The sequence below is a fragment of the Bradyrhizobium sp. CCBAU 051011 genome, from assembly GCF_009930815.1.
GTDB lineage: Bacteria > Pseudomonadota > Alphaproteobacteria > Rhizobiales > Xanthobacteraceae > Bradyrhizobium.
Genome location: NZ_CP022222.1, coordinates 170,703 through 285,095 on the forward strand (window position 1 = coordinate 170,703; position 114,393 = coordinate 285,095).

The 114,393-nt window shown below is 61.6% G+C and carries 105 protein-coding genes, 1 tRNA gene, 1 other RNA gene and 6 pseudogenes (2 of these 113 running past the window's edge); 45 read left to right on the top strand and 68 right to left on the bottom strand.

Annotation, left to right across the window (positions count from 1 at the left end; translation table 11 throughout):
* The 3 genes from ACH79_RS00855 to ACH79_RS00865 all read left to right on the top strand — a co-directional run.
* Positions 1-1,993, top strand: the 3' portion of a protein-coding gene (locus ACH79_RS00855) for a TOMM precursor leader peptide-binding protein (RefSeq protein WP_161849328.1). Its footprint begins 254 nt before the window's first position; the window shows 1,993 of its 2,247 coding nt (coding positions 255-2,247); its start codon lies beyond the left edge, outside the window; the stop codon is at positions 1,991-1,993.
* Positions 1,994-2,104: 111 nt separating this feature from the next.
* On the top strand, positions 2,105-3,469 hold the full coding sequence (locus ACH79_RS00860; protein WP_161856156.1) for a SagB family peptide dehydrogenase: 1,365 nt from the start codon (positions 2,105-2,107) through the stop codon (positions 3,467-3,469).
* Between the two features lie 532 nt (positions 3,470-4,001).
* Positions 4,002-4,265 carry a hypothetical protein gene (locus ACH79_RS00865; RefSeq protein ID WP_161849329.1) on the top strand — a complete coding sequence of 88 codons (264 nt, stop codon included), beginning with the start codon at positions 4,002-4,004 and terminating at the stop codon, positions 4,263-4,265.
* 111 nt (positions 4,266-4,376) lie between these two features.
* Here the strand turns inward: ACH79_RS00865 and ACH79_RS43630 are convergent, their stop codons facing one another.
* The 3 genes from ACH79_RS43630 to ACH79_RS00875 all read right to left on the bottom strand — a co-directional run bounded on the left by ACH79_RS43630 (position 4,377) and on the right by ACH79_RS00875 (position 6,041).
* Entirely contained in the window at positions 4,377-4,598 is a 222-nt protein-coding gene (locus ACH79_RS43630; protein WP_246738375.1) for a hypothetical protein, read from the bottom strand.
* Entirely contained in the window at positions 4,595-5,272 is a 678-nt protein-coding gene (locus ACH79_RS00870; RefSeq protein ID WP_246738376.1) for an RNA ligase family protein, read from the bottom strand. The genes ACH79_RS43630 and ACH79_RS00870 overlap by 4 nt, the downstream gene beginning before the upstream one ends.
* A gap of 502 nt (positions 5,273-5,774) precedes the next feature.
* Positions 5,775-6,041 (bottom strand): hypothetical protein, encoded by a 267-nt coding sequence (locus ACH79_RS00875; RefSeq protein WP_161849330.1) that lies wholly within the window; start codon positions 6,039-6,041, stop codon positions 5,775-5,777.
* A 211-nt stretch (positions 6,042-6,252) separates the two neighbouring features.
* Here ACH79_RS00875 and ACH79_RS43635 point away from each other — a divergent pair, with 211 nt between their 5' ends.
* Positions 6,253-6,381: a DUF3606 domain-containing protein gene (locus tag ACH79_RS43635; protein WP_246738377.1), complete on the top strand. Its 129-nt coding sequence runs from the start codon at positions 6,253-6,255 to the stop codon at positions 6,379-6,381.
* A 197-nt stretch (positions 6,382-6,578) separates the two neighbouring features.
* Here the strand turns inward: ACH79_RS43635 and ACH79_RS00885 are convergent, their stop codons facing one another.
* A complete protein-coding gene (locus ACH79_RS00885) occupies positions 6,579-7,106 on the bottom strand; it encodes a hypothetical protein (RefSeq protein ID WP_161849332.1) in 528 nt (175 codons plus the stop codon).
* A 327-nt stretch (positions 7,107-7,433) separates the two neighbouring features.
* On the opposite strand from ACH79_RS00885, the gene ACH79_RS00890 reads away from it, so the two are divergent.
* The gene (locus tag ACH79_RS00890) at positions 7,434-7,616 is read left to right on the top strand and encodes a hypothetical protein (RefSeq protein WP_161849333.1); all 183 of its coding nucleotides are present in this window, start codon (positions 7,434-7,436) and stop codon (positions 7,614-7,616) included.
* 801 nt (positions 7,617-8,417) lie between these two features.
* On the opposite strand, the gene ACH79_RS43640 is transcribed toward ACH79_RS00890, so the two are convergent.
* Positions 8,418-8,597 (bottom strand): hypothetical protein, encoded by a 180-nt coding sequence (locus tag ACH79_RS43640; RefSeq protein WP_246738378.1) that lies wholly within the window; start codon positions 8,595-8,597, stop codon positions 8,418-8,420.
* 899 nt (positions 8,598-9,496) lie between these two features.
* On the opposite strand from ACH79_RS43640, the gene ACH79_RS43645 reads away from it, so the two are divergent.
* On the top strand, positions 9,497-9,697 hold the full coding sequence (locus tag ACH79_RS43645) for a hypothetical protein (RefSeq protein ID WP_246738379.1): 201 nt from the start codon (positions 9,497-9,499) through the stop codon (positions 9,695-9,697).
* A 198-nt stretch (positions 9,698-9,895) separates the two neighbouring features.
* Here the strand turns inward: ACH79_RS43645 and ACH79_RS00900 are convergent, their stop codons facing one another.
* The 4 genes from ACH79_RS00900 to ACH79_RS00910 all read right to left on the bottom strand — a co-directional run bounded on the left by ACH79_RS00900 (position 9,896) and on the right by ACH79_RS00910 (position 11,870).
* On the bottom strand, positions 9,896-10,072 hold the full coding sequence (locus ACH79_RS00900) for a DUF3606 domain-containing protein (RefSeq protein WP_161849334.1): 177 nt from the start codon (positions 10,070-10,072) through the stop codon (positions 9,896-9,898).
* A gap of 539 nt (positions 10,073-10,611) precedes the next feature.
* A complete protein-coding gene (locus tag ACH79_RS00905; RefSeq protein ID WP_161849335.1) occupies positions 10,612-10,794 on the bottom strand; it encodes a hypothetical protein in 183 nt (60 codons plus the stop codon).
* Between the two features lie 184 nt (positions 10,795-10,978).
* Positions 10,979-11,197, bottom strand: a complete 219-nt coding sequence (locus ACH79_RS43650) for a hypothetical protein (protein WP_246738380.1) — start codon at positions 11,195-11,197, stop codon at positions 10,979-10,981.
* Between the two features lie 61 nt (positions 11,198-11,258).
* Positions 11,259-11,870 carry a hypothetical protein gene (locus ACH79_RS00910; RefSeq protein WP_246738381.1) on the bottom strand — a complete coding sequence of 204 codons (612 nt, stop codon included), beginning with the start codon at positions 11,868-11,870 and terminating at the stop codon, positions 11,259-11,261.
* A gap of 95 nt (positions 11,871-11,965) precedes the next feature.
* On the opposite strand from ACH79_RS00910, the gene ACH79_RS00915 reads away from it, so the two are divergent.
* The 12 genes and pseudogenes from ACH79_RS00915 to ACH79_RS00975 all read left to right on the top strand — a co-directional run bounded on the left by ACH79_RS00915 (position 11,966) and on the right by ACH79_RS00975 (position 20,807).
* Positions 11,966-12,595 (top strand): hypothetical protein, encoded by a 630-nt coding sequence (locus ACH79_RS00915; RefSeq protein WP_161849336.1) that lies wholly within the window; start codon positions 11,966-11,968, stop codon positions 12,593-12,595.
* A 70-nt stretch (positions 12,596-12,665) separates the two neighbouring features.
* Positions 12,666-13,094, top strand: coding sequence for a hypothetical protein (locus ACH79_RS00920; RefSeq protein ID WP_161849337.1), 429 nt, complete (start codon positions 12,666-12,668; stop codon positions 13,092-13,094).
* Positions 13,095-13,254: 160 nt separating this feature from the next.
* Positions 13,255-15,236, top strand: a pseudogene (locus ACH79_RS00930) (adenylate/guanylate cyclase domain-containing protein).
* Between the two features lie 371 nt (positions 15,237-15,607).
* Positions 15,608-16,057 (top strand): hypothetical protein, encoded by a 450-nt coding sequence (locus ACH79_RS00935; protein WP_246738382.1) that lies wholly within the window; start codon positions 15,608-15,610, stop codon positions 16,055-16,057.
* A 240-nt stretch (positions 16,058-16,297) separates the two neighbouring features.
* Complete coding sequence (locus tag ACH79_RS00940) at positions 16,298-16,456, top strand: hypothetical protein (RefSeq protein WP_202639158.1); 159 nt, start codon at positions 16,298-16,300, stop codon at positions 16,454-16,456.
* 203 nt (positions 16,457-16,659) lie between these two features.
* Positions 16,660-17,217, top strand: coding sequence for a cytochrome P460 family protein (locus ACH79_RS00945; protein WP_161849339.1), 558 nt, complete (start codon positions 16,660-16,662; stop codon positions 17,215-17,217).
* Positions 17,218-17,492: 275 nt separating this feature from the next.
* Positions 17,493-17,741, top strand: a complete 249-nt coding sequence (locus ACH79_RS00950) for a hypothetical protein (RefSeq protein ID WP_161849340.1) — start codon at positions 17,493-17,495, stop codon at positions 17,739-17,741.
* Positions 17,742-18,206: 465 nt separating this feature from the next.
* Positions 18,207-18,392 carry an AlpA family transcriptional regulator gene (locus tag ACH79_RS00955; RefSeq protein ID WP_161849341.1) on the top strand — a complete coding sequence of 62 codons (186 nt, stop codon included), beginning with the start codon at positions 18,207-18,209 and terminating at the stop codon, positions 18,390-18,392.
* A 232-nt stretch (positions 18,393-18,624) separates the two neighbouring features.
* The gene (locus tag ACH79_RS00960; RefSeq protein WP_161849342.1) at positions 18,625-19,062 is read left to right on the top strand and encodes a hypothetical protein; all 438 of its coding nucleotides are present in this window, start codon (positions 18,625-18,627) and stop codon (positions 19,060-19,062) included.
* The gene (locus ACH79_RS00965; protein WP_161849343.1) at positions 19,049-19,468 is read left to right on the top strand and encodes a hypothetical protein; all 420 of its coding nucleotides are present in this window, start codon (positions 19,049-19,051) and stop codon (positions 19,466-19,468) included. Before ACH79_RS00960 ends, ACH79_RS00965 begins: the two co-directional genes overlap by 14 nt.
* Positions 19,469-19,797: 329 nt before the next feature.
* Positions 19,798-19,989 (top strand): CsbD family protein, encoded by a 192-nt coding sequence (locus tag ACH79_RS00970; protein WP_161849344.1) that lies wholly within the window; start codon positions 19,798-19,800, stop codon positions 19,987-19,989.
* 431 nt (positions 19,990-20,420) lie between these two features.
* A complete protein-coding gene (locus ACH79_RS00975) occupies positions 20,421-20,807 on the top strand; it encodes a DUF1330 domain-containing protein (RefSeq protein ID WP_161849345.1) in 387 nt (128 codons plus the stop codon).
* A gap of 189 nt (positions 20,808-20,996) precedes the next feature.
* On the opposite strand, the pseudogene ACH79_RS00980 reads toward ACH79_RS00975, so the two are convergent.
* A pseudogene (locus tag ACH79_RS00980) lies at positions 20,997-21,277 on the bottom strand (DNA -binding domain-containing protein).
* Between the two features lie 583 nt (positions 21,278-21,860).
* Here ACH79_RS00980 and ACH79_RS00985 point away from each other — a divergent pair.
* The gene (locus ACH79_RS00985; RefSeq protein WP_161849346.1) at positions 21,861-25,193 is read left to right on the top strand and encodes an adenylate/guanylate cyclase domain-containing protein; all 3,333 of its coding nucleotides are present in this window, start codon (positions 21,861-21,863) and stop codon (positions 25,191-25,193) included.
* Positions 25,194-25,322: 129 nt separating this feature from the next.
* On the opposite strand, the gene ACH79_RS00990 is transcribed toward ACH79_RS00985, so the two are convergent.
* Positions 25,323-28,649 carry an AAA family ATPase gene (locus tag ACH79_RS00990; RefSeq protein ID WP_161849347.1) on the bottom strand — a complete coding sequence of 1,109 codons (3,327 nt, stop codon included), beginning with the start codon at positions 28,647-28,649 and terminating at the stop codon, positions 25,323-25,325.
* A gap of 356 nt (positions 28,650-29,005) precedes the next feature.
* Here ACH79_RS00990 and ACH79_RS00995 point away from each other — a divergent pair, with 356 nt between their 5' ends.
* Together ACH79_RS00995 and ACH79_RS01000 are read left to right on the top strand one after the other, a co-directional pair.
* Entirely contained in the window at positions 29,006-29,998 is a 993-nt protein-coding gene (locus ACH79_RS00995) for an MBL fold metallo-hydrolase (RefSeq protein ID WP_161849348.1), read from the top strand.
* A 47-nt stretch (positions 29,999-30,045) separates the two neighbouring features.
* Positions 30,046-31,431 (top strand): FAD-binding oxidoreductase, encoded by a 1,386-nt coding sequence (locus tag ACH79_RS01000; protein ID WP_161849349.1) that lies wholly within the window; start codon positions 30,046-30,048, stop codon positions 31,429-31,431.
* A 196-nt stretch (positions 31,432-31,627) separates the two neighbouring features.
* On the opposite strand, the pseudogene ACH79_RS01005 reads toward ACH79_RS01000, so the two are convergent.
* Positions 31,628-33,059, bottom strand: a pseudogene (locus ACH79_RS01005) (IS1182 family transposase).
* Positions 33,060-33,175: 116 nt separating this feature from the next.
* On the bottom strand, positions 33,176-34,336 hold the full coding sequence (locus ACH79_RS01010) for an IS30 family transposase (RefSeq protein WP_161849302.1): 1,161 nt from the start codon (positions 34,334-34,336) through the stop codon (positions 33,176-33,178).
* Between the two features lie 600 nt (positions 34,337-34,936).
* Between ACH79_RS01010 and ACH79_RS01015 the strand changes: the two genes are divergently transcribed.
* Entirely contained in the window at positions 34,937-35,173 is a 237-nt protein-coding gene (locus ACH79_RS01015; protein WP_161849350.1) for a hypothetical protein, read from the top strand.
* A gap of 319 nt (positions 35,174-35,492) precedes the next feature.
* Here ACH79_RS01015 and ACH79_RS01020 read toward each other — a convergent pair.
* The 3 genes and pseudogenes from ACH79_RS01020 to ACH79_RS01030 all read right to left on the bottom strand — a co-directional run.
* Positions 35,493-35,735 (bottom strand): annotated as a pseudogene (locus tag ACH79_RS01020) (transposase); the annotation flags it as partial.
* Positions 35,736-35,793: 58 nt separating this feature from the next.
* Positions 35,794-36,228 (bottom strand): DUF2721 domain-containing protein, encoded by a 435-nt coding sequence (locus tag ACH79_RS01025; protein WP_161849351.1) that lies wholly within the window; start codon positions 36,226-36,228, stop codon positions 35,794-35,796.
* Between the two features lie 136 nt (positions 36,229-36,364).
* A complete protein-coding gene (locus ACH79_RS01030) occupies positions 36,365-37,384 on the bottom strand; it encodes a transporter (protein ID WP_161856158.1) in 1,020 nt (339 codons plus the stop codon).
* Between the two features lie 160 nt (positions 37,385-37,544).
* On the opposite strand from ACH79_RS01030, the gene ACH79_RS01035 reads away from it, so the two are divergent.
* A complete protein-coding gene (locus ACH79_RS01035) occupies positions 37,545-37,835 on the top strand; it encodes a hypothetical protein (protein ID WP_161849352.1) in 291 nt (96 codons plus the stop codon).
* A gap of 147 nt (positions 37,836-37,982) precedes the next feature.
* Here the strand turns inward: ACH79_RS01035 and ACH79_RS01040 are convergent, their stop codons facing one another.
* From ACH79_RS01040 to ACH79_RS01075, 8 genes are all read right to left on the bottom strand, one after another.
* Entirely contained in the window at positions 37,983-38,279 is a 297-nt protein-coding gene (locus ACH79_RS01040; protein WP_246738786.1) for a S9 family peptidase, read from the bottom strand.
* Positions 38,280-38,723: 444 nt separating this feature from the next.
* A tRNA-Lys gene (locus ACH79_RS01045) sits at positions 38,724-38,799 on the bottom strand.
* A gap of 175 nt (positions 38,800-38,974) precedes the next feature.
* Complete coding sequence (locus ACH79_RS01050; RefSeq protein ID WP_161849354.1) at positions 38,975-39,565, bottom strand: Spy/CpxP family protein refolding chaperone; 591 nt, start codon at positions 39,563-39,565, stop codon at positions 38,975-38,977.
* Between the two features lie 132 nt (positions 39,566-39,697).
* Complete coding sequence (locus ACH79_RS01055) at positions 39,698-41,023, bottom strand: TRAP transporter large permease (RefSeq protein WP_161849355.1); 1,326 nt, start codon at positions 41,021-41,023, stop codon at positions 39,698-39,700.
* Positions 41,020-41,595, bottom strand: a complete 576-nt coding sequence (locus ACH79_RS01060; protein WP_161856159.1) for a TRAP transporter small permease — start codon at positions 41,593-41,595, stop codon at positions 41,020-41,022. The genes ACH79_RS01055 and ACH79_RS01060 overlap by 4 nt, the downstream gene beginning before the upstream one ends.
* Positions 41,596-41,775: 180 nt before the next feature.
* Positions 41,776-42,777 carry a TRAP transporter substrate-binding protein gene (locus tag ACH79_RS01065; RefSeq protein ID WP_161849356.1) on the bottom strand — a complete coding sequence of 334 codons (1,002 nt, stop codon included), beginning with the start codon at positions 42,775-42,777 and terminating at the stop codon, positions 41,776-41,778.
* Between the two features lie 1,118 nt (positions 42,778-43,895).
* Complete coding sequence (locus tag ACH79_RS01070; protein ID WP_161849357.1) at positions 43,896-44,504, bottom strand: hypothetical protein; 609 nt, start codon at positions 44,502-44,504, stop codon at positions 43,896-43,898.
* A gap of 425 nt (positions 44,505-44,929) precedes the next feature.
* On the bottom strand, positions 44,930-46,489 hold the full coding sequence (locus tag ACH79_RS01075; protein WP_161849358.1) for a 2-isopropylmalate synthase: 1,560 nt from the start codon (positions 46,487-46,489) through the stop codon (positions 44,930-44,932).
* A 477-nt stretch (positions 46,490-46,966) separates the two neighbouring features.
* Between ACH79_RS01075 and ACH79_RS01080 the strand changes: the two genes are divergently transcribed.
* Entirely contained in the window at positions 46,967-48,451 is a 1,485-nt protein-coding gene (locus ACH79_RS01080; RefSeq protein WP_246738787.1) for a CYTH and CHAD domain-containing protein, read from the top strand.
* A gap of 773 nt (positions 48,452-49,224) precedes the next feature.
* Here ACH79_RS01080 and ACH79_RS01085 read toward each other — a convergent pair.
* The 7 genes and pseudogenes from ACH79_RS01085 to ACH79_RS01115 all read right to left on the bottom strand — a co-directional run bounded on the left by ACH79_RS01085 (position 49,225) and on the right by ACH79_RS01115 (position 55,458).
* On the bottom strand, positions 49,225-49,632 hold the full coding sequence (locus ACH79_RS01085; RefSeq protein WP_161849360.1) for a hypothetical protein: 408 nt from the start codon (positions 49,630-49,632) through the stop codon (positions 49,225-49,227).
* A gap of 225 nt (positions 49,633-49,857) precedes the next feature.
* Positions 49,858-50,796: a polyphosphate kinase 2 family protein gene (locus ACH79_RS01090; RefSeq protein WP_161849361.1), complete on the bottom strand. Its 939-nt coding sequence runs from the start codon at positions 50,794-50,796 to the stop codon at positions 49,858-49,860.
* Positions 50,762-51,773 (bottom strand): annotated as a pseudogene (locus tag ACH79_RS01095) (branched-chain amino acid ABC transporter permease). The gene ACH79_RS01090 and the pseudogene ACH79_RS01095 overlap by 35 nt, the downstream one beginning before the upstream one ends.
* Complete coding sequence (locus ACH79_RS01100) at positions 51,770-52,651, bottom strand: branched-chain amino acid ABC transporter permease (RefSeq protein ID WP_057837854.1); 882 nt, start codon at positions 52,649-52,651, stop codon at positions 51,770-51,772. Before ACH79_RS01100 ends, ACH79_RS01095 begins: the two are co-directional and overlap by 4 nt.
* 2 nt (positions 52,652-52,653) lie before the next feature.
* Positions 52,654-53,358, bottom strand: a complete 705-nt coding sequence (locus ACH79_RS01105) for an ABC transporter ATP-binding protein (protein WP_161849362.1) — start codon at positions 53,356-53,358, stop codon at positions 52,654-52,656.
* 3 nt (positions 53,359-53,361) lie between these two features.
* Positions 53,362-54,129: an ABC transporter ATP-binding protein gene (locus ACH79_RS01110; protein ID WP_161849363.1), complete on the bottom strand. Its 768-nt coding sequence runs from the start codon at positions 54,127-54,129 to the stop codon at positions 53,362-53,364.
* Positions 54,130-54,147: 18 nt separating this feature from the next.
* Positions 54,148-55,458, bottom strand: coding sequence for an ABC transporter substrate-binding protein (locus tag ACH79_RS01115; RefSeq protein ID WP_161849364.1), 1,311 nt, complete (start codon positions 55,456-55,458; stop codon positions 54,148-54,150).
* Positions 55,459-55,738: 280 nt separating this feature from the next.
* Here ACH79_RS01115 and ACH79_RS01120 point away from each other — a divergent pair, with 280 nt between their 5' ends.
* Complete coding sequence (locus ACH79_RS01120) at positions 55,739-56,542, top strand: FadR/GntR family transcriptional regulator (protein ID WP_246738383.1); 804 nt, start codon at positions 55,739-55,741, stop codon at positions 56,540-56,542.
* Between the two features lie 31 nt (positions 56,543-56,573).
* Here the strand turns inward: ACH79_RS01120 and ACH79_RS01125 are convergent, their stop codons facing one another.
* Together ACH79_RS01125 and ACH79_RS01130 are read right to left on the bottom strand one after the other, a co-directional pair.
* Positions 56,574-57,284 carry an NUDIX hydrolase gene (locus tag ACH79_RS01125; protein ID WP_161849366.1) on the bottom strand — a complete coding sequence of 237 codons (711 nt, stop codon included), beginning with the start codon at positions 57,282-57,284 and terminating at the stop codon, positions 56,574-56,576.
* Positions 57,285-57,717: 433 nt separating this feature from the next.
* Positions 57,718-58,746, bottom strand: a complete 1,029-nt coding sequence (locus tag ACH79_RS01130) for an ABC transporter substrate-binding protein (RefSeq protein WP_161849367.1) — start codon at positions 58,744-58,746, stop codon at positions 57,718-57,720.
* A 136-nt stretch (positions 58,747-58,882) separates the two neighbouring features.
* Between ACH79_RS01130 and ACH79_RS01135 the strand changes: the two genes are divergently transcribed.
* Positions 58,883-59,332 carry a cupin domain-containing protein gene (locus ACH79_RS01135; protein ID WP_161849368.1) on the top strand — a complete coding sequence of 150 codons (450 nt, stop codon included), beginning with the start codon at positions 58,883-58,885 and terminating at the stop codon, positions 59,330-59,332.
* Positions 59,333-59,401: 69 nt separating this feature from the next.
* A complete protein-coding gene (locus ACH79_RS01140; RefSeq protein ID WP_161849369.1) occupies positions 59,402-59,950 on the top strand; it encodes an OsmC family protein in 549 nt (182 codons plus the stop codon).
* A gap of 337 nt (positions 59,951-60,287) precedes the next feature.
* Here the strand turns inward: ACH79_RS01140 and ACH79_RS01145 are convergent, their stop codons facing one another.
* On the bottom strand, positions 60,288-60,596 hold the full coding sequence (locus tag ACH79_RS01145) for a hypothetical protein (protein WP_161849370.1): 309 nt from the start codon (positions 60,594-60,596) through the stop codon (positions 60,288-60,290).
* A gap of 188 nt (positions 60,597-60,784) precedes the next feature.
* Here ACH79_RS01145 and ACH79_RS01150 point away from each other — a divergent pair, with 188 nt between their 5' ends.
* On the top strand, positions 60,785-61,426 hold the full coding sequence (locus ACH79_RS01150) for a cation diffusion facilitator family transporter (protein WP_161849371.1): 642 nt from the start codon (positions 60,785-60,787) through the stop codon (positions 61,424-61,426).
* Positions 61,427-61,525: 99 nt separating this feature from the next.
* On the opposite strand, the pseudogene ACH79_RS01155 reads toward ACH79_RS01150, so the two are convergent.
* The 3 genes and pseudogenes from ACH79_RS01155 to ACH79_RS01165 all read right to left on the bottom strand — a co-directional run.
* Positions 61,526-61,750 (bottom strand): annotated as a pseudogene (locus ACH79_RS01155) (GTP-binding protein); the annotation flags it as partial.
* A gap of 518 nt (positions 61,751-62,268) precedes the next feature.
* Complete coding sequence (locus tag ACH79_RS01160) at positions 62,269-63,057, bottom strand: ABC transporter permease (protein WP_161849372.1); 789 nt, start codon at positions 63,055-63,057, stop codon at positions 62,269-62,271.
* Positions 63,057-63,884 carry an ABC transporter ATP-binding protein gene (locus ACH79_RS01165; RefSeq protein WP_161849373.1) on the bottom strand — a complete coding sequence of 276 codons (828 nt, stop codon included), beginning with the start codon at positions 63,882-63,884 and terminating at the stop codon, positions 63,057-63,059. The genes ACH79_RS01160 and ACH79_RS01165 overlap by 1 nt, the downstream gene beginning before the upstream one ends.
* A gap of 332 nt (positions 63,885-64,216) precedes the next feature.
* Between ACH79_RS01165 and ACH79_RS01170 the strand changes: the two genes are divergently transcribed.
* The 3 genes from ACH79_RS01170 (at position 64,217) to ACH79_RS01180 (ending at position 67,395) form a co-directional block, all read left to right on the top strand.
* Positions 64,217-64,936: a DUF899 family protein gene (locus ACH79_RS01170; RefSeq protein WP_161849374.1), complete on the top strand. Its 720-nt coding sequence runs from the start codon at positions 64,217-64,219 to the stop codon at positions 64,934-64,936.
* Between the two features lie 114 nt (positions 64,937-65,050).
* Entirely contained in the window at positions 65,051-65,839 is a 789-nt protein-coding gene (locus tag ACH79_RS01175) for an ATP-binding cassette domain-containing protein (RefSeq protein WP_161849375.1), read from the top strand.
* Positions 65,836-67,395 (top strand): glycine betaine ABC transporter substrate-binding protein, encoded by a 1,560-nt coding sequence (locus ACH79_RS01180; protein ID WP_161849376.1) that lies wholly within the window; start codon positions 65,836-65,838, stop codon positions 67,393-67,395. The genes ACH79_RS01175 and ACH79_RS01180 overlap by 4 nt, the downstream gene beginning before the upstream one ends.
* Before the next feature lie 192 nt (positions 67,396-67,587).
* On the opposite strand, the gene ACH79_RS01185 is transcribed toward ACH79_RS01180, so the two are convergent.
* The 3 genes from ACH79_RS01185 to ACH79_RS01195 all read right to left on the bottom strand — a co-directional run bounded on the left by ACH79_RS01185 (position 67,588) and on the right by ACH79_RS01195 (position 72,024).
* Positions 67,588-69,342 (bottom strand): LTA synthase family protein, encoded by a 1,755-nt coding sequence (locus tag ACH79_RS01185; protein ID WP_161849377.1) that lies wholly within the window; start codon positions 69,340-69,342, stop codon positions 67,588-67,590.
* A 4-nt stretch (positions 69,343-69,346) separates the two neighbouring features.
* A complete protein-coding gene (locus ACH79_RS01190) occupies positions 69,347-71,056 on the bottom strand; it encodes a sulfatase-like hydrolase/transferase (protein ID WP_161849378.1) in 1,710 nt (569 codons plus the stop codon).
* A 278-nt stretch (positions 71,057-71,334) separates the two neighbouring features.
* On the bottom strand, positions 71,335-72,024 hold the full coding sequence (locus ACH79_RS01195) for a TetR/AcrR family transcriptional regulator (protein ID WP_161849379.1): 690 nt from the start codon (positions 72,022-72,024) through the stop codon (positions 71,335-71,337).
* Positions 72,025-72,224: 200 nt separating this feature from the next.
* On the opposite strand from ACH79_RS01195, the gene ACH79_RS01200 reads away from it, so the two are divergent.
* Both ACH79_RS01200 and ACH79_RS01205 read left to right on the top strand, forming a co-directional pair.
* Positions 72,225-72,845 (top strand): hypothetical protein, encoded by a 621-nt coding sequence (locus ACH79_RS01200; protein WP_161849380.1) that lies wholly within the window; start codon positions 72,225-72,227, stop codon positions 72,843-72,845.
* 98 nt (positions 72,846-72,943) lie between these two features.
* A complete protein-coding gene (locus ACH79_RS01205; protein ID WP_161849381.1) occupies positions 72,944-74,323 on the top strand; it encodes a hypothetical protein in 1,380 nt (459 codons plus the stop codon).
* Between the two features lie 39 nt (positions 74,324-74,362).
* Here ACH79_RS01205 and ACH79_RS01210 read toward each other — a convergent pair whose 3' ends face one another.
* The 3 genes from ACH79_RS01210 to ACH79_RS01220 are packed head-to-tail and all read right to left on the bottom strand — an operon-like array spanning position 74,363 to position 75,824.
* Positions 74,363-74,602: a hypothetical protein gene (locus ACH79_RS01210; RefSeq protein WP_161849382.1), complete on the bottom strand. Its 240-nt coding sequence runs from the start codon at positions 74,600-74,602 to the stop codon at positions 74,363-74,365.
* A complete protein-coding gene (locus ACH79_RS01215; protein ID WP_246738384.1) occupies positions 74,599-74,970 on the bottom strand; it encodes a lysozyme inhibitor LprI family protein in 372 nt (123 codons plus the stop codon). Before ACH79_RS01215 ends, ACH79_RS01210 begins: the two co-directional genes overlap by 4 nt.
* Before the next feature lie 2 nt (positions 74,971-74,972).
* Entirely contained in the window at positions 74,973-75,824 is an 852-nt protein-coding gene (locus ACH79_RS01220; protein ID WP_161849383.1) for an SDR family oxidoreductase, read from the bottom strand.
* 457 nt (positions 75,825-76,281) lie between these two features.
* Here ACH79_RS01220 and ACH79_RS01225 point away from each other — a divergent pair, with 457 nt between their 5' ends.
* Positions 76,282-77,388, top strand: a complete 1,107-nt coding sequence (locus ACH79_RS01225; RefSeq protein ID WP_161849384.1) for a DUF2336 domain-containing protein — start codon at positions 76,282-76,284, stop codon at positions 77,386-77,388.
* A 500-nt stretch (positions 77,389-77,888) separates the two neighbouring features.
* On the opposite strand, the gene ilvC is transcribed toward ACH79_RS01225, so the two are convergent.
* The 8 genes from ilvC to miaA form a co-directional block, all read right to left on the bottom strand.
* Positions 77,889-78,908: a ketol-acid reductoisomerase gene (ilvC, locus tag ACH79_RS01230; RefSeq protein ID WP_065752640.1), complete on the bottom strand. Its 1,020-nt coding sequence runs from the start codon at positions 78,906-78,908 to the stop codon at positions 77,889-77,891.
* A gap of 146 nt (positions 78,909-79,054) precedes the next feature.
* Complete coding sequence (locus ACH79_RS01235; RefSeq protein ID WP_161849385.1) at positions 79,055-79,660, bottom strand: LysE family translocator; 606 nt, start codon at positions 79,658-79,660, stop codon at positions 79,055-79,057.
* A gap of 8 nt (positions 79,661-79,668) precedes the next feature.
* Positions 79,669-80,559, bottom strand: a complete 891-nt coding sequence (locus tag ACH79_RS01240) for an EamA family transporter (RefSeq protein WP_161849386.1) — start codon at positions 80,557-80,559, stop codon at positions 79,669-79,671.
* A 6-nt stretch (positions 80,560-80,565) separates the two neighbouring features.
* Complete coding sequence (locus ACH79_RS01245) at positions 80,566-81,261, bottom strand: class I SAM-dependent methyltransferase (protein WP_161849387.1); 696 nt, start codon at positions 81,259-81,261, stop codon at positions 80,566-80,568.
* Positions 81,262-81,263: 2 nt separating this feature from the next.
* Entirely contained in the window at positions 81,264-81,806 is a 543-nt protein-coding gene (ilvN, locus tag ACH79_RS01250; protein ID WP_161849388.1) for an acetolactate synthase small subunit, read from the bottom strand.
* Between the two features lie 25 nt (positions 81,807-81,831).
* Complete coding sequence (locus ACH79_RS01255; RefSeq protein ID WP_161849389.1) at positions 81,832-82,818, bottom strand: threonine dehydratase; 987 nt, start codon at positions 82,816-82,818, stop codon at positions 81,832-81,834.
* Positions 82,819-83,028: 210 nt separating this feature from the next.
* Positions 83,029-84,804: an acetolactate synthase 3 large subunit gene (locus tag ACH79_RS01260; protein WP_161849390.1), complete on the bottom strand. Its 1,776-nt coding sequence runs from the start codon at positions 84,802-84,804 to the stop codon at positions 83,029-83,031.
* A gap of 400 nt (positions 84,805-85,204) precedes the next feature.
* Positions 85,205-86,155, bottom strand: a complete 951-nt coding sequence (miaA, locus tag ACH79_RS01265; RefSeq protein ID WP_161849391.1) for a tRNA (adenosine(37)-N6)-dimethylallyltransferase MiaA — start codon at positions 86,153-86,155, stop codon at positions 85,205-85,207.
* On the opposite strand from miaA, the gene serB reads away from it, so the two are divergent.
* On the top strand, positions 86,154-87,056 hold the full coding sequence (gene serB / locus ACH79_RS01270) for a phosphoserine phosphatase SerB (protein WP_161849392.1): 903 nt from the start codon (positions 86,154-86,156) through the stop codon (positions 87,054-87,056). The two genes, miaA and serB, sit on opposite strands and share 2 nt — an antisense overlap.
* A gap of 97 nt (positions 87,057-87,153) precedes the next feature.
* Positions 87,154-88,047, top strand: coding sequence for a restriction endonuclease (locus ACH79_RS01275; protein WP_161849393.1), 894 nt, complete (start codon positions 87,154-87,156; stop codon positions 88,045-88,047).
* Positions 88,048-88,174: 127 nt separating this feature from the next.
* Here the strand turns inward: ACH79_RS01275 and ACH79_RS01280 are convergent, their stop codons facing one another.
* The 10 genes from ACH79_RS01280 to ACH79_RS01325 all read right to left on the bottom strand — a co-directional run bounded on the left by ACH79_RS01280 (position 88,175) and on the right by ACH79_RS01325 (position 97,628).
* Positions 88,175-89,683, bottom strand: a complete 1,509-nt coding sequence (locus ACH79_RS01280; RefSeq protein ID WP_161849394.1) for a Do family serine endopeptidase — start codon at positions 89,681-89,683, stop codon at positions 88,175-88,177.
* Between the two features lie 281 nt (positions 89,684-89,964).
* Positions 89,965-90,165, bottom strand: coding sequence for a DUF2065 domain-containing protein (locus ACH79_RS01285; RefSeq protein WP_057838630.1), 201 nt, complete (start codon positions 90,163-90,165; stop codon positions 89,965-89,967).
* Positions 90,166-90,260: 95 nt separating this feature from the next.
* Positions 90,261-91,160 (bottom strand): protease modulator HflC, encoded by a 900-nt coding sequence (gene hflC, locus ACH79_RS01290; protein ID WP_161849395.1) that lies wholly within the window; start codon positions 91,158-91,160, stop codon positions 90,261-90,263.
* Positions 91,157-92,302, bottom strand: coding sequence for an FtsH protease activity modulator HflK (gene hflK / locus ACH79_RS01295; protein ID WP_161849396.1), 1,146 nt, complete (start codon positions 92,300-92,302; stop codon positions 91,157-91,159). The genes hflC and hflK overlap by 4 nt, the downstream gene beginning before the upstream one ends.
* Before the next feature lie 169 nt (positions 92,303-92,471).
* Positions 92,472-92,984: a dihydrofolate reductase gene (locus ACH79_RS01300; RefSeq protein WP_161849397.1), complete on the bottom strand. Its 513-nt coding sequence runs from the start codon at positions 92,982-92,984 to the stop codon at positions 92,472-92,474.
* Entirely contained in the window at positions 92,984-93,469 is a 486-nt protein-coding gene (locus tag ACH79_RS01305; protein WP_161849398.1) for a GNAT family N-acetyltransferase, read from the bottom strand. The genes ACH79_RS01300 and ACH79_RS01305 overlap by 1 nt, the downstream gene beginning before the upstream one ends.
* Positions 93,470-93,488: 19 nt before the next feature.
* Positions 93,489-94,283, bottom strand: a complete 795-nt coding sequence (locus ACH79_RS01310; protein ID WP_161849399.1) for a thymidylate synthase — start codon at positions 94,281-94,283, stop codon at positions 93,489-93,491.
* 174 nt (positions 94,284-94,457) lie between these two features.
* Entirely contained in the window at positions 94,458-95,441 is a 984-nt protein-coding gene (locus ACH79_RS01315; RefSeq protein ID WP_161849400.1) for a tripartite tricarboxylate transporter substrate binding protein BugD, read from the bottom strand.
* Between the two features lie 113 nt (positions 95,442-95,554).
* On the bottom strand, positions 95,555-97,120 hold the full coding sequence (locus ACH79_RS01320) for a tripartite tricarboxylate transporter permease (protein WP_161849401.1): 1,566 nt from the start codon (positions 97,118-97,120) through the stop codon (positions 95,555-95,557).
* A 7-nt stretch (positions 97,121-97,127) separates the two neighbouring features.
* Complete coding sequence (locus ACH79_RS01325) at positions 97,128-97,628, bottom strand: tripartite tricarboxylate transporter TctB family protein (protein WP_161849402.1); 501 nt, start codon at positions 97,626-97,628, stop codon at positions 97,128-97,130.
* Positions 97,629-98,006: 378 nt separating this feature from the next.
* Between ACH79_RS01325 and ssrA the strand changes: the two genes are divergently transcribed.
* The 5 genes from ssrA (at position 98,007) to ACH79_RS01350 (ending at position 101,226) form a co-directional block, all read left to right on the top strand.
* Positions 98,007-98,363, top strand: a transfer-messenger RNA (tmRNA) gene (gene ssrA, locus ACH79_RS01330).
* Positions 98,364-98,503: 140 nt separating this feature from the next.
* Positions 98,504-99,025, top strand: coding sequence for an SspB family protein (locus ACH79_RS01335; protein WP_161849403.1), 522 nt, complete (start codon positions 98,504-98,506; stop codon positions 99,023-99,025).
* 72 nt (positions 99,026-99,097) lie between these two features.
* Positions 99,098-100,513 (top strand): class II fumarate hydratase, encoded by a 1,416-nt coding sequence (fumC, locus tag ACH79_RS01340; protein WP_161849404.1) that lies wholly within the window; start codon positions 99,098-99,100, stop codon positions 100,511-100,513.
* A 270-nt stretch (positions 100,514-100,783) separates the two neighbouring features.
* Complete coding sequence (locus ACH79_RS01345) at positions 100,784-100,972, top strand: DUF4169 family protein (protein ID WP_161849405.1); 189 nt, start codon at positions 100,784-100,786, stop codon at positions 100,970-100,972.
* Entirely contained in the window at positions 100,969-101,226 is a 258-nt protein-coding gene (locus ACH79_RS01350) for a ribbon-helix-helix domain-containing protein (RefSeq protein WP_161849406.1), read from the top strand. Before ACH79_RS01345 ends, ACH79_RS01350 begins: the two co-directional genes overlap by 4 nt.
* 49 nt (positions 101,227-101,275) lie before the next feature.
* Here the strand turns inward: ACH79_RS01350 and ACH79_RS01355 are convergent, their stop codons facing one another.
* The gene (locus tag ACH79_RS01355) at positions 101,276-101,854 is read right to left on the bottom strand and encodes a lipopolysaccharide assembly protein LapB (protein WP_161849407.1); all 579 of its coding nucleotides are present in this window, start codon (positions 101,852-101,854) and stop codon (positions 101,276-101,278) included.
* Between the two features lie 283 nt (positions 101,855-102,137).
* Between ACH79_RS01355 and ACH79_RS01360 the strand changes: the two genes are divergently transcribed.
* Positions 102,138-103,715 carry an ABC-F family ATP-binding cassette domain-containing protein gene (locus ACH79_RS01360; protein WP_161849408.1) on the top strand — a complete coding sequence of 526 codons (1,578 nt, stop codon included), beginning with the start codon at positions 102,138-102,140 and terminating at the stop codon, positions 103,713-103,715.
* A 295-nt stretch (positions 103,716-104,010) separates the two neighbouring features.
* Here ACH79_RS01360 and ACH79_RS01365 read toward each other — a convergent pair whose 3' ends face one another.
* Positions 104,011-104,226 carry a hypothetical protein gene (locus ACH79_RS01365; protein ID WP_161849409.1) on the bottom strand — a complete coding sequence of 72 codons (216 nt, stop codon included), beginning with the start codon at positions 104,224-104,226 and terminating at the stop codon, positions 104,011-104,013.
* 159 nt (positions 104,227-104,385) lie between these two features.
* A complete protein-coding gene (locus tag ACH79_RS01370) occupies positions 104,386-104,829 on the bottom strand; it encodes a universal stress protein (RefSeq protein ID WP_161856161.1) in 444 nt (147 codons plus the stop codon).
* Positions 104,830-105,122: 293 nt separating this feature from the next.
* Between ACH79_RS01370 and ACH79_RS01375 the strand changes: the two genes are divergently transcribed.
* The gene (locus ACH79_RS01375) at positions 105,123-105,551 is read left to right on the top strand and encodes a universal stress protein (protein ID WP_161849410.1); all 429 of its coding nucleotides are present in this window, start codon (positions 105,123-105,125) and stop codon (positions 105,549-105,551) included.
* Between the two features lie 83 nt (positions 105,552-105,634).
* Here the strand turns inward: ACH79_RS01375 and ACH79_RS01380 are convergent, their stop codons facing one another.
* Positions 105,635-109,297, bottom strand: a complete 3,663-nt coding sequence (locus tag ACH79_RS01380) for an AsmA-like C-terminal region-containing protein (protein ID WP_161849411.1) — start codon at positions 109,295-109,297, stop codon at positions 105,635-105,637.
* Between the two features lie 169 nt (positions 109,298-109,466).
* On the bottom strand, positions 109,467-110,699 hold the full coding sequence (locus ACH79_RS01385) for a cytochrome P450 (RefSeq protein WP_161849412.1): 1,233 nt from the start codon (positions 110,697-110,699) through the stop codon (positions 109,467-109,469).
* A gap of 106 nt (positions 110,700-110,805) precedes the next feature.
* Here ACH79_RS01385 and ACH79_RS01390 point away from each other — a divergent pair, with 106 nt between their 5' ends.
* Positions 110,806-111,417 carry a TetR/AcrR family transcriptional regulator gene (locus ACH79_RS01390; protein ID WP_161849413.1) on the top strand — a complete coding sequence of 204 codons (612 nt, stop codon included), beginning with the start codon at positions 110,806-110,808 and terminating at the stop codon, positions 111,415-111,417.
* A 119-nt stretch (positions 111,418-111,536) separates the two neighbouring features.
* A complete protein-coding gene (locus ACH79_RS01395) occupies positions 111,537-112,535 on the top strand; it encodes a M23 family metallopeptidase (protein WP_161849414.1) in 999 nt (332 codons plus the stop codon).
* Positions 112,536-112,548: 13 nt separating this feature from the next.
* Here ACH79_RS01395 and ACH79_RS01400 read toward each other — a convergent pair whose 3' ends face one another.
* Positions 112,549-113,850, bottom strand: a complete 1,302-nt coding sequence (locus ACH79_RS01400) for an MFS transporter (RefSeq protein ID WP_161849415.1) — start codon at positions 113,848-113,850, stop codon at positions 112,549-112,551.
* Between the two features lie 117 nt (positions 113,851-113,967).
* Positions 113,968-114,393: the final stretch of a hypothetical protein gene (locus tag ACH79_RS01405; protein ID WP_161849416.1), read on the bottom strand. Its footprint extends 840 nt past the window's final position; 426 of the gene's 1,266 nt are visible here — the last part of the coding sequence; its start codon lies off the right edge, out of view; the stop codon is at positions 113,968-113,970.

Below are 114,393 nucleotides of genomic sequence, written 5' to 3' on the forward strand. Positions count from 1 at the left end.
GCGGCTGCTCGAGCGCCGATACGTCGTTACAGGAGCATCGCGCGCATTCGATGGCGCCGTCGCTGGATATTGGGCGAGCCTCGGCCTGCCTCTCGAGATCGCGGAGCAGAATCTCCGCAATTGCCCCGTGCGGGTCGAAGCGATCGATGTCAAAGGCGCCAAAGAACTGAGTGTGGCTTTGAGCAAACTCGGCGTTCAAATCGTCAAGCGTTCGCCCAAACTTACGATCACGTTGGTGAACGACTATCTTGACCGGCGGCTGGCCGAGATGAACCGGGAACGCGTCGCTGACAAGACGCCCTGGCTGCTGGTGCAGCCGTCCGGCGTGTTTCCGCTGGTGGGCCCCGTGTTCAAACCGGGCGAGAGCGCCTGCTGGAACTGTCTGTTCGATCGCATGATCCGTAACCGGGAGATCAAGGGATTTCTCGACCGCGGACCGGCGCAGACGGTCGCCGTATCGCCCTTGGTCCAGCACACCGTTGGACAAACCGCAATCCACTTCGCTGCCGTCGAAATCACCAAAGCGATTGCCTCGGGTTTTCGCACCGATCTGCGCGATCATATTGCGAGCCTCGATCTGACTGGTGCGGTCATCGCCAAGCACTTTGTCGCGCGGCGCCCGCAATGTCTCACCTGCGGGAGCAAGAAACTGCAGAGTCCACGCCGGGCGGCGACTTCAATCGAGATCGCCGAAGGCAGCAAGCTCATCATGACCAGCGGTGGATATCGCACCGTGACCGCTCGGGCCACCGTGGCGCGCTTCCGCAAGCATGTAAGCCCGCTGACCGGCGTGGTTACGCGGCTCGAGCGGATCGAGGTCGATCTGCCGATGAACACCAATTTTTTCGCCCACCACAATTTCTCTGCGCCGGCCCAAAGCGTCGATCAGCTCAGGTCCGGACTGAGCGGCGGCAGCTTCGGCAAGGGCTCCACGGCGGAGCAGGGCGAGGCCAGCGCGCTGATGGAGGCGATCGAGCGCTATTCGGGCATTTTCCAGGGTGACGAGATCAGGACGGCGCGCCGCCTTACCGATTTCGCTCGCGGCGACGCCCTTCACCCCAATGACATCCAACTTTTCAGCGAAACGCAATTTCAAAACAGGCATGCCCAACAGCCGAACGATTCACACCCGGTTCCTGAGCCGCTCGATCCCTCGTTGAGGACCGAGTGGTCGCCGGTCTGGTCGTTGCGCGACAAGCGTTTCAAATATCTTCCGACCGGCCTGCTCTACTTCTTCTATGGCGGTTTCCATACCGACTCCAACGGTTGCGCGGCCGGCAACACCCGCGAGGAAGCCATCGTTCAGGGCTTTCTCGAACTGATCGAGCGCGATGCCTACGCCATCTGGTGGTACAACCGGCTGCAGCGTGCCGAGGTCGACCTCAAGCAATTCGACGATTCCTATGTCCGGGATCTGCAAGCCCAGTTTGCTGATGCCGGACGCCGGCTGTGGGTGCTCGACGTCACCAGCGATCTCGGCATTCCCACTTACGTGGCGATCATGCACTGGATGCAGAACGGCCACGAGAATATCGAGTTCGGTTCCGGCGCGCATTTCGATCGCCGCATCGCTCTGCTGCGTTCGCTCACCGAGCTGACCCAGTTCATGTCAATTGGCATGATGGGCGGCGCCAGCGGTGAGAAGCCGACGCTTGACGGTATCAAGCCGCTGCGGCTGGAAGATTATCCGTTCCTGATCCCGAGCAACAATCCGATTGTTCCGCCGGCTCCCGACCTAAAGGTTCTCGACAATACGCGCGATCAGGTGAATGCCTGTGTCGAGATCGCCACCCAGGCAGGTTACGATTTCCTTGTGCTCGACCAGACGCGGCCCGACGTTGAGGTCCCCGTCGTTCGCGTGCTTGTTCCGGGCCTGCGGCATTTCTATCGCCGCTTCGCACCCGGCCGGCTTTACGATGTTCCGTTGAGGCTTGGATTGTTGGATCGCCCGCGGCTGGAAAGCGAACTCACGCCGTTCCTGCCGCACACCTGAAAGGCAGGTCTTTTGAAAGGCAGCTCTTTCGTGCGCGCTCCCCGGAAAAAGCCGACCAGGAAGATCGCGCCAGTCATCGCCGCCCGATTGAACGGTCATTTCTCCTTTCAGATGCAGGCGGACGGAAGCATCGCCGCCTCCGTGGACGGCTATTTTGTCAATCTGGGACATATCAGTCCGGCCGCGCTGGACCTTGCGCGGAATCTGGCCGACGGCCTGCCGCTCGCGTCCTTTGCCGGCAAGAGCGCCATCGCGAAGGAAGTCGATGTCCTGGCGCATCGACTGGCACGGCACGGGTTGCTCGAATACCGCCTGTCCTTTCCGCGTGACGAGCAGGACATCGTGGTCATCGAACCCCAGGTCCCAGAGTATTGGCCGCTATGCGCAAAGCTCGGCGAGAGTGACACCATCGTGCTGTCGCGCTTTGCCTATCTGCGCCGACGCGGCAACGAAATGGTGCTGGAATCGCCGCGCGCCGGCGCGCTGTTTCGAATTGGCGACCCCGCCATTGCCGCCACCCTCGCTGCGCTGTCACGGCCTCAGAAGATCAGCAGGCTTCGCCGCCACGCGGCCGCCTTCAACCTCGATCTGCTCGAACTGCTGCTGGATAGCCAGTTCCTGCTCAAGCTCGATGCGAAAAGCGGCGACGGCCTTCGGGTGAATGAAGGCGACGGCAATCTCGTTCTCTGGGATTTCCATGATCTCGTGTTTCACACGCGGAGCACGGAAGGCCGCCAAGCCAATCCGGTTGGCAGCACCTTCGCCTATGCAAGCGTCGTTTCACCGCCGCCTGCGGTGCGCCCGCCGTGGCCGGGCAAGAGAATCGAGCTGCGCACGTTCTTCACCTCGGATCCGGTCTCGCCCTTCGCAGGCCTGTTGCGCGAACGCCATTCAGTCCGGGATTTCGATGACGAGCATCCGATCACGCTCGCCGAGCTCGCCCAGTTCCTGGACAGCGCTGCCCGAGTCCTGTCGGAATGGAAGGGCGGCGCGCCTTTCGAAGGCGGTCCTGCGATCACCTACAGCTCAAGACCCTATCCGTCGGCGGGCAGCGCATACGAACTGGAATTGTATCTGGCGGTCACGAATTGCGAGGGGCTTGCACGCGGACTTTACCACTACGACGCGGGCGGCCACGCGCTGGTAGAGATAGGGGTCTCCGCACAGCAATTCCAGGCGCTTTCGGCGGCAGCCGAGTTTGCCATGGACGCACCCGGTCCGCCCCAAGTCCTGATCACGATCGCCGCCCGTTTTGGGCGGATCTCCTGGAAGTATAGCTCAATTGCATACTCGCTGATCCTGAAGGATGTTGGCAGCATGATCCAGACGTTCTACTTGGCGGCCACCAATATGGGCCTTGGTGGCTGCGCCATCGGCACCAGCAACATCGATCTGTTCGCAAAAATGACAGGGCTGGAATTCCATGTAGAGGGCCTGGTCGGTCAATTCGCGCTCGGACGCGGCAGGAAACGGTGATCCCAAGCTAGGCAGTACGTATGCGAAATGGCGCTCCCTAGGGGAAACACCCAGTATCCGCAAAAGACATTGATATACTTAACTTTTTTGCCGTAGTTGATTGCTTGCAACACAACAAAAGTTAAGTTCGTCAGCGGGCTGTCGGGCGCTAATGTCGTGCTGCCGTTGGTTCGTTAACCTGACTTATGTCCGGCTCCTCTAGGCCATTAGCGCGAACACATCGGCACTGCATACCCGCTCCGCATTGACAGCCCAGTTCTTCGGTCCATGCCCGGTTGGGATGGTTCTCGCACACCCAGCCGATCCCAAGACAGAGTTTGCAATCAGGATGGATCATTGCACAAGCCGGATCGGGCGCCGCCTGTATTCGTCTATTGCAAGATTTGAAAGCAGCAACCGACGTCGTTCGCCGCGTCTCATCATGCCAGCGATACGCTCCCCCAAGAATCGTGTGGTGTCGGTGGGGTCGCCAAGTTCGCCTGTCCTCTCAAGGACGCTCCATGCAATGTAGAAAGACTGCTGAAAAAGTTCGGTGTCGGTCATGCACAATAATCACCACCGCCCCGAAAGCGTTCCACTAGGCAGGATAGGCCAAGCGCGGCGCATCGAGCATCTCGCAGAGGTCGGCGGCAGCTTCATTCTGCCTTATGCGACGCATGACGTGATCGCGTATCTGACCCTGAGGAAGCATTCCAGCTTGTTCGCGCAGGTGCTGGGTATCTGCAAGCAGGCGTTCTCGCAGTGTCGATGTCTGTTTGAATCGGCGACGCTTCTGCATCCGCTGATCCTTTCCTAATGGAGAAAGGCGGGAGCGCTGTTCAGGCGTTCTCATCACCGATAGATGCCATGGGCCGCTCGATGGTGACTAGATGCTACGCATGTCAGATCGACAGGTCCCCAACAAACGTTAGTCAGCCTTTGATAATCCTTTAAATGAACTAGCGCGGAGCAGCCCCTCAGACGTTATGTCGCGGTATTCAATTTCGGCAGAGAACACCGGCTCGACCCATGTTGCTTTCGGCTTCTTGAGCGGCTTACTCAATTTGCTCTTGGGGCTAACCACCGTGTCGAGTTGCTTCCTGATCTGGCTGGAAACGGTGCGAGACCATCCGGTCCCAACCTTGCTCATATAGACGAGGTCTTCGCCTGCTGCTTGCCAAGATAGAGCGCGGCCACGCCACTCGGGTCTTTGATAAAGCCGACGACCGGAAACTTGCCCGTATGAACGGCCTTGATCTTCAGCCAGTCCTCATTCCGCTCCGAACGATAAGGCGCGTCTGCCCGCTTGGCAATAATGCCCTCCCAGTTCAGCTTCGCCGCATGTTCGAACATCTTTTGACCATCGCCGACGAGATGTTCAGAATAAAGCACCGGCAGCTCGACGGCGTTTTCGCCGAGCAGGTCTAGCAGGAGCTGCTTGCGATTGATCTGCGGCAGCTTGCGAAGGTCGCCGTCCCGCCAGAGGAGGTCGAAGGCATAGTAGACTAGACGACCTTGCCTTTCAGCGGCCAGCTCTGCTTGAAGTTCGGAGAAGTTGGTACGGCCCTCATGAACGACTACTACCTCACCGTCGATGATGGCTTCACCCGGAATAGCGAGCGCTCCAGCGATCTCGGTGAAGCGCTTCGTCCAGTCTAGACCATTGCGCGTGAAGACCTTCGTTCGGCCGCGGTTCAGATGCACCTGAATGCGATAGCCATCGTATTTGATTTCGTGGAGCCACTGATCGCCCTTGGGGGCCTTGGTCTTCAGGGTGACCAGTTGGGGCTTAATGAACCCCGGCATCTCGACACGCTTTGGCACGCGAAACTCTCAAAACAACCCGCGCCCTGTGGGCGAGCAAGGCCCAGCACTTTCCTGCCTTCGGGAAAATCCAGAACAATCTACGAGCGTGATCACTCCTCCAACAACTACGACACGCGGTCTCCGACCCTCCGGCGGCCGGCCGCATAGGCGACCAAGGCTAAGCCGATGCTCCAGCTCGGCCGCAAGCTCACGCAGGTTCTGGGCTGTGACGCCCTGGGTGAATTCATTCGCCAGCCGGCGGCACCGAGCTGCCGTTCTCTGCATGCCCCGCCGGGGCTCTTCTCACGTTCAGACCCGCCAGCAGCAGGAACTTTGAAGCAGCCCTTGAATTCAACAAACATGCCGAAAGAGATCGCAATCACACTCTGGTCCCCTAGTTGCCGCGTGCTTAATCGCCTTCGGGGTCGTGGCAGCGATGATCGCTCAGTAGCTCAACGCTAACGCTCAGTTAGCGCTAAGAGCGGCCCGGTTTCTTCAGCGTGTCGGCCTGCAGTGCACCTCAGCAGCCGAATGATCTGTTTATTTTTCCCACCATGCTAATCACCGCCCGGCTGTACTGGGCGTTGTTGAATTGCTCATCCATATATTTGAGATAGAGGAGAGCAACAATGGCGATTAGAGCGACAGAAGTCTTTCCGTGATCGGCCGTCTCGACGAGAGCCCGAGCGATATATTTCCGAATGGCGAGATTGTCACGGTGGGGCGGCTTGCGACAACACACCAGTGCTGCCATCATACTCGCCAAGTCATCGAGAATAGAGACCATGGCGTCGCCGCACGCCGACCGACAGCGGGGGCGGCCGGCTCTCGCTTCAAGTTAATCGCCACATCGCGATGACGCGGGAACAATGGTCCGGTCGGGTCCGTTTGGCCGCCGCAGACGAAATCTTGCGCGAGTAGCCAGGCGGCTGCGTCGGCCTCCATCATCGCGAGCACATCATGATCAAGCGAAGGCCTATTTTCGTAATTCTCTGGATATGACCAGCAAGGTGCAGGTCAAGGTTCTGCGTCGGCGGCTGAAGCTATCGAACGTTGAGCTGGCCGCAATCGTGCGCAAGACCGGAAATTCGATCTCTGCTATCAGCAAGGAAGCTGTCAAGACGTGAGGCGTGCAGGGTTGAGGTTATGCGGTACTGCTCCACATGCGACAATACCCTGTGGGTCTGCGAAAACCATTTGGATCGCCCGTTCTCGGGCGAGCGGGCCTGCGGCGGCGCTGGCGCGCCCTGCCCCGTCTGCAACAAGGTTGATGCGGACGATCCGGAAGCAGTCCCGGCAATGCCCGCAGGCTTTAAGCCCGATCTCAGCTAGCGCGATAACGGTCGCCTTTTAGGTGAGAGCAATCCGCCCTATGCGCCGGCTTCGAACGAAGCTGCTGCGATACCATGGCGCCGGCGGCGAGCCCTACCGCCAAGCTTGCGAAGGCGCCCACCATTGACTTCTTCGACAGGCTCAATTCCCAGCCGGGCGTCAGACGCTTCGGCGTTATGCCGTAGTCCACAACCGCCGCGATGGCAGACATGACGGCGGCGTCACGCACGAGGCCGCTCGCCGACCGAGGTGGATGCGATGCCAGCCAGGCCTCAAAGGGCAGCGCCCAAAACAAAGCCGATGCGTGATGCGTGGCGAGACCGACGCCGGTATGGGCGAGGTCGACTTGATCGAAGCGGCCTGCGCTCTCGCCATGAAGCCAGTGGCTGGTTGAGTTTGTAGGCCGCATTGGCGGCTTTCCCTCCGCCTTCGCCAAAGCGGCCAGAGTGGCCGTTGAAACTGCGCTCGCTATGGAGCCCGTTATGACCGTTGACAGCAGTAATTCCGAGGTGTTGTCCATTTTGGTAGCCTGCTACTCCGTTCCTGTATCGACAACAAGCGCGCTGTGGCCGAACTTCCCAATGTTTGCCGTTACGTTCCGCCGCGCTTCACCCATTGCTGCGGCACCCCCTTACAAAAACGGCCCCTGGAGCGCAGAGGCCGTCAGTTTTGGAGTCGTCTCACATCGAGTGTGCAAGTGTGCTGTGCCGTAGTTCGGCACAGATGCAACACGGTCAGGACAGTATCGTTCCTGCAGAAACGCAAACGGCCCCCGGAGCATCTTTCAGAAACCGACGAAGGTGGGCTCTAGGCGTGGTAAGGTGTTGGTCCACAGGAGGAAGACGTAATGTCGACATCTAAGAAGCCCCTGAAGCCCGATGACTTTCCGGTGAATACCGAAGGGCGAAGAATCAAAAAGCAGGACGGCAAGCCTATTGCAGACGCCGAGGACCCCACTGTCGCTGCTGACGTGGCCGAGCGCCTTAACGACGATGAAGCCCGACGCGAAGAAGATAAGTGGTCAGCCTGAGGATCGGTCGTGCCCATCCGACGACAGCGCATCGAAACCTCTCCCATCTACTTACGTTCCGTTTGAGGAACAACGTGGAGCGCTGGGATGGCTGTCAACAAACCCACTGGCGACAGCGCCCAGCATCATGTTCGGTGGTGGGGTTCGTCCCAGTCTTCTTGTACGATGAATCGACCATTGTCCTGCCGCCACAGCAACAGCAGCAGTGATAAGGTAGTAGTCGGCTAGAAACGTTAGCAACTTCTCGCTCATGATCTGGACTGACCAAGTTCGTCGGTGGCTTCGAGAGGTGTCTACTGCGCGACCGATGCTCTGGTCCCTCATCATTGAGTATAATGTGGTGGTTAAGGAACGCGGCCTGACAAGCCTATCTCGGGCCACAAGAGCATTCAGCACACCGCGAGATACACCGAGTTGTCGCCGATCCGTTTCAAGGACTTCTGGCGGACGTGATGCCGGGCTGTTGCGGGCCATCGGCAACGCCTCTAGGAGCCACTACGGTGCCCGTTGGTGCGTTTCAGCGCTATGCTAGCGGCTCGCTGCGCGGAGCCAGCTCGATTCTGTACGGGTTCGACAGGCGCTTCTGCCACCATTTGAGAGTGGCTATCCGCAACACTCCGTAACCGTAGCTTCTGCGAATACACCGTGTGTCCTACGGAGTTCTCGACACCGTTAGAAGATTGTAGCTTGGCTCTAGCCAGCGCGGCTAATGGCCATACTGGGGGCTGAACCCGTTGTGGCAAGGCCCGGCGTGTATCGTCCCACAACGTCATGCGTCGGGCCACCTTCAGTATCGCAACCCTATCCCTTCTTTCCGCTCTCTAGTATCGCCCTTTCGACCTCAGACGCCAGCACCGTCAAGTGTGCGGCCAGTCGGTCAAATAATTCGCGCTTCTTGGGATCGGTCGCCAAGTTTCGGATTAGCTCGCACTCGGCAGCATCTCTACGGAGTTTTTCCAACTGAGCCAGCATGTCCTGCATCGCGCCACCGGTTTTGCTTGTTTTGCCTGATCATCAACGCAACGGCCTAGAGCAGCAATACTTTGTTTTTCGGGTGGTCGTTGGGAGTTACAAATCCGGCCGGGAGCAGGAGCCCAAGTCACCAGCGAACGCGCTGGTCCGTTCACCACGGCTGGCTTCGCCCAGCGCAAGGCTGCTAAGGCAAGGCGCTAATTTCGGGCTGGCGGTCTTTCTTCAAGCACCTGACTAACGTCAGGCTCTTCGAGGCCGTCAGCGCGAACACATGCACACGGCATACCTGCCCCACACTGACATCCCAAGTCTTCCGCCCATGCACGGTGGGGATGGTTCTCGCAGACCCAGCCTATGCCGAAACAGACCTTGCAGTCAGGGTCGGTCATGAGACGAGTTTAATCGGCTGGTGTCGGTAAGCGTCGATTGCGCAGTTGGAAAGAACGAGCCTGCGCCTTTCTCCGCGCTTCACCATGCTGATGATTTCATCAAGCAAAAAGTTTGCAGACCAATTCGCGTCCCGGAGTTCACCGGATTTCTCAAGAACACTCCAGGCAATTCTCGAAGGACTGCTCTATCAATTCACTATCGGTCATGCGGGGAGAACGGCTCCGCAGTTACCATGTTCCTAGAGCGAGGGGCGACCAGACAACGAGGTTGACCCGCGTGTCGATTACGAAAGCACGAACTAGGATAACGAAAAACCCGACACGCAATGCCGGGCTGATCGCAAGTATACTTCTAGGATCGATAATGCGGACAGCAGACCAGCATCCGCCCGCGCCGTCTGCGCACAAAGTAACAGAGGAACAAAATGGTTGGGCAGGCACATCGCGGGTGGCTAGTGAACCAAAGTCCGTCCTTCCGATTGACGTGAATGGAGGTGGATGACGTGATTGGAGGTGCGCATGTCGAACTTCGTGACCCTGTTGGTAGAAGACGATGCGTTGCAGCGCGAGGTACTGGCCGATGTATTAAAGGATGAAGGGTTCGAGGTGATCGAATGCACGACCGCCGAATCTGCCGAACTGATCATCGCGTCAACTGGAACCGAATTGCAGGCGCTCATCACTGACCACAACCTAGCGGGCAAGATGTCAGGTGCTTAACTCGCCCACTACGCCCGCCGCCGACACCCGCATATGAACATTGTCATCATGTCCGGCAAAGACGTGAATCCTATGCCGATCGGTACAGCGTTCTTGCGAAAGCCTTTCCCTCCCGAGCGACTGCTCGATATGGTTCGCGAGTAACAAAAAGCGTGGGGGCCTCGCTCCAAAGATCGCGAGCATACCCCACGCCTTCAGTCACACCGCCAATTCCTTACGGACAGCGGCGGCTGAATTACCGACCTTGTCGATAGCCTTCTGCAATTCTTCCTTCGAGACGTTCAGGTGCTTGGTCCAGTAGTGAACCTCATAGTCCTGGTTCATATTGATTTTGCTGCGGTCAGGCTGGTCTCTTTTGGTGAGACTGTCTGTCATAGCGTCTTCCCCGTCGTTCGCCGTCGCGCAACACGGTCTGGCCCTCGCAGATACCGCATCCCTTCAACCGCAAGCGCCTTTTCGTCAGCAACTATGCCAGCCAGATGCGCGGCCAATCGTTGGCGTGTTGCTTGGACCTCATCAGGGGTGAGGTTCACGATCATCGTGTAAGCGTACATCACTCGGTCTATCGCTTTCAGCATTTTGGTTCCCCTTGGCAATGCAATTCAACTTCAGAACAAACCTTCAGTTCCTATGTTTGGAACGTTTGGAACCTGTGTGGAGTACACCCATGGACTCGGTGACAGGTTGTTTGCACTGCGGAAAGCGTATGGTCCCGATGCATAGCCACAGCGGACGACCGAGTTGAAGTGCGTCTTCTGCGACCGGCTGGATGCTCACGGCAAGGCGATGGGCGGACAGTCCACTAGCCGAGCCCATCTCTGATATCGCGGTATTCCACGTTGCAAAAAAAGCCCCGGCACAGGACCGGGGCCAGTCTTGGGAGGAAACTGGACTGGACGAGGGGAGCGAGAAACTTAGATGGCGTCCCATCCTTCGATTGGGAGCGGAACCTTGTAAGCCGCCATCATCTCGGTGGGGTTGATCGACGATGAGGCAGTGGTCGCTTGCAACGGCGTAACCGAATGCGACCACGCAAGTAATGCTGCAACAGCAAAAGCTATACCGATGGTGCCCGTTGAGAAGATCAGCTTGCGCATGATGGCATCCTCCGTGTTCGTGAATGCGGCGATCATGGACCAGCCACGTTTCAGGATTTTGCCGTTGCCATGATAAGTGGTGTCGTGCAGATGTCGCTTGTTTCGTCGGAACCGGATATGTCGGCGCAGATTTCATGAGAAGCTGAGAATGAAACAGCTTCACCGATTTGTGACGTTAGGCCGCTTACCTCCGAGACAGCCCCTTGAATGAGCTAGTCCGTAGCAAACCCTCCGACGTGATGTCGCGGTACTCGATATCGGCATCGAACTGCGGTTCGACCCACGTTGCTTTCGGCTTCCTGACGGGCCGCGTCAGTTTGGACTTCGGGCTGACCACCGCATCCAGTTGCTTCCTGATCTGGCTGGAGACAGTCCTAGACCAGCCGGTACCGACCTTGCCCATGTAGACAAGGTCGTTGCCTTCCTGCTTGCCGAGATAGAGCGCAGCGACACCAGTAGGGTCTTTAATGAACCCGACGACCGGAAACTTGCCTTTGTGGACGGCCTTGATCTTGAGCCAGTTCTCGTTGCGCTCGGATCGGTAGGGAGCGTCTGCCCGCTTTGATGATACCTTCCCAGTTCAGCTTGGCAGCATGTTCAAACATCTGTTGGCCGTCTCCGACGAGGTGTTCGGAGTACAGGACGGGAAGTGCGACGCCGTTTTCACCGAGCAGGTCCAGCAGCGCCTGCTTGCGTTCGATCTGCGGCAGCTTGCGGAGGTCACCATGGCGCCACAGCAGGTCGAACGCGTAATAGACCAGCCGGTCCTGTCTGCCCGCTGCTAACTCTGCTTGCAGTTCAGAGAAGTTGGTTCGCCCTTCGTGGATAACGACTACCTCGCCGTCGATGATTGCCTCACCGGGTACGTCGAGAGCGGCTGCAATGGTCGAGAACCGCTTGGTCCAATCTAGCCCGTTGCGGGTGTAGACCTTCTTCCGACCACGGTTGGCATGAACCTGGACGCGGTAGCCGTCGTACTTGATCTCATGCAGCCATTGATCGCCAGTTGGTGCCTTGGACTTCAACGTGGCGAGTTGGGGCTTGATGAACCCCGGCATAGAAATACGCTTCGACACAACGCAAACTCATAAAAGAAAATGCCCGCCGCGCTTGGAGGGCCACGGCGAGCATTCTTGCCCACTTCTTGGGAATGCCGAACCAATCAGGGGGCGTGATCTTTTCTGCCACCACCAATGCTGTAGGGCTTGTTGAGGAAGTAATCTCGATTACCGAATGGAGCTTCGGCGTACTGGTCAACCGCGACGGCAATTGCTTGGACATGCTGGTAGCACCAGCCCTCCCGCATCGCATGGGGAAGCTCGGTTTATGGAGCGTCCCCAAGCCGCGAAACGTGGGAAACATTTTCCGGTTCATCCGGCTCCAGGCGGCGTTGGCTACGCCTGCCCGGATCGGAGTCATCACCTACAAAGGGTTGCTTGAGAAGATCGCGGAACTGCTTCCAGCCAATGTTGTCGCGCGGCACTTTGGTGCGCTGGCCGGTATGAATGATATGCAAGACGTTGCCGGCCTGATCGTGATAGGGCGTCCCGCCCCCAAATGGTCCGATGTAGAGGCCACAGCGTCGGTATTCGCCGGTCGGCCGATCTCCAGTGGCGAAGGGTTTTTTTCGATCGACATCCGGGCGGTATCCTGCTTGCTGATGACACTGTCATTGCGACCCCGGTGGACCGCCATCCCGAACCGATTGGTGGCGGATCACTGTGGGGGAACTACTTCAGGCGGTTGGTCGATTGCGCCCCCACAGGCCCGCCGAGCCGTGTTGGCTGGATGTTTTGTGTGACGTGCCATTGCCGATCCCGGTTCATGGGGTTGCGCGGTGGGGAGACGTAGCTCCGGGGGGCGTCGCGGACATGGCGGCGGAGGGCGTGCTCCTGACAAATGTTCAGGATGCCATGAAGGCATTCAAAATGACCGAATGGGACGCCCGAGGAGTCGGTGGTTTCTCTATAGAGTCTCTTATTAGAGATTCCACCGACTCCTCTCCCATCCGAAAGTTCACCTACCAGAAGACAGGACCCGGTCAGAAGCGGTACACCGGCTGCTATCTCCCCCGCGTCCTGGCCGGTGGCGCGGCCGCCCCCCGGGTGTGGCTGGAAGAACGGCTGGGGCCGCTGGCGAGCCTTGAAGTTGAGCGGATGCCGTCGCGCGCCGCTTTCGTCAAGATCGGTCTGGAGGCGGCAGGCCGCCTGAAGTTCGCAAACGTATTTTCACCGGCGCTGGAAACGATCGCTGCGTTCTTTGACGACCTGGGCCGGGACCCCCTAAATCGACCGAGCTGACGGCTCGCGAGAGTCCGCTATGCCCCGGTAGCGATCAAATTCCGCATCGCAGCGAACTGACGCGATGGGCCAAGAACAGACATCAACCTGGTGGACATTCCTTCACTTGGCATTCCCCTCTGATCCACCGTAAAGTTCCCTCTTGGTTGGATTGCATGCCATGGTGCAAGAGCGGCCAGTCCGGGTCGAGCGTAGGTTGTCGGCGATAATGGCCGCCGACGTGGCTGGCTACTCGCGGCTCATGCATCGCGACGAAGAGGCAACGCATGCCAAACTGACAGCTCTCCTAATGGAGGCTGTCCACCCGGCAATCGCCGAACACGGCGGTCGCATCGTGAAGAATACCGGCGACGGGTTGTTGGCAGAGTTTCCAAGTGCAGTGGAAGCGGTTCGAGGGGCTGTACAGTTCCAGACCCGCGTTGACGAACTGACAATCGAAGATGCTGAAGATAGGCGCATTGCTTTCCGTGTGGGCATCAATATTGGCGATGTAGTCGAACCCCACGACATCTTTGGAGACGGCGTTAACATTGCGGCGCGGCTGGAAGGTATCGCAGAACCGGGCGGCATCTGCATCTCGGCTTCTGCCTACGATCAAGTCCACGGCAAGGTCGGCGTTGACCTCGCTGATCTGGGCGAGCGGACCCTCAAGAATATCGACCGCCCGGTGCGGGCTTATTCCGTGGCAGGGATGGACCTGACCTGGCCATCCAGACTGAACGCGTAAGACAAGGCGCGCTTTCAACCCCTCGTCGTTCCACGGGTCGGATCCGAACACGTTTGACGCCTGTCGGCGGCGCGCTTGCCTCAATTGCAGTCGTCGGCGCGGTGGCGGGCGGCCTCGTCGTCTTGAAGCCCGTCCGCACTGACGTTTTTCCGGACGGACAAAAGACACAGCGAGAGGCAGCGGCCCGGCCCGATATCGCTCCTCGCTTGTCTCTAGTCGTCCTGCCCTTTGCGAACCTTAACAACGATCCGGAGCAGGACTATTTCGCCGACAGCATTACGACCGACCTAACGACAGATCTCGCGCGAATGCGCAACGCATTTGTCATCGGTCGCGGGACGGCTTTTACCTATAAGAATAGGCAGGTCGATCTGAAGTCTCTCGGCAAGGAGCTGGGTATCCGCTGGGCCGTACAGGGCGCGGTGCGGCGCGCCGGAGATCAGGTCCGGGTCAACGTGTCGCTTACAGATGTCGCGAGTGGTCGTGACATCTGGTCCGATCGTTTCGACAGTGATCGCACGAAAGTCGCCGTCTTGCAGGACCAGATCACAGCACGGCTCGCCCGCTCGCTCAATATTGAACTTATCCAAGCTGAAAGCCGCCGCAGCGAAACGGACCAATCGAAGAATCCGGATGCCGTGGACTTCGCCATGCGCGGCTGGGCAAAGTCCTATGAGCCCCGATCGAAGACGACAATTGCGCAAGCAAGGGAGCTATTGGACAATGCGCTGCGCCTCGACCCGGACAACGTCGATGCAATGATCGGGAAAGCATGGTATCTGAGCCCCCCTATCAATTTGCTCTCCGGATGGCCTGTGTCCGTGACGGAAGACAAAAAGACAGCAATCAATCTGATCGACAGAGCCCTTTCGAAAAGCCCGGCAAATGCAATGGCTCACGTCGTCAAGGGAGACACTCTTCGATTTGGTAACCCTGAAGAGGCGCTGCATCAATACGACGCTGCGCTTGAAATCAATCCGAACTTCCCGGCCGCCTACTCAGGTAAAGGAGATGCACTAATCCTCGTCGGGCGGGCACGCGAAGCCCTATCCGTGACGCAGCTAGCCCTCCGGCTCAGCCCGAGGGATCCTTCTACTGTCGCTTGGCGTTGGACTCTCTGCCATGCACACCTGCACCTGCACGAATATCAAGAAGCAATCGAAGAATGCAGGCGGACGACCAATATGAACAGCACGTTCTGGTTCGCCTATATAGGTCTGGTCTCGGCTTACGCAGCGACCGGGCAGTTAGAGCAGGCACAGCTGAGCTTAACCGAATTGAACAAGATCCGACCAGACTTCACGATCCAATGGTATCGTGATTTCGGTTATGCACTCACGAGTAATCCGCAGTTTCGCCGAGAGTTCGATGACATTCTCGATGGACTCAGGAAGGTCGGCGTGCGGGAGCAATAGAGCTACTTGCTTAGTGGCAAGCCGCGAAGTTCCGCATCTCGCCCATTGCGACCTCGCGCACCAGCTGCCATTGCGCCCCTGTTGGCTGATAAGCGGACGTCGGATGAGGTCTAGCTCTTTGCGCATCCGACGCCAGTTCAGGACATCTTGCAGATCTATAACCCTTTGGGTCCTTCCGGGGCCGCCCCCCTTGCGGGTGACGCGCGACCCCCGCCTCCGGTAGATACAAATTTGCAAAAGTGACTTTTTGTTCTCGGATCGTCTCGTGGCCGCGATGCGGAGCCATTAGCAAGGGCGATTGCAATGGGCTGTAGCGCAATAGCTCTTCGTCCGATCCTGAAGGCAATTCAATTGCATCAGGATTCCTCCCAATGTCCGCAAGCCCGCTTTATCCGTTGGACTTCCGCACAGCGCTATTTTCAGCGCCCGCACGGAAGCGCCGCAAAAACCTGCGCACCGTTACAATGCCCGAGCATGTCGGGCCGCATGTGAAGCTCGTCTTGGCAGAAATGGCGCGACCACGCATGACGTATGACTCACTAGAAGAGCGAAGCGGGGTCCGCCGGGCCACCACGAAGGCGTGGCGTCGAAAAAACCGACCCGGCCTCGAAAGCCTTGAAGCTGCGCTGGCAACGCTTGGGTTTGGTTTTTGCCCGGTCCCCTCGCTCGAAGCGCTACCCGCCGACCTTGCTGGCGAACTCACGGCCCTCGCGCTCAAGCTGCGAATGAATATTCCGCAGACGTGGGCCGCACTGATCGACATCGGCGTCGAGCAGAAGCTACTCCGCATGCGCCGACGAACGCGCTGCTGTGTTGGCTGAGCATGACTCACGTCGATTGCGCCACGATAACGAAAACACACCGCAACAGCGCACCATCCAAAGCGCGGCCGCAGCGATTTAGGGCGTGGATTCGAAGAAGTTCCGGCAAGTCCAATTTCGTGGCCGGTTTGGGAGTCAATCACGAGAGTCCGGTCAAACGCAACGCTCCTGGCTCTCAACGAAAAGCAGGCCGAGTACCTGAAGGTCAGCCGATGGATCAAGGAAGCTGGGTCGGCGGGCGTGACCAGTTCGGCGCTGAAGAAAATGGTCAACGGCGAGTTCGACCTGCGTCGCCTCAACGACATCACGCAACAACTTCTCGAGTCCAAGCAGATCGAGCAGCGGTTCGCTTCGACGCCGTCCGGTGGTCGGCCGTCGCATCGGTGGTTCGCGCTATGATCGGGTGCAGCATTACCGCTCGTGATCCATAGCGGCGGGCATCGTCACGGTTCAGAAACACTGCACCATGCATCCGCCCCCATTTCGCAACGCGCAAATCCATGCTGTAATCATGTTCTTCGTGAGCAGCGGGCAACGAAGCCCCAAGCCTTGAAGAAAACAGTGCGACGCAATTTCCAACAACGGGGTTAGGAGATGCGACAATGAAAAAAAGCACGCTGATTAGTCTCAGTATTTCGGCATCGATCGCCGTTCTGGCGGCTGGTGTCGCGATTTCCGCGCAGGACAAGTACACTGTTCAAGTGCCGAATGGGCTCGCGTTCTCTGAGTTCAGGGGATACGAGGACTGGGCAGTGATCGCGATCAGTGAGAACGGAGGTAAGATCGCTGTGACCGTAGGGAATCCGGTAATCATCGACGCCTATAAGCAAGGCGTGCCCGGCAATGGCAAGCCTTTCCCAGACGGCGCCAAGATGGCGAAAATTCATTGGAACCCGAAAGTACAAGAAACCTGGCCCGGTCAGCCAAAGGTGCCAGGGGCGCAGCATGACGTTGGTTTCATGGTGAAGGACAGCAAGAGGTTCGCGGACAGCGGCGGATGGGGATGGGCCGCGTTCGACTATGACGCGCCATCCGATACGTTTAAGCCCGCCACTGTTGCGAGTAGTCCGCCGCAGGAAAACGACGCGAAGTGCGGGCTCGGGTGCCACACGATCGTGCAGAACCGCGACTACGTTTTCACGGAGTACGGAAAGAGGTGAGTCACCCCTGTTTTCATCTGATCAAAAAAAGCCCGCTTCGCAGCGGGCTTCTTCATTTGGGTGGTGTGATCGGACGACTAGCCATCGGCCGGGGCATACGCTGCGGCGTAAAGTGTCGCCGCATAAAGAGGTTGAAATCGCCGCTAGGTCAGGAACCTCAAATTGCGGCGCGCGTTTGGCTTTTTGATCGGCGAGCCGATCTCAAAGGCCTTCCTCTCCTTCGAATAAGAGGAACTGATCAGAAACTAACAAATGTTAAGCCGTCAGAGGCTGTCATGGATGGCTCTCGAAGCGAACACGCGCGCGCGCGTGCGCAACAGCTTTTGGCTGAAATTGCACCATTACCTAATGACTCTGAACTTCAGCGCTTGCGCGAATTATCCCTGGATTACATTCGCGAGGCCGAACGTCTCGAAGAAAACTCTGTCACCACGCCTGAGCCTAGCGAGGAGATCACGGCAGCCTTAGACGCGATAGCCCGCGATTTTTTTGATCGTGCTCTTCAAAAAAAGTCGAAAGGGTAGTTGTCTGCGCGTTGGCCGTCGGTACCTGACCAGCAGTGACGCCCTCGTTTCCATCTGATCAAAAGCCCGCTGCGAAGCGGGCTTCTTCATTTGCGCTGGTCCGATCGGACGACTAGCCGTCGGCCGGTGCATACGCTGCGGCGAAGTGCGGCGGCGTGTGAGGGATGGGCTTAATGTGACGGGAATATAGCGACTACGCGCACTTCTTCGGAACGGTTTTCCACTCATGGCCCTTCGCGACATATCTGCGCCGCCGCGAGGTTGATTTCTAATGAGCTCAAATCGGACGCAGCCTCTCGCCTCAGCGACGGTACACGGCCTTAAGGGCTACTGAAACGGGCCTGACGCCTTTGAGCAGATTGCGCACATTGCTCGCGTCACCATCGCTCTGACAAAGCAAAAGCAAGAAGTGCAGCGGGGCGCTTCGGCGGCCGAACCCCGCTGTGACTTTTGCTAGAGGTCGAAATGTCTGAAGCTTTTCTCTCCCGACGAAAGATCGCATCGCGCGGCGGCTTCTCGCCGAATACGCTCAAAAACTATGCCGAATGTGGGATTGGCCCTGAGTTCGTGAAGGTCGGTGGTTCTTGCCGCTACAGCGTAGCCGCATTTGATGCATGGCTTGCGCAACACAAGGTCGGAGCCGCCCAATGAGCCGCGCCAGACACCTCGCAGACCTTAAGGTTGCGACCACCGACCTCGCATCGGCCCGCCGAGCACTCGCTGATGAACAGTTCCGTGCGCGGAATGGCATGACGCACAATCTAATATTCGCGGCGCACGTTGAGCACACGACTTACCATCGCTGGCTCTGCATCGGCGAAGCTCTCGCGAACTATGCTGATCACCGCCCCCGCCCCGCACCATTTACGAAGGCTAAGCAACAATGAAACTCCTGAATCACATCTTCGGAAAGAAGACTCCCACTTCCTTGGCCATCGCCGCCGAGATCGAAAAGGCGCGCGCTGAGCACACCGCCGCCGTTGCCGAGCGCGGGGCCGCACTGGCTGGTCTCTCGATCATGAGTGATGCCGAGCACATCAAGGCTGAGGCCGAGTACCAGGCACAACGTCGCGCCGCCGACCGCGCCGAGGCTCGTGTTGCCGACCTCGAAAAAGCGCATGCCGAAGCGCTAGCAGTCGAAGCGGAAGCTGAAGGGCAGGCCGAATCCGAACGTTTCCGCCAGCGTGTCGAGGCTGCGCGTCATGCGATTGAGATCGACGGCGCTCGGCTTCTCGCGGAATACGATCAACACGCCGCCGCGCTCGCGGATGTGCTCACCCGCCTTGACGCTATCAACGCGGAAGTGAATGCGATCAAATGAAGCCGGACAACATGTTCCGAGCTTCGAGCCGGTGTGCAACATCGACGTCGCGCATCGCAAGCACCCGGATCGCCTCCCAAGTGAACGGCGCGAGAAGCGGCCGTGCTGGGTCGTTAAGTACCCTGCCAGCCCGCCCGACACCGAACGGATGAAGTATCAGACGGAGGCCGCACGCGAAGAAGTAATTGAAGCGACCATCGGCGCAGATGGCAAGGCAATCCCGATCCCGCCGGAGCGATACAACTATTACGGCCGCGAGCTTATCATCAGGCCGATGCTTGAGACTCGCGAGATCGTTATCGAGCGGACCAGCTTCAGGCCCGGGCGCATCGAGAATCCTCTGTCTGCAATCCATTTGCCGCCCGGCTTCGCTTTCGGCAAACCACACTGGCCGCGTAATCAATGATGCGCGCGGCGTTTGAAGTTGACTTCATGTCGTCGAAATTGGCGGGATAGTGTGCGACAGTCACTCTGCGAGAAGCTCGCTGTCGTGCGGAGGAAGCGCGGTCGTGACGTGACCCATGCTGATCTTGGTGCTGCCTATCGAAAATGACCTTGGCGCGCACTCCTGACGTCCAGCTTGTCCGCCGACAGCGGTACAATAGCGGACGTCGCTGGAGGTCTCCGAAGGGCCAAACTAAGAAGTCTCGTGTGCAAGACCACCGCATGTTCTCGTAGGAACTACTGCGCAACTCTTTCGTTGTCCCATATCCCAGACAGCAAAGGAACACGATCATGGATCGCGAACATGTGAAGGGCGCTGCCGACAAGGCAAAAGGCGCCATCAAAGAAGGTGCCGGCAAGCTCAGCGGTGACAAGGACTTGGAGACCGAAGGCAAGATCGATAAGGCCAAGGGTTCCGTCCACAACGCCGCAGGAGATGTGAAGGATGCAGCACGGGACGCCGCTGACGCCCTTAAAGAATAAGCGATCGGGATAACGAAGAACTAGCCGCCTCCGGGCGGCCTTTTCTTTGCTACTGGGCGCTCTGGTTGAGCTGCGGCATCGCGAATCCCCTCCGCTGGTCGAAATGGTGTAGGCGAAGTCCGCTTGGCTGCCCGGCCTATGCAAGCGGCAACCTCGCGCACGTTGTTTCCTATGCGACCGGGACAACGAGAGCCGGAATCCCACTTTGCAGTCCTGTACCCTTTCGATAACCCGGCTTATGTTGTACGCTTACTAGACGGACATTGGGTTAGTCCGCGAGCTGCCAGCGGGACGTGCCGAAGTCCTCGTTTAGGCAGGTGCCTCACTTCAGTAGACCGACGCTCCTTTTTTGCCGGTGCTTTTTGCATTCGCAATCGCTGGTCGTGCGCGCCAACGACCAGAAACTCTTGCAATGATCAGGGAGTAACGTCATGAAAACGCACTATTCGGTGACATTGGCGATGCTTGCGGGCTTCGGGCTCGGTGCAATCGCGGTTCAGGGACTCCATGCCCAGGCTACGCCACCCGTATATCAAGTCGTTGAAATCGAGCCCTCGGACATGGAGACCTACCTGAAGGACTACGTCCCGAAGGCTCAGGCCGCTATCAAAGCGGCTGGCGGCAAGTTCCTCGCCGCTGGAGGCAAAACCACAACCATCGAAGGAGAGCCGCCGAAACCGCGCATTGTTATCCAACAGTGGGACAGTGTTGAAAAAATCAAAGCTTATCGCGATTCGGCGGCGTTCAAAGAGCTCCTGCCACTGCGCAACAAACTCGCGAAGTTCCGCAGCTTCGCCGTCGAGGCGCTACCGCAATAGCTAGCCGAACAATCGGCCTGCAAGATTGAAGGCCGCCTTAGATGGAGGCCTTCTTCATCGCACAGAGGCGTTTGAGTTACCGCAGCTTTGCTGCACGTCTCTTTGGGTCAGAAGCTGACCTTGGTCGCAGCACCCGCCAAGTCACCAAGGCCCTAACCGATAATTTAGTGGCGAAATGGCAGGGTCGCTTTAGGCCGATGCGCCACCACGCAATAGGTGACGATAACCGTGCTCCGCCATCCATTTGGCGCGCGATAATTGGCTGTCGAACGCCTTCCGGACCCGATCACATTCATGTTCCGGATCGAGATGCAGCACCACTCGTGCGACCTCGCGCCAGTCCGCACCTTCCGCATGCGCATCGAGCAGGCGCAGATATACGTGACGAGGTGCTCCTTGTCGTAAGAGGTCAACGCGTTACCAGAGGGCGCAATATCGGCGACATTGGGATCAACCGGCGGTGTCTGCATGGGCGTTCTCGCATTTGGTGCTGATTGACCAACTTTGCTTCTGACTCCTTGGCATATTGATGACCCACGCCGGCGAAGGCCGCTTTGCTCCAGTGAAGGGATGTCGCTGGTTCGAGCCGTTAGGTCAGAAAAGTGCCAACAGCACTTATCGACCTTATCGACGAAACCGGACGGCTGTTGGACATTGCATTCAAAATGTTGCTTCCTTCCGATAGTATACTTGCGTTCGCCCGGCACAGTTGCCGAGCTTTCGCCTTCGTCGATAACAGCGAACGGAGCTACGGTGGCACTGAATCCGGGGTCGATAACTGGAGCATTGGCTGTCAGGACGGTTACAAATATTCGATAAGTGTTACCTCTGATGCGCGGGACTCAATCTGCACTCGAAACACTTTCACCCGAAGCGCTGAATAGCACTTGGTCAAAAACCGTTTCAGCCCGGGGCCGCTATCGCCTATCTAGATGCCCTCGGCTACACGTTCACGCCCTCGGGTGCGCTGACATTTCCCAGCGCCTGTCGTGAAACTTTGGGGTAGACTGAAGGTCTTGGTGCTCTGCGGAGGAATCCGGCCAGGAGGCGCCCATGAATGTTGCGGCTTGGCTGCACGGTCTGGGGCTGGGGCAATACGAACAGGCGTTCCGCGAGAACGACATTGATGCCGAGGTCCTTGCCGACCTGACGGCCGACGATCTGATCGGGGTTGGCGTCACCTCGGTCGGCCACCGCCGCAAGCTGCTTGCCGCGATCGTAGCGCTGCGTAGTGGCGCCGCGCCGACGCTTTCTCCTGATGCGGGCGCGCCGGCCTCGAAATTGCGGGTGGCTTCGCCGTTGCCGGAGGCCGAGCGGCGGCAGGTGACAGTCCTGTTCGCTGACATCGCCGGCTACACGAAGCTCGCCGACGAACTGGACGCTGAGGAAGTCCACGCCCTCCTCGGAAGCTTCTTCGATCTTGCCGACGCAAGCGTCGTCGATCACGGCGGGACTGTCGACAAGCACATCGGCGATTGCGTGATGGCTGTCTTCGGTGCCCCCGTCGCCTATGGCAACGACCCTGAGCGATGCGTCCGGGCAGCTCTCGATATCGGGAGCCGCATGCCCCTGGTCGCGGCCGATTTCGGTCGCCCTATTGGCGTCCACATCGGCATTGCCAGTGGCGAGGTTATGGCCAGCGGCACCGGCAGCGCGCGTCACGTTGAATACACTGTCACCGGCGAGTCCGTGAACCTAGCCTCACGCCTGAAGGATAAGGCGCCCACGGGCGAGATCTTCATTTCGGATTCGGTCTACCGGGCGCTCGCCGAACGGGTCGAATGCTCCGAGGTCGGGGAGCTGGCCATCAAAGGGCTCGCAAAACCGGTCAGGGCGTGGCGACTGCGCGCCTTTCGCGATCCGGCCCGCTCGGGCCGCCATGCGTTTGTTGGACGGCAACGCGAACTGCGGGCGCTCGAAGCGGCGCTGGCCGAGTGCCAGGACACGAGACACGGCCGCACCATCTACATTCGCGGGGAGGCCGGTATCGGCAAAACCCGCCTACTTGAGCAGTTCCAGGCGGAGGCCGGGCGGAAGAACTTCGCCTGTCACAGCGGGCTGGTGCTCGACTTCGGAATGGGCTCCGGTCAGGACGCAATCCGCTCGCTGGTTCGCAGCCTGCTTGGTCTGACGGGCCAGAGCAGCCATGAAGAGATCGAGGCAGCGGCTGAGAAGGCCCTCGAGGATGGCATGCTTCCTGACGAGCGGCGGGTGTACCTGAACGACCTCCTTGACGTGCCACAATCGACAGAGCTGCGTACGCTCTATGATGCGATGGACAATCCCGCCCGCAACCGCGGCAAGCGGGCGACCGTCGCCGAACTCGTCACCCGCGCGAGCGGCCGTCGTCCTCGGCTGCTGGCGATTGAGGACCTGCACTGGGCTGATCAGATGACTCTCGATCATCTAGCGAACCTCGCCGAGACGGTCGCTGGATGTCCGGCACTTCTGGTCATGACCTCGCGGCTCGAGCGCGACCCGCTCCATGAGGCCTGGGGCCCGACGATTGCCGGCCAGCCGATCGTGACGATCGACCTCGGCCCGCTTCAGCCGAGCGAAGCCAACGGGCTCGCCGAAGCCTATTTCGATGCACTAGGCGAACTCGCCCAACGTTGCGTCGAACGGGCTGACGGCAATCCGCTGTTTCTGGAGCAACTGTTGCGCCATGCCGAGGAAAGCGCCGAGGGCAACGTGCCGGGGTCGATCCGGAGTTTAGTACAGGCGCGCTTGGATCGGCTTGCGTTGGCCGACAAACGGGCGCTGCAAGCAGCCTCAGTTCTCGGCCAGCGCTTTACTGCCGAAGCATTGGCAGCCCTGCTCGACCAGCCCGGCTGGAATTGCGCCGACCTGGTGCGGCATCTCCTGGTGCGCCCGCAGGGCGATCATTTTCTTTTCGCCCACGCGCTGATTCAGGAGGGTGTCTACGACACGCTGCTCAGGAGCCGCCGCCGCGAGTTGCACCGGCGGGCGGCCGATTGGTTCAGGAACCGTGACCTGACGTTGTGCGCACAGCATCTCGATCGAGGCGATGACGATGGCGCTCCCCGCGCCTACCTGCAAGCGGCACGCGCGCAAGCAGCAGAGTACCGGACCGAACGGGCCCTGCGTCTCGTCGAACGCGGGGTTGCCTTGGCCAGGAAGCGGGCGGATGTGAATGCATTATCCCTGCTCCGGGGTGAGATCCTCCACGACTTCGGTTCAATCCCAGAATCGATTGCTGCTTTCGAACAGGCCTTGGCAGTCGCCGATGCTGATATCGAGCGGTGTCGAGCCTGGCTCGGTCTCGCCGCCGACCTGCGCGTGACGGATCGTTTCGACGAGGCGTTTGCGATGCTGGAGAAGGCCGCGACCGCGGCGGCTACCGACGACCTCGCGGCGGAGCGCGCGCGGATCCATCATCTGCGGGGCAATCTCTGCTTCCCGCTCGGAAGGATTGTCGAGTGCTTGCAGGAGCATGAGCGGGCGCTCGACTGGGCCCGAAGAGCCCGTTCGCCAGAAATCGAGGCGCGCGCGCTTGGCGGCTTGGGCGATGCCGAATACGCGCGCGGCCGGATAGCCAGCGCCCATCGGCACTTCAGCCGGTGCGTGGACCTGTCGCGCGCGTCCGGCGCCGGACGCATCGAAGTAGCCAACCTCAGCATGGTCGCGCACACCCAGGTGTATCTCAACGATTTCTCCGATGCGCTCGCGACGAGCCAGATGGCAGTCGAACTGGCGGCGCGGGTCGGGCATCACCGTGCGGAAATCATCGCCCATTACGCGGCGTGCAACAAGTTTCGCACGACCGGCGAGTTTGCGCGTGTGAAGATGCATGCCGAGCGGGCGCTGGTCCTCGCTCGACAGCTCGGTGCCAAAAGGTTCGAGGCGGTCTGCTTTAACGATCTTGCCATGGTCGCTCGCGCAGAGGCTAGCAGCGCGGAAGCGATGAACCTGCTGCACCGGGCCTTGGCGATCAGCCGCGAGACTGGGATTGGCTTTGTGGGTCCGTGGATCCTCGGCCACCTTGCGGTCACGACTAAGGATCCGCTTGAACGTCAAGCGGCGCTGACGGAAGGTGAGAGGGCCCTCCGTGAAGGCGCGGTCAGCCACAATCATTTGTGGTTCTTCCGGTACGCGATCGATGCCTCGCTGGACTCTCAGGATTGGGACGGCGCGGAGCGCTACAGCGCGGCGCTCGAGGATTTTACGCGGCCAGAACCGTTGCCCTGGGCCAACTTCTTCGTCCGATATGGACGCGCTGTTGTTGCACATGGCCGGTGCCCCCCCGGACAGGAGACGACATGCAAGCTTGGTGACCTGCTGGCCGAGGCCGAGCGCCTTGGCATCGGTCCTGCGCTTGGGGCCCTCGCGTTATTGCAACGGGCCCGTCGCCAACAAGAAACGTGATGTGAATGTAGAGGGAGAATTTTTAGCTGAGACCGCTCCGGGTCAAATTGAGTCACGTCGACACTGCCGGCCGAACTTATCCAAGCCATTTCTTGGCCACACGACTTTCGCGTGATTTTTCCAAATGTGTCAAATGCCATCAAGCACCGCTTTGGCTTCGCGGGAATCGACGGTTTCGAAGCCTTCAATGAACGAGCCGTAGATCTTGGCGAGTTCATCGTAGGCTTCCGTTCGTCGATCGTCCTTCGCCAGAAGCCGCGCGAGCCTTGTGCAGCCTCGCAGGTGAAGTGCGCGGGCATTTTGGACTTGCGCGCTCTGCATGGCACGCCGGATGCAGCGTTCCGCTTCCGCCTGGTCGCGGGTTGCCAGAGCGAGATCGCCCTCGAGCAGGTGCAGACCGGCGTCGGCCCAATGCTCCTCATTGCGCTCGGCGGCAGCGCGCGCCTCGGCGAGTGTGACGATCGCGTCGTCAAGCCGTTGCGCTCGGCGGTAAAGGTCAGCAAGGATTCCCAAATAGTACGGTAAACGCAGCTCAGCTCCGGTGGCCCGCAGGTCCCGCACGCCGACGCGAACGCGTGCAATACCATCCTCGACGTCGCCGTCCTCGGCGACAGCCCATCCATTCATGATCGCTGCCCAGGCGCCATAATAGCTGAACCCATGTTCGTTGCAGATTGAGCGAGCCGCGTCTGCACGAGCGCGGACTTCCGTCGGCTCGCGACGGAACTGGTGCAGCATCGCAACGTAGGCGAGCGCCACTGCCAAGCTAAACGGATGAACGAGCCGATGGGCGAGATCGATCGCATCCTGCGCCGCCCGAAGCGCGGAATCCGCGAACCCAAGATGCCAGTCGACATGAGCGGCATAGGCGCGGCCGAAGACGTGAATATTGACGCCGCGCGACAACGCATTGGCGGGATCGCCGACCTGCATGATCTTTGCACTGCTGATCTCCAGGTGCTCGCGTGCCGATCGGTAGTCGCCCTGATGGAATAGATTGAACGCCAAGGCATTGTGCGCGTCGGCCTGCATTACGAGATCGTCGCCTTGCTCGGCCAGCTCGACGAGCTCGGAGCAGAGCTCGCTCACGCGCAGGATGTGAGCGCGTACGTGATGCACATAGCACAGGCCACGCAACGCCTTGGCGAGATTGCGATGGTGTCCGCACCGTCGCGCCAGATGTTCCGCTTTTGCGTACGCCGTCTCGACCTCTGGAGCGGCAAAGCCCCTTGTTGCCATCAGCGGAGGACCGAGTGCAATCTGTACCTCAAGCTCGTGGCGTAATTGTTCGTCGGTGGGCGGGCGGCTCCCGAGCATCTCGAGGGCCGTGGTCAGATGACTTATCGCTTCCCTGTTCGCCGATCGGCCAGCCGCCAGCCGTCCCGCCCGTAGCCAAAAGTCGATCGCCCGATCGGCATGCCCGGCTGCTGTGAGATGGTGCGCCAGGAGCTCGGGCTGGCGCGTGACAAGATTGGCGAACCGTGCCTCGAGGACGGCAGCAATCCGACCGTGAAGCTCGCTCCGTCGACTCTTAAGAAGCGAGGCGTAGGCGACATCCTGGACCAGCGCATGCTTGAAAGTATAGATCGCCTCCGGCGGCGTGCCGCGCTGAAAGACGAGCTCCGACTTCACAAGCCGGGCGAGCGCCTGGTCGAGATCGGCCGGTTCTCGTGCAGCGACTGCATCGAGGAGCTCGTAGCTGAATTCACGGCCGATGGCGGCGCCGACCTGCAGCAAGTCCTTGGCCGACGCCAGGCGATCGAGCCGGGCCATCAGGGAGTCCTGCAGACTCGCCGGAATGACAAGCGCACCACGCGCTGCGATCAGCGCTAGACCCTCGGGCGTGTTGCGCAGCATGCCTGACTCCAGCACCGTCTTGGTGAGTTCTTCGATGAAGAGCGGAACGCCTTCGGTCTTTGCGACAATCTCGTCCATCAGTGTTGGAGGTAGGCGGCGCCCACCTGACGTTTGCTCGACAAGAGCCGCCGCCGCCCGGCGCGCGAGGCGATTGAGCGTCAGGGCCGTAACATGCGGGAAGGACGGCCAAGGCAGCGTCATCTCCGGCCGGAACGTGATGATCAGGAGTACCGGCAGGCGCTGAACCCGCTGCAAGATCAGCCCGAGGAGCTCGAGTGATGTCGGATCGAACCAGTGCGCATCCTCAAGCACTGACAGAACCGGGCGTCGTTGGGCCAGGCCCTCGAGCTGTGCGAGAAGCACTTCCAGAGTCTTGCGCTTCTGGGTCTGCGGCAAGAGGTCGAGCGGCGGGTATCGATCGTCCGTCGGTATGCCGAGGAGAGCCGCGATGAGCGGCACGGCTTCGGTGAGATCGTCAGTCCCTTGCGCAAGTAAAGATACGAGCTTGGAAAGCCGCATTGGAGGCGTGTCGTCACGCTCGAACGCCGCCGCTCGCTCAAGCTGGTCGATGAATGGCCAGAGCACGGTATTGGCGTGGTAGGGCGAGGCACGATGAGAGATTCGAGTGTGCGGCTCGTCGGCGATCCGCTCTCGGAGCGCCTCGATGAGTCGCGACTTGCCGATTCCGGCTTCCCCGGCGAGAAGCATCGCCTGACCCTCGCCGTTCCTGGCGAGGTGCCAGCGCTCGAGAAGGAGTTCCAGTTCCTGCTCCCGCCCAAGGAGCGGGCTCAGGCCCGCTGGGTGAAGTGCCTCGAAACGGCTCTCCGCAGCGCGCTTGCGGACGATCCGCCAGGCGTTGATCGGTTCTGCGAAGCCCCGCAGTTCGCATGGTCCGAGGTCTTCGAGCTCGAATAGCCCGCCGATCAGACGCCGTGTTTGCTCCGCGACGACGACTTCGCCGCGCCCGGCTACGGCCTGCAGGCGGGCGGCGAGGTTCGGGGGGTCGCCGACGACCGCTTCCTCCTGCGCCGCGCCGGTGCCCAGGAGATCACCTACGACGACGAGCCCTGTCGCGATCCCAACCCGCGCGGCAAGCGGGCGGCCGTCTGGCGACCGCAGACGGTCCACGGCCTCGACAGTCGCGAGGCTGGCTGCCACCGCCCTCTCAGCCTCATCCTCGTGCGCGCGCGGCCAGCCGAAGTAGGCCAGCACGCCGTCACCCATGAACTTGGCAAGGTGTCCGTCGAAGCGTGCGATCTCGCCCGCGACTGTATTCTGGTAGGCGGTCAGCGTCTCCCGCATGTCCTCAGGATCAAGTCGTGTGGAAAGGGATGTCGAGCCGACAAGGTCGACGAACATCACAGTGAGCTGGCGGCGTTCCGCGTACGACGGCCGCCGGATTGCGACGATGGATGGCGGCGCGACCTCCAGGGCAGCGATCGCCGTTAGCAGCTTTTTTCGGTGCCCAAGCGGCAGGCCAAGTTTCTCGAAGTCGGCGTCCGTGAGCGACGGCAGCACGTCCGCATCGATGGCCTGCTCGCGGAACAACGCCGCATAGTTGGAAAGGCCGAGATCTTGAAGCCACTGCGCGACGTCCATTCCGCGACGCTCCGCCGGCCAGCCCCGCTGCGAAGTTTAGCAGAGAATGGAGCACTGCGCGGGGATTGCTGTTTGCGCTTGCTGGTCGCAGCAGGCACATCTGCCCGGCGGCATTACATCCGTGGTCCAGAAATGTCCGCCCCTGGTTCGGGTCAGGATCGGATAAAATCAGCTGGCGCATTGGTGAAGAATTGATCAGAGCGAGTGTCAAAGCGGGTTTAATCCGAGCACCATAGTGCTAAGCTGAAAAGCATAACAGCCGAGTAGGTTGAAGCCGTACTGCCCTTGCGGAGCGGCCTATATCTTTTGCGATCTCTGCCGTCCCGCGGTCGAACACCGATTCAAGGGAGGAGAAGATGTCGCTTGATCGTCGTCATTTCCTTGCAGCTACCGGAAGCGCCATGGTCGGGCTCGTTGGTGGATCGTGGAGTGGTGATGGTGTCAAGGCTCGCGCACCAGTCTCAAAAAGCCAGGTGCCAGGATTCTACCGATTCAGTCTCGGACGGTTCCAACTCACGGTCATGAGCGACGGTACGATTGCTTTTCCGGCGGAGGCGCTCTGGCCAGAAGCGCCTAAAGCGGAACGCGATGCCGTCCTAGCGTCGGACTTCCAGCCCACGGACAAATCTACGCTCCAGGTGAATGTGTTGGCGGTGAATACGGGCGATCGCCTTGTGCTCATCGACGCAGGCACCCGCGGAAAGGCACAGCCAACCGCGGGCCGTCTACTTCAGAACCTCGCGGCCGCCGAGATCAAGCCGGAGGAGGTCGACACGGTCTTGATCACGCATGCCCATCCGGATCACCTGTGGGGGGTCGCCGACAAAAGCGACACCGAGCGGACGTTTCCAAACGCTGAGTATGTGATCGGCGAAGCGGAATTGAACTTCTGGATGCAGCCTCAGCACCCGTTGGCAAGTGATGCTGTTTGGGGCGACATTTACCGCCAGAACATGAAAACACTCGCGGCGATCAAGGATCGCATCCGGACTATGAAGCCGAACGGCGAGGTGGTCCCGGGCATCACGGCAATAGCCACACCTGGGCACACGCCGGGGCATACCTCCGTGCAGATCGCGTCCGGTTCCAACCAGATTCTCTGCACTGCAGACGTTGTTGGCAACCGCGCCGTCGCTTTCCAGCACCCCGACTGGCGCGGTGGGTTCGACCTGGATCTCGACCAAGGCGCGAAGACACGCCGAGCCTTCCTCGATCGATGCGCGAGCGAGAAAGTGATGGTCTCGACCTACCATCTCCCGTTCCCCGGAATTGGCCATGTCGTCCGCGCCGGAACAGTGTTTAGCTGGCTTTCAAGCGATTGGAGTTGGGACGGCATAAGTCCTACTTAAGTCCACCTAGCCCAACTGGCGAATAGTTGTGTGAAGAGGAGGAGATCATGCAATCCATGGCCACTGAAACCTTCATCGGCAACATGCGCGGCCCGGTCATCAGGCGAACGGACGCCGACTATGAAGCCGTGCGCAGCCTCTACAACGGGATGATCGATAAGAGTCCCGAGATGATAGCGCGATGCACCGACGTCGCGGACGTTGTCGCCGCCGTCAATTTTGCAAGGCAGAACGATCTCAAGGTCGCGATCCGCGGAGGCGGCCACAACGGGCCGGGCCTTGGCAGTGTTGATGACGGGCTGATGATCGACATGTCGATGATGAAAGGCGTGCGGGTCAACCCCACCGCCCGTACCGTCCGCGTTGGCCCCGGCTGCACCCAGGGCGATGTCGATCATGCCACGCATATCTACGGGCTCGCCGTGCCGGCTGGCATCGTCTCGACGACCGGCATTGCCGGCCTCACGCTCGGCGGCGGCACCGGATATCTCACCCGCAAGTACGGCCTCACCATCGACAATCTGCTTGAGGCGGATGTCGTGCTCGCAGACGGTCACATTGTCACAGCCAACAAGTCGGAGAATGCTGACCTCTATTGGGGGCTGCGCGGCGGCGGCGGTAATTTCGGTATTGTCACGAGCTTCCTGTTCCAGGCTCATCCGGTGAGCATGGTCTATGCCGGTCCAATCTTCTGGGATATCAAAGATGCCCGGACTATCATGCAGACGTACAGGGATTTCTTGCCTGGCGCTCCTGAAGAGCTTGGGGCCTTTGTCGGGTTGAAGACCGTTCCGCCAGTAGACCCGTTCCCGACGGAGCATCAGGGCAAGCGCGCCTGCGCGATCATCGCTTGCTACAATGGCCCGACAGAAGACGGTCAGGCCGTCATGGCCAAGTTGCTCGGAACGCTGCCCCCGCCGCTCTTCAACTGGATGGGGGAAATGCCCTATCCAGCCCTCCAGTCCATGTTCGATCCGTTCTTCCCGAAGGGCCTGCAATGGTACTGGCGCGGCGATTTCGTGAAAGAGCTGACTGACGAAGCGATTGACGCCCATATCGGCCAGGCACAGAAACTGCCGAGCCCGCTCTCGCTTATGCACCTTTATCCGATCGACGGTGCCGTCCATCGCGTCGGCAAGAGCGACACCGCCTGGAACACGCGCGATGCCACCTGGTCGATGGTCATCGCTGGCATCGATCCCAATCCGCAAAAGGCGGGCGAAATCACCCGCTGGACCAAAGGCTATTGGGAAGCCGTGCATCCTTATTCGGCTGACGGCTGCTATGTGAACTTCATGATGGACGATGGAGATGACAACAGACTCAAGGCTACTTACGGTGACAATTACGATCGTCTCGTTGCTTTGAAAGACAAGTACGACCCGACAAACTTCTTTTGCATGAACCAGAACATCAGGCCACTCAACTCGTAGAGGATCATGTCTGCCGCGCAGTTCAATCGCGCCAAAGAGTCTTGTCGGAGCGTTCTTTCGCTTCATGGAACGAAGGGACGCTCAGGCCATCATTTGCGTCCGCCACTCTTGCTGTCAACTTCCGCTCCGGGTCTTGGCCGTGTAAAAACATCTTCGGAGGGGCGTTGGCTCTGGAGCCAGATTCCTGGGGTGTTTCTCAGGCCATCGCAGCGATCAGCGGCCTGATCCCGACAGTGTTCATGACCCGTGTCAGATTATAGGCCAGAACCGAGAGTGCCATCTCAGTGGCTACTTTCGGAAGCGTTTTGGTCAGGATTGCGTCGCCCCCATGCGGGCCTTCATCGTGCCGAACGGATGCTCGACTGTCTCTCGGCGCTGACGCATGGCATGTGGATTTGCATCAAGGCGCTGCTGCACGGCTTCGAGCAGATGCTCATGCTCCCATCGCGGAATCCGCCGCTCTGGCCCCGTCGTGCACTGGGATTTGAGCGAGCAGTTCTGACAGGCTGTGGTCCAGTAGCGCCTAATCCGCTTACCATCTTCCTCGCCCGTAAAGCGATATAGCAGCCGCTCGCCGGCGGGACAGCGATAGGCGTCCTCCTCCGGTAAATAGATGAAGTCCTGCTTGCCGAAGCGCCCATCTGACTTGGCACCCGACGTCTGCGGCTTGGGCAGAGTTACCGTGATGCCGGCCTCGTGGCAGGCGAGGATCTCCAGGCTACTGAAGTAACCGCGGTCGGCAACGGCCTCGAGCGTCTCAGTCTTTAGAACAGCGTTGGCCTGTTGGGCGATATTGGCAAGTTGTGCCCGATCTGAGCCGCTGTTCGTCACCTCGTGCGTCACAATCAGATGATGCTCGGTATCGACGGCGACCTGCACGTTGTAGCCGACAACGCCGGAACCGCGACCGCTCGTCGCCATCGAACGGCTGTCGGGATCGGTCAGGGAGATCTGCTGATCGGGCGAAGCAAGCATCTGCTTCTCGTAGACAGCTCGCTTGCCCATTTCCTCCTTCGGCTTTGTCAGCTTCTCGTTGAGCTTTGGCACCTTTGCCGCCAACGCCTCGGTCGGTTCCTGTCGGTCGGCCGTGTCAAGTTGGCTCAGATAGCACGCCACGCTCTCCTCCAGCTGAGCGCGCCGCCGCTCCACCTTCGCCCGTGTGAAGTTCCTGTCCCGGTTGTTCACGGCTTTAAACTTGCTGCCATCGATGGCGACGCTCGCCGTCGTGAGAAGGCCGATCTCACGGCAGAGTTCGACGAAGCGCGCGCATACCTTGCGTAGCGCCAGGCCATTGTCTTTGCGGAAGTCCGCGTCTTGTGATCAGGAGCGAGCCGACCCAACAGCCACATGACCTCGACATTGCGCCCGGCCTCGCGCTCCAGCCGCCGGCTCGACTGCACTCGGTTCAGATAGCCATAGATGTATAGCTTCAGCAGAACCGAGGGATGGTACGACGGCCGACCCGTCGCCGCCGGCGCCATTCCTTCGAAGCTCATCTGGGCCAAATCGAGCGTGTCGACAAACACGTCGATCACGCGAACAGGGTTGCTCTCGTCAATGAAATCGTCGAGGCATTCGGGCAATAACGCCGACTGTCTACGATCCGCCCCCGCAACGAAGCGCTTCATCAATTCCCCCTAGAATCACGGGAGAATCATAACAGCGGCACAGCGTTTTCACACAGCCAGGGTCATTCGCGTCGGTTTGATCGGACCACGGCGACTTCCGGTCTAGCCCTGCCGGCTCAACCGGTCGACGCAACACAGGCGTTAAATCTCTCTGCTGGTGTTTCAAATTGCAAGGTCTCACGTGGTCGTTCGTTTAGCTGACGAGCCACTTTGTTCAGATGGGCTTGCGAGTGCACCGACAAGTCGGTGCCCTTCGGGAAGTATTGTCGCAGCAGGCCATTGGTGTTCTCGTTCGACCCGCGCTGCCACGGGCTTTGCGGATCGCAAAAATAGACGTCGATTTTGCTCGCCAACGTAAAGCGACGATGATCCGTAAGTTCCTTGCCCCGGTCCCAGGTCAGGGATTTATATAGCTCCTTTGGTAGCTTCTTCGCCTGCTTGATGAGCGCGGAGACCACTGTCTGGGTGTCCTTGCCTGCCACCTTGGCCAACATCACGTAACGGGTATGACGCTCGACCAAGGTCGCGATGTAGGTGTTGTTCGGCCCGGACAGGAGATCGCCTTCCCAATGACCAGGCACCGCCCGATCTTCAACCGCCGCCGGTCGCTGACGGATTGAGACGATATCCTTGATATGCCCCCGTTTATCGCCATTCGGGTCAACCGGCCTGGAGCGACGCATCAAGCGCTTCGATCGAAGATGGCTAAGCAGCTCTTTCTTGAGCACGCCGCGCGCTTGGACAAACAGGCTGCGATAGATGGTCTCGTGTGACACCTGATTACACTCGTCTTCAGGATGCGTTCTCTTCAGCCAGCCGGCTATCTGCTCGGGTGACCAATCCAATCTGAGCTTCCCTGCCACCGCCTGCCGAAGCCGCGGATTGGTCGCTAACTTACAACATTTTGGACGACGAGATCGCGCCCAGGCGTTCTCGTCCGCAAGTGTCGCTCGGTAGCGATCATAGCCGCCATTGCGACTCATTTCCCGGCTCACCGTCGAGGGTGAGCGGCCAAGCAGTTTGGCGATCGACCGTGCTGATTGATGTGCCGTAACGCCTCTGGAAATCACCTCGCGTTCCGCGAGCGTCAACGCCAGCCTGGAGCGACGCCGCTCCGCAGGACGAATTCCACCATGCGGAGCTACCAAAAAATAGATCGACGATGATTGCTTACCAAAAGCTCGTCCAATCGCCTTCAGCGACTCCCCACGCTTCCAGCGATCCCATAACTCCGTCTTCTCTGCCGCAGTAAAACCTCTATGAAACCTTCGTTCCATCCCACACTCCATCTTTTCCCTCTAAGATAAAGTGTTGCGGCGACCGGTTGAGACCACCCCCGGTGAACGGACATTCTCAGGGTAGGCGGGCATGTCTCAAAGGTGCCAACAGCCGACATGGCAAAAAGAGACCGCTAACTGAGGCGTCCTTTACGTTGGCGCTTGCAGTTGTCCGCGAAGCCATGCGTTCGTTCTGAGGGACTTCATCGGGTCGATTAGTAGTTCGGACACAGTCTGATGGACCTGTTTACACGCAGGGCATTCGAACGTTCGGATATCGAAGCCAATAGGGCCGGGGGTAACCCGCGCCAGCACAGTTTTTGTTTGGCAGGTGGAGCAAAGTGGTCGCCGCAGTGTGAGCATGATGCTTCGCCTTAGATCAGGCGAGAGCGTTACAGAACTCTCAGTCACCGGTAGATACCGAGGGGGCGGTGATGGAACCACCATCGAACTTCCGCTCTCCCGCCGCTGGTCAATTTTGCTCATTATCGAAAAGTTAATGTATTGGTCGAAGCCAAATCAAACTAGAGGCCGCCAACTCAGCGGCCTTGCTATCGGAACAATGCTGTCTGGAAGAGCTTGGCAAACTGGAGGTTGCCAATGCCGCGCTACTTTTTTGATGTTGAGGACGGGCACAGGCTTTTTGATGCATCAGGCTTTGTCTGCGAAGACGATACCGATGCAATAATCAGGGCTACGGTGCTTGCCATAGGCGTTTCACTCGATAAGCCTGAAGACGATCCTGAGCGCCGCATAGCTATAATCAACGATGCGGGGCGTGAGATTGGCACCGTGCCCGTATATTCCAAGCCTTCATACGGAAATCCGGCCAAATAAGGTGGTGCCATCGGCGCTTGCAGTTGACCGCGAGGCCACCCGTTTGTTCTCGGGGATTCATCAGATCAACCAGATCGGCCACCACCTTGTCGGCGTCCCTGGCATTGCCTTGGCTCATGGTAGGCTCGGCATAGCCGGTTGCAGCTAACCAATGTCCGCTTTGCTGCGCATTACGGACTCAACTCGGACATCGAGCTAGGTCCGAAAAGTGCCGATTTTGTTGCAAAAGTCGGCTGCTACAGATGGATCGGTAGGCCATTTCGCTAAGGGCGACCGGCTTTGATCCGCCGGCTCAGACGCTCTCTACGCAACTCTAACGCTACGCGATGCACATAGCCCGAGCGGGTGGTGGACGAGCGACCAGCGACGCGAGCCGCCGCAGGTTCTGGGCGATGGCAGCAAGAACAAACTCGTCTTGGGCGCCTCGTGGTCCACGCAGTCGAAGCCGACCGAGCTTCAGGATACGCTTCAAGTGTGCGAACCGCATCTCGATCTTCTTGCGCTCACGTCGTGACTTCTCAAAGTCTTCGGTGTCAGCAAACGACCGGGCAACGTCTCGGGCGTGTCGGCGCGGGCTGCCTCCGGCCAAAAGGGTGATGGTGCGACGAAGGCGTCACCCGTCAGGCGTAATGATCGAGTTCGCCCAGCGCGATGCGCACCTCCCGGGCAAAATCGACCAGCGAGATTGTGAAAGCGCCCAGCGAAATCAGGAAGAAGAGGGCCACCCCCCGCTCATGCTGGAGCTGAAAGAACGCAGTTACAAACGCCACGATAACAAGAAGCGTCACCGAAATGCTGGCGACGACCGCCCAGAAGATTGCCCGGTTCAGCATCGCCGCCCGCCGCATCAGGCGTGGTAGATCGACCTTGAGCCGGGATCGGACGGTGTCGTGATCCGGTATCCCGTTCAGGACCACAGTGCGGTCGAGGATTCGGTTCTGGCGGGAAATCAGCACGGCGATGAAGGCTGCCAGTGCGCCCAGCAGGAACGCGGGCGCTGCCGCCTGCGAAATTACCTGCGATAGCTGGCTGACGGACGGCGTATCTGGATACATTGGATCCTTGCCCGCGATGCTCACAAAATAGGCCGGTCACGATGCGGCGCGTCGGGCGTCACGGTGCTGGTCGGAGCCATCGGAGAGATCGCGAACGTCTCCCGAGAACGATCGACCCGCCCCAGCCGCTCCGATCCTAATATTTTCTGACGATGGGTTTGGTTGTCGGAGGCGCGCCGGGCGCTGGCGGCGAGATGGCGAAGGTGACCCAGGTATTCCAGCCACTGGGACGATTCTCTGCGGCAAACTCTCCGTAAGCCTTGAGATTGAGATAGCCCTGCATGTCGCCGACCGGAAAAAGAAATCCGATCTGGGGACCGACGCCAACCACCTGGGACTGGAAGCAGCCGACGCGGTTGCCTGAACCGCTGTCACAGCCGAGCTCCTTGTAGACATAGCCCACGAGGCCAACCATGACCTGCTTCGACAGGAACTGCGACGCACCCCAGTCGAAGTGCATGTCGACGCCGCTCTGATACTGCGTCGCAGGATTCTCGAAATTGTAGGTGAAGCCGAGCACGCCGGAGAATTCGTGGCCGGTCTGCGGATTGAAATAGGTGTAGCCTCCGCCGGCGTCGATCGCGCCGTGTCCGATGCCCAGATTTGACAAGCGCGTGGACTGGTAAGCGCCAACCGGGATGTCGCCTGTGATGTAGGTCATGTAGTTGTGGACGCCGGCGTTCCAGCACAATGCGAATTGCGGGATCAGATCCCCAAAACCCCATGTCGTGTCGCTGATGCTCTCGGACCGCGCGAAGGGAACGTTGCCGAAAGGTGTCGTGAGCACGCCTGACAAGGTCCCCGCCAGGCTGGTGCCGACGACGCCATAAGCTCCTATGAGGGACACCGACGCCTGGCCGCCGAGAACCGGCGTCGCGAATACATAGGTCGGGATCACAAAGCCAAGATTGCCGGTGGCGTTGAGGCTCAAATTCAGATTTGCATTTAAGGTAAGGTTGGCCGGAACCCTGCCGAGCGTGAATTCGCGCGAACGCGCGACGTCAGCGCCGGCGGAGACGGAGGTGTGGTAGTAGATGTTCGCTAGCGACCAACCCGGCTGCTGCGGCGTGGCCGCCAAGCTTCCAAAGAATCCGGGGACCCAGAAGCTGATGCCGTTTTCGTCGGCGTGTGCCACGCCGGGAAGGGCGGCCAGCATCACAATCGATAGGCCGGCACCTTTATATTTGAGGAGGGCGTTGAGTCCTTCTCGATTGAATGGTTTGCGCGCCATCTGCTTGCTCCCAATGCCTGGAGATCACAGTGATCAACCCGAGATTGACATGGATTGAATATCTCGTCGCAAGCCATCGCTCTGCGTGAGCGCCGCCGAGCTGCAGCATGGGCCGCGCGCCGCGCTATCGTCGCGCACGCCGGTTGTCATGATGCGCCTCATGGATGAAACGGCTGTTACGGTGGACGCGCTGGCAGAAGAATTGCGCGAGCAGGAGATCGCGCTGCATCTATGCGGCGGACCGCATGGCTCGCTGCCCTGGCTGGCCGAGGATGACCCCGCCACCGACCCGATCACCATGCTCGTTCCGGCCTATCGGATGATCGAACAGCCGCGCGCGCCTGCGGATTCGACCCGGATCGTCCCCCTCGCCTGAGCAAGATTACCGAGACGTTTTGACGGCTGACTGACCGCTGGCTGCCGACCGAAAGCTGGAGCGCCGCCGCACGCTGCAGGTGAAGTCGAAGCTGTTATGCCCATCGAGCGGATAGTGTCGATTCCTTCGTAGCTCCATCGACAAGCTCTATCTGACGCAGTCGTCCGGAGGTATTTTCCCGGCAAAGCGGTCAGTCATCCAGTTCACCGCCGCCATCGTGCTCGCTTGCGCGGCGCGTCCGTGCCCGATACCGGGCAGAATGACCATCCTGACCTTGCTGCCCGCCTTGCACAGCTTTTCCATGTAGGCCTGGGTAATCGCGGGCCGGATGATCTGGTCATTGGTTCCCTGCGCTAGAAAGATGGGGATCTCAGAGGAGAGCACGCCGGTGCTGTCCTGTTCGAGAAGTGAGCGCCACGGTTCGGCCTTGGTCGGATCTTGCACCGTCAAAAAATATTGCTCGAGTGGCCTCCCTGTTCTAAGACGATGGTCTCAGGCCTCGTTTTCCGGCGGGATCACGCGCACCGTAGATCTCGTACGCCACTGCCATGGATTACCGAAAAGAAAGACCTTCGCTATTTGCGTGATGTGGTGAAGGAAATTATCCGGTCCGCCGGTCTCCGAGAAGAACTGTCATTCACCTCGTTCCGCCACGGCGGCTTTACAGAGGGAGCCGACAGCGACCTCACGGATGCTGAATTGCGCGCAGCGGGGCGGCACCGGTCCTCAAGGCAGCTCCCGACATATGCGAAGCGCACACGCAAGCAGCTCATTTCGGGCACGAAGAAGCGTCGGGAGGAGCGAACAAAGGCAGCCGGTTTGTCGGAATAGCCGCTGACCGCCTGTCGGAATGGCCGCTTCGCGAGGTCCCTAAGTTCTTGAAAGGCTTGGTGGGCGCACCAGGGCTCGAACCTGGGACCCGCTGATTAAGAGTCAGCTGCTCTACCAACTGAGCTATGCGCCCGGACGCTCTAGGTCCGGAAAACCTTTGCGAGGGGCGTCGTTTAGCAAAGCGATCCCGGGATGTCCAGCAAGCCGGCTGAAGTTTTCCCGGGCTTTGGCGGCTTTCCGGAATGGCGAAAAGCCGCTGGATTTCAGCGGCTTCTGCGGATGTTCGGATGAGGGCCCGGCCGGGGCCGTCAGAGCCGCTCGGGGCCGCCCCGGTCCGGACCACCATCCCGGTCATAACGGTCGCGGTCATAGCCCCGATGGCGGTCAAAGTCGCGATCCCTGCCCATTTCGCGCTCGAACCGGTGGTGGCGCCAGCCTTCCCGGCCGCCGAACCGGTCCATCCGGGTCAGGACGGCAAGCCGGCGCTTCTGGCCGTCATCCAGCGTCTTGTAGAGCGGGTCGGCCGCATCCGCGATCTTCTTCATGGCTGCCGCCGAGGCGGCCATGGTCTCGGCCCGGTCACGCAGCCGCGCCACCGGATCGTCCGGCTTCTGCTGGCTGGAATCGTCCCGAGACGCATTCATCCGCGCGTTGGCGCGATCGATCCTGAGCTTGGCGAACTCCCTGACCGCGGCCTCGACCGGCGGCCACAGCTTTTCCTGCTCGGCCGAGAGTTTGAGGCCGGCATGGACGGCCGCGATCCGCGCGTCGGCGTAAGCCGCCCGGTCTTCCGGGCTCATCCGCATATGGCCATAGCCCCAATGGCGGTGCTGGGCGTAGACGGCGGTGGAGCCGGCGATGGCAAGAACCGCAACCGCTGCGATGGCGAACTTCCTCATGCGAACCTCCTGTGAAAGGTTGCCTGAAGATGAGCCTGCCCCGGCCTGTGTTCAACTTAAGGATTGGCAAGACCGGCCTCCCTTACCAAGATGTAATGCGCCCTCCGTTTGATCCAGTGCAATGCGGCATGACTAGAGCATGCCGAGCGTCCGCGGCAGCCACAGCGACAATTCCGGGATGTAGGTGATCAGGCCGAGGAAGACCAGCAGCGTGATCAGCCAGGGCAGCACCGCGATCGACAGTTCGGTGATGCCCATCTTGGCGATGCCGGAGGCGACATAGAGATTTAATCCGACCGGCGGATGACACATGCCGATCTCCATGTTGACCACGATGATGATGCCGAAATGGACCGGATCGATACCGAGCTTGACCGCGATCGGATAAAGGATCGGCGCCATGATCAGCACGATCGATGACGGCTCCATCACGTTGCCCGCGAGCAGTAGCAGCAGGTTCACGACCAGGAGGAAGGTGATCCAGTTGATACCGCTGCCGGTGATCCAGTTGGACATCGCCTGCGGGATCTGTTCGCTCGTCATCAGGAACGAGAACAGCACCGCGTTGGTCACGATGTAGAGGATCATCGCGCTCATGTTCGCGGAGACGAGCAGGACCTTTGGCACGTCCTTCCACTTCAGGTCCTTGTAGATGAACATCTCGATCAGGAAGGCGTAGACCGCGCTCATCGCGGCGGCTTCCGTCGGCGTGAACCAGCCGGCATAGATGCCGCCCAGCACCACGACGATGAGAGAAACGCCCCAGAACGAGTCGATGAAGGCGCGGAACGCCTCACCCCAGGAAGCCTTCTCGACCCGCGGGATGTTGTTCTTCCACGCGCGATACCACGTGGTCGAGGACAGCATGATGGCCAGGATCACGCCCGGCACCATCCCGGCCATGAACAATTGCCCGACCGAGGCGGAGCCGACCTTCTCGCCGTTCGGGCCGAGGTAAACGGCGCCGCTGGTGGCGACCGAATAGATCACCATGATGATCGAGGGCGGGATCAGGTTGCCGAGCGCGCCGCCGGTGACGATCACGCCGGCGGCAAAGCGCCGGGGATAGCCGACCTGCAACATGGCGGGCAGCATGATCGAGCCGATGGCAACCACGGTCGCGGGCGACGATCCCGACACGGCCGAAAACAGCGCCGCCGACATGGTGGCGGCAATGCCGAGGCCGCCGGGCCAATGGCCGATCATGGTCCGCGCGAATGCGATCATTCTTCGCGCGACGCCGCCATGGGTGAGGAAGTTGCCGGCAAGGATGAAGAACGGGATCGCCATGATCTCGAACTTCTCGATGCCGGTGAACAGTTTTAGCGCCACCGATTCGATCGGCACCGTCGTGAAAGTGAACAGGAACGTCAGCACGGTGAGGCCGAGCGCAATCGAGATCGGCATGCCCGTCAGCATCAGCGCGACGAGCAGCCCGAAGATGATCGCGGCGGTCATCGGGCGATCCCCCCGGCGCCGACCCCGGGCGCTTCGACTTCGACGCCCTCAACCTGGGTTTCGTCGTGATGCGGCAGATGACCGGTGCGCCAGAAATTCCAGGCAACCTGCAGGAAGCGGAAGCACATCAAATAGGAGCCGAGCGGGACACAGAGATAGATGATCCAGATCGGCAGTTCGAGGTCGGGCGAGACCTGGTCGGTGTAGTAGAGCCCATGGACGAACTTTGCGCCCATCGTTCCCACCACCGCGGTGAACAGCGCGCCGCACAACAGGCCGAACAGCACCGTGCCCTTGCGGATCGGCGGATTGAGCTTGTTCACCAGCACGTCGACGCCGACATGGATGCCGGTGCGCACGCCATACGCGGCGCCGAATTTCGCCATCCACACGAACATGTAGATGCAAACCTCCTGCGCCCAGGACAGGTTGATTGGGAACAGGAGGTCGTAGAGGAAGGGAACGCCGACCAGATAGCGATGCATCACCGCAACGAAGATGATCAGGGTCGCGGCTGCGATCAGCACCGTGATCAGCAGTTCCTCAAGCCGGTCGAGGATGCGAAGCAGTATCAATGTTTCCCCCTACTCTGTCCCCTCGTCATGCCCGGGCTTGTCCCGGGCATCCATGTCTAGCTGCATCGCTGCAAGGAAGACGTGGATGGCCGGGACAAGCCCGGCCATGACGAAGAGTGAATTGCCGCCCCAATGACAACTCGATCGTCCGGACGCTTCCCGAATGTTACGCGCCGCTCAGTTGGTCGCGCCCCTCGTCTCCTTCAGGAATTCGTCGATCAAGGGCTGGCCGACGCGGTTTGCGACGTCCTTGTAGACCGGATCCATCGCCTTGCGCATGGCGGCGTCCTGCTCCGGCGTCAGCGTGATGATCTCGCTCTTGCCGGTCTTCTTGATGTCGGCGAGCGCGTCGTCGTTTTCCTTGGCCGACTGGCCGTTGCCGTATTCGGTCGCTTCCTTCATCGCCTTTTCGCACTGTGCGCGAATATCCGCCGGCAGGCCGTCCCAGAACTTCTTGTTGGTAACCACCACATAACCGATGTAACCGTGGTTGGTGTGGGTGATGTACTTCTGCACCTCGTGCATTTTCTGGGTGTAGATGTTCGACCAGGTATTCTCCTGCCCGTCGACCACGCCAGTTTGCAGCGCCTGATACACTTCAGAGAACGCCATCACCTGCGGGATCACGCCAAGCGTGCGGAACTGCGCTTCCAGCACCTTCGACGACTGGATGCGGAATTTCAGTCCCTTGTAGTCAGCGGGCGCCACCAGCTTCTTGTTGGCGCTCATCTGCTTGAAGCCGTTGTCCCAATAGGCAAGACCGATCATGCCCTTCGGCTCCAGCAGCTTCAGGAGCTTGGTACCAAGCGGACCGTCAGTCACTTTCCGCAGCGTCTTCAGATCGGGAAGGATGTAGGGAAGATCGAACACCTCGAATTCCTTCACCCCGATCGGCCCGAACTTCGAGTTCGAGGGCGCCAGCATCTGCACCGCACCGAGTTGCAGCGCTTCCAGCTCTTCCTTGTCCTTGTAGAGCTGCGAGTTCGGATAGACTTCGACCTTGACCTTGCCCTGGGTATACTTCTCGGCCAGTTCCTTGAACTTCTCGGCCGCCAGCCCCTTCGGCGTATTGGTGGCCACCACGTGGCTGAACTTGATCACGATCGGCGATTGCGCCGCAGCAGGTCCAGCCAAAGTCAGCGCCGCGATCGATGCCGCGGCCAAAATCAGCTTGCGCATGTTTCCTCCCGTTATTGTCCCGGAGCTCGCGACGCGGCTCCGATGCTTGCATGCCAGATGCATCAATATAGACAAGCCGGCCGAATTGCCATTGCCCGTTAGAAGGGGCCTGCTCTCCGGCTTTGCTGCGTTGCAAAATCAGCTACCCTCCTTTCTTCTATGCCATCGGCACCGGAGGATCGTGCTGGCCCCGCGCACGCCGTGTCCAATAAACCTTCGCTATGTCTGCTTTCCTCGTAACGAAAGGCTCCGGGGACTTTCTCATCCGTCATTGCGAGCGCAGCGAAGCAATCCATCTTTCCGCGCACGAGGTGACAATGGATTGCTTCGCGGAGCCTGTTATCGGGCGGCGCTTCGCGCCGACCCGTTGGCTCGCAATGACGTGGATATAGCTTCGCGATCTCGCGACATGTTTTGCCCAAGGTTTGCATTTACTTCGTCCCGCCCCCTCATTTAGAGGGCGCAGGGAAGACCGGGTGCTTGCTGCACCCGAGGTCTCGTGTGCCGTTGCGCATAAGGAAAAACGCACACGAGCATACAGGTACAGCGGAAACACTCCGGCCTTCCCTGCGCAATGGCTTTACGGCTTACTTCGTGCTCTCCCCGGAGAACGGCTCTTTTGCCTCCGTCATCCCTGAGAAGCTTCGCTTCTTAAGGACTTAACGCCAGCACCGCGGCGTCCGAACCACACGACTTCGCCGCTCCCGTCACGTACGTCGTCGTGACATCAGCGTCCATCGCATCTCACCGCGCGTTCGTGACGATCGCGAAGCGCCCCTCATCTGCGGAAGACGGGCGGAGTTATGCGACTGATTTGGGTGAGAACGAAAGCGGAATATTTTTGATTCCTGGCCTTGACACGATTTCTGAAAATCAGAAGTGATTTGCATTCGGGTTATCTTGTCGCAGTTGCGTATCGAGATTGCGCTTGCGCGTTCGCAGTTTCGTAGGGTGGGCAAAGCGAAGCGTGCCCACCATCGAAAAACGCGCCAGATGATGGATGGTGGGCACGTCGCTAGCGCTCCTTTGCCCACCCTACGCGCTGGATGGCACGGCCCGGACCACCAGGGCCGCGCAAAGACGCATCAGCGGGGCTCGGATTATGGCGGCGGTGATGCTCATCGGGTTTTTATCGCCGCGCAGAACTGTTCCGTGACCGCCGTCATTTCCTCGGTGACGTTCCAGCCGTTCGTCTCGGCGTTTTCCTTGGCCAACTTTTGCTCGTTCTGAAGCATCTTTTTGATGAGCGCGTACGGTTTCCAGTCGGCCTTGGACAGCTTGACGGGGGGCGCACCGCAGACGTTATGGGCAATCGCTTTCTGCACACTGGTGCTGATGTCGCTCATGTGGTCCTCGACCACGGCGGTGAAGCGCGCCTTGGCGTATTGGCTGTTGGCTGCGATGAAGTCCTTGCAGAAGGCGACCCGTTGACCTGCGTCGCGGGCCTTGATGTAGGCAGTCCGCGTTTCGTAATGCACGCGGTAGGCGAGTTTGTTGGCGTTCGGGTCGGATTTCACCGCTTCGAGCATGGCGCGGTGGTCACCCGAAGTGGCGTCATTGATCCTGAGGTCACATACTTTGGCGAGGGAGGCGACCGGAACGTAGGCCCGCACCTTGGCTTCCAAGGCCTCGTTGGCGCGCGCAACCGGTGCGAACAGGCTGGCGGCGATTGCGAAAGCAGCGAGACAGCGTTTCATTGGTGACATGCTCCGATCACCGAACAGCAAGCGGCGGCGTTGGGATCGCGGTGACCGACCGCACACACCAGCGCGGCGACCCAGCCACGAAGCTTCCAGCCCAGAAAACGGGCTGAGCAACTTATTGCGCGAATTCCTTGGGCGGCTGTCGAGCGCCCATCTTGATCTGGATCATGGTTCCGCTGCGTGACCGAGACGGCAGGCCGCAAACCCGGTGTCCGCCGTCAAGGATGGCGACGACAACCTTCGCAGGCATCAGTCTGCGATGCCGATGGGTATCGCTTCCGCCTTCGCTCGTTGAGCTACGGCGGACAAGTCGCTCCACCCATCCTAAAACTAGTCGGGGCGGCGCACCAGATCGCTCCAGAAATTTCGCTAGCCTTCGCGTGTTCAACGAAAAAACGCGGCGCCTTGCAGCACCGCGTTTTCGTTGGTCCGTCGATGGGCGAGAACCGTCAGCCCGCCGCCTGCGCCGGCATGTCGCGCTGGCGCTTCATGACGATCTTGTTGAGCGCGCCGAGATAGGCCTTTGCGGAGGCGACCAGCGTATCCGGATCCGCGGCGCGTGCCGTCATGGAGCGGCCCTCATGCGAGAGCCGCACCGAGACTTCGGCCTGCGCGTCGGTGCCTTCGGTGACGGCGTGGACCTGATACAACTCCAGCTTGGCCTCGTGCGGCACCAGCGCCTTGATGCAGTTGAAGACGGCATCGACCGGACCGTTGCCTTCGGCTTCCTCGATCTTCACCTGGCCATCGACGTCGAGTTTCATGGTGGCGCGCTGCGGACCATGCGTGCCGGCAATGACGGTCAGCGAGGTCAGCTTGATGCGGTCGTGGGACGCCGCCATTTCCTCGTCGACCAGCGCCTCGATATCCTCGTCGTAGATGTCCTTCTTGCGGTCGGCCAGCGCCTTCATCCGCGCAAAGGCATCTTCGAGCTGGTTCGGTCCGAGCTTGTAGCCCATCTCTTCCAGCTTGTGCACGAAGGCATGCCGTCCGGAATGCTTGCCCAGCACCAGCGACGACTGCTTCAGGCCGACCATTTCGGGACGCATGATCTCGTAGGTGGAGGCGTCCTTCAGCACGCCGTCCTGATGGATGCCGCTTTCATGCGCAAAGGCGTTACGACCGACGATCGCCTTGTTGTACTGCACCGGGAACGAGGTTGCCGCCGATACCAGCTTCGAGGCGCGCGTCAACTGCGTGGTGTCGATCTTGTTCCACCACGGGAATTTGTCGTTGCGCACGTTGATCGCCATCACGATCTCTTCCAGCGCGGCATTGCCGGCCCGCTCGCCGATGCCGTTGACGGTGCATTCGACCTGGCGCGCGCCGCCGGCGATGCCGGCCAGCGAGTTCGCGACCGCCATGCCGAGATCGTTATGGCAGTGGACGGAGAAGATCGCCTTGTCGGAGTTCGGCACGCGCTCGATCAGCGTGCGCATGAAATGGGTGTATTCCTCCGGCACGGTATAGCCGACGGTGTCGGGGATGTTGACCGTGGTGGCGCCGGCCTTGATGACGGCCTCGACGATGCGGCAGAGGAAATCCATCTCGCTGCGGGTGCCGTCCTCCGCCGACCATTCGACGTCGTCGATCTGGTTGCGGGCGCGGGTGACGTTGGCGATCGAGAGCTCCACCACCTGCTCCGGCGTCATGTTCAGCTTGACGCGCATGTGCAGCGGCGAAGTCGCGATCACGGTGTGGACGCGGCCGCGTCTTGCAAACTTCACCGCCTCGGCGCAGCGGTCGATGTCCTTCGGGTGGGCGCGCGACAGGCCGGCGATGACGGCGTTCTTGGAACGGCGGGCGATCTCGCTGACCGCCTGGAAGTCCCCCTCCGAGGTGATCGGGAAGCCGGCCTCGATGACGTCGACGCCCATGTCGTCCAGCATCTCGGCGACTTCGAGCTTTTCCTCGTAGGTCATGGTCGCGCCCGGGCACTGCTCGCCGTCACGCAGCGTGGTGTCGAAAATGATGACGCGGTCCTTCTCGGACTTGTTGGCGGTGGTCATGGTTCTGTATTCCTTTGGGTCTTGCGCCGGTTCAAGTGGCGCTGAAGGGTCTGGTGATCTCGCTCAAAACCCCTGAGTGCCCAGGCGCAAATGCCCAGACGGCCCTCAGGGGCCGATAAGAAGCAGAATCCCGCCAAGAAGCAGGGTGGGCGCGGACGCAGCCGGACGAGCGGGGGCAGCCTCGGCCGCTCCACCCAAAACTCCCGACTTTTCGCTGCGAATCAGCATTGCCAGACCCTTGTGGACGCCCAAATCTCGGCCAAAACCATTGACGGTTCGTTGCCGAGGCGGCGTTCCGGGGCTGTTCTAGACGAGAAATACGGCCGGCCGCAATGCCAAAAGATGGTCAGGATGGGTGACCTAACCACCGGGAAAATCGGCGGGGCGGCCTGAGGACCGGGAAACACTTTCCGGCGTTAACCAGCCCATAGCTGAGGTGAGCAGCCAATGGGCGTTGAGACCGAAATCAAGTTCCGTATGCCCAACCACAACCTCGGGTCCACACCCAGATTGGCGGTGCCCGGGTGCAAAATCGGCAAGCGCTCGGAGAGCGATCTCAAGTCGACCTATTTCGACACGCGGAAACACAAGCTGAAACGGCGCGGACTTCTGCTCCGGGTGAGGCAAGCGGACGGCAAGCACATACAAACGATCAAGAAGACGTCCGGCGCGCAGTTCGGCCGCGGCGAGTGGGAAACCGAGATAGCAGGCAACACCCCCGATCTCGACGAGGCAAACGGCACGCCGCTTCAGCGCTTGGCTTCGAAGAAGCTGCGCCGCAAGTTGAAGCCGATCTTCGAGACCTCGGTACATCGCATCACGATGCCGGTCCGCACCAAACGGAGCGAACTGGAACTTGCCATCGATCACGGCAGCATTGTCGCGTCCGGTCACATGAACCGCATCGAGGAGGTCGAGCTCGAACTGAAGAGCGGACCGACGAGCGACCTGTTTCGCGTCGCGAAGGCACTGGAGCGAAAGCTCGCAGCCGAGCTTTGTTTGAGAGCGAAGGCAGACCAGGGCTACGATCTTGTCGACGGCAAGCGCGCTCAAGCTGTTTTTGCCGAGCCAATCGAGCTTGGGAAGCGAATGACCGCCATCGAGGGTTTCCAGGTGATTGCCCGCTCCACCCTTCGCCATTTTTCCGGAAACGTCGACGCCGTCCGTCAGCTTGATCCGGAAGGCGTGCATCAGATGCGCGTGGGCTTGCGCCGCTTGCGCGCCGCCATCTCGCTGTTTTCGAAGACATTGCCAGGCAAGAAAACCGAAGAAATCAAGATAGAACTCAGGTGGCTGACAAACGAACTCGCCCGCGCGCGCGAGCTGGACGTCTTCCTGGAGGAGAAGATTGGTCCTGTCGCCCGCGAAATAACACCGCGCCGGGGTGGCAAAGCCATCGCCAGGCAGTTTGCCGAGAAACGCACTGAGGCGCTCGGGCAGGCCAAGAGGGCCGTCGATTCGTCGCGATGCCGCGCGCTGCTCGTCGATGTGCTCGAATGGATCGAGACGCAGCGCGGACGGACGGACGCCGCAAATAGCGAACTTGGCGAATTCGCCGCAAAGCTCTTGGATCGGCGCATCAGGAAGGCACAAAAGGACGCGGGAAAGCTGCAAGAGATGACGGCACCCGAGCGGCACAAATTCCGGATCAGGATGAAGAAGATCAGGTACGCGGTAGAGTTCTTCGAAAGTCTTTTCCGCAGCAAACGCGACCGAAAGGCGCTCACGCGTCTAACGAAACATGCGAAAAAGATCCAGGATGCTTTGGGCTCGCTGAACGACTTCATTGCGGATCGAAAGATGGCGGCAGAGGCGGCGCTAAAAGCGCCTCCGCAAGACAGGCGCGCCCGCGCCTATGTTTCCGGCATCATCGTTGGCCGCGAGGATGAACAGGCAAGGCCGCTCATGCAAGCGGCTACGAACGAACTGCGCGCACTACGCCATCTTTCCGGGCCTGGATGATACCGTCATAGCCCAGATGCGCGAGCGGTACCCACGAGACCGCTTGCCGAGTGATGCGGCATGATCAAGAGCATCGAAGCGTAACCGCATTGCCACACCGGTGAAGTTCCGCTCGCTTGTGTTCGTTAATGTGCAGACGAAGAGTGAAAGATAGCTTTGCCTTGTCCGGCGGCGCGGTGAATGCGGACTCGTCGAGGGGCCGGCGCGATTCCAAACCTCGAACGGGTCCGCCCACGCGGCTTACGCCTTACGGCAGAGACCCTCTCAGGCCACGGACACCGGTATCCAGGACGACTTGGCCGTCTTTCTCGGGATTGGTGCGCGTGCTGGCCTCACTGCGTTCGGACGCAGCAATGACTCCGCGACCTTTCTCAGTCGATCCGAAAACTTGAACGACCATCGCTCCAAGCACAAGCAGTGCAACCAGAACCAGGCCACTCAGTGCCGGCGTTCGAAATAGATTGGACCCAAAGCGCATCATAACTGTACCTATGCGCATCGCCCACAGCCCGCTGCAACAGCATCGCAGAGTCGTTAGGCGACTTGGTGACGTAGCGGTGGCAATCCGGCGTTCATTCTCTGTGCATACCTGGACATCAATCGAGGCTTATCGCACAGCCAGGATGACACCGACCATCGCGACGTGATCGAGACGATCGAGCAAGCGGGAAGAAGCGCCCGACGGGGACGCGGTCGTGGCCTATGGAATCCGCGCCGCCATGCTGCACCCTGCCGAACAGCAAATATCAGCGAACGGCGCGCGCCCGCCGTTGCTACCCGACGCGAATGCGTTGCTCTATATTGGCCGCCGGTCCCCCCACGCGGACGTTGCGCATGCCGGATGGATGGGCTTGTGAGGCCGCGATACTTTTCCAGGGACTGATGGTTTCGACGATGATGTTGATTCCGGCCAACGCGCTGTCGATTTGGCGCTGCACGTTGTTGACCTCGGACTTGAGGAACTCCTGCATTCTCTGCAGTTCGGAAACCAACCCCTGAAGTTCGTCTATCGAATTCGAGGTCAACCGTGCGACGGAAGAACTGATGCGTTCGGCGCTGACCTCCAGCGAGCCAGCGGGTTTCGACTTCTCTTGCGTCTCCGATTTGCTGGGTTGTGTCGCCAAAGCCGGTTCCGCCGAAGGCGTTTTTTCGTCGGGTGCGGCAGATGTTGGGGTATCCATCAGCTTCTCCGTTGGTGCGGGTTTGTCGCGCGACCAATCCCGAACCCAATTGGTTAATAATTCGTTTACAACGCCCCTGTTTGGTTAATATTTGTTTACGATGCTGTCCTGCCGCCTGGGTCGTTGGCTGCCGCCCCCCTTGGCGAAGCTGGCCGATCCAGAATTGTGGGGCCCGAGGATGGTGGAGCGAAGCGAAACCCATCGCTCTGCCCCATCGGGATCGGGCTACCCATCCTGCTTCTTCGTTCCCTTTGCGCCCTTCTCTTCCGCCAGCAGCGCCTCACGCACCTTGGCGAATTCGCTGCGGTCGGCCTTGTCGACTTCAGGAAAATGCAGATCGAGCCTATCGAGCGCTGAGACGATCGCCGAGCCGATCACGACGCGGGCGAACCATTTGTGGTCGGCGGGGACGACAACCCATGGCGCCTCGCGCGAGGCGGTGTGGTGGATCATGTCCTGGTAGGCGGCCTGGTATTTCGCCCACAGCGCGCGCTCGCCGATATCGGCCAGTGAGAACTTCCAGTTTTTGGCGGGATCTTCCAGGCGCTCGAGAAAGCGCTCGCGCTGCTCTTCCTTGGAGATGTTGAGGAAGAATTTCAGGATCACGGTGCCGTTGCGCGCGAGATAGCGCTCCATCGCGGAAATGTCTTCGAAGCGCTCCTTCCAGATGTCCTTGGTGACGAGCCGCGGCGGGATCTTTTGCCTGGCGAGAATCTCCGGGTGCACGCGCACCACCAGGCATTCCTCGTAATAGGAGCGGTTGAAGATACCGATCCGGCCGCGCTCGGGCAGCGCGATCATGCTGCGCCAGAGGAAATCGTGATCGAGCTCCCGGCTCGACGGCTGCTTGAACGACCAGACGTCGCAGCCCTGCGGGTTGACGCCTTCGAACACGCTCTTGATCGCGGAATCCTTGCCGGCGGCGTCCATGCCCTGGAAGATCAGCAGCAGCGACCAGCGGTCCTGCGCGTAAAGTTTTTCCTGGAAATCGTTCAGACGCTTGCGGTTGGCTTCAATGATCGTTGTCGCCCTCTCCTTGTCGAGACCGCCCTTCTCGTTGGTCTTGTGCGACTTCAGGTGAAATTCGCCTGAGCCTTCGTAACGGAACGGGGCGACATAGGATTTCAGTTCATCCGCGAGCGATCGCGAGGATTTCTTGTTCATGTGGTCTTGGGCTTCTTCGGTTGCGTCTTCAATCGGTCGAGGATGCTACCAAGAATGCCCTTGGGCAGGAAGATGATGAAGACCACCAGCATCACGCCATAGACGAGGTTGTCCCAGCCTACCGCGTTGGTCCCGAATTTGATGCGCAGCACCTCCGCAAGCAGGATGGTGATGACGGCGCCGACGGTGGGCCCGAGCGAGACATAGAGCCCGCCGACGATGACGGCGAATACCATCTGCAGCGATACTGCGATGCCGCTCACCGTGTCCGGCGAGATGAACATCTGGTACTGGCAGTAGAGCGCGCCGGCGAGCGCGGTCATCAGCGCCGAGATCAGCGTGATCTTGAGTTTTTCGGCCGTTACGTTGACGCCGGCCGCGGCCGCTGCGTCCTCGTCTTCCGAGATCGCCTCCATGGCGTAGCGGCTCATGCTGCGGTCGACCCAGCGCCAGATCAGCAGGCCGAACACCCAGACCCCCAGCGCGATCAGATACCATGTCGTCTTGCTGTCAAACTGCAGCGCCACCAGCCCGTGGCCGCTGGGGGCGCGGTTCGGCGTGTAGCCGAGCGAGCCGCCGGTGTGGTCGCGCGTGGCCGTGATGACCTGCAGCACGATGCCTGACAGCGCCAGCGTCACCAGCACGAAATAATGCCCGGTGATGCGGAAGCGAAAACAGGGATAGGCGACGACGAGCGCCAGCACACCGGCTGCCACCATGCTGATGGGAATGCCGATCCATGGCGACAGGCCGAGATGGTTCCACAACAGCGCGGTGACATAGGCGCCGACTCCCATGAAGCCGCCGTGGCCGAGCGACACCAGCCCGAAGCGGCCCATGATCGACCACGCGGTATAGGCGAACGACCAGATCAGGATCAGCACGAGGATGTGCAGGTGATAGGGCTCGCGATAGACAAAGGGCAGCGCGACCAGCGCGGCTAAACCGACGGCCCAGGCAGCATGACGGGAATTCACGAGCGCCTCGCCAAAAGGCCCGCGGGCCGGATGAACATCATGACGATGAAGAAGGCGAACGCCAGCACGTAGCCCCATTCGAGGTCGGAGAACAGGCCGCCCAGCGAAATGATCTGGGCGAACACGAAGGCCGCGAGGAAGCCGCCTACGAAATTGCCGAGGCCCCCGAGCACGCAGATCAGGAAGGTGATCGGCCCGAACGACAGCCCGACAAAGGGATGCACGTCATATTGCAGCACCAGCAGGCAGGCGGCGAGGCCGGCCAGCGCGCCGCCGAGCGCCGAAGTGATGAGATAGATGCGCTTGGTATCGACGCCCATCAGCGACATGATCTGGCGGTCCTGCGAAATGGCGCGGATCGCGGTGCCGGTATAGGTGCGCGTCATGAAGAAATAGACCGCCAGCATGCCGAGCAAGGCGGCGACGAAGGCGAGCAGCCGCGAATAGCTGAAATGCATGTCGCCGATCGCCAGCACCGGCAGGCGGATGCCGAGATTGCGGAAGTCGATGCCGAAGGCGACGGTGGCGAAGCTCTGCAGGATGAACAGCACGCCGCCGGTCGCAAGCAACTGGTTGATCGGCGGCGCGGTCAATAGCGGCTCGATCACAATGTAATGCAGGAGCGCGCCGAGCGCAGCCACCAGCAGAATCGCGATTGGCGCCGCCACCCAGTACGGCAGGCCGAACACCTGCACCATGTAGTACATGCCGTACATGCCGATCATGACCAGCTCGGCGTAGCAGATCCAGGTGACGTCGATGACGCCGAAGATCAGGTTGAGCCCGAGCGCGAGCAGCGCCAACACGCCGCCGAGCAGGATGCCGTTGACCACGGCTTCCAGCAGGTAGATGTCGAAGATGTCGAGAAAGCCTTGCATCGCTACACCCCGAGATATGCTTGCTTGATCGTATCGGTCGACAACATCTCTTCCGACGTGCCCGACGCGCGGATAGTGCCGGCCTCCAGCAGATAGGCGCGGTCGACCACCTTCAGCACCTGCTGCACGTTCTGCTCGACGATCAACACCGTAAGCCCGCTGGCGCGGATGCGCTTGACCAGTTCGAACACCTGCTGCACCACGACCGGGGCGAGCCCCGCCGAGGGCTCGTCGAGCAGCAATAATTTTGGGTCCGACATCAGCGCGCGGCCGATCGCACACATCTGCTGTTCGCCGCCGGACAGGGTGCCGGCCATCTGGCTGCGCCGCTCCTTCATGCGCGGAAACAGATTGAACACGAATTCCAGCCGCTCGGCATATTTGGCGCGCGCGCCCGGCATGTAGGCGCCCATCTTCAGATTGTCGTCGACGGTGAGCCGCGGAAACAGCCGGCGGTTTTCCGGCACATGCGCGATGCCGAGATCGACGATGCGATGCGAAGGCGTCGCCAGCACGTCGTGACCTTCCATCGAGATCGCGCCCCTGGTCGGCCGGATCAGGCCGGAGATCACGCGCATCAGCGTGGTCTTGCCGGCGCCGTTGGGACCGATGACGCCGACCGCCTCCCCTGCCCTGACGTCGAGATTGACGCCGAACAATGCCTGGAAGGTGCCGTAACCCGCATCGAGCGATTTCAGTTCGAGCATCCGCTAGACTCCCGCCTTCCGGCGCGCTTCCGCCGCCGCAGCCTGGCTCGAATCCGCATCGGTGCCGAGATAGACCTCGATCACGCGCGGATCGCTCGCCACCGCGCTCGGCAGGCCTTCCGAAATCTTCTCGCCGTGATCGAGCACCATCACGCGATCGACCACCCGCATCAACACGCCCATGATGTGCTCGACCCAGATGATGGTGATGCCGAGCTCGTCGCGAATCTTGCGCAGCATGTCGGCGGCCTGATCCATCTCGTGCTCGTCGAGCCCGCCGAGGCTTTCGTCGGCGAGCAGCAGTTTCGGCCCGGTGGCGAGCGCTTTCGCGAGTTCGAGCTTCTTCAAGCCAGCGGCGCCCAAGCCATCGACGCTGGCATGTCGGTCGGTCGGCAGGCCGACCATGGCAAGCGCGCGCTCGGCGGCTTCATCCGCCTTGGTGCGGCTGTGGCGGCCCTGGCCGTAATAGCCCGCCAACGCGACGTTCTCGAAGATGCTGAGCCGGTGAAACGGCCGCGGGATCTGGAAGGTGCGGCCGATGCCGCCATTGATGATACGATGCGGCGCGTGGCCCGCGATCTCCGCGCCGTTGAACAGGATCGATCCCGCCGTCGGGATCAGCGTGCCCGACAGCATGTTGAAGATCGTGCTCTTGCCGGAGCCGTTCGGGCCGATCAGGCCGAGAATCTCGCCTTGCTCGACCCGGAACGACACGTTGTTAACAGCGGTGAAGCCACCAAAACGCTTCACCAACCCTTCTACCGTCAGCACGCCGGATTCTCCGTCCGCTTATTGGTTGCTGAACGTGGTTCCCTTCGGCAGCGGCAGCACGGCCTCGCGCTGCGCCTGGCTCTTGGGCCACACCACATACGACTTGTCGTCGACATACTGGATGACCACCGGGAACGAGCGTTCGTTCTGGCCGGCCATCTGGGTGCCCTCGCCGTGGAACTTGACGCCAAAGCCCAACATGGTGCCTCCCTCCGGGATATCGGTCTCGAGCGCCGCCTTGCGCAGCGCATCGGGATCGACGCCGCCATATTTCTTGATGGCGCGCGGCAGCACCTCGGTCAGAAACAAATAGGTGTTGGAGGCCGCCATGCCGACATGGGCGGAGCGGATAGCAACCCCAGGCTTGGCTTTGTCGAACTCCTCACCGACCATCTTGATGACCGGCGGCAGTTTCGGATCCATGCTCTTCTGGTTGGCGAGCCAGATCGAGATCGGATCGGTGTTGAAGACGTAATTGACGTCGCCGCCCAGGCCTTCCTTCAGCTTCTCATAGACGCCATAGCCAGCGCCGTGACCGACGAGCGCGGCGAATTTCAAGCCCTGCTCGCGCGCCTGCCGCCCGAACAAGGTGATGTCGGGGTTATAGCCGGTGTGGAAGATCACGTCGGGCCGCGCGCGCTTCAGTTTCGTCACCAGTGCCGAGAGATCGGGCGCCGTAGCCGAATAGCCTTCCTTCAGCACGATGTTGAAGCCGGCCTTCTTGGCGCCGGCCTCGTTGCCCTTGGAGACGTCGACGCCATAGGCGCCGTCCTCGTGGATGATGGCGACGCGCAAATCCTTCGGCTCCTTGCCGAGCTTTTCCTTGGAGTTCTGCGCGATGAAATCCATTGTCATCATGCCGAACTGATCGCCGGAAGCCTGCGGACGGAACACGTATTTGAAGTTCTTGTCGGCCAGCACCGCTGACGAGATGCAGGTGGTGATCCACATGAAATTCTTGAGCTGCTCGACGCGCGCGGCCACCGGCACGCATTGCGCCGAGGAGAAGAAGCCGAGCAGCATGTTGACCTTTTCCTGCTCGATCAGCCGCACCGCCTCGTTGATGGCGACATCAGGCTTGCTCTGGGCATCGGCATAGACGGCTTCGACCTTGTAACCCTCGACGCCGGTCTTGGCGTACTGGTCGAGCATGATCTTGGCGCCGATATATTGCAGCTCCGATCCGCCACCCGCGAGCGGGCCGGTCAGGTCATAAATCACGCCGATCTTGATTTTCTTTTCCTGGGCCTCGGTGGAAACCGCCATCCCAAGCACCGCGATTGCGGCGGATAGCCCAACGAGAAGGCGTGCAGCTTTGCGCCCCGGCATCAAAACCTCCCTCTGTCGATGGTGCAATGCACCTTTTGTTTTTATCGTTTTGTTTTTGTCGTTGTTCTTCTCATCACACGGGCAGTGCCGTACGATGTCAAGCCGAATAACCGGGGCCACACTGTCGCGGGCAACTCCGGCGGCGAAAAGCAGCATCTCCCGTCCAGACGATGCACGCGTGCTCCCCGCAAACATCGGATGTTAAACATCGGATGTTTGCGTATCACAGCAGGCGCGTGTTAGGCAATCGCGAATTCCCGTGAGGTCAGGAGCAGAAGGGGTGGCCAGGCCAAGGACCGCCGACAGGCGCATCAAGCCAAGGCGTATTCGCAGCGTGTTGACGACGCTCGGCCGCGAAATCGCGCAGGATCTCATTCCGGTCGGCACCGCTCTGCCGCCCGAACCCGATCTCGAAGCCCGCTTCGGCGTCGGGCGCGGCGTGGTGCGTGAAGCCGTCAAGACGCTCGCCGCCAAGGGAATGGTCAGCGTCCGTCCGCGCCACGGCACCCATGTGCTGCCGCGCGCCGAATGGAGCCTGCTCGACCGCGACGTGTTGAGCTGGCTGGTCGGCCAAAAGGAGCCGGACCGCGATCTCCTGCTCGCCATCCAGGAAGTCCGCTCGATCATCGAGCCGGCGGCCGCGGCGCTCGCCGCCGAGCGCGCCACCAGGAACGACCGCTGGCGGATCAATACGGCGTTGGCTGCAATGGAAACCGCGCAGGACGAGACGAGCGCGATTACCGCAGACAAGGCGTTTCATCTTGCGATCCTCGACGCCACACACAACCCGGTGCTGCAGGGCTTTCGCGGCGCGATCGACACCATCCTGAACACGGTCTTCGACGTCGCAGTCGGCAGCGTCGGCTGGTTCAAGGACAATCTGCCCAACCATGCCGCCGCCGCCCGCGCGATCGAGGACGGCGACGCCGAGAAGGCGCGGATCGCGATGGAACGGGTGCTTGATTATACGAAGCTGAAACTGTCGAACCGGAAGACCGCGATCGCCGCCGCCGAGCGCCGATTGGCCGGCACGTCAGCGAAACGGGCTGTCGTTAAGAAGACAAGTGCCAAGAGAAAGAAATAGCGCGATCGTGCACGCCCCGAGAGCGCCGAAGTCACGCTGCAAACTGCGCTTCAAGAAATGCGGTGACAAAGCGCGGCATGGCGGCGGTGAGATCGCGCGTGCCGCGCACGAGGTGGATGGCGGTTAGCTCCGGTTGATCCTGCGCGGCAAGATTGCGCTCGATCCGCTCGCGCAAGTTCTCACCCGGAATGTCGACGCGCAGAAGGCGGATCATCGCCAACGCCGGCCCGGTGTAGACGCAATGCCAGTGCGGCTCGCTGTCGTATTCGCCGGGAGCGAGCCCGGTCTCTTCCTCCAGCTCGCGCACGACGCTGCCGGAAATATCCACCGCGCCGTCCCTGATGTCGCCGAGATCGGGCGTGCCTGACGGAAAATAGATGCGTCCGGCATTGGAGGTGTGCTGACCCATCTCGCCGAGCACAAAGGCGCCGTCGGCACACCGCAGCGCGCCCATGCCGAAACCGTTGAAGACGGACGGATCGGGAAAGCCCCAGTCGCGCCATGCCAGAAAGCTTGCGAAATCGGTTTCGAAATAGCTGGCACTGAGCCGGCCGTCCGAGAACACCGGGTTGCGGCCAAGCAGGACGCGGCCGTTCCACATCGCCGGCTTTTCGCGCTGCTTGTCGGCGAAATGTGCTGAAATCTCCGCGCGCCGCGCTTCGGCGAACGGCCATGTCCACGCTTCGACAACGAGGTCGAGCGCGCTGACGCGCTGAATGACCGGAGGCTTCGTGTCACTCATCGCTTCAATTCACTTCACGTCCGACGTCGCTACCATGGCTGCTTGACATAGCAGTATCCAACGTCCGAATCGAAACAAAGTGAATTCGCCATAGCCAATCCAACTCGACTTCGGTGGCCCACCCAATCTTTGCTTTTTTTGACTTACGCTCGTCAGTCTCTTTGAACGAAGGAATTAGACCGGAAATCCCAGAACTCAACGACCGTTGTTCTGTCCTGCGCAGTCTCCCGTTGCCTCGCCTCCCACGTCGCGACATCCTCGACAATTCGACCATCGCTGGCGCGGGTGGTGTGCACGTAGGTGTGGTCTGGCTTCAATACGAGGGTGGCAGTCTCGCCTCCATAGATCGCAACATAATTGCCTACGAGGCTTGCTTGCGGCACCGCGTTGGAGCAGGCAGACAGCAACAGTAGCGGGAATAGAAGAGATTTCCTCACTTGGCGTTCGTGCCCGAGGTCTTCTTGACCTGTTCGACATATTTGTTGGTGTAGGTCTTGGTCACGTCGATATTGGCCTTGGCGACCTCCGGCGACCCCTCGCTGAACACCGCGAGCACCGCATCCGCGCCCTTGGGATCCATCTTGCCAGTCAGCGAATACATCGGGATCGTATTCTTCAGCGCCGCCAGATAAAGCTCCTTGTTCTTGCCGACGATTTCGTCGGGCATCTTCGCCATGATCTCTTCCGGCGAATGCGAGTGAATCCAGTCGAGCGTGTTGACGATCGCTGTGGTCAGCGCCTGCACTTCCTTCTCGTGCGACTTGATCCACGCCGTGGTCGTATAGAGCGCGCCGCCGGGATATTCCCCGCCGAACACGGCGAGCGTGTCCTTCTCGCTGCGGGTATCGGCCAGTATCTTCAAATCGGGATAGCTGCCCTGCAAAACAGTGACGGACGGATCGAGCATCACGGCCGCCTCGATCTGGCCCTGCTGCATCGCCGCCACGGCAGTTGCGCCGAGGCCGACGCCGATCACCGCGGCGCTGGTCGGATCAAGGCCGTTCTTCTTGAGGAGATACTTCAGGAAGAAATCGGTCGAGGAACCCGGCGCGCTGACGCCGACCTTCTTGCCGGCCAGATCCTTGATCGATTTGATGTCATTGGTGTGCTTGGGCGACACCACGAGCACCAGTCCGGGATAGCGGTCATAGATCACGAAGGACTGCAATTCCTGCTTCTTGGCGGCCAGATTGACGCAGTGGTCGAAATAGCCCGACACCACGTCAGCGCTGCCGCCGAGCACGGCTTTCAGCGCGTCCGAACCGCCCTTGAGGTCGACCAGTTCGACCGCCAGTCCCGCCTTTTCATATTCGCCGAGTTGCTTGGCGAGCACCGTCGGCAAATAGCACAGGCAGGAGCCGCCCCCGATCGCGACCGTGACCTTGCTTTGCGCTGCGGCAAGCCCGGTCGTGAGTGTCAGCGCGAGCAGCGAAGCGGCCAGCCGGCCGAGCAGTTTCTTCATGATTTCCTCCATTCGTTGCGCGGCAAGATAAAGCAGCGGGCGGGTCTTGAGAAGGTGACTTTCCGGCCGCTGGTCAGGCACGGGGCGCCGGATTAGCATCCGCCCCACAACAACGGCAACAGGGGAGGACTATCCAATGAACCGCATGGCCACCGTATTATCGCTCGCCGCCGCCTTCGCCGCCGGCTGCAGCGTCACCCATCTGCTGCGTCCGGCAATCGCCGCCGAGAACATCACCGCGCAGGTCATCCACACCGGCGAACTCGAAGGCGACGCGCTCGGCGTGCCCTCGGGTACCGGCATGCGCTCAAAACTGTTCGTTGCCGCCGACGGCATGACGATCTCGATCCAGGACGGCAATGTCGGCAAGCACATGCATCCCAACACCAACGAGATCCAGTACATCCTGGATGGCACCGGCACGATCTGGCTGGGTGATAAGGAAGTGCGGGTGAAGCCGGGCGACCTCGTGGTGATCCCCAAGGGCACCGCGCATGGCGGCACCAAGCCCGACGGGCGTACGCTGAAAGCGATCGCGATCAAGACGCCGCCGCAGGCGCCGGATGATACGAAGATGTTGAATTGAGGGCTGCGGGCTCTCCGCCGTCATTGCGAGCGAAGAATCGTAGGGTGGGCAAAAGGCGCTCTTCGCGCCGTGCCCACCATCCATCCGCACCGCAGCCTCGATGGTGGGCACGCTACGCTTTGCCCACCCTACGATTCCCGTGCAGTGGAGGATCGCGTGCCAACAGGGAAAATATACAAGTCCTTTCAGTACAGGAACAACCTGGTCTGGGACACCGCTCGCCGCGGCCGAACGTCCGCACCCGGCAAACCCGACATCGAGATCGGCAGTCCTCCTGAATTCAAGGGAGAAGCGGGCGTCTGGGCTCCCGAAGAAATGCTGGTCGCCGCGCTGAATGCTTGCATGATGCTGATGTTTGTATCGTTCGCCCAAAGCAAGAAGCTGGCGTTTGTGGCCTATGAGAGCGCCGCGGAAGGCTTGCTGGAAAACGTCGACGGCAAATATCGGATTATCGAAGTCAACGTTCGGCCAATCGTGGTCTTGAGCAGCGAGGCCGATATCGCGGCCGCCCGAACGATCATGACCGAGGTGAAGGCAAACTGCTTCATTTCCAACTCGATCACCGCTGACGTGAAATTGGATCCGCAATTTCGAATGGCATCCGATGTCGTCACCTAGTGTGGCCTTGTAGGGCCGTAGGGTGGGCAAAGGCGCGTCGCGCTGTGCTCACGATCCATCTGCATCGCAGTCTCCGATGGTGGGCACGCCTCACTTCGTCCATCCTACGATTTTGAATTCATGTAACAATCACGGCTTCCAACATATGGAAGACGTGGATATCTGAACCCGTAGATTGGTGCTCGGCTCGCAACCTTCGTTCCCACTGAACGTTAAAACATTGGCTATCGGTAACTAAATCAAGGTGCGGGCACCTCGGCATCGTTGGCTTCCGCAACTATTCCACTATTGTCCGCAATGATGGGGTACCGATCGCAAACAAACGCAAGGAGTACTGCTAATGACCACATGTACCGAGAAACACCATGCCAATCACACTCATAAGCATGGCCCGGATTGCGGGCACACCGCGGTTCGTCATGACGGTCATGTGGATTATCTTCACGACGGCCATCTCCATCATATGCACGAGGATCACGTGGACGAACATGCCATCACGGTAAATGCCACAAATCCCGTGCAATGCACTCCTCAAGTCCATTGCGAGCACACGCACGGTCCAAACTGCGGACATGAACCGGTGCCGCATGGTGACCATGTCGACTATCTTGTAGACGGCCGGCTGCACCATCCGCACGGTGATCATTGCGATGACCACGGGCCCGTGCAGTTAGCCTGAGGGCGATGGTGATCGAACCCTAGCAGCGCTGGCGGCGCCGGCCTATGACGCCGGCGACGATATCGCAACCGCGCGAACGAAGCAGTTCATGGTCGGCACCTCGAAGCACATTCTAGTGCACATATTTGCCAAGTCGCGGAAATGGGGGATGCAGAATGGCTCATCATCAAAAAGCCGTTGCCTCCGCAGTGGCGATAAACACTGCAATCTTCGTGGTGGAGGGGATTGCTGGCTATCAGGCATCGAGCCTGAGCCTCCTGATGGACAGCGCGCACAACCTGTCGGACGAGTTGGCTCTGGTCTGCCTGTATGCGGCATTCCTGGTCACCAGAGGTCCTTCGCAACGGCTGTTGAGAGCCGGAAATCTCTTTAACTCCGTCGGGCTGATTGCGGTCAGCGGACTGCTTCTGTGGCAAGCCGGGGAGCGTCTGTTCAATCCGGTGCCGGTTCAGGGCGTCGTTCCGATGATCGTGGGTCTGGCTGCCGCTGCCGCGAATTGGAGCGTGGCCCGCTTGCTCCTGGAGCCAAGCCAAAACAACGCTGCAATCCGGCTCGCGTATATCCACAATCTTGGCGACGTATGGGTATCCCTCGCCCCGGTGGCCGCGGGCTTACTGCTTCTCGTGACGGGTTATCCAATCTTCGATCCAATCATCGCAGGAGCCGTTGCATTGTGGATCATTTTCACGACTGGTCGGGAGGTTTTTGAATCGCACGATGAACTGATATGGCCGGAGAAAATCATCTGCTGCCATACCGACCACGATCAACCGGTCGTGACGCCACAATCAAATTGAGACGGTAGCAGATGAATCGTGCCGCTTTCCGCACGAGCGTGAGATGATTGGCGCGTGCCCAAAAAAGCAGCCTGCAGCTCGCCAATGCATCGACGATCAAACGCGGCAGGACTCAAATCCGTTGTTCATTTTGAAGTTCTCTTCTTCGGCGTTGACGATGAGGTCATTGTCGATTCCGACCTCGCCAAATTCATTGACGACGACGGCGTAACGCCTGCCGTGCGTCTCGGTGAGGATACGGACAAGCAGCGTGGTCTTTCCAGCTCCGAGATAGCCGCTAATCACCGTAATCGGAGTCTGGTTCGTCCTTTGCTGATGCTGCAATTGGTCCGCGCCGGTTAGCGTCGATCCGGGGGTAAGCGATGGTCAGTCCGTTTCGATGGAGGTTCGGGCAAGCCGGTTGGTGCGGCCAACGGCGCCAGCACATCCGAAAGGTCTGTCTGCGTGATCTGCTCAAGCGGCTTGTTGATCGTGACGGCCACGGTTGGCCGTCTCGGGCGCATGATGAGCACGATGGTTCGGGCTCCGTCGCAACCAGGATCGCCGCGTTCGCTTACGGTGATTATTGTTTCATCATCGGCGTTGATGGCTGTCCGGGCATGCTCTCTCAATTCACGCACTACGTTCCATTGGTGGCGCGGCGACCTTGGGAAGAAAACAACAGTCATTCTCGGCAACAGCCTGAAGGAAAAAGGCGATAACATTACGAATCTGGTTCCGCAATAGGCGAACAAGCCGCGCGGGCCGTTCGACGCGTAAGTGACCGTCGCCTACTCAATATTCCGCCTTCGCTCGTTGAGCTACGGCGGACAAGTCGCTTGCGTTCGCAATGCCGGAGGCGACTACCCCCTACCCTCCGCCGCGACCGGCCGCCAGACCAGCAGCCGACGCTCCACCAGCGTCACCACCATGTCGATCAGGATGACGAAAGCCGACAGCACGAACATGCCGGCGAACACGGCGGCGACGTCGAACACGCCTTCGGCCTGCTGGATCAAGTAGCCGAGGCCGGCCGCCGATCCCAGATATTCGCCGACGACAGCGCCAACCACGGCAAAGCCGACCGCTGTGTGCAGCGACGAGAACATCCACGACAGCGCCGACGGCCAGTAGACGTGGCGCGTCAATTGCCGCTCGCTCATGCCGAGCATGCGGCCGTTGTCTAGCACGGTCTGGCTGACCTCCTTGACGCCCTGATAGACGTTGAAGAACACAATGAAGAACACCAGCGTCACGCCGAGCGCGACCTTGGACCAGATGCCGAGCCCCAGCCACAGCGCGAAGATCGGCGCCAGCACCACGCGCGGCAGCGCGTTGATCATCTTCACATAGGGATCGAACACCGCGGCGACGAGCGGTTTGCGCGCGAACCAGAACCCGACCAGCACGCCCCCAATCGATCCGATCACGAAAGCGAGGATCGATTCCCAAAGCGTGATGAAAAGGTGCTTCCAGATCACGCCTGTCGCGAACCATTTCACGACCTGGCTGCCGACATCGATCGGGTTGGAGAAGAAGAACGGCGGCAACAGGATGCGGCCGAACACTGGGACAGTGGTGAGGACGTGCCACATCGCCAGCGCAACGACCGCGACCAGCAATTGCAGCGACAGCAGCGTCAGGCGCGACATCAGCCGACCTCCGCCGCTTGCGTGGACTGCACATAACCCTTCATCACTTCGTCCTTCAGCACGCTCCAGATCTCCCGGTGCAGTTCGTGAAATTGCTTTTCCATCCGCACTTCCGAGATGTCGCGCGGGCGCGGAAGCGTCACCCGCCAGTCGCCGATGATGCGCGCGGAAGGTCCTGCCGACATGATCACGACGCGGTCGGCGAGCGCGATCGCCTCTTCGAGGTCGTGGGTGACGAACAGCACGGCCTTGCGGTCGGCGTTCCACAATTCGAGCAGCAAATTGCCCATGATCTGCCGGGTCTGGGCATCGAGCGGGCCGAATGGCTCGTCCATTAAAAGGATTTTTGGATCGCGGATCAGCACCTGCGCCAGGCCGACGCGCTTGCGTTGCCCGCCGGACAGCATGTGCGGATAGCGGTTGGCGAAGGCGCCAAGCCCCACCGAGGTGAGCCAGCCCTGCGCGCGCTGCAGCGCCTGCTCGCGCGGCGCACCCTTGATATCGAGCCCAATGGCGACATTGTCGAGCGCGGTCTTCCAGGGAAACAGGGCGTCCGCCTGGAACAGATAGCCGGCATCCCGGTTCAGGCCGGCGAGCGGCTGGCCGAAGATCTTCACCGATCCCGCCGCCGGTTTCAGCAGCCCGGCTGCGACATTGAGCAGCGTCGATTTCCCGCATCCCGTCGGCCCGACGATGGCGACGAATTCGCCATGGGCCACGTTCAGGCTGGCCCGTTCCACCGCCGTATAGACACGATCCCCGGCCACGCGAAACGCCACCGTCGCATCGTCAAGCGCGACCGCTGCCGGTTGTGCGGTATCTGCCATGTTTCTCCCCAAGTCTTTGGAGGGATGCCTTAGCGGGTAAGAGGGATAAGTTCAACGCGGCGTCATGACGTGGTCGTTGATCTCTTACCCTCCCCCGGAGGGACAGGATTCGAGATCGCATGGCCGCTCCCCTGAGCTTACGCGAATGTCGGCAGGACCTTTGACGACGGCCCCGTGGGGGCCGTCGACGGCGTCTTTGCATCAATGCATGCAACAGGCTAGCGCTGCGCGATGGGCGAAGGTTTTACGTATCAACAGGTGCGCAAACTCGGAACTCGCTCGTCCGGGGTGGGTTTGTTCTTACGGTCCAGAACGCAATCCGGAGGGAAGCCATGGAGCATCTCCGCTATCCGAACGAAAGCGCCGAGTATCGTGCCGCAAGAAACGCGCTTCTGAACGAAGAGATCGCACTGCGTGCCCAGATAGAAGCCGTTGCAGCCAAACGCCGCACCCTGCCGCCAGGTGGCAAGGTGCCGGAGGATTATGTATTCGAGCGGATCGGCAAGAACGCAACGCCGGAGAAGGTGAAGATGTCCGAGCTGTTCGGCCCGCACCACACGCTCATTCTGTACAGCTTCATGTATGGACCCGAGCGCGAGCTGCCGTGTCCGGGCTGCACGCATTTGCTTGACGCGATCGACGGCGCGGCCAGGCATACCGGCCAGCGAGCGGCACTTTACATTGTCGCGAAGTCGCCAATCGCACGTCTGGCCGCGTGGGCCCATGAACGCGGCTGGGACCATCTCTCGCTCGTGTCGACCGCCGGCAACAGCTACGACGCGGACTATTTCGGCGACACGTCGAAGTTTCCCAGGGGATTGCGTACACAGCATCGCGTTCCAGACGGCGAGAACTGGGACGAAACGATATTCAACGTCTTCAAGAAATATGACGGAGCAATCCATCACTTTTGGGGCTCGGAGATGAGCTTCGCACCAACAGTGCCGAATCAACACCATCGCGCTGGGGACCTGGTCGATCCCCTATGGGGTCTGCTCGATATGACCCCCGAAGGGCGTGGCGACTTTTTCCCCAAGGTGAACTACGAATAGGCACGGCGGATCGTTCGGGTTGGCGCGGGACAATGAAGTCCCGCATTCGCGACTGGCCATTTATCGGCTATCAGTGTCTCCGTTAGGAATAGCCAAGGGTTGGGACCGAACCGAATGCCGACCACGCCACTGATCGCTTACGCGGATGTCGGCAAGACCTTCGACGATGGCCGCGTGATCGCCGTTGACGACGTCTCGCTCGAGGTCGCCGAGGGCGAATTTTTGGCGATCGTCGGCGGCTCCGGTTCGGGCAAGACCACGCTGTTGCGGCTCGCCAACCGACTGATTGAGGCTGATACCGGCACCATCACGGTCGAAGGCGAGGATATCAGCAACGTCGATCCGATCCTGCTGCGGCGGCGGATCGGCTACGTGTTCCAGAGCGGCGGGCTGTTTCCGCATCTCACCGTCGCCGGCAATATCGGCATCACGCCAAAACTGCTGGGCACGCCGCCTGCGGAAATTTCCGCGCGGGTCGATGAGTTGCTCGATCTTGTCAGGCTCGACCGGGCACCATATCGCGACCGGCTGCCGCATGAACTTTCGGGCGGCCAGCGCCAGCGCGTCGGCGTGGCGCGGGCCCTCGCCGCAAGGCCGCGCATCGTGCTGATGGACGAGCCTTTCGGCGCGCTTGACCCCTTAACGCGCGACGCGCTCGGCGACGACTATCGCGACCTGCACAAGAAACTCGGCCTGACCACGGTGATGATCACCCATGACATGACCGAGGCGATCCTGCTGGCCGACCGCATCGCCGTCATGCGCGGCGGAAAACTTTTAGCGCGGGGCACGCCAGCGGAGCTGTCCGCTTCCGACGACCCTTATGTCGGTGAACTCCTGCGCACGCCGCGGCGACAGGCCGAGCGATTGGGTGTGCTGTTGCCGCAGGATGGTGCGGCATGAACGTCTTCGCAGATCCACGCCTGGCGGAAGCGTGGGGCCACCTGCCCGACTATCTCGGCAGCCATGTGCGCGTCAGTCTCGCCGCGCTGGCGCTGGGATTGATCGTCAGCCTGCCGCTCGCGATCATCTCACGCCATCGGCCGGTGCCGCGCGGCGCGCTGCTCGGGCTTGCCAGCATCGTGCAGACGGTGCCGGGGCTGGCACTGCTCGCGCTGTTCTATCCACTTCTGCTGGCGCTCGCGGCGCTGTCGCTGTCGTGGTTCGGCGTCAGTTTTTCCGCATTCGGATTCCTGCCCGCCGTGCTGGCGCTCGCGCTCTATTCGATGCTGCCAGTGCTGCGCAATACCATCACCGGTCTGCAGGGTGTCGACGCCGCGATCCTCGAGGCGGCGCAGGGCGTCGGCATGACGCCGCGGCAATCGCTGTTCACGGTGGAGCTGCCGCTTGCGCTGCCGGTGATGATGGCCGGCATCCGCACATCAGCGGTCTGGGTGATCGGCACCGCAACGCTGTCGACGCCGATCGGCCAGACCAGCCTCGGCAACTACATTTTTGCGGGGTTGCAGACCCAGAACTGGGTGTTCGTGCTGTTCGGCTGCGTTGCTGCCGCCGTGCTGGCGCTGGCGGTGGATCAATTGCTGGCGTTGATCGAAAGCGGCCTGCGCCACCGCAGCCGCCTGCGCACGATCCTTGGCGGCGCTGGGATCGCGGCGCTGGTCGTCGCCACGCTGGCGCCGGCGATGACGCGCCCGCAAACGAGCTACGTCGTCGGCGCCAAGACCTTTACCGAACAATATGTGCTCTCCGCCTTGATCGGACAGCGGCTGAAGGCGGCCGGGCTGTCCGCGACGACGCGCGAAGGTCTCGGCTCCAACGTGATCTTCGAGGCGCTGAAGGCCAACGATATCGACGTCTATGTCGACTATTCCGGCACGCTGTGGGCCAACCAGTTCCGGCGCAACGACATCAGGCCGCGCCAGGAGCTGGTGGCCGAACTGAAGACGATTCTGGCAAAACAGAACATCACGCTTCTGGGCGAACTCGGCTTCGAGAACGCGTATGCGCTGGTGATGCCGCGCAAGCGCGCTGAGCAACTCGGCATCCGCACCATCAACGACCTCGCCGCGCGCGCAACCAACATGACGATCGCCGGCGACTATGAATTCTTCTCGCGGCCCGAATGGACAGCGCTGCGCAAGGCCTACGGGCTATCGTTCCGCGGGCAGCGACAGATGCAGCCGGACTTCATGTATGCGGCGGTCGCCTCCGGCGAAGTCGACGTCATCGCCGGCTACACCAGTGACGGACTGATCGCGAAGTACGACCTGGTCACGCTTGGCGACGTCAGGCACGCGATCCCGCCCTATGACGCGATCGTGCTGCTGGCACCGAAGCGCGCCGATGACGAAGGCTTGCAGAAAGCGCTTCAACCGCTGCTCGGCAAGATCGACATTGCGACGATGCGCGAGGCGAATTTGCGCGCGGCCGGCAACGACGCGGCAAGCTCGCCGGATGCGGTCGCGCAGTGGCTGTGGGAGAAGATGGGGAAGATGTAGGCTCGCCGCGCTCCCTCCCCGTCATTGCGAGCCAACGGGTCGCGCGAATGCGCGCCCGATGACAGGCTCCGCGAAGCAATCCATCTCTCCACGCGGGGATAGATGGATTGCTTCGTCGCTTCGCTCCTCGCAATGACGGGGATGGAGACGTGGATAGCCGGGACACCCTCGCAATGACGGGACAGAGCGGAATCAAAGCCCCTTGATCATGCCCGCGTCGATCAGCATCCGGTTGAATCGGCGTGCCTCCGCGCCCTTCTTGCAGGCGTAGAAGGCGCCCTTGCAGCGGAGCATGATGCTCTTCTGCTCGGCAAATGTCGGATCGAGCGGGATGCCGGCGGCTTCCTGCAGCACGAGGGGGATGTAGGCCGCATCGAGGGTTTCGAGCGCGGACGACAGATTGGCCGGGGAATAGTTGATACCGTCGATGGCATAATAGGTGGAGTAATAGCGCGGGTCGGCGGCCATCAGACGTTGCGCCAGCCTCACCTGATCGATGCCGGGCTCGAGCAGTTTTTGTGAGATCGCCGGCTGGTGATCGCCGAAACGCAGCACCAGAAAAGACTCGTCCGGATAGTCGCGCTTCAGCCGCTCGGTGAATTCGCGATAGTCGTTTGCCGTCATGGCTTGGCGGCGGATGTACTCGTCGACCTCGGCGGTGTTGCCCGGTGGCGTCCAGCCCGGAGGCGTCAGATCTGGCCGGTAGACGTTCCACCAGGGAAAATGATTGGCTGTGAGGTAGACGAACATGAAGACCGGCGACTGCTGGAGCTGCTCGCGCGCGAACGCCTTCAAGGCCTGATCGAAATAGAACTTGTCCGGCTGCATGTCCTCATTCACGCCCATCTCGGCCATGTCGATGAAGCGGTCGACGCCGGTGCCCTTCTGGAAGGCGCGCGCGCTGAGGAAGTCGCCATAGGTCGGATAGAGCGAGACGGTCTTGTAGCCGCAGCGCTGCAGCGCCTGCGGCAATCCGCGCGTCACGCGGCCGGCGGTAATCCGCGTGACGTAAAACTTCAGATCGCCGAACGAGCGCGCCGACAGGCCGGTCAGCACATTGAACTCGGTGTACCAGGTCGGGCCGCCGGTCGATTCCGCGATCATGGTCCGCTGCTTGCCGTCGATCGACTTGAAGAAGTCGGTATACCCCGCAGGCACCTCGATGCCCGGTGCCGAGGTGACGTCGAAGCTCGACTCGTCGAGCAGCATGATGATGTGCGGCCGTTTGGCCGTGACGTCGCAGGCCTCGCCTGATGGCAGCGCAGGCAGGCCGGCGGCGTGGGCGTCCCGCGCGAGGCTGAGCGGGCGGTTCGCCGGCGGATCGGCCTCGATCCATCCTGTCGACGACAGCCGCGACACGGCCACCACCCCCGAGCGCGCCAGATTGGAAATATGATTGACGCCCTGGAACGGCTCCCATGCCAGCTCGGGCGATGCGACCGACATCGCCGCGATCAGCGCCGTCGTCGCCGCCACTCCCATCAATGCAAGGCGGCGGCGCACGCGGAACGGATCGAAGCGCCAGAGCGCCCACAGCAGCGGAACCGCGACGAGGCCTGCCGCGATCAACTGCATCTGCAAGTGCGGAAACACCGAGAGCAGAAACGAAAACGTATCGCGGTCGATGATCAGGAAATCGAGGAAGGTCAGGGTCAGCTGCAGAATTCCGAACTTGAAGTGCGACAGCGCGATCAGGATCACGATGAAGGCCAGCGCCAGCGCGGCGCAGATCCCGGGCCGCTGCAGCAGGACCAGCAGGAAGCAGTTCACAAATACCCACGCCAGCACGGACAGCGTGATCGCAAACGGCCCGTATTCGGTGGTCAGGAGGACGGCAAGCCCGGCCAAATGGACTGCGGCAACCAGACCGGCCAGAGCAAAGAACCGGACGCCGCGCGTTTCGGCGCGCGAGCCTTCGCTCCTTCCGGGTCCCGCAACGGCTGACATGTCTCTAAAGCCCTTTTATAAATCCCGCCTCGATCAATAACCGGTTGAACCTGCGCGCCTCGGCGCCGTCCTTGCAGGCGTAGAATACACCCTTGCAGCGGAGCATGATGTTCTTCTGCTCCTCGAACGACGGGTCGAGCGGAATGCCGGCCGCCTCCTGGATCACCAGCGGCAGATAGGGCGCGTCGATCGTGTCCATCACCGCGGAACTCTTCACCGGCTCGAAATTGATGGCGTCGATCGCGTAATAGGTGGTGAAGTAGCGCGGGTCGTAGGTGTCGAACTTGCGGACGAGCTTGGCTTCATCCAGACCGGGGTCCAGCAGGTTCGACGAGAACTCCGGCTGGTGGTCGCCGTAGCGCACGATCAGGAACGGCTGCGCCGGGAACTTCTTCTTCAGGCTGGCGACGAAGCCCGCGTAATCGTTGGCGCTCATGGTCTGGCGGCGCAAATATTCGTCGACCACGGGTTCGTTGCCCGGCTTGCGCCAGGACGGCAGCAGGTCGGGGCGGAATTTGGTTTCCCAGGGGAAATGGTTGGCGGCGAGATAGATGAAGGTGAACAGCGGCGTGTTGGCCGGCTGCTCGGCAATCAGCTTGACCGCCTTGTCGTAGAAGAAGCTGTCCGGCTCGATGCCCTTCGCACCGAGGTCGCGCGCGTCATAGAAGTGCTGGATGCCGGTCGAGGTCTGGAAGCCGCGCGCGCCCATGAAGGCGCCATAGGCCGGATAGAGCGAGAGCGTGCTGTAGCCGCAGCGGCGCAACGCCAGCGGCAATCCGCGCTCGACGCGGCCCGAAGCGATGCGGGTGACGAAATAGGAGAAGCGGCCGAACGAGCGTGACGACAGGCCGGCCAGCACATTGTATTCGGCCATCCAGCTTGCGCCGCCGCTGCTCTCGGCCATGAACTTGCGCTCGCGGCCGTCGAACGACTTGAAGTGGCTGCCATAGCCCGGCGGCAGCTTGACGCCATTGGCCTGACGGATGTCGAAGCTCGACTCATCATGGATCATGATGATGTGCGGGCGGCGGCCGGCGACCTGACAGGAATCCACCAGCGGCATCTTCAACCGTTCGGCGACGACCGCGTCCGATTCCATGAAGCCGTAATTGACGAAGTCCGAAACCGCCGTAACGCCCGAGCGGGCGAATTTGGAGAGATAGCCGTCGTCGTAATAGCCGCGCCAGGCTTCATCGGGCCAGGCGATGGAATAGCCGGTCAATGCCGCGAGACCGGCCAACAGGCCGGCCACTGCCGGCAAGCGGCGGATGCGGAACGGATCGAGCCACCACAGCGCGTACATCAGCGGCAGGATGACGAGGGATGCGCCGACCACGCTCCAGCGCAGGTTCGGGAAGATCGTGAACAGGTAGGCCGCGGTGTCGCGGTCGATCACCATCAGGTCGACGAAGTTCGCGGTCATCTGCACGACGTCGTGCTTGAGCCGCGACAGCAGCACCAGGAGCACGACCAGCGTCAGCGACAAGGCGCCCGACAGCGCCGGACGCCGCAGCAGCGCAACAAAGAAGAAGTTCAGTATGCCCCAGGCCAGGGCAAAACCCAGGCGGCCGCCGAAATCGGCTTCGGTGTGCAGCAGGATCGCCAGCGCTGCCATGTGCGGTGCAGCAACGGCCGAAAGGCGCCAAAAGCCGATCGCGGCAAGGCCGGCGGCAAGCGTGGTGGCGGAAGGCCCTGAATTTGGCGCGGGCGCCATTGGAGGAACGCAACATGACCCGGCGCAATGCAAAGCCTTTGCCTGGCGACGTGCCAGGAGACGCACGACCCAGCCGGAACCTGTGTCGCGTCACAAAAACGTAGTGGAATCGTCATGAACGCGCAATGAATTTGCCCCCGATGGACTACGCAGTGGTGAATACGGAGAGGTAGTCATTCCGGGATGGTCCGAAGGACAGAACCTCACCGGGGAGATTGTGAGGGGCGCAAGGGCCCCATAGTTCGCATCTTCGACGCGCCTCGGAATGACGGGCCGTATCAGACCCGCTTCGCAATGCCCTCGATGAAGAGATCGAGGGTCGCCTCGGCGGTCCGCTCGGCCTCGGCGGCGCCGACGCCCCAGCGCGGGAAATGGCCGTCGATATTCATCCGGGCAAAGCCATAGACCAGCGCCCGGCCGGCGATCTGGACCTGCTTGAGGTCAACGGCGCGGAGCTGGCCCGCCGCAAAAGCCTCGGCCAGCGTCCGCTCGGTCAGCCCAATCAGCTCGGCATTGTCGCTGGAGATGGCGACCGCCCAGTCATGGTCGAAAAAACGGCGGCTGGAAATGATCTCGAAATGGGTCGGGTTGCGCATCGCCCAGCGGAGGTAGGCGAGCCCAAGGCAACGAAAGCGGCCGAGCGGGTCGCCAGCCGGCGCTGCGGCCAGCGCGGCCTCGATCTCGGCACGGAACCGGCGCTGCGCCTCCTCCGCCACCGCTTGCATCAAGGCGGCGCGGCTCGGAAAATGGCGGAACGGTGCCCCCGGCGATACGCCGGCGCGGCGGGCGGCCTCCCGGACGCTGACCGCCTCCGCGCCGCCCTCGCCGACCAATTGCAGCGCCGCGTCGATCAGGACCCGCCGGAGGTCGCCGTGGTGATAGGGCTTTGGCCCAGGTGCCCGGGCGGCGCGGCGGCGCGGGCGGGACGCGGGAGTTTTGGCGGCGGACGATTTGGCGGCTGGGCGCATGTCCTCTCCTAGCATCACTGGCTTGTGAATGTAAGCACTGATTACACGGATTGACCGCCGGGCGCCCGTAAATGTAACTGATGATTACATCACTATCCGCGTCATTGCGAGCGCAGCGAAGCAATCCATCTCCCGGCGTCAAGAAAGAATGGATTTGCTTCGCTTCGCTCGCAATGACGGTGCAAACAGGGGAGCACAACATGCCGACACGTCAAAACTGGTTCGATGGCTGGCGGCTGTTCGCCCTGCTCTCGCTGACCCTGCTGGCCCTGAGCATCTGGATCGCCGGCATGCGCGGGTTCGAGGTCGAGGGCGTACGCATGGTGATCCGCTTCACCGCGCGGACCTCGCTGGTGCTCTTCTGCCTCGCCTTCTCCGCCGCCGCCCTGGCACGGCTATGGCCCAACGCATGGACACGATGGCTGCGCCGCAACCGCCGCTATCTCGGCGTCAGCTTTGCCGCCTCGCATGCCATCCACGCGGCCGCCATCCTGGCCTTCGCGGTGATGGACCCGATCGGTTATGCGGCCGCGACCTCGATCGCCTCCTACATCTTTGGCGGCATCGGCTACGCCTTCATAATCGCCATGACCGCGACCTCCTTCGACCGCACCGCGGCCGCGATCGGCGCACGCGCCTGGCGCCGGCTGCATCTCGCAGGCGGCTATTATCTCCTGTTCCAGTTCATGGTGTCGTTCGGCATGCGGATCCCGGACATGCCGCTCTACGCGCTATTCCTGATCCCGCTCGTGGCCGTGTTCGCGCTGCGGATGTTCGCAATGGCGCCGACCAGGGCAAAGCCGTCCGTGCAGCAAGGCTGATCCATGGAGAAACTCACCACCGTTTTATCAACCCGGATTCAACATTATTTCACGACGCAAGGGCTAGCATCGAATGGTCAGTGAACTCGGGTTTGACCATGTTGATCAAGGTCCGTCTTGCTGCTGTGCTCATTGCTTGCGGCTTTCTCGCCGGCTGCGGCGAGTATTGCCTCTATCAAGGCGCGTGCCTCGAACCCGACTTTTTCTCCCTGGACCCCAGTCCGGTCCAGGTCGATCTCACCTCTCCCAATCCCAAGGCGGCATCAAAGGTCCTCGCCCAACTCCGCATTCCCAGATCCTACATCGTTCGGGCAGACAACTATTCCAGCCGTAAGGGACCGCTTCCTGACCAGATCGCCACGCAGGGCATTGCAATCCGATTTGTCGACAATGGCGAGGCGTGGACCGTCGCGAGCAAAAAGCCGGATGAACGGCAATGGCGTTGGAGGGAATATCAAGTCTCGCTTCGAGCCAATGCCAATCCGAACGGCCGAACCGACCGCCAAGCCAACCTCGCCGGATACGGCCGTATTCGTCAGTCGGATCGATATGAGGGGCTCACTCACTTCTCCGGCAGTGGCGAGATTTTTGTCGGCGATGCATCCGACTCCTTCGAGTCAATCAGTTGCCATGAAGAACTGAAGCCAAGTTGGTTCTGCACCTATGAGATCGACGTCGGCGATACGATCACAGTAAGCGCCAAGTTCGTGGATTTTCGGCTGCACGGCGGACGCGCCTATGCCAACCAACGCGCTCAATTTGTCCGCGAGTTCGTCTGCAAATTCACTGACTGCGAGCCCGACGAGTCGCGTCGCCGCCGCCTCGCAGCGCGCCCCTTCATTGGCGACCAGAAACGCAACGTCTGTATCGCGCGGGATCTTCCCCAAAAGACTGTCGCCCTAGGGCTCGCGGCGAATGTGCAATCGACCTTTCCGCCCGCCGTAACGCAACAGACCTTCTGGCGCCTGCAAGTTCCGGTCTATTTCCGCGAACAGGACGCCTGGCCTCGATCCGATGCCAGCAGCAGTTTGTTCGGCGCCGTTCTATTTCCGGAGATGGTCCCCTCCGCACCGATCGAAGGGGAATTGCGGAACGCCTGGTTGACCGTTCCCGTCAGCGATCAGGAGCGCGCGGCATTTCTAACAGTCCCGGAGAACATTCCCTGCCTGGCCCACGCTGAGCTGTCATTAGAGGACCTCGCGCAGAGGACGATACACTTGCAATTGCGCCGGCCAGACGGCTATCCGATGACCACCGAGATCGCGCCGCCTTCGCAATGTGCCAACAAGCCCGGCGCCTCCAGGCATTTCTGCTCCGTGCGTTTCTTGCGGGACGGCTGGCATGTGGACATCAGCTTCGGATCGCAGTGGCGCAGCGACGCCGAAAGGATCCGCGATCAGGTCAATTCCTGGCTTGATCAGGTTACGCTGTCGCGCGATCCCGTGCCCGCCGCTTCTCCGGCGTCAAGCGACAAGTAGCATCGCCGCGTGCGGCGCCGTTGCCGCAAGCTGCACGGCCTAGTCGTCCTTCAGATGAAACTTCCGCCCGAGCCGGCGGTGCACGGTGATCACGGCACGATCGACATCGCTGATCAGGCTGTCGCCGATGATGACATTGGGGATTTCCCAATTCCGCCCCTCACGGACGTTGGGCAGGCCGCGCACGGCAGGCACGGACGCCGTTTCGCATCCCGGCTGGCTGCGAAGCGCGTCGTCGGCGATTTGCGTCAGCTCCGCTCTGCTCTTTCCCGTCGTCACTGGTGACCGAGACCTTCGAGTTCTTTCGCGCGCGCCTCTGTCATGCTGCGCATGCATTCGCCGGCCTCGAGCCGCGCGATGGTGCCCTCGCCGAGACCGTAATAGAGGCAGTTGGCGTCGCGATACTGGATCCACAGCCTCTGCGCGGCGCGCAACTGGTCACGCTGCGCGCTACCCTTAGACTCCAACGCCTTCTGATAGGCAATGTTCAATCGCTTGTCCCATTGCGCCGTCTTGGCCTTGAGGCATTCGACCATCTGATAGGTGTTGCCGTCGCAGGATGGTTCGCCCTCGCCCTGATCGCCGGCGTAGGCGGCCGATGCGAGCGCGAGGGCGGCCACGAGGCCGATCGCCGTTCTCACTGTCATGCTCATCCCTGCGGCGTCAGGCCGAGGCGCTTGGCGACGATCCGGTCGAGGGTGCGCTTGGGCAGCACCCTCGCGAGGAACTGCCGCATCGGGTCCGGCGCGATCGTGTAGCGCACCTTGGGGTTCGGCAGCGTCAAGGCCTCGAACACCTTCTCCGCGATCGTTTCGGCCGGCAATCCCTTGGCGCCGAGGTCCAGCATGAAAGCGCGGATCTTCTCCAGCGCCGGAAGATACGGCGAGTTCTTGTACGGCGAGATATCGACCTCCTCGGCCTTGCTCCAGATCGGCGTCTTGACCGCACCCGGCGCGATGATGATGACGTCGATCCCGAACAACATCAGTTCGCGGCGCAGACTCTCCGACAGTCCCTCGATCGCGTGCTTGGAGGCGGAATAGGCCGAGGTCATCGGATTGCCGTTCTTGCCGGCGACCGAGGAGATCATCACGATCCGCCCTTTCGGTCCCTTCAGGCTGGGATCGGAGCCGAGCAGCGGCCCGAACGCCTGGGTCGCGATGATGGGGCCGATGAAGTTGACCTCCATCTGCCGGCGGAATTCGTCGGTGGCGAGTTCCAGCACCGGGCCCGATACCGCGATCCCTGCATTGTTGACGAGGCCGGCGAGCGTTTCGCCACTGAGGGCGGCACGGACCTCGCGCGCGGCGGCCAGCACTGCGGCCTCATCGGTGACGTCGAAGATCAAGGGCGTGAAGTTCACGCCGAACTCGCGTCCGAGGCGGTCGGCGTCGGCCTGCTTGCGGACGCTGCCGAAGACGCGGAAGCCGCGGTCGAGCAGCAGTTTTGCACTGGCCCAGCCGATGCCGGTTGAAGCGCCGGTGATGACGACAGATCTCATGGTCTCAAGCCCTTGGTCGGAGGTTTTAATGAAGTTCGTCGTGAAGGAATGCTTAAGCGCCGGTTGGTGTGCTTCCTTCGCGGGGCGTCCAGCCTTGACGGCGTCTTGTTCGGTAAGTTGCTATTCGATTTTTCCCGGGAACGGTTTGGTGAGGATAGCAGCCGGACCAGGATACCGGAAGCGGCGACGCAAGCCCAATCCGGTCCGACATGCGCGATTTATCGCGTGAAATCGCGGCGTAGACCCCGATCGCATTGGTAAAGCAATTCGGAACGCGGCATTTGCAATGCGCGGCGTGCTTCGGCGGCGGTTTGGCCGGCGGTGACCGTGGCCCATGCACCGCCCGTTTTGGATGCAGCCGCCCTCGGGTCTGCCCCGTCGCGCCTTTAACGCGGGTGTAAGGCTCGGCTCGTCATGGTGTGCGCCAACCGATCAACAACAAACAGGCTTGCCCACAATGGTGCAACAGGCGGCACACTCGATTATTGCCGAACTCGAAGACGCGGTCAGGGGCGGTTCATCCGCCAAGCGGGTGGAAACCCTGCGGCAGGTGACGGACCTCTTCCTCAATGACGGAGGACGTCTGAGCGACGACCAGGTCAAAGTCTTCGACGACGTGCTCTGCCTCCTGATCGCCCGGGTCGAAACCCGGGCCAAGGCTGAACTTTCCAAGCGGCTGGCGCCACTCGACTACGCCCCGTTCGAGGTGATCCAGCATCTCGCCTGGGACGACGAGATCGAGGTCGCCGGCAATGTGCTGACCCATTCCAGCCGGCTCGGTACCGACGTGCTGGTCGAGATCGCCAGCAGCAAGGGACAGGACCACCTGCTCGCGATTTCCGGCCGCGCCGAACTGCCCGCGGCGGTGACCGATGTCATCGTCGACCGCGGCGAAGGCCAGGTGATCCGCAAACTCGCCAACAATGCCGGCGCCAAGTTTTCCGACCAGGGCTTTTCCAGCATCGTCGCGCGCGCCGGCGCAGACGACGAGTTGGTCGAGGCACTCGGCCTGCGCGGCGATTTCCCGCAAAAGTTCATGGGCGACCTGCTCCGCCGTGCCAAGGATGCGGTCCGCGCCCGGCTGCTCGCCATCGCGCCGCCCACAGTCCAGGAAGAGATCAAGCGGGTCTTGAACGAAATCGCCCGCGAGGCGCCGCCCCCAAGCCGCAGCTTCGGCGTTGCCGAGGAGCTGGTGAAGCTGATGAAGGGGCTGAACGAGCTGGACGATGCGGCGGTCTACAAATTCGCCGAACAGAACAAGTTCGACGAGGTCACCGTCGCGCTTGCGGTACTTAACGAAATGCCGGTCGAAATGACGGCCAAGCTGATGGAAGGCCCCCGCGCCGACCTGATCCTGATTCCCTGCCGCTCGGCCAAGCTGAACTGGCCGACGGTCGAGTCGATCCTGCGCAACCGGCCGGTAAAGCCTCCGATCAGCGAACAGACGCTGGAGATCGCGCAACGTGATTTCCGCAAGCTGTCGATGGAGACGGCCCAGCGCACCGTCCGCTTCTGGCAGCTGCACAACAAGATCGAGAAAGAACCGATCATTCGGACGCATTGAGTCCGGCCGGACTGCAAGCGGCATCTATCAAGGTGCCGCTTCGCTGCGCTGATCCAACAGGTGAGCGCGCACGACGTAGCGCTCTGCCCCGGCTCGCTTGACGATCGCCCGATCCGCGAGCGGCACACGCATCGAATGCAGATTAAGAACCCGCGCTTTGAATCTGCAAACGCTGGCTTTTCCGTCGCTAATGTAGCTGGTGAGATTGCTTCGCACCGAGAATGTGCGTGACGCGTCAGTTCTTCGTTTCGGCGAGGCTGACGTACTTCGGGCGACGCGTTGAAGAATGTGCTTGAAGCATCAATCCTTCAAGGAAACGGCGAGACCGCATGTGCGATCTCGCCGGGATACTGTAGTTCAAGGCTTAAGATTTGGTGTTCTGCTACCGGCTTTGTAGGGTGGGCAAAGGCGCTTTGCGCCGTGCCCACCATCTATCCACTCGGTCACTCTGCATGATGGGCACGCTGCGCCTTGCCCACCCTACACAGATCGACCCCGCCTCAGTTCTTGGTCTTGTCGACCAGCGCGCCCTTCTTGATCCACGGCATCATGTCGCGGAGTTTTGCGCCGACTTCCTCGATCGGGTGGGCGGCGAGCTTGGCGCGGGTCGCCTTGAACGAGGTCTGGTTGACCTTGTTCTCCAGCATCCAGTCGCGGGCGAACTTGCCGCCCTGGATGTCGGCGAGGACGCGCTTCATCTCGGCCTTGGTCTCGGCGGTCACGATCCGCGGGCCGGTGACGTATTCGCCGTACTCGGCGGTGTTGGAGATCGAGTAGTTCATGTTGGCGATGCCGCCTTCATAGATCAGGTCGACGATCAGCTTCACCTCGTGCAGGCACTCGAAATAGGCCATCTCGGGGGCGTAGCCGGCCTCGACCAGCGTCTCGTAGCCGCCCTTGATGAGCTCGACCAAGCCGCCGCAGAGCACGACCTGCTCGCCGAACAGGTCGGTCTCGCACTCTTCCTTGAAGGTGGTCTCGATGATGCCGGCGCGGCCGCCGCCGATTGCCGAGGCATAAGACAGGCCGAGGTCATGGGCGTTGCCGGAGACGTCCTTGGCGATCGCGATCAGGCAGGGCACGCCGCCGCCGCGCTGGTATTCCGAGCGGACGGTGTGGCCCGGGCCCTTCGGCGCGATCATCAGCACGTCGAGATCGGCGCGCGGATCGAGCAGGTTGAAATGAACGTTGAGGCCGTGGGCGAAGACGAGCGCGGCGCCCTTCTTCATGTTGTCATGCAGGTGCTCGCGGTAGATGTCGCCCTGCAGCTCGTCCGGAGTCAGCATCATGACGAGGTCGGCCCATTTGGCGGCCTCGGCGACTTCCATCACCTTGAAGCCGGCGGCTTCCGCCTTCTTGGCCGAGGCCGAACCCTTGCGCAGCGCAATGGCGACTTCCTTGACGCCGGAGTCCTTCAGGTTCAGCGCATGGGCGTGGCCCTGGCTGCCATAGCCGACGATGACGACCTTCTTGCCCTTGATCAGGTTCAGGTCGGCGTCGCGATCGTAATAAACACGCATGGTCGTTTCCTCAATCGATGGCCAAAAAGGGCCGGTTAATCAGGCATTTGGGTGGGTGGGACCGCCGGTCGCCCGCGAATTTCCGGCGTTGTCTAGAGCATTTTCCTTCCGAGGGGAAATCCGTTTATGCATGGCCCGGTGCGGCATCATGCGTCCATGAAGACCGGATAGAGCGAGGCCAAGAGCAGCACCGCCATGACGATGTTGAAGGCACGCACCGCCCGGCGGGAGGTCAGGACCGGCCGCAGCGCGGTGCCGAACAGGGCCCACGCGGTGCAGGACAGAATTCCCAACAGCAGGCTGAGGCCGACCTGGATCGCGATGTTCCAGGGATAGGCTGCGATCGCCGCATAGGCGGTGATGGTGCCGATCACCATGACCCAGCCCTTGGCGTTGACCCACTGGAACATGGCCGCGCCCCAGAACGTCATCGGGCGGCCGCGGCTTTTGTCCTCCTCGGCGGAAGGTGGCTCGGACATCGCGATCGCCCAGGCCAGATAGATCAGGTAGGCGGCGCCGGCATATTTCAGGATGGTCTGCAGCACTGGATAGGCGATGAAGATGGTGCCGAGCCCGAGGCCGACCGCGCCGACCATGAAGGCGAAGCCGACCGTGATGCCCATGATATGCGGGATGGTCGGGCGGAAGCCGTAAGTGAGCCCCGAGGACAGCAACATGATGTTGTTCGGCCCCGGGGTGAAGAACATCACGGTGGCGAACATGACGAAGGCGATCAAAAGCGACTGCGACATTGGGGGCCTCACGCGATCTTTGGCAGAACTTGTTTTTCTGAAGCCTGGGTAGGTTTGGACAGCAGCATGACGGCGATGCCGCCGACCACGGTGACCATGCCGGCGAGCCGCAGCGGCCCAAAAGTTTCGCCGAACACTACGCTCGATGCGGCGGAACCGACGAACGGCACCAGCAGCGCAAACGGCACCACCTGCGCCGCCGGATAGTCCCGCAGCAGCCGGCCCCACAGCCAGTAGGCGATACTGGTGGAGACGCCGCCCAGGCCGATCATGCACATTAGACCGGTCAGCGACATGTGGGTCAGCGCATGCCAGGTCGGCTGCGGACCATTGCTGACCAGCGTCAACGCCAGCAGCGGAACTGCCGCGACCAGGCACAGCCACGCGAACAGGTCGAACATCGGCACGCCCTGCGCGCGCCGGAGCAGCAGATTGCCGGCCGCGAAGCTGAGCGGCGAGATCATCAGCACGGCAAATGCGCTGATGCTGAAATCGTAGCCGACGGTGCCGCAGATCATCAGTAACCCAGCGGTGGCAATACCGATGCCGACGCTCTGCCATGGGCCCGGCCGCTCGCGGAACAACAGCGCGGCAAAGCCGATGGTGAACAGCGCCTGGCTCTGCACGATCACGCTGGAAAGGCCGACGGGAACGCCATGCGCGATGGCGAAGGCTTGGGCCAGAAACTGGCCGAGGAACAGCGTGAAGCTGATCGAGGCCAGCACCGTCCATGAAATCTTGGGCCGCGCCACGAACAGGCAGGGCAAGGCGGCGATCGAAAAGCGCAGCGTCGTCATCAGTTCCGGCGAAAACTCATTGAGCGCGATCCGGCTGGCCACGAAAGCAAGGCCCCAGATCACCGCTACCAGCACGGCGATGCAGACATCCGCCGGTTTCATTTTTTTCTAGCTCTGTTGGTCCGGCTTTGGCTTGCGCAGGAGATAGGTGCCGTGGAGCGGCGCGTGGTAATCGACCGATTCCAGCGTGAAGCCGATATCGGTCAGCATGCGCTCGATCACCCAGCCGAAGGTCGAGTATTCGTCGCGCATATGGGTGACCACGCCTTCGCGCTGGAAATCGTGGTTCTTGATGGTGAAATCGGCCCATTGGTCGACATCGCGCTCGACGCCATCCGGCATGCTGACGAAGACGATGTCGCGCAGGTAGAAATTCGCGCCGGGCTTCAGCGCGGCATAGATCCGCGCCAGCGCCACCGCTTTCCAGAAATCCGGCAGATGATGCAGCGTGAATTCGCTGACGATCAGATCGTAGGAATTGGGCTGGTAGGCAAAGCTCAGCATGCCGGCCGGCTGGGTGCGGATTGCGATCTTGCGGTCGCGGGCCTGGATATTGGCGAGCGCCAGCATCGCCGGCGATATGTCTATTGCGTCTACTTCGGCCCCCATCAGCGCCGCTTCGCAGGCCAGTACGCCGTTGCCGCAGCCGATATCGGCCACCCGCCAGCCCGACTGCACACCAAGCATGGTGAGCGCGGCGCGGGCGCGCTCGTCGCTGTCGTCATGCCGGTCGTAGATCGAGGCGACCGCGCGATCGAGCCCGAGACGCCGTCTTTGAGTGTAGTACCAGTCCCGCGCCAGCATGTTCACATCCCCTCAGGCCCACGCCCGATTGCGGCAACGCCAGTGCGCGACACCTCGACAAGGCCGAGCGGGCGCATCAGGTCGATAAACTGACTGATCTTCGATGAATTGCCTGTGATCTCGAACACAAAACTTTCGGTCGTGGCGTCGATCACGCGGGCGCGGAACGCGTCCGCCAGCCGCAGCGCCTCGACCCGGCTGTCGCCGCGGCCACGCACTTTCACCATGGCGAGTTCCCGCTCGATCGAGCGGCCGGTGATGGTCATGTCGACCACGCGATAGACCGGAATCATGCGGTCGAGCTGGTGCTTGATCTGCTCGATCACCATCGGCGTGCCCGTGGTGACGATGGTGATGCGCGAGAGATGTTTCTGGCTCTCGGTCTCGGAGACAGTGAGACTGTCGATGTTGTAGCCGCGGCCGGAGAACAGGCCGATCACGCGCGCGAGCACGCCGGGCTCGTTCTGCACCAGCACCGAGAGCGTGTGCGTCTCGTTGGGATCGTGGCGCTCTTCCAGGAAGTAGGCGGATGCGGGCTGGTTCATGGTCGTCCCCTTACATGTCCTCTCATCACGCCATTGCTCGTTCGGCGGTCGGCGTGACCTCCGTCCCGACCCATTTGCGGAACAGATCGAAATCGATATTGCCGCCTGACAGGATCAGGCCGACGCGCTTGCCGGCGAGTTTTTGCTTTTCCTGCAGCGCGGCGGCGAGCGCGGCTGCGCCGGCGCCTTCGGCCAGGTTGTGCGTATCGGTCCAGTAGGCGCGGATCGCGGCTCCGACCTCATCGTCGGTCACCTGCACGATGCGCGCAGCGCCCTTGCGAATGGTGGCGAAGGCGTCCGGATCGGGGATGCGCGTCGCCATGCCGTCGGCCAGCGTATTGCTGGATTCGGTGGTCACGATTTTTCCTGCCGCAAGCGACAGCGCGTAGGACGGCGCTTCGGTGGACTGCACGCCGACGATCTCCGTCTTCAGCCCGAGCAGATCGCGCGCCATGATGCAGCCGGAGATGCCGGAGCCCTGCCCGATCGGCACGTAGAGAATATCGAGATCGGGCGCGGCCCGGAACAGTTCGAGCGCGTAGGTGGCGACGCCGAGCACGAGGTTGGGATGGAACGACGGCACCACGTGCAGGCCGTCGAACTGGGCGCGGCGCTGGGCCTCTTCGGCTGCCGCCTGAAAATCCTCGCCGTGTTCAACCAACTCGGCGCCGAACGCGCGCATCGCGCGGTTCTTCTCGACCGAATTGCCCTTCGGCACATAGATCATTGCCGGCACGCCGTGACGGGAAGCCGCGAAAGCAAGGCTCTGGCCGTGATTGCCGCGCGTCGCAGAAATGATCCCGGGCGTGTTCGGACTTTCGCGCTTCAGCCGGTCGAGATAGACCAGCCCGCCGCGCACCTTGAAGGCGCCGATCGGCGTGTGGTTCTCGTGCTTGACGATGACGCGCGTACCCAGCCGCTCGGCCAGCAGTGGCCAGGCATGCGCCGGCGTCGGCGGCACTGCCTGTCCCACGATCCCATGCGCGCGTTCGAGCTCTGCGAGGTCAAACATGGATTCTCCCCACTAGCCGCACGCACGATGTGCTCCCTCGCCCCGCTCTTTGCGGGGAGAGGGTTGGGGTGAGGGGCTGCCTCCTCAAAGACGGTGAGTGAGGGACTCGCGGAGAGTCCCCCTCACCCGGCGCGTTGCGCCGACCTCTCCCCGCACGCGGGGAGAGGCTAAGAGAGTGAGCTCGTGATGAGCACTGCATAACCAATTACCTCACACCAGCGCCTTGCCGCCGGCGAAGGCCGCCGCCGTCGCTTCGTCAGTCGCTTCCACCGGCAGCAGCATTTCGTTGTGCGCCTTGCCGGACGGAATCATCGGGAAGCAGTTTTCCAGCGCTGCGACACGACAATCGAACAGTACCGGGCGCTTGACCTTGATCATCTCCTTGAGCGCGCCGTCGAGATCGCCCGGCTTGATCGCCTGGATGCCGACGCAGCCGAAGGCGTCCGCGAGCTTGACGAAATCCGGCAGTGCTTCCGAATAGGAGTGCGACAGCCGGTTGCCGTGCAGAAGCTGCTGCCACTGCCGCACCATGCCCATATACTGGTTGTTCAGGATGAAGATCTTGATCGGCAGTTCAAACTGAACTGCCGTCGACATCTCCTGCATCGTCATCTGCACCGAGGCGTCGCCGGCGATGTCGATCACGAGGCTGTCGGGATGCGCGACCTGCACGCCGAGCGCCGCCGGCAGGCCGTAGCCCATGGTGCCGAGCCCGCCCGATGTCATCCAGCGGTGCGGCTCCTCGAAGCCGAAGAATTGCGCGGCCCACATCTGGTGCTGGCCGACCTCGGTCGTGATGTAGGTATCGTGGCCACGCGTCGCCTCGAACAGCTTCTGGATGGCGTATTGCGGCAGGATAACGTCGTTGCTCTTCTTGTAGGCGAGCGAATTGCGCGCCCGCCAGGTGGCAATCTCCTGCCACCAGCTCTTGATGTCGGGTTTCTTCGCCTCGGCCTTGAACACCTGCAACAGGTCACCCAGCACGTTGCCGACATCGCCGATGATCGGCACGTCGACACGAATGTTCTTGTTGATCGAGGATGGATCGATGTCGATGTGGATCTTCTTCGAGCCCGGCGAAAACGCGTCGGTGCGGCCGGTGATCCGGTCGTCGAAGCGCGCGCCGACACACAGCATGACGTCGCAACCATGCATCGTCATGTTGGCCTCGTAGGTGCCGTGCATGCCGAGCATGCCGAGCCAGTTCTTGCCCGACGCGGGATAGGCGCCCAGCCCCATCAGCGTCGAGGTGATCGGGAATCCGGTGACCTCGACCAGTTCGCGCAGGAGTTTTGACGCCTCGGGTCCGGAATTGATGACGCCACCGCCGGAATAGATCACCGGCCGCTTGGCGGAAGCCAATAGCGCCACGGCCTTGCGAATCTGCGTCGCGTCGCCCTTCACCCGCGGCGTGTAGGAAACATGCACATCGTCCTTGCGCGGCGGATGATAGGTGCCGACCGCGAACTGCACGTCCTTGGGAACGTCGACCACGACCGGGCCGGGACGGCCTGAGCTCGCGACATAGAACGCCTCGTGCAGCACTTTTGCGAGATCGTTGACGTCGCGCACCAGCCAGTTGTGCTTGGTGCAGGGACGGGTGATGCCGACGGTGTCGCATTCCTGGAACGCGTCGTTGCCGATCAAATGAGTAGGAACTTGTCCGGTGATGCAGACCAGCGGGATCGAATCCATCAGCGCGTCCGTCAGCGGCGTCACCATGTTGGTGGCGCCGGGGCCCGACGTCACCAGCACGACGCCCGGCTTGCCGGTCGAGCGCGCATAGCCTTCGGCGGCGTGGCCGGCGCCCTGCTCGTGCCGCACCAGGATGTGCTCGACCTCGCTCTGCTGGAAAATCTCGTCATAGATCGGAAGTACCGCGCCGCCGGGATAGCCGAAGATGTGCTGGACGCCATGATCGATGAGCGCGCGCACGATCATCGCGGCGCCGGTCATCTGATTGGGGTCTTGGCTCTGGTCGGTCATGGTCTGCTCCGGATGCGCTGTTGGCGCGGCTTCTTTCGGTTGTCTGTTTTGGGAAATAAAAAGGGGCCCGAGAGGCCCCATGCACACCGCCTGAATTTGGATGGCCGTTAGCCACCCCCGGCGGTGCGCCTGGGTACGACGACGATAAGGAGATTGGTAATAATATTACGCATTTTGCGGCTCGGACTTCCCAAAGGTTGCGCGGGTTATACCGTCCGGCTCCCGGAAGTCAAGGGATGGACGCTTTCGGCGCGATTTAGGCAGTGTAGCGGTGTTCCGGGCATTCGGCGAGGGGGAATTTTGCGCGTGCAGCCATGCGGCATCACGTCGAGGTCATTCCGGGATGGTCCGAAGGACCAGACCCGGAATCTCGAGATTCTCCGATGTGCAAGTGCACATCCTAGTTCGCATCTTCGATGCGCCCCGGAATGACGTTAGTCACCCACCCCCTCGCCGCTTCGGGCGTCACCCATTCAAACTCCGGCAACTGGTGGCGGAACCAGGTGAACTGCCGTTTTGCATAATGACGGGTATCCGCGCGGCCGATTTCGGCGGCCTCTTCGCGCGTGATCTCACCGCCAAGGTAGCGGATCAAAGCCGGCACGCCATGGGCCTTCATCGCCGGCAGCAGTGGATCGAGCTTTCGCGCGGCGAGTGCGGCGACCTCATCCAGCGCACCTTCGGCCAGCATCGCGCCGAACCGTGCATCGATCCGCGCATAAAGCTGGTCGCGATCGGGCGCGAGGAAAACTGCTGTGAATTCGCCGGGCGGCAGCAGCGGCGGCAGGCTTTCACGATGCCAGTCCGGCAGCGTACGGCCCGTGGCTTCGACGACTTCCAGCGCGCGGGCGATCCGGGTGCGGTCGCGCGGTTTCAGGCGTTCGGCTGACACCGGATCGCGCCGCGCCAGCTCGGTGTGCAACGCCTCGACGCCGTCGCGCTCCAGCCGGGCGCGCACGGCTTCTCGCACTTCCGTAGGGATCGGCGGCACCGCGGACAGGCCGCGCGTCAGCGCCTTGAAATAGAGGCCGGAGCCGCCGATGAAGATCGGCAGACGTTTTTCGGGGCGCGCTTCCGCCAATACCTTTTCGGCATCCGCCACCCAGGCACCGGCCGAAAAATTGACCGACGCGTCGACATGGCCATAGAGCCGGTGCGGGACGCGCGCCTCTTCCTCCACCGTCGGCCGGGCCGTGATGATGCGGAGATCGCGATAGACCTGCATCGAATCGGTGTTGATGACGACGCCGCCGGCCTTTTGCGCCAATTCGAGCGCCAGGGCCGACTTGCCGCTGGCGGTCGGCCCTGCGATAAGCACGGCCTTGCTCAAACCAAGCTGATGCGCCTGCATGTCCCTCGTCGCCACCCTCATCTGCAACCCGGCCAATCCGGCGCTCGACAGTACCATTGTCGACGGCGCGCTGGCCGTTCTCCCCTCGCCGGGAACGGCACAATGGCTGTTCGACGAAGTGGCAGTCGACATTCCCTTCGACAGCCAGGTCAATAGCCCGGACGAGATCAAGGCGATCGAAACCCGCCTGCAACAGGCGCGCGGCGATCTGCCGATCGACATTGTCGTGCAGCCTGCCGCGGCAAGGCGCAAGAAGCTTTTTCTGGCGGACATGGATTCCACCATGATCGGCCAGGAATGCATCGATGAGCTGGCCGACTTCGCCGGGCTGAAAGCCCATGTCGCCGCCATCACCGAGCGCGCCATGCGCGGCGAGATCGAATTCGAGCCGGCGCTGCGCGAGCGCGTCGCGCTGCTGAAGGATATGCCGGTCAGCGTGGTCGACGATGTGCTGGCCAAGCGGATCACGCCAACGCCGGGAGGCCGCGAGCTGGTCATGACCATGCGCGCCAACGGCGCTTACACCTGCCTGATCTCGGGCGGCTTCACGCTGTTCACCCATGCGGTCGCCGCCAGGATCGGCTTCCAGGAGAACCGCGCCAACGAGCTCAGGGTGCGCGACGGCAAATTCACCGGCGAAGTCACTGAACCGATTCTCGGCCGCGCCGCCAAGCTCGCAACCTTGATCGAGCTGCGCGAATCCTTCGACCTCGACGAGATCGACACGCTGGTGACGGGCGACGGCGCCAACGACCTCGGCATGATCCAGGCGGCGGGACTCGGTGTCGCCTATCACGCCAAGCCCGCGGTTGCCGCTGCCGCCGCCGCGCGGATCGACTACGGCGATCTCACTGCGCTGCTCTATGCGCAGGGATATCGGCGCGAGGAGTTCGCGGACTAATTGAAAACGGTTCGTTGCTCACGCCAGCAACGTGAACCTATTGCGACGATGAGCAACCTTAAGTAGCTTGCACAAAAGAGCATCTTAAGAGGTCGCAATGAGCCAACCTAAGACGGTTGATCGTGGCGTTTCACTTATCAAATTCGTACTTGGACTCTTAAGGGCTCACCCGGACGGCATGCGTCCGCGCGATATCTACGCGGAGATCGAATCAAAGCTCCCGCTGGACGATTTCGACAAGGAGACGATGAAGGGATCGGGGCTGCCGCGATGGCGAGCCGCCCTGCACTTCCTTTCCGTCGCGGCGACCAAGGCCGGACTGCTCGTCAAGTCGGACGGACGATGGCGGGTGACCGACGAAGGCCAGAAGTTCGTGACCCTGCCGGACTACGAACTCAAGCGGCTGATGCGGTCCCGCTACCGAGAATGGCGCTGGAGCCATCAGAAGAGCAAGACCGATGCTGGAATTGCCAACGCCGTCGACGAAACGCCGCCACCCGATACGTCGGTCTTGTTTGAGGATGCCAAGGAAAAGGCGCGCGACGAAATCGACACCTATCTCGACACGCTGTCCGGCTACGAGTTTCAAAACCTGGTCGCCGCGCTGCTGGGGGTACGCCACCAGCACCGTTTCAAAGCCGGGCTCGGATGGCGGGACGGATATCCTGGCCTATATCGATCCGCTCGGCGCGCAGACGCCGCACATCCGGTTCAGGTGAAGCATCGCGACCAGACGGCGTCGCGGGAGGATGTCGCGGCGCTTCGCGGCATTATCCGGGGTGACAGGGAAATCGGCCTGTTTGTTTCTTCCGGCGGCTTCTCACGGGAGGCGCGCCGCGAAGCCGGCAATGGCTCCGTCCATATCGAGCTGGTCGACCTCGACCGCTTTCTTGAACTCTGGCTGCAGCATTACAGCAAGATACCGGAAGTGAAGCGATCGAAGCTGCGCCTCGAGCCGATCCACTTTCTGGCGGTGGTCTCACTCACGTGAGGCCGTTTGGCTCTCCGACGGGCTAAAACTAGTCATGCCCGGACTTGATCCGGGCATCCATCAATCTTGAGCGAGTCTTGCGAATAGGATCGATGGCCGGGTCAAGCCCGGCCATGACGAGATAGATCTACTGCACGCTGAGCGCGACGAAGCGCAATTCGCCCTCGCCGTTCGAGACCAGCAGCAACACCGACTTCTTGCCGTCCTTCTTGAGCTGGTCGACACGCTTCTTGATGTCGGCGGCGCTACCGACCGCCTCCTGCGCCACCTCGACGATGACGTCGCCGGCGGACAGCCGCTTTTCGGCGGCATCGGAGGAGCCGTCAACACCGGTGACGATAACGCCCTTCACGCTCTCCTTGATCTTGTACTTTGTGCGCAGATCCTTGCTCAGCGTGGCAAGATCGAGGCCGAGCGCCTTTTGCGTCACCGGCTTCTCGACCGGGTCTTCCTTGGTCTTGGCGGCCGCCTGCTGCACCTTTTCAGTGTCCTCGAGGCGGCCGAGCGTGACCTTGCGGCTCTCCTCATTGCCCTTGCGGATGATGACCACGTCGACTTCTTTGCCGACCGCGGTGTCGGCCACGACGCGGGAGAGATCCTTCGGATCCTTGACGTCCTTGCCGTCGAACTTGACGACGATGTCGCCGGGCTCGATGCCGGCGGGCTTCGCCGGTCCCTTGTCGTCAACGCCTGCAACCAGCGCGCCGCGGGCGGGCTTGATGTTGAGGCTTTCGGCGATCTCGTCGGTGACCTGCTGAATGCGCACGCCGAGCCAGCCGCGGCGCAGCTCGCCGAACTGCCGGAGCTGATCGACCACGCCCGCCACCGTCTTCGACGGCACCGCGAAGCCGAGGCCGATCGAACCGCCGGTCGGCGAGATGATCAGCGTGTTGACGCCGACCACTTCGCCTTCGAGGTTGAACAAGGGTCCACCGGAATTGCCGCGGTTGATAGAGGCGTCGGTCTGGATGTAGCTGTCGTACGGCCCCTGGCTGATGTCGCGGTTGCGCGCCGACACGATGCCGGCCGTCACCGAGCCGCCGAGGCTGAACGGATTGCCGATCGCGATCACCCACTCGCCGAGCCGTAGCTTGTCGGAATCGCCGAACTTGACCGCGTTCACCGGCTTCACCGGCTTGAACTTCAGGACTGCGATATCGGTCTTCTTGTCGACGCCGACCAGCTCCGCCTTGATCTTGGTGCCGTCGTTCATGATCACGTTGATCTCGTCGGCGTCCGCGATGACGTGATTGTTGGTAACGACGACGCCCGCGGCGTCGATGATGAAACCGGAGCCGAGCGAATTGGTCTTGCGGCGCTGCATCTCGCCGCTCTTGTCGCCATCCTTGGGAGCGGCGCCGCGACGGTTCTTGAAGAAGTCGTCGAAGAACTCCTCGAACGGCGAGCCCGGCGGCAATTGCGGCATCGCTTCCCTGTTACCGCTGCCCTTGGCCTCGACGTTCTGCGAGGTCGAGATATTGACGACGGAGTCGATGACCTTCTCGGCGATGTCGGCGATGCCGTCAGGCCCGCGTGCGCTGGCCGGCGCCGCCGCCAGCATACTGGCGGCGCTGAACGAGATCGCAATCCCCAGCAGGCGCAGGCGGCTCGTCAAAGCGGGTCTGACACCGGTCATATCGGCTTGTCTCCAAAAGGGGTCAAATTTGGGGTCCACACTGCGCCCGAACGGGTCCGAGGCGCAAGCATCTGCACCTGATATTCCGGCGAAAAACCGGCGCCAGGCGACTCACGATTGCGTTGGCGCCACAGCTATTTGCGTCCGCTGGGGCACCGGCATTCCAAGGTGCGAAGCAAGCCAAGGCACTAAACAAACCAAGGCAGGCCATTACACGCCGGAGGAGCCTTAAAGTTCCAAGGCTGTCCGTCGAATCTCGCCACAAACGGCGGTAAAATGCGCTACCGCCGCACGAACCAGATCAGCAGCAGACCCACGACCGCCGAGACGATGCCGACGGTCCGCAGGATATTGTCCGGGGTCGCCAGCGCGCTTTTCATTGCCCGGCGCATCCAGGCCGGGCTCGCAGCGAACATCAGACCTTCGAGCACAAAGAGGATGCCCACACCGATGAGGAAGTCGGCGAACGCTATGGACCTCATCGGATGGCATCCCCCCGCTCTTTAAGCGCCTTTTGCTTTTTTGCCGGCGAAGCGGCCCCCCGCTTCGCCGTAACGCGCGTATCCCTGGCCCGACCTTACTGCTTCGGCGCCGCTGCCGCCGGCGGGTGGCCGGACGGATTGGCAAAGAAGCGGAAGAACTCGGAATCCGGCCGCAGCAGGAAGCGGGTGTCGTTGGAGCGGAGCCCGGTTTCATAGGCCGACATCGAACGATAGAAGGCAAAGAAATCCGGATCCCGGCCGTAAGCCTCGGCGAACAGGCGGTTGCGCTCGGCGTCGCCCACGCCGCGCGTCTGCTCGGCGGTCGAATTGGCTTCGGCGACGATAACGGTCGCCTCGCGGTCGGCCTTCGAGCGGATTTCCTGCGACTTCTGGCCGCCCTGGGCGCGGAACTCCTGGGCCTCGCGCTCGCGTTCGGTCTGCATTCGCTTGTAGACCGCCTGGCTGTTCTGCTCCGGCAGGTCGGCGCGGCGGATACGCACGTCGACCACCTGGATTCCGTACTGGTCGGCCTCCCGGTCGAGCTGGTCGCGGATGCGCGTCATCAGGCCCTCGCGCTCGTCGCGCACCACATTGATGAAGGTGACCTCGCCCAGCACGCGGCGCAATGCCGCGTTCAACAGCGTGGTGAGCTGGATGTTGGCGGCCTGGATCGAGCCGATGCTCTGATAGAAGCGCAGCGGGTTCTTGATCCGGTAGCGGGCGAAGGCGTCGACCACGAGCCGTTTCTGGTCGGAAGCGATGACTTCCTGGGACGGATTTTCCAGATCGAGAATGCGCTTGTCGATGCTGATGACGGTGTCGATGAACGGCGCCTTGAAGTTCAGGCCCGGCTCGGACACGACGTCGACCGGCCGGCCGAGCCGTACCACGAGCGCCTGTTCGGTCTGCGACACCGTGAAGATCGAGCTGTAGCCCACGATCACGAGGGCGAACAGCAGGATCAGGCTGACAATACCTGCAACCGGAGACCTCATCGTGTGCCTCCGCTCTGCTGCTGGCCGGCGGGCGGCGCCGGACGGCGCGGGGTCAATTCGCTGAGCGGCAGGTACGGCACGAGGCCTTGGCCTTGTCCGTTGTTGCCGCCGTCATAGACCAGCTTCTCGGAACCGCCGAGAATCCGCTCCATCGTCTCCAGATAAATTCGCTGCCGCGTCACGTCGGGCGCCTTCTTGTATTCGTCGTAGACTTTGCTGAAGCGCGCGCTCTGGCCCTTGGCCTCGGCGACCGCCTGTTCCTTGTAACCTTCGGCGACCTGCAGGATCTGCGCAGCGCGACCGCGGGCGTCGGGAACGACGCGGTTGGCATAGGATTGCGCCTCGTTCTGCAAGCGCTCGAAGTCGGCGCGCGCAGCCTGGACGTCGCGGAACGCGTCGATGACCTGCGCGGGCGGGTCGACCTTCTGCATCTGCACCTGCGTGATCTGAACGCCCGAGCCGTAATTATCGAGCGTCTTCTGCATCAGCTCGTGAACGGCCTGCTCGGTGGTGTTGCGGGCGCCGGTGAGGATCGGCTGGATCTGCGAACGGCCGATCACCTCGCGCATCGCGCTTTCGGCCACCGCCTTCACGGTGCCTTCGGGATTCTGGATGTTGAAGAGGAAATTGCCGACGCCGTTCGGCTTGATCCGCCACAACACCGTGAAATCGACGTCGACGATGTTTTCGTCGCCGGTCAGCATCAGGCTTTCTTCCGGCACGTCCCGCATGGTGCGGCCCCGCCTTGCCGGATCGTCGATTAGCGTCATGCCGATCGAGATGGTGGAGACGCGCAGCGCCTTGGGCAGCAGCACGGTTTCGATCGGATAGGGCAGATGATAGTTCAGCCCGGGTTCGACGGTGCGCACATGCTTGCCGAAGCGCAGCACTACGCCGAGTTCTTCCGACTGCACGCGGAAGAAGCCCGACAACCCCCAGATCACCAGCGCGCCGGCCAGCACCAGCGCGATGCCCATGCCGCTGAAATGTCCGCCCGGCAGCAGCTGCTGCAGCCTGTCCTGGCCGCGCCGCAGAAGGTCTTCCAGATCAGGCGGCCTCGGCCCGACCGACTGCGGTCCACCGCCCCACGGTCCCTTGGGACCCTGACCCCAGGGGCCCCCGCCTTGATTCTTCCACGGCATATAAACTCTCCTCTGCGGGGGACCTGGGTCCGCCAGTTGGGGATGCCTCAGCCTCGCATATCCGCCCGGCTTTATAGGGGACCGCCCGGGCCCTTACAACGCAAGCTTCCTGCTCGAAGCAGCTATGCCTGACGCCATAATTGTCAATGCAAAACATTGGTTAGCGAGGTTAACGCTGATGGCGCCGACGAAATGTCACATAGGAGAAATCGGCACTGTCGTCCGGACCGGCCGGATTCCGCACGCGCGCCACCTCTTCCCATGCAGTCAGATCGACTGCCGGGAAGCTCGTGTCGCCCTCGGGCCGGGCATGCACCTCGGTAATCTCCAGGCGATCGGCGCTGTCCATCCATTGCGCATAGATTTCCGCACCGCCGATCACGGCGATCTCAGTGGCGAAACGCCGCAGCGCGTCGCCGGTGGCGATCGCCTTGGCGTCGGTGAAGGAATGGGTAACCACCACGCCGTCGGCACGGAATCCGCAGTCACGGGTGACGACGATATTGGTCCGTCCGGGGAGCGGCCGTCCGATCGAGACGAAAGTCTTGCGTCCCATCACCACGGGCTTGCCCGTCGTCAGCGCCTTGAAGTGCGCCATGTCGGATTTCAGCCGCCACGGGATCGCGCCAGCGGCGCCGATCACGCCGTTCTCCGCGACCGCTACGACGAGAACGATTTCCATTACCGCTTCCCTTGCGCCAGCGCCGTCAGATCAGGACCGCCGACCCGGCAAATCGTCCACTCGTCCATCAGGACCGCGCCGAGCGATTTGTAGAATTCGATCGACGGCGTGTTCCAGTCCAGCACCGACCATTGCAAACGCGACCAGCCATTTGCCACGCATTCCTTTGCGAGATGCACCAAAAGCGCCTTGCCGATTCCCTTGCCGCGCAGCGCTGGGCGGACGAACAGGTCTTCCAGATAGATTCCGGAGCGGCCGCTGAAGGTCGAGAAATTGACGAACCAGACCGCGAAGCCGACCGGCTCGCCTTCCCATTCGGCAATCTCGCAGAACAGGCGCGGATTGGCGCCGAACAGCGCCGCGTCGATGTCAACCTCCGTCGCCTCCATTTCGTGGAGCAGCTTTTCGTATTCGGCGAGTTCGCGAACGAAGGACAGGACAAGTCCCGCTTCGCCCGGCCGTGCGCGGCGGATCGTGAGAGACATCAGATGCTCACACCGCGACTCATACAGCGACTTCGGCCTTGATATGCGGGTGCGGGTCGTAGCCCTCGAGCGCGAAATCCTCGTAACGGAAGGCGAAGATATCCTTCACGTCAGGATTGATCTTCATGGCCGGTAACGGACGTGTCGGTCGCGTCAGTTGCAGCCGCGCCTGTTCGAGGTGGTTGGAGTAGAGATGCGCATCGCCGAGCGAATGCACGAAATCGCCGGGCTTCAATCCCGTCACCTGCGCGACCATCATGGTCAGCAACGAATAGGACGCGATGTTGAAGGGCACGCCGAGGAACACGTCGGCCGAGCGCTGATAGAGCTGACAGGAGAGCTTGCCGTTGGCGACGTAGAACTGGAACAGGCAATGACAGGGCGGCAGCGCCATCTTGTCGACGTCGGCCGGATTCCAGGCGCTCACGATCAGCCGCCGCGAATCCGGATTTCGCCTGATCATGTCGATGACGTTGGAGATCTGATCGATGCTGCGCCCATCCGGCGCCGGCCATGAGCGCCACTGCGATCCATAGACCGGGCCGAGATCGCCGTTGGCGTCGGCCCATTCATCCCAGATCGAAACGCCGTTATCCCTGAGATATTTGATATTGGTGTCGCCGGCCAGGAACCAGAGCAATTCGTGCACGATCGCCTTCAGCGGCAGCCGCTTGGTGGTCAGCATCGGAAACCCGGCCGAAAGGTTGAACCGCATCTGGTGACCGAAGATCGACAGCGTGCCGGTGCCGGTGCGGTCGTGCTTCTCCGCGCCGTCGCTGAGGATGCGTTCAAGCAGATCGTGATACTGGTTCATGGCTGGTGCTTCAGGCCTTCATCAGGACGGCGAATGTAGCGACCGGGACATCCGATCAACACGCCGATTCGGCGTCAAACACCGATTATACCCGGAAAAATGATCATCTTCCGCGCAAACGACAAGGGGCGGAACCCGCGTCCCGCCCCTCGCCCATCTGCTTGATTGCGTGAATTAATTGACCGGCTTCACCACCGGCGTCCACTTGGCGATTTCGCTCTTCACCAGCGTTCCCAGTGCCGCCGGCGTCCGATCGGCGGCAGGCGGGATGACGCTGCCGAGTTCGAGCAGGCGCTTGCGCACGCCCTCGTCGTCCAGCGCCTTGACCACCGCAGCATTCAACTTGGCGACGACGTCCGCGGGCGTTCCCTTCGGCGCGAAGATCGCGTTCCACGCCTGGGCCTGGAAAGCCGGCAGGCCAGCCTCGGTGGTGGTGGGAACATCGGGCAGCGATGGATTGCGCTCCGGCGTTGCCACCGCATAGGCCTTGATGGTGCCGCCGTTGATCTGCGGCACAGCGTTGACGATCTGGTCGCACATGTAATCGACCTGCCCGGCCACCAGCGCGTTCATCGCCGGACCGGTGCCGTTGAAGGGCACGCCGATCGGCTTGACCCCAAGCACCGAGTTCAGCAATTCGCACGAAACGTTCGAAACCGAGCCGATGCCGGCATGCGCGGCGTTGACCTTGGCCTCGTTCGCCTTGACGTAGGTAATGAATTCCTTGAGGTCCTTGGGCGGCAGGTCCTTGCGCGCCAGGATCAGGATCGGCGTGCCGGCCAGCAGTCCGACCGGTTCGAAGTCCTTTTCCGGGTGATAGGCGAGCTTGGGATAAAGCGGCACGGAGGCCGCATGTGTGCCCATATGCCCCGTAATCAGCGTATAGCCGTCATTGGCGGCACGCGCGGCACGGGTGGTGGCGGTGGTACCGCCGGCGCCGACCACGTTCTCGATGATGATGGTCTGACCGAGCGTCTGCGCCATGTGGCCGGTGACGATGCGCGCGATGACGTCGGTCGGTCCGCCCGCCGCGAACGGCACGATCATGGTGATGTTGCGCGTCGGATAGGCCTGCGCCACCGCCTGCGACGAAGACAAGCCCAGTCCGGCAAGCACTGCCAGAAAACCGCTCGCGAGCGAGCGACCGTACCGATTCATTTTGATCTCCCGAAATCCGTTATAATGCCGAGCCCGCCGGGTCGGCATTTTCCATGGCATAGAAAATTAGGCCGAAGTCGACCAGACTTCGGGCTGCGGCGCACCGACGCAGGTCAGTTCTCCGACTCGACGAAAACCTCGTCGCGCTTCTTGCGGAGCGCTGGCAGTACCGTAAGGACCAGCAACGTTGCAGCAATTGCCATCAGCACTGCCGACAACGGCCGCGTCAGGAAAACTGACCAATCGCCGCGCGAGATCAAAAGCGCCCGCCGCAGGTTCTCTTCCATCAGCGGTCCAAGCACCATGCCGAGCAGCAAAGGCGCCGGCTCGAAATCGTGCTTGATCAGCCAGTAGCCGACCAGCCCGAATATGCCTGCAATGATGACATCCGTCGGCGCGTTGTTCACCGAATAGATGCCGATGCAACAGAAGATCACGATGGACGGGAACATCAGGCGATACGGCACGCGCAGAAGTCTCACCCATATCCCCACCAGCGGCAGGTTGATGATGAGAAGCATCAGGTTGCCGACCCACATCGAGGCGATCATGCCCCACACCAGATCGGGTTGCTTCTGCATCACCTGCGGACCCGGCACGATGCCGTGAATCGTCATCGCGCCGACCATCAGCGCCATGACGGCGTTGGGCGGGATGCCGAGCGTAAGCAACGGGATGAAAGACGTCTGAGCGGCCGCGTTGTTGGCGCTCTCGGGTGCTGCGACGCCCCGGATTTCGCCATGGCCGAACTTCGAGGGATCTCTCGCGACTTTTTTCTCGAGCGTGTATGCCGCGAACGATGCGATCGTAGCGCCACCGCCTGGCAGGATGCCGAGGATTGATCCCAGCACCGTGCCGCGCAAGACCGCCGGGGTCGAATCCTTGAGATCCCTCGCCGTCGGCATCAGTCCCGACACCTTCTCCTGGACGAGCTTGCGATCGGTTTCGCCGCCGGCGTCGAGATTGCGGATGATCTCCGCAAAACCGAAAAGTCCCATCGCCAGCGTGGCAAAGCCAAGACCATCGGCCAGTTCGGGAATGTTGAATGCCATTCGGGACGCGCCCGTCTCGATGTCGGACCCGACCATCGACAGCAGCAGGCCCATCACGATCATCGCGATCGCCTTCAGCACCGAGCCTTTCGCGAGCACAACTGCGAAGATCAGGCCGAGCACCATCAGCGAGAAGTATTCGGCAGGACCGAACGCCAGCGCTACCTTGGTTAGCGGCGCACCCAAAAGGGCAATCAGCACGGTCGCGACACAGCCGGCGAAGAACGATCCGATCGCGGCGATCGCGAGCGCCGGACCGGCGCGGCCTCTCTTCGCCATCTGGAAGCCGTCGAGGGCGGTCACCACAGAACCGGCCTCACCTGGAATATTCACCAGGATCGACGTGGTCGAGCCGCCATATTGCGCGCCGTAGTAGATGCCAGCCAGCATGATCAGCGCGCCTACCGGGGGCAGACCAAAGGTGATCGGCAGCAGCATGGCGACGGTGGCGATGGTGCCGATCCCCGGCAGCACGCCGACCAGCGTGCCGACCAGCGCGCCGATCAGACACAGGAGAATGTTGACCGGAATCGGAATGGATGCGCCGCCAAGAAAAGCGGGGCTCCACTGCACGAACTGGAAAACGACGCCGAAACCGAGTCCAAGATTTGAGAAGATATCTCCCATCACGCCCTCACCGGATCATGAAAGTCGGCAGGAGCTGCAAAGGCAGGCCGAGCGCATACGGAAACAACAGGCTGCAAAACGCCGTCAGGCAGATGGCCACGATCACGGTTTCCACCCACTTCGTCTCCGGTGTCCCGCATGCCGCGATCAGAAAGCTGGCCATAGCGGCAAAGATCATTCCCATGGACCGGATCGTGAAAGCAAACGTCAAAATCGCGACCGTCACGAAAAAAGGTCCGCGCCAATGGTATTTCGCAAGATGCGGACCTTCGGTGACAACGCCAACGATAGCGATCAGGGCGCCCAGTCCCAGCAGCAAGAACGCGAACATCCGCGGCGCGGTACCGGCGCCAAACGAAAAGCCGCGCATGCCCTGCAGATCGCTCGATGCCCAGAGGGCAAACGCAGCAATCGCCATCAGGGCAATTCCGCCGACGAATTCCTGCGGATTCCGAACCCATTTCGGCATGATGGATTTAACCGGCGCTTGGCCCGGCGTAGCGTTCATCGATACTCCTCCCCCAAAGGCGGATACGCCCGCTTGTTTGGATAACTTGAAAGCTTGTCCCGGAAACTTGCTAGCGACTTTCGTCGGATAACGCCAGCAAAACCAAAACCGCTTTTGGGCCGAACGGCAAACGGCGCCCTAAGACCGTAATCAAGCCCGCCGGTCGCAACCATTGCGATTGCATCGCCGCAACACCCCCGGGCGGACAGGCCAATCAGCGTCCACGTCCCGCGCGCTGGGCGCCCTAACTGGATGCGCGCCCGGAAGCCACACGGCACCCGCTGCGTTTGGCGGATGCTCGAATCCGTGGCGAAACCGCAACTGGGCGACATCAAACCGAAAGTTCAGGCTGCGTTCCCGTCCCGTTCAGCGCCTTCGGCCCTGTTTTTCTCCAGCCTTCCACCCTATATTAGGCCTGCCGGTTCGCCGGCTATGGAAATAAATGACCGTCGCAATAAACCATTCGGACCCGGGGGCAGTACCCGGCGCCTCCACCCAAGCCCACCCGAGAGCAGCGGGTTTCGGCGGGGGCGAAACAGGATCGACGAGGGCGTAAAGGGCGCGTTTTTTCTCGGTATGGTTCCGCCGATATCGGGCCATGCAATAGTTGCAAACGACAACTATGCTCCGGTTGCTCAGGCTGCGTAACGCAGTTTGAAAGACCAATCTGAAGTCCTAGCGGGTTAAGCTCCGCTAGGCGGGGTCCGGAGGCACCTGGCAACAGAAGCCTCCACTTAATTCTTTTCATTTCCGGCCGACGGAGCCGTTGCTGCAAATTCGATCCGTCGCGCCTGCTGACCTCTGGCTCCCGCCGGGGTAGCATGGGCAAAGGGGCGAGTCGGGGGACCGGCGGCCACAGACGTAACAGGACGACCATGGCAACCGACCATATCCGTTATGACGTGCTGGCGCGCGACGCGCTGCGCGGGGTGCTGCGCCGCGTGCTGGCGGACGCCGCCGAACACGGCCTGCCCGGCGAGCATCATTTCTTCATCACCTTCCTGTCCACCGCCGACGGCGTGAAGCTGTCGCCGCGGCTGTTGGCGCAATATCCGGAAGAGATGACGATCATCCTGCAGCATCAGTTCTGGGATCTGGTGGTGACGGAGGATCGCTTCGAGGTCGGCCTGTCGTTCGGCGGCATCCCCGAGCGGCTGGTGGTGCCGTTCGCGGCGATCAAGAGCTTCCTCGACCCGTCGGTGCAGTTCGGCCTGCAATTCGAGCCGTCGGAAACCATGGCCGAGGCGCCGGCGGCAAAGCTGCCAGCGGTTCCAGCCGCGTCCGCCCTGCCCGTCGCCGCGCCGGAGCCCGAGCCCGCCGCGGAAAGCAAGGACGAGCCGGCCAAGACGAACGAAGGCGCGGAAGTGGTTCGGCTGGATCGTTTCCGCAAGAAATAATCTAAGCGCGGGAAACCCCGCCACGCTGTAATGTACGCGTTCCGCCCTTTCACGGCGCAACGGACATTACGCATGGCTCGATCAGAAACATCCGGAAACAAATCCACCCGCAGCGAGACCGACAGCTTCGGTCCGATCGACGTTGACGCCGACCGCTACTGGGGCGCGCAGACGGAACGCTCGCGGCAGAATTTCAAAATCGGCCACGACCGCATGCCGCTGGCGATCGTCCATGCGCTCGGCCTCGTCAAGCTCGCCGCCGCCCAGACCAACCTGGAACTCGGACTGATTGACGAACGCAAAGCCAACGCCATCATCCGCGCCGCGCGCGAGGTGATCGAAGGCAAACTCGACGATCACTTTCCGCTGGTGGTCTGGCAGACCGGCTCCGGCACCCAGACCAACATGAACCTCAACGAGGTGATCGCCAACCGCGCCAACGAGATGCTGGGCGGCGAACTCGGCGCCAAGGAGCCGGTTCATCCCAACGACCACGTCAACATGAGCCAGTCGTCGAACGATTCATTTCCGACGGCGATGCATATCGCCGCCGCCGAACGCATCATCGCCGACCTGATCCCGGCGCTCGACGAACTGCATGGCGCATTGCGAAGCAAGGAAAAGGCGTTCGCCAAGATCGTCAAGATCGGGCGGACCCATACCCAGGACGCAACGCCGCTGACGCTGGGGCAGGAATTCTCAGGCTACGCCGCGCAGGTCGAGAGCGGGATCGCGCGGCTGCGAACGGCGGTGAAGGAACTGTTCCCGCTGGCGCAAGGCGGCACTGCGGTTGGAACCGGCCTCAATTCGAAGCCGAAATTTGCCAAACTGTTCGCCAAGCACGTTGCCGAAATTACCAAGCTTCCCTTCACCAGCGCAGCCAACAAGTTCGAGGCGCTGGCTTCCAACGATGCGTATGTCAGCGTGCATGGCGCGATCAATTCGGTCGCGACCGGTCTGTTCAAGATCGCCAACGACATTCGCCTCTTGGGCTCAGGCCCGCGCTCCGGTCTTGGTGAATTGGTCTTACCAGAAAACGAACCGGGCTCGTCGATCATGCCCGGCAAGGTCAACCCGACGCAGTGCGAAGCGATGACCATGGTGTGCTGCCAGGTGTTCGGCAATCAGACTGCCGTCACCGTCGCCGGCAGCCAGGGGCATTTCGAATTGAACGTCTACAAGCCGGTTTTGGCATATTGTATGATGAATTCCATTCAACTGCTGTCAGATGCGGCACGCTCGTTCACCGAGCACTGCGTGGTCGGCATCCGCGCCGACGAAAAGCGAATCCGCGAGTTGATGGAGCGATCGCTGATGCTGGTCACTGCACTGGCGCCGAAGATCGGATACGACAACGCCGCGAAGGTCGCCAAGTCAGCGCACGCACGCGGAACGACGTTGAAGGAAGAGGCTGTGCGCCTCGGCTTTGTGGACGCCGCCGAATTCGAACGCCTGGTGCAGCCGGACAAAATGACACACCCGGGCTGATGGCCGCATTCCCCCCGGGAAACTACGGATGAGGGATAGAAATTATGGATGATATCTGAAGAATGAGGTTGATCATCTATCGCGATTGCGTTGATGCGTGGTAGGAGCAGGGATTATTCGGTTTTCGCAGAGCGAAATTTATTTTTTGATGTTATCAATAAGCGCTACACGGGGATTCCGGATGACCGGTCAATTTGCATGCGTGCTACGTGACTTTTTTCTGCCCCATGAATCATCATGCCTTCGAGTCGCCGGATGATGGAGACGAACATGGGCGACGTGATCAACCTGAAGCGATTCAAGAAGCGTAACGAACGGGAACAATCGGCAAATCAGGCCGATGCCAACCGCGCGCGGTTCGGCCGGACCAAAGCCGAACGCACGCTCGACGAACGTCGCAAGGATCGCGCTGCAGATCTTCTGGACCAGCACAAGCTCGATGACGGAGAGGCGTCATGAAGTCACCCGTCGTCAAGCGCTCGATCGTCGTCGCCGGCCACAAGACCAGCGTCAGCCTCGAAGAGGCTTTCTGGAACGGCATGAAGGAAATCTCGGGCCTGCGGAACATGACGCTGTCCGAGTTGGTCGGCGAGATCGACGGCAATCGCCAGCAGGGCAATCTGTCCTCGGCGATCCGCCTCTTCGTGCTCGACTACTTCCGCACCCGCGCCATGCCGGCCGCCGCGCCGGACGCGCCGCGGCCGCAGGCTTAGGCCTCGATCGGCGAGCGCGTTACGCCGCGCGCCCGCCCTCTCTGTCCGCTCAATAAACGAGTCCGGTGCCGGGCGGCTTTTCCAGCGCCGCGGCCAGCGACCGATACTCCTCGCAGCCGGTGCCGCAGATCGCCGCGATCCGGGTCAGATGATACGACGCCTGGTCGCGATTGCCCTGCTCGATCTGCCACAGGCCGTAATATTGCCAGGTCAGCACGTGCTTTGGATCCGCCTTCAACGCGCGCTCGTACCAGGTCTGCGACAGTTTGTAGTCGCCGAGCTTGCGATAGGAATAGCCGATCAGGTTGGCAACATCAGCATTGTCGTCGCGGCCGAGCGCCTTCAGCTGCGCGATGGCGTCAGCGTAGTCCTGTCGCTCGTAAATCGTTGCGTGCGCGGCGCGATATCCCTGCCTGAACGCGGCATCGTCGGCGCTCGACTGCTTGGTGGCCTTCTTCTTGGCTTTCGAGCTCGACTTGGGCCCGGACCGGTTGTCCGGCGGCGGCGGGGTGGCCGAAGGCGGGTCACCGCCGCCTCCCGCGGCAAAGGCCGGAATGGATGGCGGCGAAGCGATCAGAACCATTGAAAACATGGCCAGCGTTGCAAGCTTGATGGCCGACTTCATCATGCGAACCTCCGGTTTTCCTTACGTGAGTGAATCCATGGTCCAGCCGCAGGTACAGACCCCGCCGCAAGCGAAGTATTCCGCCGGTTCGCCTGGAAAGCGTTGCGCCAGCGGCAAGCTGGACGAATGATGACAATGCGTATCTAATTGATGGACGTCACGGTTCCCCTGCAAAGCAGTGGGCGGAACCGCTAATACAGACACCCATCGAGAGCCCTGGAGAGAGAAATGGACATCGCAAAGCTGACCACGCCTCGCGACCTCAGTCCATTTTCGGAAGCTCTCCATGCCTGCCTTTCTCGTTCTGGATTCCATCTCCCTTGCCACCCCTGACGGACGCCCGCTGTTCGATGGACTGACGCTCGCAATTGGCGACGAGCGCACCGGCCTTGTCGGCCGCAATGGTAGCGGCAAATCCACCTTGCTGCGCCTGATCGCGGGCGAGATCGAACCCGCCGGCGGATCGCTGCAGCGCATCGGCTCGATCGGCATGCTGGCGCAGCTGACCGATGAACGGCTGACGGTCGACGAGGCGCTCGGTGTCACCGGCGGTCTTGCCCGGTTGCAGCGGCTCGAACGCGGCGAAGGATCGCTTGCTGATGCGGCGGAAGCAGATTGGACGCTGGAAACGAGGATAGAGGCGGCGCTGACTGGGGCCGGAGTGTCGTCATTGCCGCTGGATCGCCCGATCGTCTCCTTGAGCGGCGGCGAGCGGACCCGGGTCGCGCTGGCACGCCTTTTGATCGAGGCGCCGGACCTGCTGCTGCTGGATGAGCCCACCAACAATCTCGATGCCGATGGACGGCACGCCGTGGCGCAATTGCTCGAACGCTGGCAGGGCGGCGTCCTCGTTGCCAGCCACGACCGCGCACTGCTCGAACGCGTCGACCGCATCGTCGAACTGACGCCGGTCGGCATCACGATATTCGGCGGCGCGTGGCCGGCCTTTGCCGAAGCGCGTGAGGCGGCGCGGGCCCGCGCCGCCGATGACCTCGAGCGCGCTTCGGACGCGCTGCGCAATACCGAACGCGCGGTGCAGAAGGCTCGGGAAAAGAAAGCACGCCGCGACAAGGCCGGCCGCGCCTGGCGCGCCAAGGGCATCGAGGACAAGATGTTCATGGATCGCGAAAAGGAGCGCGCCGAGAACAGCGCCGCGCGCGCAAGCCACCTCGCCGGCCGCCTGCTCGGCGAGCGCACCGAGGCGCTGGAAATGGCCAAGGCGCAAGTCGAGATCCTGACGCCGCTATCGATCGATCTGCCGCGCACCGATCTGCCCGGCGGCCGCGAGCTCATTATCTTCAAGGACGTCGTGATGACCTTCGGCGAGCGCCGTCTGTTCGGACCGCTGTCGTTCGACATTCGCGGACCCGAGCGGATTGCCATCCGTGGCGCCAACGGTTCTGGCAAGACCACCTTGTTCCGCCTGCTCACCGGTGAGCTGAAGCCTGCGAGCGGCGACATCGGCCGCTTCACCGACCGCATTGCCGTGCTCGATCAGCATATCGGCCTGCTCGATCCCGCGCTAAGCATTCTCGACAATCTGCGCCGCCTCAATCCGGAGCTCTCGGCCAACGCGGCGCACGCGGCGCTAGCGCGGTTTGCATTCCGCAACAAGGCGGCGCTGCAGATCGCATCAACGCTCAGCGGCGGCGAGCGGCTGCGCGCGGGGCTTGCCTGCGTGTTCGCGCGACCGCAGCCGCCCTTGCTGTTGCTGCTGGACGAGCCGACCAACCATCTCGACCTCGCCTCGATCGAGGAACTGGAAGGTGCGCTGAAAGATTTCGACGGCGCGCTGATCGCGGTCAGCCACGATGAGGCGTTTCTGCGGGCGATCGGGATCGAAAGGGAGATCGTACTGAGTTAGACCGCGCAATGACAGGGTGGCGTGACGCGATTGCCGAACGGCAGCGAATGACGCGAGGAGCCCGACGCGGACATGACGGTCAATCGCAGTCGTCTTGGAACCAAACTCCGCGCGGCCGCGCGCCATTTGCGCCCGGAGCGGTGCCCTGTCTTTCGAAGTATTAATTTCGCCGCCAGCATCTCGTAATGGCGGAGCTGGCAACCATACCGTCGACCATCAAAGCGCGAGGTTTTTTGTGGGCGGTGCGTTGGAATACAATCTTACAACGCTGAGAATTTCCCGAGCATATGTCAGCCTACTGTCCCGCCCTGAGGGTGGTGACGCGACGGCGATTTCTCTGGCGTGGATCGGAGACTTTGAGATTCGTATGCACGCAGCCGTGCCTACGAGTGCCGCGGAGCAGCCGCTTTTCATCATCGATATCTTTGACCATGACGCGCAACTCTTTATCGACAGCCGCGCTTGTCACACCGTTGCGGAAGGCGCCATCGCGTTCGACGAATTCCTGCATATGGCGGAGCCCGTAGTAGGCAGGCCGCACAACAAACCCCCTGTGCATGGGCCGCCCGACTGATCTATCTCAGGACTACAACCGAAAAGGCGAGCCCAGCTTGCATTCGGAAGCTAAGGGACCGGTTTCACCAAAGCCCCCCACGATGATTTATGCGCGTTAGTGCACGACCAACACAGGAACGCTTCCGTCCACCAGGACCTCCGATGTTTGACTCCCCAAAATCAGCTTCCTGAGGCCGCGACGCCCATGAGAGGCCATGACGATCAAGTCGCAGCCTCTGGACTTTGCTGTTCCGATAATCGCAGTGGCTGGATGCGCATTCGGAACATGCACGAGTTCTGCGGATATCCCGATCTGCTCGGCCATAGCTCGAGCTTCATCGAGGGCCTCGCGCGCGCGTTGCTTGCCGGCTTCGTCAAGGCTATCCATCATTTCCTGCGTGGGAAAGGCGTGTCCGCTCCCATAGTCGAGCAGCAGCGGTTCGGTGACGGTGATAACTGTCACCTTGGCGTTCAAGGCCTTTGCCAAAGCAAAGCCATGCTTAACGCCTTTTCTCGCGACATCCGATCCATCCGTGCTCACGAGAATATTGGCGTACATTCGTTGGCTCCCGTGCTCGTTGAACATTTCCTTAAAAAGTGAGCCTTTTTCCTTCAAAAAGTGAACCTTGGCCGTAGGACATCGTAGCAGAAAGTACCAATCCGGCGCGCGGAATCGATAGATCAGCAAGGCCGCCGCGAGCGGTTCCCGACCGCCGAAGAACTGCAACGACAGGGCAGCGCGAGGGGCGGTGCGCGATGGACCGATGATTGATCTATCTCAAGATTCCGAAACGCGGGCCCAGCTTACATTCGGAAGGCAGCGGTACGTCCCGGACAATCGAGAGGTGATGCATGTACCGGCATATTCTCATTCCGACGGATGGCTCGGACCTAGCGGAGCATGGGGTGGCGCATGGGCTCGCGCTGGCGAAATCCCTTGGAGCGAAGGTATCTGTTATCTTCGTTCTCGAACCGTTTTCAGAACTGACAGGGCGGTTCCTTGAAGCCGTCGCAAGATATGCCGAGCTGCGCAAGGAGCAGGCCACGAGCGTGTTGGATCGCGCGGCAAACGCGGCCAAGGAGGCTGGTATTTCCTGCGAGACGATTCAGGTGGAGAACGGGCAACCCCATCAAGCCATCATCGCAGCAGCCGAGGACAAAGGCTGCGATCTCATTGTCATGTCATCGCATGGGCGCAGCGGACTTTCCAAGCTTCTGATCGGCAGTGTGACAAACAGGGTGCTCGCGCACGCGAAAATCCCCGTACTGATTTGTCGGTGAATGTGCAGACCGTCGATGGCTTAGAATATGCGCCTTGAGCATGATCTTTTCGGGAAACCGCTGCACACTTTTCCGGTCACGCTTTAGTTCGAGCGCGGCGACGGATTGCCGACCTGCGGCGTCAGCGCCAGCGGCGGACGCGGCGGCGGCGGCTTCTGCTTGGCGGCGCCCGGTGCGGGCCTGACGTCGATCGGCGGCGGCAGCGGCGCGACCTGCGGCTGGCCAGCGACAGGCGCGGGCGGCGCAGTGACGACGGGCGAGCGCTGCGGCGTAGCCGCCTTCTTCGCCGGCGGCCGCCGTTCGCGGCCACCCTTTGGCGCGGGGGTCACCGGCGCGCTCGGTGTCGCTTCCTGGATCGGTGAAAAACCCTCTGCGGGCAGCACGATCGGCGGCGGCGCCGGCGGCGGCGGCTCGCCGCGTTCGATCGCATCAAGCCTTCGGGTCTCGTGATCGATCGCGCGCACCGCCAGCCATGACGACAACGGCGCGACGTCGACGCTGCGGCTCAGCGCGTCCGGCGTGCCCACCGCAAGCAGTTGAATCTCCGGCTTCCCGGTCGTCATCGTCAGCGAAAGCGCGGCGCGGATATCGGCCTGATCGGCGGCAATATCGTATCCGCCGGAGACGATCGCCCGCACGCCATTGGCATCCAGCGTCGTCGCACCGACACGAAGCCGACCGTCCCGGATGGTGAACGGGATTTGCGCGGAAGGCACCGCGAGCGCGCCGGCCGGCAGTGCGGATTCGACGATCTGCTTCAATCGCACGTCGTCCTTGACTTGCCCGCTGTCATTGGCGCGAACCGCGACCTCGAAGGCGCGCGGGTCGAGACCGGCAATCCTGGCCGCCTCCAGCGTCAGCGTTCCGCTGCCCGACAGCGCGCCCGCCAGCGCCGAGGCGCTGCGGCCCTGGCTCGTCAGCGTCATCTGCAGCGACGCGCGGCCGCCGGGCATCGCGAGATTGCGGTAGCGCAGCGCGGTGCCGTCCACGTCCGAGAGCTGGACGCTCGCATTTACCGCAATTCCGTTCGCACCCGGTCTTGCATCGATACTCGCGGTAACATCGCCGCCGCCGATCTTGCCCCTGATGTCATCGAAGCTCAGCGACCGGCCATCGCTTTTGACCACCCCGCTCACCGGCTGCAGTTCGCTTCCGCCCGGAAGCAGGCCGCGCAGCGCCTGAAACGTGATTCTGCCGCGCCAGCCTTTCGCAAGCCCGGTGCCGAGCGGCTCGCCGGGATCGTGTCCGGCGGCACCGAGCGCCAGGGCAAAGGCCGGCGCCAGCGCGATCTGCTCGGCGCCGACTTCCCCTTCGATCTCCTTCTCCTCGCCGAGCATCACCGCCACTCGGCCACGCAGCCGCGAACCGCCGACGCTGCTATCGAGATCGTCGAAGGTCAGCCGGTTGCCGGCGAGCTGCACGCGCGAAGTCAGGCCGATGTTCTGCGCCAGCGTATCCGCCGGCTTGAGATCGAGCAGCGGAGCGAAATCGGCGCGGCCAACCTTCAGGGCGAGACTGGCCGTGGCCTCCTGTGCCCATGGTTCGGCCGAGCCTTCGGCTTCGGCCTCGAGGCCCGTTGCCGAGATCTTTGCCTTGAGCCGCAACGGCGCGCCCCATGCGCCCGTCGCGGTGCCCTCGAATTGCGCCGCGCCATCGCCCGCCGTGACGATGCGATCGAAGCCGAGCAGGCCGAGCAGAGCGCGCCCCTGCTCGGCTGACAGTTTCGCTGCGATCCCGACGTCGCTGCGCTGGAGCTCGGTGAGATCGATGCCTTGAATTGCCGCGACTGCCGGCTTGGCGGTGATGGTGGTAACGCCCTTGAGCTGGGGCGAGTCGAGTTCGGCTGTGGCACGGGCCTGGACGCGATCGGACGGCCGGGCGTCCCCGGTGAGGTCGAGCGCCAGTTTCAGGCGCGCCGGGCCCGGGCCGGTCCCCATCGCATTGAGCCGCGTAGCCAGCGACGGTGAGAAGGGAACGACCAGGCCGGTCAACCGGCCGAGCGAGGCGGCGGTCGAGTTGAGCGCGAACCATCCGGTCGCATTGGTACGGTCGAAATTGCCCGCGCCGTCCAGCGCCAGGCTGTCAAGCTCGCCGATCTTCAACTGCTCGAGCGATAGTTTCGCCGGCGAGTAGGACAGTTTGGCCAGCAGCGGACGCAGCTCCTGGCCCGCGAAGGTGGCGCGGCCGACATCGAGCGAAAGTCTTCCCTCATCCGGCCACTCGCCTTGCGGGCCCGCCAGCGACCGCGCAAAGGCCGTGGCGGCATCGAGATCGAGACGCTCGGACTTCAGCTCGGCATCAACCCGCAAGCCCCGATTCGCTTGCCGGTGCGACACCGCCACCCGCCCCTCCACAGCGCCGCCATCGATGTCGGCCTTCATGGTGTCGATGGCAAAGCCCTCCGGCGCCACAGTGAGATCGCCGCGCAGGCGAAGCGGCTTCTGGCTGCGATAGGCGCCGTCGCCGCGGCCCTGAAGCCAGGTCAACAGCGCCTCAGGATCGGAGGAATCGATGCTAACCGCCGCCTTGAACTGGTCCGGCGAGGCGCCCTTCGCTGCGGCTTCGCTGAGCGAAACCCGGGTCGCGCCGGGCGCGCGGAACTCCAACCTGTGGACGCGCCACGATTTGGCATCGCTTTCGAGCTCGGCCGCGATGTCCTGCAGCGGCCGCCCGCCGAGGATGACCTGCTCGGAAGCGAGTTCAATTTGCGCTGATATCGGCAAATGCGGAACGACTGACGTGAGAGCCCGCAGCGCCGGCAACGCGCGAGCCGGCTCGGCGGCATTGTCCTTTGCATTTTCCTTGGTAACAAACCTGTCGGCATCGAGCTGACGCGCCGACAGCGCCGCACGCAACAGCGGCGCCGCACCGAAACGGATGTCGCCGCTGCCCGCAAGCTTCAGCGCGCGCTCCTCGGCGCCATAGGTCACCTCGACCTGTTCCAGCCGCGCCGCCGAATAGTCGGACTTGACCTTCGCAGCAATACGCCACGGTGGATCGTTGCCCTTCCCCTTCTGGCCGGGAGGAGCGACGAGCGTTATCGCGCCTTCGAACCGCGGCGCACGGGAATCGAAGTTCAGCAGGCCGTCGAGATCGATGGCGAGCGAACGCTGGCCCGGATCAATGTTGAGATGAACGCGGGTGCCGTTGCCGTCGGGCCCCTGTCCCGAGGAGACCCGAAACGGATAGCGCGTGCCGGACAGCATGAAATTGCCGTCGCCGCGGACCGAGCCGGCCAGCGAACGGACGTCGCCGCTGAAGGCAATGTCGTTCAGCTCGAGTGTGGAGCGGCTCGCCGCGTCATGCAGGGCGATGCGGCCGGTGAGATTGAGCCGGTCGATCGCCAGCGAACCCAGATTGACGGTCCCGGTCGTCGCCGGCCAGTCGATCCGTCCCTTGGCATCGAGGCCGAGATCGAGCGACATGCCGTTGATCGTCAGTTCGGTGGCGCGTACCTCGCCGCGCATCAGCGAGCCGAGGCTGAATTCCACGTCGAGCTTGTCGGCGCGAACCTTGCCGAGATCGTTGGCGCCGCCGACCGCGACGGAGTGCAGTTGCAGCGACGGCGCCGGCAACAGGCGCGCGTCGAGCTTGCCGCCGACCCGGACCGGCGCGCCGATGATGCGCGTCGCCTCAGCCTCGAATTGCGGCCGGAACTGGCTCCAGTCGATGAAATACGGCCCGACCAGCGCGGCAATCAGCGCAATGATGAAGGCGATTGCCAGGCCGAGCAGTGTCGTCTGCACGGTGCTTCCCCTTGAACCGCCCCGGCGCCGGCCGCGCGTCATGCCGGAACCGGTGCCGGGGCAGCCCGGAATATAGAGAGAAGTATGGCGAAGTCACAGCGTCATACTGACAGGAGCCCTGCCCGGCTCCAGCACCTGCGCCGGGGCCGAACCGCCGTGGCCGGCCGCGTTACCAGCTTGCCGGCAGCCGCTTCAGGCCGCGCAGCACGAAGGTCGGCCGCCATTCCGCATTGACAGCGTCATCGAGCCGCAGGTCCGGCAGCCGGCGCAGCAGGGTCGAAATCGCGATCTCGGCCTCGATCCGCGCCAACTGGGCCCCGAGGCAGAAGTGAATGCCGCCGCCAAAGGACAGCGGCCTCACATTGGGCCTGGTGATGTCGAGCCGCTCCGGGTTATCAGGATAGACCGCGGGGTCGTGGTTGGCGGAGCCGAGCAGGCACAGCACGCTCTCGCCCTTCGGAATGCGTTTTCCGCCGAGATCGTCGATGTCTTCCAGCGCCACCCGGCCGGTGAGTTGCACCGAGGAATCGTAGCGCAGGAATTCCTCGATGGCGTTGGTGATCAGCTCGGGCCGGGCCTTGAGCAGCGCGAGCTGATCCGGATTGCGATGCAGCGCCAGCAACCCGTTGCCGATCAGGTTGACGGTGGTCTCGTGGCCGGCACCGAACAGGAGAATGATGTTGGCGGTCAGTTCCTCGTTGGTGAGCTTGCTGCCGTCTTCCTCAGCCTGCACCAGTTGCGTGGTCAGGTCGTCACCCGGGTGCTTGCGCCTGAGCTCGAACAGTTGCTGGAAATACATCGCCGCCATCGCGTTGCCGGCGTTGCCCTGCTTGATTTCCTCGGGCGAGAGCGGCACCGGATCGAGCAGGCGTCCACCATCGCGCGAACCGGTATAAAACGCTTCGCGATGCTCTTCGGGGATCCCGAGCATGTCGCAGATGATGGTGACCGGCAGGCGGAACGCGAAATCCTCGATCAGGTCCATCTTGCCCTGCGGGATGACGCGGTCGAGCGTCTCGTCGACGACCTGCTGAATGCGCGGGCGCATATCCTCGACCCGGCGCGCGGTGAAGGCCTTCACCACCAGCCCGCGCAGCCGGGTGTGATCCGGCGGATCCTGCTGCAGCATCCAGTGGCTCATGCTGCGGAACACCGGCTCGTCCATGATCTTGGGGCCGTAGCGGCGAATGGTGCGCTCGACATAGTCCTTGCCGAACCGCTTGTCGCGCATGACGAGACTGACCTCGGCGTGGCGGCTTGCCACATACGCCCCGAACGACGTCAGATGCACCGGGTCGGTGGTGCGCATCCGCTCGTAATGCGGATAGGGATTGCGGATGAATTCCGGGGCCAGCGGATTGAACAACGGAGCGCTAGTGGCAGTCTGAACATGCTCGTTCATGGTGACCTCATGCTGGCTATGCGCCGTTCAGCGCGTTTCCCCCGGGCCGATCGACCAAACTCGATACACTGTTGTATTGAGTTGCATTCTCGCCTAAACTGGGCAGATGTCAAGAGTGCGAACCAGGCCGACAAGGGACGAGACCCGCGACAAGCTGTTCGAGGCGGCGGCGCGCGTGTTCGAGGAACAGGGCATCGGCGGCGCCAGCATCGAGACGATCGCGGCGGCGGCCGGCTTTACGCGCGGGGCGTTCTATTCAAACTTCAAGAGCAAGGACGAACTGATCATCGCCATGCTCGAGGATCACGTCGAGCAATCGATCGGCCGGATCCGCGATCTGCTCGAGCAGCACAAGACTCTCGCCGATTTCCTCGATGCGTTGAAGAGCATGAACCGCAGCGCGCAGGATCCGCTCGGCCGCTCTCCGCTGCTTCACATGGAAATGATCCTGTTCGTGGCGCGCGCCGAGAAGCGCCGCCCCGAACTCGCCAAGCGGCTGCGCGCGCGGCGGAAACTTGTCACCGACATCATCGAGACCACGGCGAGGAACAGCGGCAGGACGACCATTCTCAATCCGACATGGGCCGGCGCGCTGGTACTGGCGCTGGAGGATGGCTTCCGCCTGCACCGCCTGATCGATCCCGAGACGACGGCGCCCGACAGTTTTTTCCGCGCCATCGGCGACCTGCAACGGGCGATGGGAATTTCGGCGGCGTGAGTGAACATCTTCCGCGTGCTTCCCCCCTCGCGCGCCCCGCGGATGCTCGCGAACGATACATCGGATATTCGACACATTCCGCGCGCCAACCTATGCATCGTTTCGCTGCACGCGGAGGGATGCCCCTGAAATACCTGATCCTGATTTCGCTGTGTCTTGCCACCGCGCTTGACGCCAGAGCGGAGGAAGTCATTTCGCTCGCGCTGCCCGTCAGGTGCCAGCCGGGCCTGACCTGTTTCTTCCAGAGCTATGTCGATCACGACGCTTCCGACAAGGCCCGCGACTACCGCTGCGGCGGCCGCAGCTATGACGGCCATGACGGCACCGACATCAGGATCCGGAATCTGGAAATCCAACGGCAGGGAATAGATGTGCTCGCCGCGGCGCCCGGCCGCGTCATCGGGACGCGAAACGACATGGACGACGTCTCGGTCAAAACCGTGGGCAAGGCTGCCATTGCCGGAAAGGAATGCGGCAACGGCGCGGTCATCGAGCATGAGGCTGGCTGGCGCACGCAATATTGCCACATGGCCAAGGGCAGCGTTCGGGTCAAGGTCGGCGATCAGATGACGACGGGACAGCCGATCGGCTTGGTCGGACTATCCGGCGATACCGAATTCTTCCATCTGCATTTCACGGTGAGGCATCACGGCAAGATCGTGGATCCCTTTGCCTATGGCGCGACGCAGGATTCCTGCGGCGGCGGCCGGTCGATCTGGGCCGCTTCGCTCGGCGAACAGATGCAATACTGCCCCCGCGAAATCATCGATTACGGCTTTGCCGCCATCGCCCCGACCATGGAGTTGGTCGAGTCCGGAGAAATCGGCAAGCATTCCGTCACGTCCGCTTCGGATGCGCTGGTCGCTTATGTGAGAGCCATCGGCTTGCAGGCCGGCGACCAGCAATTCCTCGCGGTGCAAGGCCCGGGTGGCACGTCGCTTGCGGCCAACAGCCTTCCCGCCCTCGATCGCGACAAGGCGCAGTTCCTCATCCTCTCCGGCAAGAAGCGCACCGAGGCGGCGTGGCCCGGCGGCCGCTACACCGCGACCTACCGCGTGACCAGAGACGGCACGGAAGTGCTGCGAAAGACCTTCGACATCGACACGCTTCCGCGGTGAGTTCTTCATCCTGCTAGCCCGCGCCACTCCTGATCGGCACCTTGTGCATTTGTCCCGCGACCGCCCTCACCTTGCCCGGCGATGCCTGCCAGATCGCGATCCCCGACAGGATGCTGACGGCAATGCCGATGGCAAAGGCTGGCGTATAGCTGCCTGAAAGATCGTAGAGCAGCCCGGTCGCCCATGGGCCTGCAGCGCCGCCTGCCAGCGCCGCCAGCATGATGGTGCCGAAAATGCTGCCATATTGCTTGCCCTGGAAGATTTCCAGCACCACCGCGCCCATGATCGAGGTCAGGCCATAGCCGAGCGCACCCTGGGTGAAGATCATGAGATAGACCAGCGGCAACACCGGCGCGAATTTCAAGGCGATCAGCGCCGCGAAGCAGATCGCGAAGCCGGCGCTACTGATGGCCCAGATCCATTCGCGCCCGATGCGGTCGGAAAGATGCCCGAGCCAGATCTGGCCGGGAATCCCGAGCAGGCTGACGACGCCGAGCGCCCAGACCGCCACGTTGGCGCTGAAGCCGATGTCGAGCAGGTATTTGGTCTGGTGGACCTGCACCGCGTACCAGATATACAGGCCCGAGAAGTAACCGATCGCGATCCACCAGAAACGTGCGGTGCGCAGCGCGCGGCGCAGCGTCCAGTCGGTGCCGGCCCAGACCGGATCGACCACGTTCGAAACGGGTACTGCCGATGTCGCCGACGGCGCGGCGTCGCCGTCCGGCAATAGTCCGATATCCTCGGGGCGCTTGCGCAGGAAAAGATTGATCGGCGCGAGCACGGCGAACACGAGGATGCCCATCGCGGTGCAGGCGGTGCGCCAGCCGGTCTGCTCGATCATGTGCTGCACCCACGGCAGCAAGGTCACCGAGCCGATGCCGACGCCGGCAAACGCGAGCCCCATGGCAAGCCCGCGGCGGCGAATGAACCAGTTCGGCAGAAACAGCGATTGCCCGGAATAGCCGAGGCACACGCTGCCCGCGCCGACCATCACGCCGATGGTGAGATAGAGATGCCAGGGCTGCGTCGTCAGCGGCGCCAGCAACAGCCCACCGCCCATCAGCGCAACACCGAGCTCCATCACCCCGCGCGGCCCGAAACGATCCATCATCCGCCCGATCAGCGGACTGACGCCCGCGGAAACCACGAAGCCGAACGAAAACGCGCCGGCGGTAACGCCGCGGTCCCAGCCGAACTCGCCGATGATCGGCGGAAAGAACAGCGAGAACGCCGTCCGCGCATTCACGCCGATCGCCATGGTGACAAACGTCACCACAACGATCAGCCAGCCGTAGAAGAAGGGGAGACGCATGGGTTACAATTCGGGTTGGTCCCGTTGACCGAATACACTCTGCGCTTACACCATCATTGGAAGGACAATGGTGACCGGTCCGTTGCCGGCGCGATCATGATTCGACAGGAAGAGTGATCACAATCTTATATTCGAACGGGCCCATTGCTTGAGTGTGTCGAGGGCCGCGATGTCCGGCAAGTCAAATATTTCCTGGCGGGACGATATTCCGAGGGGATCTATTTCGAGGGTCTCCTTGAAAAGGAACGCGGCCAAAAAATCCAAACCCAGTTTGCCGAAGCAAACGCCCGCCATGTACCGGCCGACTGAACTTGCTGGCGGACCCAACGTCGCCGCAACGACATATGCGTCGGCGGCCCGCCGCCAATTTTCCTGACGATAATGTACCTGACCAAGCTCGACCCAGGCCTTTGAATCGTATGGATCTATCCGCGTTAGCTCGGCCGCCCGCGCTGCTGCCAGGTCAAGATCATTCAGCCACAGCGCCTCCTTCGTCCGGCTCTCCAGAACTGCGTGCAGATTTTCTCGATAGAGAATCTCCTC

Coding starts and splice junctions, on each gene's coding strand:
- ACH79_RS43645 (WP_246738379.1), top strand. CDS start 9,497: ATGTCGAACTTCGTGACCCTGTTGGTAGAAGACGATGCGTTGCAGCGC.
- ACH79_RS00935 (WP_246738382.1), top strand. CDS start 15,608: ATGTCCGCAAGCCCGCTTTATCCGTTGGACTTCCGCACAGCGCTATTT.
- ACH79_RS01395 (WP_161849414.1), top strand. CDS start 111,537: ATGCCCCTGAAATACCTGATCCTGATTTCGCTGTGTCTTGCCACCGCG.
- ACH79_RS00960 (WP_161849342.1), top strand. CDS start 18,625: ATGAAACTCCTGAATCACATCTTCGGAAAGAAGACTCCCACTTCCTTG.
- ACH79_RS01370 (WP_161856161.1), bottom strand. CDS start 104,829: ATGTACGCCAATATTCTCGTGAGCACGGATGGATCGGATGTCGCGAGA.
- ACH79_RS01015 (WP_161849350.1), top strand. CDS start 34,937: ATGCCGCGCTACTTTTTTGATGTTGAGGACGGGCACAGGCTTTTTGAT.
- hflC (WP_161849395.1), bottom strand. CDS start 91,160: ATGAGGTCTCCGGTTGCAGGTATTGTCAGCCTGATCCTGCTGTTCGCC.
- ACH79_RS01025 (WP_161849351.1), bottom strand. CDS start 36,228: ATGTATCCAGATACGCCGTCCGTCAGCCAGCTATCGCAGGTAATTTCG.
- ACH79_RS01165 (WP_161849373.1), bottom strand. CDS start 63,884: ATGGCAGATACCGCACAACCGGCAGCGGTCGCGCTTGACGATGCGACG.
- ACH79_RS00875 (WP_161849330.1), bottom strand. CDS start 6,041: ATGGTCTCTATTCTCGATGACTTGGCGAGTATGATGGCAGCACTGGTG.
- ACH79_RS00890 (WP_161849333.1), top strand. CDS start 7,434: ATGTCGACATCTAAGAAGCCCCTGAAGCCCGATGACTTTCCGGTGAAT.
- ACH79_RS00885 (WP_161849332.1), bottom strand. CDS start 7,106: ATGGACAACACCTCGGAATTACTGCTGTCAACGGTCATAACGGGCTCC.
- ACH79_RS01375 (WP_161849410.1), top strand. CDS start 105,123: ATGTACCGGCATATTCTCATTCCGACGGATGGCTCGGACCTAGCGGAG.
- ACH79_RS43650 (WP_246738380.1), bottom strand. CDS start 11,197: ATGGGCAAGGTCGGTACCGGCTGGTCTAGGACTGTCTCCAGCCAGATC.
- ACH79_RS01030 (WP_161856158.1), bottom strand. CDS start 37,384: ATGCTGGCCGCCCTTCCCGGCGTGGCACACGCCGACGAAAACGGCATC.
- ACH79_RS00900 (WP_161849334.1), bottom strand. CDS start 10,072: ATGACAGACAGTCTCACCAAAAGAGACCAGCCTGACCGCAGCAAAATC.
- ACH79_RS01050 (WP_161849354.1), bottom strand. CDS start 39,565: ATGAGGAAGTTCGCCATCGCAGCGGTTGCGGTTCTTGCCATCGCCGGC.
- ACH79_RS01100 (WP_057837854.1), bottom strand. CDS start 52,651: ATGCAAGGCTTTCTCGACATCTTCGACATCTACCTGCTGGAAGCCGTG.
- ACH79_RS01355 (WP_161849407.1), bottom strand. CDS start 101,854: ATGATGAAGTCGGCCATCAAGCTTGCAACGCTGGCCATGTTTTCAATG.
- ACH79_RS01285 (WP_057838630.1), bottom strand. CDS start 90,165: ATGAGGTCCATAGCGTTCGCCGACTTCCTCATCGGTGTGGGCATCCTC.
- ilvC (WP_065752640.1), bottom strand. CDS start 78,908: ATGCGTGTTTATTACGATCGCGACGCCGACCTGAACCTGATCAAGGGC.
- ACH79_RS01185 (WP_161849377.1), bottom strand. CDS start 69,342: ATGTCAGCCGTTGCGGGACCCGGAAGGAGCGAAGGCTCGCGCGCCGAA.
- ACH79_RS01145 (WP_161849370.1), bottom strand. CDS start 60,596: ATGATCACCGTGCGGATGGTGCAGCCGGCCGTCTACAAGATAGTCGAC.
- miaA (WP_161849391.1), bottom strand. CDS start 86,155: ATGCAGGCGCATCAGCTTGGTTTGAGCAAGGCCGTGCTTATCGCAGGG.
- ACH79_RS01220 (WP_161849383.1), bottom strand. CDS start 75,824: ATGAGATCTGTCGTCATCACCGGCGCTTCAACCGGCATCGGCTGGGCC.
- ACH79_RS01240 (WP_161849386.1), bottom strand. CDS start 80,559: ATGAAACCGGCGGATGTCTGCATCGCCGTGCTGGTAGCGGTGATCTGG.
- ACH79_RS01365 (WP_161849409.1), bottom strand. CDS start 104,226: ATGCAGGAATTCGTCGAACGCGATGGCGCCTTCCGCAACGGTGTGACA.
- ACH79_RS01195 (WP_161849379.1), bottom strand. CDS start 72,024: ATGCGCCCAGCCGCCAAATCGTCCGCCGCCAAAACTCCCGCGTCCCGC.
- ACH79_RS01130 (WP_161849367.1), bottom strand. CDS start 58,746: ATGAAGAAACTGCTCGGCCGGCTGGCCGCTTCGCTGCTCGCGCTGACA.
- ACH79_RS01125 (WP_161849366.1), bottom strand. CDS start 57,284: ATGAGTGACACGAAGCCTCCGGTCATTCAGCGCGTCAGCGCGCTCGAC.
- ACH79_RS00995 (WP_161849348.1), top strand. CDS start 29,006: ATGTCGCTTGATCGTCGTCATTTCCTTGCAGCTACCGGAAGCGCCATG.
- ACH79_RS01170 (WP_161849374.1), top strand. CDS start 64,217: ATGGAGCATCTCCGCTATCCGAACGAAAGCGCCGAGTATCGTGCCGCA.
- ACH79_RS01335 (WP_161849403.1), top strand. CDS start 98,504: ATGGCAACCGACCATATCCGTTATGACGTGCTGGCGCGCGACGCGCTG.
- ACH79_RS01310 (WP_161849399.1), bottom strand. CDS start 94,283: ATGAACCAGTATCACGATCTGCTTGAACGCATCCTCAGCGACGGCGCG.
- ACH79_RS01390 (WP_161849413.1), top strand. CDS start 110,806: ATGTCAAGAGTGCGAACCAGGCCGACAAGGGACGAGACCCGCGACAAG.
- ACH79_RS01315 (WP_161849400.1), bottom strand. CDS start 95,441: ATGAATCGGTACGGTCGCTCGCTCGCGAGCGGTTTTCTGGCAGTGCTT.
- ACH79_RS01010 (WP_161849302.1), bottom strand. CDS start 34,336: ATGGAACGAAGGTTTCATAGAGGTTTTACTGCGGCAGAGAAGACGGAG.
- ACH79_RS00950 (WP_161849340.1), top strand. CDS start 17,493: ATGGATGGCTCTCGAAGCGAACACGCGCGCGCGCGTGCGCAACAGCTT.
- ACH79_RS01305 (WP_161849398.1), bottom strand. CDS start 93,469: ATGTCTCTCACGATCCGCCGCGCACGGCCGGGCGAAGCGGGACTTGTC.
- ACH79_RS01000 (WP_161849349.1), top strand. CDS start 30,046: ATGCAATCCATGGCCACTGAAACCTTCATCGGCAACATGCGCGGCCCG.
- ACH79_RS01080 (WP_246738787.1), top strand. CDS start 46,967: ATGCCCAACCACAACCTCGGGTCCACACCCAGATTGGCGGTGCCCGGG.
- ACH79_RS01235 (WP_161849385.1), bottom strand. CDS start 79,660: ATGTCGCAGTCGCTTTTGATCGCCTTCGTCATGTTCGCCACCGTGATG.
- ACH79_RS01225 (WP_161849384.1), top strand. CDS start 76,282: ATGGTGCAACAGGCGGCACACTCGATTATTGCCGAACTCGAAGACGCG.
- ACH79_RS00985 (WP_161849346.1), top strand. CDS start 21,861: ATGAATGTTGCGGCTTGGCTGCACGGTCTGGGGCTGGGGCAATACGAA.
- ACH79_RS01075 (WP_161849358.1), bottom strand. CDS start 46,489: ATGACCACCGCCAACAAGTCCGAGAAGGACCGCGTCATCATTTTCGAC.
- ACH79_RS01085 (WP_161849360.1), bottom strand. CDS start 49,632: ATGGATACCCCAACATCTGCCGCACCCGACGAAAAAACGCCTTCGGCG.
- ACH79_RS01135 (WP_161849368.1), top strand. CDS start 58,883: ATGAACCGCATGGCCACCGTATTATCGCTCGCCGCCGCCTTCGCCGCC.
- ACH79_RS00945 (WP_161849339.1), top strand. CDS start 16,660: ATGAAAAAAAGCACGCTGATTAGTCTCAGTATTTCGGCATCGATCGCC.
- ACH79_RS01360 (WP_161849408.1), top strand. CDS start 102,138: ATGCCTGCCTTTCTCGTTCTGGATTCCATCTCCCTTGCCACCCCTGAC.
- ACH79_RS00905 (WP_161849335.1), bottom strand. CDS start 10,794: ATGCGCAAGCTGATCTTCTCAACGGGCACCATCGGTATAGCTTTTGCT.
- ACH79_RS01325 (WP_161849402.1), bottom strand. CDS start 97,628: ATGAACGCTACGCCGGGCCAAGCGCCGGTTAAATCCATCATGCCGAAA.
- ACH79_RS01115 (WP_161849364.1), bottom strand. CDS start 55,458: ATGCCGGGGCGCAAAGCTGCACGCCTTCTCGTTGGGCTATCCGCCGCA.
- ACH79_RS01055 (WP_161849355.1), bottom strand. CDS start 41,023: ATGACCGCCGCGATCATCTTCGGGCTGCTCGTCGCGCTGATGCTGACG.
- ACH79_RS01345 (WP_161849405.1), top strand. CDS start 100,784: ATGGGCGACGTGATCAACCTGAAGCGATTCAAGAAGCGTAACGAACGG.
- ACH79_RS01260 (WP_161849390.1), bottom strand. CDS start 84,804: ATGACCGACCAGAGCCAAGACCCCAATCAGATGACCGGCGCCGCGATG.
- ACH79_RS01400 (WP_161849415.1), bottom strand. CDS start 113,850: ATGCGTCTCCCCTTCTTCTACGGCTGGCTGATCGTTGTGGTGACGTTT.
- ACH79_RS00970 (WP_161849344.1), top strand. CDS start 19,798: ATGGATCGCGAACATGTGAAGGGCGCTGCCGACAAGGCAAAAGGCGCC.
- ACH79_RS43630 (WP_246738375.1), bottom strand. CDS start 4,598: ATGAGCAAGGTTGGGACCGGATGGTCTCGCACCGTTTCCAGCCAGATC.
- ACH79_RS01205 (WP_161849381.1), top strand. CDS start 72,944: ATGTTGATCAAGGTCCGTCTTGCTGCTGTGCTCATTGCTTGCGGCTTT.
- ACH79_RS01160 (WP_161849372.1), bottom strand. CDS start 63,057: ATGTCGCGCCTGACGCTGCTGTCGCTGCAATTGCTGGTCGCGGTCGTT.
- fumC (WP_161849404.1), top strand. CDS start 99,098: ATGGCTCGATCAGAAACATCCGGAAACAAATCCACCCGCAGCGAGACC.
- ACH79_RS01275 (WP_161849393.1), top strand. CDS start 87,154: ATGAGCCAACCTAAGACGGTTGATCGTGGCGTTTCACTTATCAAATTC.
- ACH79_RS43640 (WP_246738378.1), bottom strand. CDS start 8,597: ATGCAGGACATGCTGGCTCAGTTGGAAAAACTCCGTAGAGATGCTGCC.
- ACH79_RS01280 (WP_161849394.1), bottom strand. CDS start 89,683: ATGACCGGTGTCAGACCCGCTTTGACGAGCCGCCTGCGCCTGCTGGGG.
- ACH79_RS01200 (WP_161849380.1), top strand. CDS start 72,225: ATGCCGACACGTCAAAACTGGTTCGATGGCTGGCGGCTGTTCGCCCTG.
- ACH79_RS01320 (WP_161849401.1), bottom strand. CDS start 97,120: ATGGGAGATATCTTCTCAAATCTTGGACTCGGTTTCGGCGTCGTTTTC.
- ACH79_RS01150 (WP_161849371.1), top strand. CDS start 60,785: ATGGCTCATCATCAAAAAGCCGTTGCCTCCGCAGTGGCGATAAACACT.
- ACH79_RS01105 (WP_161849362.1), bottom strand. CDS start 53,358: ATGCTCGAACTGAAATCGCTCGATGCGGGTTACGGCACCTTCCAGGCA.
- ACH79_RS01245 (WP_161849387.1), bottom strand. CDS start 81,261: ATGCTGGCGCGGGACTGGTACTACACTCAAAGACGGCGTCTCGGGCTC.
- ACH79_RS01385 (WP_161849412.1), bottom strand. CDS start 110,699: ATGAACGAGCATGTTCAGACTGCCACTAGCGCTCCGTTGTTCAATCCG.
- ACH79_RS00965 (WP_161849343.1), top strand. CDS start 19,049: ATGCGATCAAATGAAGCCGGACAACATGTTCCGAGCTTCGAGCCGGTG.
- ACH79_RS01300 (WP_161849397.1), bottom strand. CDS start 92,984: ATGGAAATCGTTCTCGTCGTAGCGGTCGCGGAGAACGGCGTGATCGGC.
- ilvN (WP_161849388.1), bottom strand. CDS start 81,806: ATGAACCAGCCCGCATCCGCCTACTTCCTGGAAGAGCGCCACGATCCC.
- serB (WP_161849392.1), top strand. CDS start 86,154: ATGTCCCTCGTCGCCACCCTCATCTGCAACCCGGCCAATCCGGCGCTC.
- ACH79_RS01190 (WP_161849378.1), bottom strand. CDS start 71,056: ATGGCGCCCGCGCCAAATTCAGGGCCTTCCGCCACCACGCTTGCCGCC.
- hflK (WP_161849396.1), bottom strand. CDS start 92,302: ATGCCGTGGAAGAATCAAGGCGGGGGCCCCTGGGGTCAGGGTCCCAAG.
- ACH79_RS00860 (WP_161856156.1), top strand. CDS start 2,105: ATGCAGGCGGACGGAAGCATCGCCGCCTCCGTGGACGGCTATTTTGTC.
- ACH79_RS01065 (WP_161849356.1), bottom strand. CDS start 42,777: ATGCGCAAGCTGATTTTGGCCGCGGCATCGATCGCGGCGCTGACTTTG.
- ACH79_RS01175 (WP_161849375.1), top strand. CDS start 65,051: ATGCCGACCACGCCACTGATCGCTTACGCGGATGTCGGCAAGACCTTC.
- ACH79_RS01215 (WP_246738384.1), bottom strand. CDS start 74,970: ATGACAGTGAGAACGGCGATCGGCCTCGTGGCCGCCCTCGCGCTCGCA.
- ACH79_RS00920 (WP_161849337.1), top strand. CDS start 12,666: ATGGCGGCGGAGGGCGTGCTCCTGACAAATGTTCAGGATGCCATGAAG.
- ACH79_RS01180 (WP_161849376.1), top strand. CDS start 65,836: ATGAACGTCTTCGCAGATCCACGCCTGGCGGAAGCGTGGGGCCACCTG.
- ACH79_RS01350 (WP_161849406.1), top strand. CDS start 100,969: ATGAAGTCACCCGTCGTCAAGCGCTCGATCGTCGTCGCCGGCCACAAG.
- ACH79_RS00955 (WP_161849341.1), top strand. CDS start 18,207: ATGTCTGAAGCTTTTCTCTCCCGACGAAAGATCGCATCGCGCGGCGGC.
- ACH79_RS00990 (WP_161849347.1), bottom strand. CDS start 28,649: ATGGACGTCGCGCAGTGGCTTCAAGATCTCGGCCTTTCCAACTATGCG.
- ACH79_RS01090 (WP_161849361.1), bottom strand. CDS start 50,796: ATGAACAAGAAATCCTCGCGATCGCTCGCGGATGAACTGAAATCCTAT.
- ACH79_RS43635 (WP_246738377.1), top strand. CDS start 6,253: ATGACCAGCAAGGTGCAGGTCAAGGTTCTGCGTCGGCGGCTGAAGCTA.
- ACH79_RS01255 (WP_161849389.1), bottom strand. CDS start 82,818: ATGTTTGACCTCGCAGAGCTCGAACGCGCGCATGGGATCGTGGGACAG.
- ACH79_RS00975 (WP_161849345.1), top strand. CDS start 20,421: ATGAAAACGCACTATTCGGTGACATTGGCGATGCTTGCGGGCTTCGGG.